A 115,343-nucleotide genomic window follows, 5' to 3' on the forward strand; every position below is an offset into this window, starting at 1 on the left:
TCCGGGGATGGGCATTATTTATGTACAGTTTCTGTGAAAGGTCATAAAAACATCGTTAAGCCATTACGAGCAGGAATTAGGCATGGGGAAAGAATTACAGTTAATCGACAGTTATTAATTGCGAACGCTTTTGAAAATGTAATTGAGGAGCGGGTACCAAAATGTCATAAAGTTATTCGTAATTTTTATGATAAATACGGTTATCCAATTAGTAAACATATTAATACGAAATGGTCGGCTGATTTTGTTTATATTTTAATGAAGCCACTAGAATGGTTCTTCTTATTTGTACTTTACACAGTAGATAAAAACCCTGAGAATAGAATTCATATTCAATATAGTGAACTACGAAAATAAAAGTAAGAGCCCGCATTCAAAAAAATGCGGGCTCTTACTTTTATTTTGCTTGAATAGTAGATTTACTAGAAGCCACACTTTCATTATGCAATCGATCAACTGCAGTTACGACATACGTATACGTTTCTCCAGAAATAGCGGTTTTATCTACATAAATTTCTCCAAGTTTTGTTTTTCTTACAGTAGTAAGTAAATTTTTGGGGTTTTGTATATCTACTTCATTTTTCCCATTCGTGCGGTAAATAGCGTAATAAGCAGAATCATTATCTCTATTGTCAATGATACCGATTGCAATACCTTCATTTCTTGGAATGGCACCTTTTAAAGTCGGTTGTTTTGGTGGATCATGATCAAGCCAAGGCATAGGCGGGATTAATGCAGGATATTTATATATGTCTTTTGAGAGTCGATCTTTAACTCCAAGTGGATTGTTATTAATATCTTTTAAGCTAAAATGCATACTACCTTTTATTTCAGGATATAGCCGGTTTAATGCAATTTGTCTCGGATATTCTTCTGGATCAGACCAAGCAGGGACGGAGTTATTATTAATTTTATAGGCCGCTTGACCGATGTATAGGTGAATTGGTTTGTTATTTGTTTCTTTAACCCACCAATCTACTAATATGTCATATGCAGCTGGGGTGAAACCTATATTCCAATATATTTGCGGTGTAATGTAGTCAATATATCCTTTTTGTATCCACTCACGTGTGTCAGCATAAAGGTCATCATAGTTTCTTTGGCCTGCGGTTGTGTTAGAGCCAGTCGGATCGTCAGCTATATTTCGCCATACGCCGAACGGACTAATGCCAAACTTTACATATGATTTTTCTTGTTTTATAGCAGTATTTAAATCTTTTACAAGTTCATTTACATTGTTACGTCGCCAATCTTCTATATTTGTAAATCTACCGTTATTATATGTTTCGTACGTTTTCTGATCTGGAAATTCTTCACCGGCTACTTTATATGGGTAAAAATAATCATCCATATGCAGCGCATCAATATCGTAATTTTGTACGATTTCTAAAGCACCTTCTGTTATAAATTTTTTCACTTCCGGAATACCAGGATTGTAATATAACTTTCCACCATAAGGTACAACCCAATCGGGATGTTGCCTTGCAGGATGATTATTTGATAATCGATTTATATCGGTATGATTCATCGTTATTCGGTATGGGTTAATCCAAGCGTGGAATTCTATATTTCTTTTATGAGTTTCTTCAATCATAAATGCGAGCGGGTCATAACCAGGATCTTTTCCTTGTGTCCCCGTAATGTATTCAGACCAAGGACCGTAATTTGAAGGATAGAAAGCATCAGCAGTTGGTTTAATTTGTACAACAACTGTATTCATACCAGTGCTTTTTACATCGTCTAATAATCGTATAAATTCTTGTTTCTGTTTTTCAATGGGTAAGCCAGTTTTTGAGGGCCAATCAATATTCAGAACAGATGCAATCCATACAGCACGTAATTCGTGTTTTTTGTATGCAGTATTTACTTCAGCATAAGTAGAGTGAGGGGGAATGAAAGAGAAAGGGATGAACAAGATGACGATACAACATATCATTAATAAACGTTTAACGATCATTTATACGCCTCCTATCATATGATTAGTTAAAATAATATCTGAGGCGAGGTTGACCTTGCAATAGAGAAAATTACATATTGAAACATTAATTTAATAGGGGAAATATTTATAATGAAATTTACTTTCATTATAAATAAATTCATTTACTACTTCATATGCTTGTTAGTAAAGTGAAACTTCCTTTCATTTGAAGGGTAATAAATTATAAGTATAGGAGGATTAACAAATGAAAGTTTTGTTCGTCTGTTCTGGAGGAATGTCCAGTGCAATTGTTGTAAACGCTTTAAAAAAAGAAGCGGAGAAAAATGGTGTGAACATGGAAGTGCATGCAATTGGAACGAATGAGGTAGAGGAAGAAGTAAAGAATGGTTGGGATGTTGTAATGGTTGCACCACAAGTTAGACACCGATTTGACTCTGTAAAAAAATTTGCAGAAGAGGAGTCTATTCCGTGTGGTATCATTCCGCCGCAAGCATATACGCCGCTTGGTGGAGCGACTTTATTAAAGACTGTAAATGATTTAATTCGTTAGGGGGAACCGTTATGAATAAGTTTGTCACGTTTCTTGATAAAAACTTATCTGGACCGATGGCAAGACTTTCTGAACAGAGACATTTACAAGCAATCCGTGATGGAGTTATTTCAGCATTACCATTTATCATCGTAGGAAGTTTCTTTTTAATCGTAGCATTTCCACCATTACCGAAAGATAGTTTCATATCCGTTTGGGCATTAAAGAATCAAACAAGTATATTAATACCATATCGTTTAACTATGTTTATTATGTCTTTATATATAGCATTTGGAATAGGATATAATTTAGCGAAGAGTTATAAGTTAGATGCTTTATCGGGAGCTCAGCTTGCAGTATGTTCACTACTTTTAACATTAACTCCTGAATTAATTGATAAAAAAGGATTCATGCTTCCGATGACAAATCTCGGAGGGCATGGACTATTTGTGACTATGATTGTTTCTATTTTATCAGTTGAGATTTTAAGGTTTTGTAAGAAGAACAACGTAACGATTAAAATGCCAGAACAAGTACCACCGTCAGTATCGCGTTCGTTTGAAGCACTTATACCTGCTGCATTCGTTATTATTATTATGAGCCTTATTACAGTTGTTTTTAAAGTTGATGTACATTACGTAGTGGATAAATTAGCCGCACCGTTAGTCAAAGCTGGAGATAGTTACTTTGGCGTCATAATACCTGTATTTTTAATTACATTTTTCTGGTCCTTCGGAATACATGGTGTATCGGTTGTAGGTACTGTAGCAAGACCGCTTTGGGATGTATATCTAGGAAAAAACGGTGAAGCTGTAGCAAGTGGTGCGAGTCAATTTCCATTTATTGCACCAGAACCGTTTTATCAATGGTTTATTTGGATTGGTGGCTCGGGAGCAACATTAGGGCTTGTGTTAGCGATGATCGTATTTGGTCGGTCAAAATATTCGAAAGCATTATCGAGAACATGTATTGTTCCTGGGATTTTTAATATAAATGAACCGGTTATATTCGGTTTGCCGATTGTATTAAATCCAATTTTAATTATTCCTTTCGTCATTACGCCGCTAGTAACAGCGACTATTGCTTATGCCGCAACGGCAATGGGTTTTGTAACGCCAACTCATATTATGCCACCATGGACATTACCAGCCCCAATTGGTGCATATTTAGCTACAGGTGGAGATTGGCGTGCTATTGTATTAGTCTTAATAAATATAGCTATATCATTCCTTATTTATTTACCATTCTTTAAAATGTACGACAAAAATATGCTTGAAATTGAAAAGCATGGTGACGGGGAATCTGTTAATCCTTAATCTGCATGCTGTTATTTTGAGTGATAGACTTCTGTCTATCACTTCTTTCACATTAAAACCAGTAAGGGGGGAATAAAATGAATATAAAATTTAGTTATAAAGGTGTATTTTTATTATTATTTGGAGTGATTTGTTCAAATTTACTTTTTGTCCCTTTATTAGGCATGCTAAATCTATCGCAAATGCATAGTATATGGCTCGTTACAAGCATTGCGGCAAGCGTTTTGCTTACGATAGTTGTTTCTTTCATCGATGGGTCGTTTGCATCGAAAGCTCAATTGTTTTTTAGATTTATATTGTTTTCGATTGGTTGTACGTTGGTTACTTACATGATTGTTTTTTAGTAAATAGGAGGTCATGCACGTTATGTATATTGCAGGGGTAATGTCCGGTACATCATTAGACGGAATAGATGTAGCACTCGTTCATATAGAAGGAAGCGGTGTAGATTCTAAAATTGAACTCATCTATTTTACTACAGTTCTATTTTGTAATGATATAAAAAATGAGATCCAACAAGCGTTATCAATTGAAACTTCGAATGTCCAACTTATATGTAGTTTGAATTTTAAACTTGGTTTATTCTTCGCCAATGCTGTAAAGGAAGTTTGTAAAGAGGCCAATTTTCCTTTGAGACAATTAGATTTAATAGGTTCTCACGGACAAACGATTTATCATCAGCCAAAGCAAGAAGGGAATATTATTTCTTCAACATTGCAAATTGGGGAACCAGCAGTAATAGCATATGAAACGAACACGACGGTTATCTCGAATTTCCGAACAATGGACATGGCGGCAGGGGGACAAGGTGCACCACTTGTACCATATTCAGAAGTTATTTTATATCAGCATCAAACTAAAAATAGACTGCTACAAAATATTGGTGGGATTGGGAATGTTACAGTGCTTCCAAGTAAACGAAGTAATGAGAGTGTTATTGCTTTTGATACGGGACCAGGCAACATGGTAATCGATGAAGTATGTCAAAGATTATTTCATGTACCATATGATCAAAATGGTTGGATTGCAAAGCAGGGGGTAGTTGTAGATGAAATTTTAACATACTGTATGAACCATCCATTTTTGAACATGAAACCACCAAAATCAACAGGTAGAGAACAGTTTGGAGAATCGTTTGTGACTGATATATTGAATCGATTTAAAAAGCATAGTAAAGAAAATATATTGGCAACTGTCACGATGTTTACAGCATGTTCAATTATTCATCATTATAAGGAGTTTATTTTGCCGTATTATGAAATTGATGAGGTGATTTTAGGTGGTGGTGGAAGTTATAATAATACACTTGTTGAAATGTTACGGAATGGATTAAGAGAAGAGAAATGTAGCATATGTATACAAGAAGATATTGGTCATTCTTCAGCAGCGAAAGAAGCAATTGCGTTTGCTATTTTAGCAAACGAAACGTATCATCGTAATCCGAGTAATATGCCGAGCGCAACAGGTGCTAAGAATTCCGTAATTTTAGGGAATATAACATTCCCTCCATACGCAGATGAACATGAGGCGAACATATGAAGTATATGATTGGAGTAGATGGCGGGGGAACGAAGACGGAGGCCATTGCATTTGATCAAGATGGAAATGAAGTTGTAAGAGGTACGAGCCGATTTGGAAATGTATTAATAGATTTTGATCAGGCACTGTTGCATATTATGGAAGCAATTGATCAATGCCAGAAGAGTTTAATAAATGGGCATTGCGTTTGTATTTGTTTAGGAGTAGCTGGTATAAGCGGAGCGAATACAAATGAATTAACATTACGTTTTAAAAAGAAATACGGAACAAAAATTGAAATTTTTAATGATGCAATGATTGCGCATGCAGCAGCTTTAAAAGGTAAGGATGGAATATTAACTATAGGTGGTACAGGTGCAATTTGTATCGGAAAGAAAGAAGAAGTATATCAGTATAGCGGTGGATGGGGACATATTTTAGGAGATGAGGGGAGCGGATATTGGATTGCATTACAAGCTTTAAAGAAAATGGCAATTCAGTTCGATCAAGGAATCAGTCTTTGTCCATTGAGTTTGAATATTCAAAGGCAGTTTCAACTTTTGACACCGTCTCATATAAAAAGCTTAGTATATACTTCTTCTAAAGATAAAATTGCAGCAATCGCGCCATTAGTTATTCAGGAAGCGAGAAATGGCAATGATGATGCGCATGAAATTATGATGCAAGCTGGAAAGGAATTAGCAAGGATTACAGTAAATGTTTATAACAAGTTGAACTTTAAGTACTCAACGCCAATTGCAGTAAGTGGCAGTATATTGCGTTTAGTTCCTGAAATATTTGCTGTATTTCAGAAATGCTGTGAAGAAAGTATGAAAGAAATTACATTCGTATCACAAGCAGAAATGGCAGTGAAAGGAACATATTATTTAATGAGGGATATATATTTTAAAAAATAGTGTATGAGAATTTTTGTATGATTTGTAAAAATATGATGTTAAAATGTATAAAGGGATGTATGTTAAAAACGTACAATATACGTAGTAATTGAATATTGTATATGTATTCCCATGTAGAAAGTGAATGATTACATGATTAATAGTATGCAGTTTTTATATTTGGTGGCTTCTTATTTAATTGGAAACATATTGACCGCTTATATAGTAACAAAATTGAGACATAACGTTGATATTAGGGATGAAGGAAGCGGAAATCCTGGCGCAAGAAATATGGGGCGCGTATATGGAAAAGGGTATTTCATCGCTACATTTTTAGGTGATGCGATTAAAGGGGCAATAGTTGTTGCTGTAGCAAAATCTCTTTTTAAAGATCCTACATTCGTAATGTTAACATTATTGGCCGTTATTATTGGACATATTTACCCAGTTTTATTTAAAGGCAAGGGCGGTAAAGGTATTTCAACATTTATAGGAGGACTAATCGCATTTGATTATTTGATAGCGCTTACCCTCTTAGGCATTTTTATTGTATTTTATTTAATATTTAAAGGGTTTACGAAGCCAGGACTAATTACGATTGCTTGTTTACCAATTTGTATGATTCTTTATTCTTATTCTATTGTTACCACTATATTAAGTGGAATGATTATTGTACTTATTCTATATGTAAATCGAGAATAAAATGAATGTTTAATAAGTGGAGATAATCTCCACTTATCATTTTTTATTAAATAGATAAAGGAGATAAGGCATGGGGTTAATTTATAAAGTTGCTGATCAAGATTGGGAATTTGAAAGTATACATAAATTAAATTATAAAACTTTTGTGGAAGAGATACCACAACATGAAGAAACGAAAGACCGGTTTCGTATAGATCGGTTTCATAAAGAAAATACATATTTAATTTGTTTAGATGAGGATAGATTAGTAGGTATGGTCGCAGTGCGGGGAAAACGACCATTCTCGTTAGATTATAAAATCTCAAATTTAGATGTTTATTTGCAAGAGCATGGAGAAAAAGTGTATGAAATTCGTTTACTTTCAGTAGAACGTGAATATAGAAATGGAAGAGCGTTGTTAGGATTAATTCGTTTTCTACATCGTTATTTGCTTCTAAACGGATATGAATTAGCACTCATTTCTGCAACAACACGTGAACTAGCTTTATATAAGCAAATGGGATTCAAATCTTTCCATACGTTAGTTGGTACAGAAGAAGCAACCTTCCAGCCAATGTATGTTACTCCTGCTATGTTTGAAGAGTCGAGTGTTGGGGGGATTATGACGAAAGAATATACGTTTTTACCTGGTCCAGTAGATATTGAAGAGAATGTTCGAAAGGCATTTTCTACGCGGCCTATTTCGCATCGATCTAAGTCATTTCAAGTGACAATGGACAATGCGAAAAAACGGTTACTTCACATGACAAAAGCAAAACATGTACAGCTTATGTTAGGAACAGGGACGTTAGCAAATGATGCGATTGCTTTACAGTTACGTTCTTTAAAAGGGAAAGGACTAATATTAACAAATGGAGAATTTGGAAATAGATTAGTTGGACATGCAAAACGAGCTTGGTTACATTTTGATACGTATAAAAAAGAAATGGGAGAACCGTTTATTTATAACGAATTAGAAGAAATAATAACAACTGGAAATTATGAATGGCTTTGGTTTGTTCATCATGAAACATCTACTGGAATGTTAAACGATTTAGACGAGTTAAATACTCTTTGTAACGAGAATCAAATGAAACTATGTGTAGATTGTATAAGTTCAATTGGAGCAATACCATTAGACCTGAAAGATGTGTATTTTGCAAGTGGTGTTAGCGGTAAAGCGATTAAATCATATACCGGAATTTCTTTCGTTTTTCATAACCACATTGTAAAAATAAACGAGGCTGTGCCGGCCTATATGGACATTGGCATGTATGAAGAAAATGAAAGCATTCCATACTCACAATCATGGAATTTAATTTACGCATTGCAAGAAGCGTTGAAGAGATTTGAAGATGAAAAGGCATTTGTAAAAATTAAAGAGACATACGATTATGTTGAAGAAGTTATTACTGATATGGGGTTAAAGCTTGTTTCACCTAAAGAACATGCCGCGCCAATTATACTTACTATTGTATTGAGCGAAGATCATTCTTCTAAAGTAGTAGGCGATGCGTTAGCATTACAAGGATACATTGTTCATTATGAGTCATCTTATTTGCAAAAGAATAATTGGATTCAAATTGCATGTTTAAATCATTATAAAGAACGCGATATGAAGAGGATGTTAAATTGTTTGCAAATGTGTTTATTTTAGAGTGGGGTACATATATAAAGACTTTTTCTTTTCGTATAAAGGAGCTAAGACTTACGAAAACTTAGGAATAGAACATTGGAAGAGGTGTAAGTATGATAACTAGAAAACTACCATTACATATAGACGATATTAAAAAAGCTCACAAAATTCTAGATAGAAATGCTCGTAAAACGCCATTAGTAAAATCTTTTTACTTGACTAGTAAAACGGGCGGAGAAATTCATTTGAAATTAGAAAATATGCAATTAACGGGTTCTTTTAAATTTCGTGGCGCATTTAATAAAATGTCGCGGCTCACGGATCAAGAAAAAGAAAGAGGTGTAATTGCATGTTCAGCAGGTAATCATGCACAAGGAGTTGCATTATCTGCTCATTTACTCGGTATTAAGAGTAAAATTGTTATGCCAATTTCTGCACCGCAGGCGAAAGTTGAAGCAACTAAAGGATATGGATCTGAAGTAATTTTACATGGTGAAACCTTTGATGATGCAAAGGCAAAATGTGAAGAAATTATAAGGGAAACAGGTGAAACATACTTACATCCATATGATGATGTAGAGGTAATGGCTGGTCAAGGTACAATTGGATTAGATATTCTTGATGATATGTGGGATGTAGATACTGTCATTGTACCAATAGGTGGAGGCGGAATTATTTCTGGTATTTCTGTAGCATTGAAATCTTTTAATCCATCCATTAATATAATTGGTGTCCAAGCAGATAATGTTCACGGAATGAAGGCATCTTACGATAAAGGCGCAATCGTAGAACATTATGAGGCGCCTACTATTGCAGATGGTTGTGCAGTTAAAATACCAGGCGAATTAACATTTGAAATTGTAAAAGAATTAGTAGATGATATTGTAACTGTATCAGAAAAAGAGCTGGAAGTAGCGATGAAAGATTTATTACAACGTGGGAAAGCTGTTGTAGAAGGTGCAGGTGCGTTAGCAACTGCTGCACTTCTTGCAGGAAAAGTTGATAGCTATACAAAAGGAAAAAAGGTAGTAGCAGTTATATCTGGTGGGAACGTGGACTTACAGCGCATATCGAGTGTATGTGAGCACTTTTTTGTTGCTAATGAAGTAAAATAGTTTTATGAAAGAAGAGCTAAGAGAAATAATTTTAGCTCTTACTTTTTGTCTACCGTTTACTGTAAGTAGTAATAAACTTGCAGAATTTTCCGTTTAATTAATTGTATTATTTAAGCGCCAATTTTTGCACATATCTTTAATGTTACAATAATTATTTCAATATTGTCGAAACGTAAGCAGAAATTTAATATAATAGTCTTAATGTGCTAATGAGCGGTGAGGAGGGCAGGTCATGAATAAAGAAGAACAGGTCATGAACGGTTTCAGGGAATTATATAATAAGCTGGTTTGGCTTAATAAAGATAAGATGGAAGAAGGTCTTAAAGGGTTTAAGTCTTCTGAAGTCCACTGTATTGAATATATTGAAAACAATGCAGATTCTAACGTGACACAACTCGCAGAGGCTTTTTATGTGACTCGCGGTGCTATAAGTAGAATGACTAAGAAGCTCATACAAAAAGGCCTTGTTGAAAGCTACCAAAAGTCAGAAAATAAGAAAGAAATTTATTTTAGACTTACCGAACAAGGGAAAGAAATTTATAAAATCCATGAAGATCTGCACAAAGAGTTTCAAGAGCGGGATAAAGCTGTATTTGAGCAAGTAACTGAAGAAGAATTCAACAGTATAATTAGCTTTGTGGAAAAGTATAGTAGACATTTGGATGCCGAAATAAAGAAACAAGGTATACATATTAAATCGTAAGACATTTTAAGAATAAATGGCAGCCTTACTCTAATATGAGAATAGGCTGCTTTTTTATTATTTTATTTTGTTGACAAAGCAACAAAATATTTTAAGGAGAGAAGTCAAATGTCTATATTTAGATCACAAAATGAAAGGGAAACTGAAAAAAGCATAGATAAACATGCTTTACTATTCGGACTTATTTCTGTATTTCTTTGTGGTATAGGTTTCAGTATCATCATGCCTGTAGTCCCATTCTTAGTACAGCCATATACAAGTAATCCGGAAGAACAAGCATTAGTTGTTACACTACTAACTTCCGTATATGCCGCCCGCGTGTTTTTAGCTGCTCCAGCACTCGGGGCTTTAAGCGATAAGTATGGCCGTCGTCCATTACTTTTAATATGCTTATTTGGTTCTGCAATCGGGTACTTAGTTTTTGGCATAGGAGGAGCTTTATGGGTACTATTTGCTGGACGGATAATAGAAGGTATAACAGGTGGGAGCATAAGTACTATCTTCGCATATTTTGCAGACATCATTCCAAAAGAGCAGAGAACGAAATACTTTGGATGGGTGAGTGCGGTTGTAGGTGCGGGAACTATTATTGGACCAACTCTTGGGGGCTTACTTGCAAAGTTTGGTCATTCTGTACCATTATACTTTGGAGCGTTCATAACTTTATTAAATGTTTTATATGGTATGAAATACATGCCTGAGAGTCTTGACAAAAATAACAGGTTAAAAGAGATTACTTTTGTAAGGTTAAATCCTTTTGCACAGCTAGCAAACATACTTTCCATGAAAAATTTAAAATGGTTACTTGTCTCAGCGTTTTTACTTTGGATACCTAACGGATCTTTACAAGCAATTTTCACGCAATTTACAATGGATACTTTTAGTTGGAAACCTGCATTAATCGGACTTATGTTTTCAATTTTGGGCTTTCAAGACATTGTTTCACAAAGTTTTATAATGCCAAAGCTTTTAATCAAGCTTAGTGATAAACAAATAGCAATTCTTGGGATGGTTTCGGAGATTATAGGATACAGTTTTATTGCGGCATCAGCTTTGCTTTCACTCTATCCACTACTTATCGTTGGAATGCTGATGTATGGTTTTGGGGATTCAATTTTCGGGCCTTCATTCAACGGGATGCTTTCAAAGTCTGTCAGTTCTAGTGAACAAGGAAGGATTCAAGGTGGAAGCCAATCTATTCAAGCTTTAGCAAGAATGATTGGTCCTATTCTTGGAGGACAAATCTATGTATCACTTGGTCATGCCGCACCTGCTTTTATGGGTATGATTCTTATAGTAGCGGCAATAGCAGTTTTGTATAAGGGGACACATGCAACTGTATAACAGATAGATATAAGAACAAATAAAAGGGAGTCAGAACTTAGGAACAAGTGCTGACGCCTTATTTGTTTACGGTTTGAGAGCTAAGAGAAATACTTTTGTTTAGGGATTTATTCTGCTATGCTCTCATGGTGAAGGGGAATATTCAGTGAGGTGGAACTATCATTAATTACAGTTAGCTTTATTTGAAAGTAAAAAGGTAGGTAAATGACTAGATAATTTCATTATGCTTGTGCTGAAGTAAATAATGATTCCATCTTTACTTTGCTCTTTTCTCGAATTTCAGCATCTGCGTGTCTCATAACGTATTTATGCGCTACAGCGATTGCTAAAACATCATCTAATAAGCCAATCCCAATAATAGCAGCTATATCTGGAATGAAATCGATTGTTAATACGTAATAAGATAAAGCGGCTAATATTATGAATTTCGCCTTAGTAGGTAATTCTTTCTTTTTCATTGTGTAGAATAAAATAATACTTTCATATACGCTAGATTTACCGAGGTTTACAGAGCTTTTTTTGAACTTTTTCCAAAGTGTCTGTTTCTCCATATAAACACTCCTTTTACAAAATATAGATTTTTTAAAAGGATGGACAAAGAAGTGAGAGATTAATCAATTTTATTGTTTTTCTTAATTATATATTTCCATAAAAATAGGGGATTACCTGTTTAAAATAATATAATGTGGATTATACAATGATTCACATTGTTCCGTTACATAGTATATATATTGTAAAATGTATGTGGATGATTTAGTTATTATTATGCATTTTATAAGCGGTATGGGGGAAGAAAAATGAAAATAATAGAACTACCAATTGAATTCGAATTTAACGGGCAAAAACAATGTGTTTATCCAAGTTTAATTATAGTACATAATGAATTAACATTAGTCGATACAGGATATACAAGTTTTTTACCTTTAATTGAAAATGCAATATTAAAACATGGATATGAGATGAAAAACTTAAAAAATATAATTATTACTCATTATGATGATGATCATCTAGGGGCTTTATATGATTTCAAAGTGAAATATCCTCACATTAATATTATTGCTAGTGAAATTGAATCTAACTATATTAGTGGTGATATAAAATCAGAGAGGTTAGTTCAAGCTGAAGAAATGTTAGAACGTATGCCAAATGAAGAAAAAGAATTTGGTAAATGGTTTATACAACAGTTAAAAAATATAAAACATATTTCCGTCGATGAAAAAGTGCATGATGGTCAAATGATTTTGAATAATGAATGTCAAATAGTAGCGACGCCAGGACATACTTCGGGGCATATTTCATTATATTTTCCGAATTTAGATTGTGTAATTACGGGAGATGCGGCTGTTCAAGAGAATAGTGAGTTAGTAATAGCTAATCCGAATTTTTGTTTAGATATAGAAAAAGCGAAACAGTCTTTAAATAGGATTAAAAGTTTTAAAGCAGCAGAGTATTATTGCTATCATGGAGGAAAGCTTACTGTATAAACTAATGAAAACCGGTCTTTCCTAAATCGAAAAGATCGGTTTTTTAGTTCATATATTTTGCGATTTCGAGCAAATCAGTAACATTATATTTCGGTAAAATTGAAATATATATGTAAAGAAGAATATATATAATTTGAGCAAGAGTATAGGGGGGAGAAGATGGGTTCGTTATTTGATGTAATAGCAAAATTAAGAAGTTCATTTTGTCTTCTACTAACATGGAAGCATTAATAAAATCTGAGAAAAAGCAAAAAGAATTTGTTCGTCTAGTACACGATGAATATAAAAAAAGAAGATAAGAATTTTTTTATTTTTCATATTTGGCGAAACAAATGGTACAATGAAAGCTAATGTGAAAAATAAGGAAAAGAAGTGGTCTATTTGAAAAACTTTTTAGAATTAGGAATTAGTGAAACTTTTAATCATACATTACGTGAAAATGGAATTACAGAAGCAACACCAATTCAAGAGAAGGCAATTCCTGTTATTATGTCAGGTAAAGATATTATTGGGCAGGCGAAAACAGGAACGGGTAAAACGTTAGCATTCGTGTTACCGATTTTAGAAAAAATCGATCCAGCGTCTAGTGATGTTCAGGCTTTAATTGTTGCACCAACAAGGGAACTAGCACTGCAAATTACAACTGAAATTAAAAAAATGCTTGTTCAAAGAGAAGATATTAATGTACTAGCGATATATGGTGGACAAGATGTTGCGCAACAGTTGAGAAAATTAAAAGGTAATACACATATTGTTGTAGCAACACCGGGACGATTATTAGATCATATACGCCGTGAAACAATTGATTTAAGTAATCTTTCAACAATTGTATTAGATGAAGCGGATCAAATGCTTTATTTTGGTTTCTTATATGATATTGAAGATATTTTAGATGAGACACCAGGTAGTAAACAAACGATGTTATTCTCAGCAACGATGCCAAAAGATATTAAAAAATTGGCGAAGCGTTATATGGATGAACCGCAAATGATTCAAGTACAAAGTGAAGAAGTAACAGTTGATACAATTGAGCAGCGTGTCATTGAGACGACAGACCGTGCAAAGCCAGATGCACTTCGTTTTGTTATGGATCGTGATCAGCCATTTTTAGCTGTTATTTTCTGCCGTACAAAACTTAGAGTAAGTAAACTTTATGATAATTTAAAAGGACTAGGTTATAATTGTGCTGAACTTCATGGTGATATACCTCAAGCGAAACGTGAAAGAGTTATGAAGAGTTTCCGCGAAGCTAAAATTCAGTACTTAATCGCAACGGATGTAGCAGCTCGTGGACTTGATGTAGATGGTGTAACGCACGTATTTAACTTTGATATCCCTGAAGATGTAGAAAGTTATATTCACCGCATTGGCCGAACAGGACGTGCAGGTGGATCAGGTCTTGCAATTACGTTCGTTGCAGCGAAAGATGAAAAACATTTAGAAGAAATTGAAAAAACGCTTGGTGCACCAATACAAAGAGAAATAATTGAACAACCAAAGATAAAACATGTTGATGAAAATGGAAAACCGGTACCAAAGCCGGCTCCGAAGAAATCAGGTCAAAATCGTCAAAGAGATAGCCGCGAAGGTTCAAGAAGTGATTCAAGACGTGATTCCAGAAATAGCTCAAGAAGTGGTTCAAGAAATAGTTCGAGAAATAGTTCTAGAAATGAAAATAACCGATCATTTAATAAGCCAAGTAATAAAAAAGGTAGTACAAAGCAAGGTCAGCAAAGGCGTGGTCGTTAAATAGTTATAATTGTAAAAGAGTCGCAAAATATTGTGGCTCTTTTTTTGTTTGTATACAACAAGGATGATGGCAAGAAAAAACAAAAATTTCATTCACCGTATTTGAAATTTATAAAGGAAATTTTATAGTCCAAAACCATTAGAGCAAGGATATTACTATCATTCAGCAGAACACTTTGATTAAAAGAAAAGGTATTGAAGCGAGCGAGTATTTTCATTACACATTCTGCAATTATCGAAATAGAACAAGAGAAGTTTATGAAGGATTAAACTCGTATTGGTGTACGATTGTTGGAAACTGGAAAACTAATTTGTTAGTTTTGATCGATGAGGAACTCGAGAAGCACCACTGCCATCCTTATGGGGAAATTGCTTATGACGATGAAGGTAATGTAGTGATAATATGCGAAATAAGAAAAAAGGACTAGCAGTCGTACCTGCCGTCCTTTAATAGGAGAAAAAGTAATCTTGTTTAGAACTACGCATAAACAGAAAATCTGCTTGTAATTAGTTTTACCCTAAATATACATGTCTATACAAAAAAGGGATAAGTAAAAGATACTTATCCCCGGAAGGGAAATCCCAAGCACCAAAATGGCTCGTATTGGTCTGCAGGTTCAAAAGTAGTATATGTAAAACGAAAAATCTCATACAAAAAGCAGACAACGATTTTGGTTGTCTGCCAGTGAGCTCAATGAGTTAGCTAATTGTGATAATTTGCATCCCCATTGCGAGAAGAGTGAAGCTGCTAGTTCAAACAGCTTGTTGGTATTATTTTCGATTTCTTAAAAAATATACAGAGAAAGCAGATAAGTGAAGAACCTACCTGCTTTTGCTGTAACAAAAGATAAGAGGTATTAGCCGTGGACACGGCGGCTTGAAAATAGTATGTATTTTTATTTAAAAAATATTCAAGGGGTGAAGAAACATGGAATGTTTAATAAAGGTGTTTGTTTTATTAATCAGTTAATTAATAAAACAAAATAGTTATTTGGGAGAAAGGGAAAATGAATATGAGATGAATTGAAGCTGTTGAAGAATTACTTGAAGTGATGAAAGAATGCTTTTGGAACGGAACATCTTTAAAGGGGAAGCTAATGATTTTAATATTGTATCTTGGCTGATTGAAAAAGCGACGCGTAAAACAAAATAAAGATTTCATTTTGTAGCAATGGAGAATAGATATGTGTACTTATTGGGGGAAAGTAGATAAAGAGTTCTTTAAGAGGCAAGAACCGGAACAAAATAAAAGAGCGGCTAGCAAAAGCTAACTGCTCAATACTCAATACAAGGAGATACAGAGAAGACTACTTTAAATGAATGTTGGCATACAGCCTACATACAGTATTGACCGAATGTTTATTTTAAATTCAATTTATTTAAAGTAAACATCCCAACAGATAAAATGGTTGCGCCTGCTACAGAACCTAGCCAGTCTCTCCAACCTAATGTATTTAAAGATGCATCTGTTAAATCCGTAATTAAGAAGATAGCAAACATTAATACACCAAATGTTAAGCATCCCCAAAATGTTTGCAAATATTTAATCATCTTCTTTCGGAATTTTCTCATATAAATCACCCTTATTAATAATTTATATTTTTATAAATAAATTATCGCATGTGCAAAAATTAAAAGTGCGAAATATGCAATATTACATATTGGAACTCAACAAAATACTCCATTGATAAGTACATAGATCGAACGGAGGGGAACCGTATCGTATGAATCAATTGTCATTTTTTGAAGTCATCGATGTAAAGGAGATGCGCTGACTTGTGGTGAAGGAGCTGAAAAACTACAAAGTGTTGTGCGTCTGGATAAAGAATCGAGAAAAATAGGATCAAGCGGAGGGCATCGTTCTTTTCCTAAAATGAAAGGTGACGATAAGAAACATGAGATACGTTTTAAACAAATTGAGCGGACGTTAAAAAATAAAAATTTATAAAGGAAATGGAAAGTATGGTGTTGTATATGTACGATAATAGGAAACTTTTTGCAAACTAAACATATAATTTTAATAGACCGACAGTCGGTCTGGTGGGAAGGAGAACTTGAATGCGAATTGTAAAGGAGTATGAGGAGCGTAGAAAGGAAATTTTAGAAACAGCTGAGCGTTTGTTTCTTACGAAAGGTTATACGAAAACAACCGTGAATGATATTTTAAAAGAAATTGGTATAGCAAAGGGGACGTTTTATCATTATTTTAAGTCGAAGGAGGAAGTAATGGATGAAATCATTATGAGGATTATTAAAGAGGATGTCACTAAGGCGAAAAGGATTGTCTCCAATCCCGATATCCCCGTTTTAGATAAGTTATTTAAAATTTTAATGGAACAATCACCAAAATCAGGAGATGTAAAAGAAAAAATGATCCAACAATTCCATCAACCAAATAATGCAGAAATGCATCAGAAAAGTTTAGTGCAATCCATTATACATTTATCTCCTGTATTAACGGAAGTTTTAGAGCAAGGAATAGAAGAAGGCATATTTTATACTCCATACCCACAAGAAACAATTGAATTATTACTCTCTTCAGCACAAGTCATATTTGATGATGGTTTATTCCAGTGGAAAACGGAAGAAATGATGAGAAGAGCTAAGGCTTATATTAAAATGATGGAAGTATCTGTTGGAGCGAAAGAAGGGTCCTTTAATTATATGATCGAGGTTTTAATGAAACAGAAATAGCTTTTTTCTGTTTGGGTATTATAGACCGGCAGTCGGTCTATGCTAAATGAAGGATGTGATGAGGATGCCAGCAAGTATTCAATCTTCCTTGAAAGATTTTCACTTAATGGTAAGTGGTCAAATTATTACTATTTTAGGTTCAACACTATTACGTTTTGCACTGTCTTTATATGTGCTAGATATAACAGGACGTGCCGATATATTTGCAGGGTTATATGCCGTAACGAGTATCCCGTTTTTGTTAGCTCCTCTTGGCGGAGCGATAGCAGATCGTTTCAACCGCCGTAATGTAATGGTCATTTTGGATTTTATAAACGCTGCTATTGTATTAAGTTTTATAGTTTTGTTATTAACTGAATCGATATCTATTTTATTGATTGGAACAATTATGTTTTTACTAGCAGTCGTTAGTGCAATGTACGCACCAGTTGTTATGGCAAGTATTCCGCAATTAGTTCCAGAGAAAAAGTTAGAACAAGCAAACGGTATCATAAATGGTGTGCAAGCATTATCTAATATAGTTGCTCCTGTATTAGGAGGAATATTGTATGGCATAATTGGTTTGAAAATGCTCGTAATAACAAGTTGTCTTGCTTTCTTTTTATCTGCGATTTTAGAAATGTTTATTACAATGCCATTTATAAAAAGAATACAGGAAGGCCATATCGTACCTACACTTGTAAAAGATATGAAAGAAGGTTTTCTTTATGTTTTAAAGCAACCTTTTATTTTGAAGGCTATGTTACTTGCAGCTTTACTAAACTTAATTTTGACACCGTTATTTGTTGTCGGAGGACCTATTATGTTACGAGTAACTATGCAGAGTAGCGATATGATGTATGGAATTGGAATGGGATTAATTGATTTTGCAACCATATTAGGGGCATTGTCAATCGGTTTCTTTGCTAAAAAGTTACAGATGAAAAGATTATATAATTGGATGTTTATCATAGCTTTATTAGTAATACCAGTGGCACTATCAGTTACACCGTTTACTCTTAATTTAGGATACTATCCACCATTTATCCTCTTTATACTTTCTTCTCTTCTAATCGCAATGATTATGACAATTGTATCCATCTATGTGATTACTGTAGTCCAAAAGAAAACACCAAATGAAAATCTAGGAAAAGTAATGGCAATTATAACAGCGGTATCTCAATGTATGGCACCAATTGGGCAAGTCGTATATGGTTTTATGTTTGAAGGATTCAGTACGAAAATTTATTTACCTATATTAGCTATTAGTTTCATAATGATAATAATAGCGGTGGTGACGAAGAAAATATTAAGAAATGAAGGGAACTAGCTTCATATGCTTAGAGTATTAGCGAAACCCAATCCTAATCAATTCTTCATCATTTATTTCAATTACGAATCTATATTCTTTGTCTAATAGCCAGTAATAAAAACTGACTGCATCAACGTCAACTAGTGATTGGAATACTTTATCAAGATTTGTACTTACTACAGGGATTTCATAGTTATCCCATATTATAAAAATCTGTTCGTCAAAATCTAGTTGGTTTGCTCTAATAAGGGAAATTAGTTGTTCTTTGTTCGAAGCTATGAATTGATTATCTATCTGTTCCCAATATATTCTTCCCGAGACAGTTATAGGAAATGAATTAATTAAAATAGTAGCAATCTGCTGGCTTTTTTCTTGGGAGAAAATGAGAGTTTCGTTTCCTAGGGATTCAAGGCATTCACTAAACAAAGGGTTTGTGTCATTGTTGTTTTTGGTTTTCAGTGCTCTTAACTTTTGTCGCAATTTCCATTGTCTTGACGATCTATCATCCATTTTTAACATTCCTTATACAATTATTTAAGAATGAGTATAGCATATAAGGGAAGTCTTTATGAAAAGGAACTTTTTAAATATAAATTAAACAAAAGCGTTATTTGAAAAAAAAGCCTTTTAAGGAAAGATAAGAGGCCATCAAAAAATATAACAACATAAAAAAACATATTATGTTTATACAATTTGAAAAGTTGATGGAAATAATAAAATGTATAAAATTCTTATAAAAAAAGCCCTAGGATTAGGGGATCTAGGGCTTCCTCTGTTGGTATATCTCACACGACATTATAAAAAGAAAAGAACTTAATGAAGATAACACATGAATGTTTCGTAAATGTATCAAAAAAAGTGAACAAAAGCGTTATTTTAAGGAGCATGATATATCATCAAGGGCTTTATAAATATAACTATACATTCGGTAAAAGAGATATCTTGGATTGTATTTTTGTTTCCAGTTCATAATAAGTCCCCCTTATACAAATAGTTTAATTATATTATACAGTTATTAATGCGAATGTTAAGAAACCTTGATATGAATTAAGGTGAATTTAAACAAGTTACAACGAACAGTGGACCTAAGGGATAGAAGAGAAAATAAAGGATGTTTGTCTTCGGCATAAATTACGATATGGATATCGAAGAGTGACCGCAACTCTTCGGAAAATGGGGCTGTGTGTAAATCATAAAAAAGTATTATGAATCATGAGGCAAAATCAGATTCTCTCAAAAGTTGGTCGAAAGAAAAAGAAATATATCAGTGGTGCGGAGCCAGTAGTAGCCCCTCATCGATTGGAACGCCAATTCGATGCATCCGCACCAAATGAAAGGTGGTTTAGGTATTTTGATAGGTGTCCCGTTTTCGGGGTTCACTTCAAAATGTAGGAGTTTTTTCTTTGTTTGAAAGTTCAAAAAGATATATAATAATTTTCTGACTATTAATTTATGGAGGGGTGTTAATGAAAAATGAAACGTTACACACACAAGAAGACATTTTAAAAATGCTTGATTCATTATTAAGACCTGCAGAACCATTTTGGAATGAATTTTATGAGAATAGAGAAAAGGATGTTCCATTTTTTGAAAATGTTCCAGATGAGAACCTAGTTTCGTATATACAAAAAGAGAGAGTTTCAAAAGGGAAAGTATTAGAACTTGGGTGTGGTCCAGGTAGAAATGCCATTTATTTAGCGACTCAAGGATTTGATGTAACAGCAGTGGATTTATCTGTAGAAGGCATTAATTGGGCTAAAGAAAGGGCATTGGCAAAAGAGGTAGCAATTCATTTTATTTGTGATTCAATTTTTAATTTAGAGGTTCAAAACGAATTTGATTTTGTATACGATTCGGGCTGTTTGCATCACATTCCACCGCATAGAAGAATAAATTATGTGGATTTAATTAAAAACTCATTAAAATCGGGTGGTTATTTCGGATTAACATGTTTTGCGGCAGGTGATTTAGATGAGCGAAATGGATCGGAAATAACAGATTGGGACGTATATAGAGGGTGGAGTCTACAAGGGGGTCTTGCATACTCGGAAGAAAAGTTAAGAGAGATATTTAAAGAATTTGAGGTAATTGAGATTAGAAGAATGAAACAAATGAAACAACCGAAAGAAATGTTTGGAGAATCATTTCTTTGGACAGCATTATTTAAGAAGAAATAATAAAGTAGATAATTGACAAACTCATCGTTTTTATAGACAATATATTAAAAGGAACGTACGTTTGGTTTTGTTGGCGTATGTTTTACATAAATACATAACAAGGGGCTGTCTCCATATGAGTAACGCAAATCAAAAAATTACTACGTTTTTAATGTTTGAGGGCAAAGCTGAGGAAGCAATGAATTTTTATACGTCACTATTTGATCAATCAGAAATTGTAAGTATTTCTCGCTACGATGAAAATGGACCTGGTAAAGAGGGAACTGTAATTCATGCAACTTTTACGCTAAATGGCCAAGAGTTTATGTGTATTGATAGTTATGTAAATCATAATTTTACATTCACTCCAGCTATGTCTCTTTATGTAACTTGTGAGACAGAAGAAGAAATTGAAACGGTCTTTCATAAACTAGCGCAGGATGGAGCGATTCTTATGCCTTTAGGTTCTTATCCGTTTAGTAAAAAGTTTGGCTGGTTAAATGATAAGTATGGTGTATCTTGGCAGTTAACTCTTGCTGAATAAAAAAGAAAAAGCGTAGCTTATTTGTTTGTAAAAGATGTTCATCTTGTATGGAATGAAGTTTCTAGGGTTTTAAAGAATAAGGGTATTCTTATTGCTGGATTTACAAATCCGTTACTATGGATTTTTGATGATAACCAAGAGCAAAAAGGTATTCTTGATGTTAAACATTCAATTCCTTCATCAACATTGGATTATTTACCAGAGGATGAAGTTCAAGATTACATCGATTCAAATCAAACAATAGAATATGCGCATACTTTAGAAGACCAAATCCAAGGCCAAATTGAAGCTGGTTTTGCTATAACAGGTTTTTATGAGGATGATTTTGGTGGAACAAGGATATTAGATAAGCATATTAAAACATTTATTGCGACAAAAGCTATAAAGTTAAAGATGGATTAAGAATTTTTGCTTGTCGCACGGGGCGTTAGTCGAAGAACGCTCTTAAAATAGAAAAGGATGGTGCTTTCCATCCTTTTCCTTATGTATTTTGAGTGTCGAAACTATTCTGAAAACAAGTTTTACACTACCAATTGTATAATTAGGTTATACTTTTATATTAAGAATTTTGCTGACCAAATCTTTTCCCGAGTTTAGCTAACAATTCAGGTTGATCGCTTTGGCTCATTATAACTTCAATAAAGATAAGGTGATTCTTATTAAAAGTTATATTTGTTAAGACTTCTGCTAATTCTGATTCATTTTCTACTTTAAATGTTAGACTTTTTTCTTCTGCCCCAAATACCATTGATAGTTTATTGTAATCCCACATTTGTATATCATTATAAGGTTGGTTTTGGCCGTGAATGGCACGTTCAACAGTGTATCCGTTGTTATTGATTAAAAATATAATCGGTTTTAAATTATGACGTAGTACAGTTGATAACTCTTGGGCAGTTACTTGGAAAGAACCGTCACCAATAATTAAAATGTTGCGCCGTGATAAATTGGCGAGCTGTGTACCAAGTAGAGCAGGCAGTGTATAGCCGATAGATCCCCATAACGGTTGTCCTACATATGCAGTGTCATTAGGTAGAGGGATAGCAGCACTACCAAAGAAAGGTGTTCCTTGCTCTACAATTAAGACGTCGTTTTCTTGTAAGAAATGGTACATTTGCTGCCAAAAACGTTTTTGTGTGACCATTTGTGCTTTTGGAATGAACTCTTCAGTAAAAGGTGATGATTCTAAAATAAATGGCTTAACGTCAAGGGTATCTTTATTACGATGCTCAATTGAATCACTTAAATGTTGTAAAACATCCTGCATTACAACTGGACCGTATTTTTTATCTATAATTTTCACAGTGTAGGGATGGATTTCTATAACTTGTTCTTTTGTAAAACCTTGTGTGAAGCCGCCTGTAATAGTATCAGTTAACTTCACACCAATACTAATAATACAATCCACTTTAAATTTTCATGTGGTACTACATCATCTAAAAAGCAAGATTATAATCACCAGGAACCCCGAATGTATGTTCAATTCCTAAGTCGTGTAGTCTATCCAATAAATATGTACTTACAGTATATTGTTTTTTCAAATGAATCATCTCCTAATTATGCAATGAATGTTTCAATAGACTGAACAAGTTCTAATGCGTTGATTAAAATATTCATTACTAGATTGTGGTATAATTTACATACAGGGGGAAAGTAGATGACACAACATAAAGAAGAACAGATGAATGAGGCATTAGCATTATTTTATTTTGCATATAAAACATTTACTGAAAAGCCAGATGAAATTATAAAAGAATATGGCATTCAACGAGTACATCATCGAATTTTATTTTTTATCGCACGTTTTCCAGGGATAAGTGTAAATGAGTTATTATCACTATTAGAAATAAGTAAACAAGCGCTCCACGGACCGCTACGTCAACTTGTGGAAAAGGGCTTAATTGAGAGTAATGAAGCTATGCATGATCGACGTGTGAAACAGTTGTCTTTAACAGAAAAAGGTACAGATTTAGAGAAAAAACTGAGTGATGTACAAAGACAACAAATGGGTGCTATTTTTTCAAAATTTGGTGAATCATGTGAGGACAATTGGCACCAAGTTATGAATGAAATGGCAAATAGCCGATCAGGTTTTGATGCTTGGATATCGAAACGTGAAATACCAGTCGATCAAAAATAATGAAAAAACTTCTGTTTTTATCGTTTGAAAAAGAACAAATTTTATCCATACATTTGGCAACTATCGATTAGTCATAGAGTGAATGGATAAAAAGATACATTACTAGATACTTTATACGTGTACGCAATGGAACAATAAAATTCACATTTCCGAAAGGGGAATTATAATGATAAAACTTGTACTTATTCGTCACGGACAAAGCTTATGGAATCTTGAAAATCGCTTTACTGGATGGACAGATGTTGATCTATCAGAGAATGGATTAAGTGAAGCGAGAGAAGCAGGAGCAATATTAAAGAAAAACGGATATACTTTTGATGTGGCTTATACATCAGTATTAAAACGCGCAATTCGGACGTTATGGATTGTACTTCATGAGATGGATCTTACTTGGGTTCCAATACATAAATCTTGGAAGCTAAATGAAAGACATTATGGTGCATTGCAAGGGCTGAATAAAGATGAAACTGCACAAAAATATGGTGAGGAGCAAGTTCATATTTGGAGAAGAAGTGTTGATGTAAGACCACCGGCTCTTACTGAAGACGATCCTCGATATGAAGCGACCGATCCAAGATATAAAACACTCAAAAAAGGTGAATTTCCATTAACTGAATGTTTAGAGGATACGGAGAAGAGAGTACTTGCTTATTGGCATTCAGAAATTGCGCCGACATTAAAAAGTGGTAACAAAGTAATTATTTCATCACACGGTAACACAATTCGCTCGCTAGTAAAATATTTAGACAACCTTTCAAGTGATGGTGTAGTTTCATTAAATATTCCCACTAGCATTCCGCTTGTTTATGAATTAGACGAAAACTTACGTCCGATTCGTCATTATTATTTAAGTATGGATGGAGAAGTACCTGAAGGGGAAATTCCGAAACATATTTCTTTTTAATACGAAAATTTGAAATGAATGCTTGTCTACATATACAATATAGACTCATGGTAAAGTGAAATTTTAATCAGTGGGGGTCTTACTGCCCACAAATAACAGGATAAAAGACGTGGTACTTTCTAATATATATGCGATGTAGCTAATTTTAGAAGCTTGTCCACGTCTTTTGTCATAAAGAGAGCAGCTTGCGCATGTAATGATATCGTGAGTAGTTTTTGAATGGAGGGTGATGTGATTAATGATCTCTAACATTCGAATTGGCTTATTTGTTTTAGCGATTGTCTTTGTAGTCCTTGTTTTCTTTTATTGGAAAAATGAGGAGTTGTACGAGGAGAAAAAGCAACGTATTAGAAAGACTTGGTATGGTTTGTTTATCATATCTGTCACCGTGTATTTCATGATAAAAGGAATTGATTTAACCCTCTGGAAAAATCTTTTAATGTTTACTGCAATGGCTATTTTTGTTGATATTGCGTTCATTTTAACACCTAATATTTCTGAAATATGGGGTGCGAAATTTAGCGATATTGGCAAGACAGTTCAATCAATAAAACGATCATTAATTGCATCTAAAGCGAGAGGAGAAATATACACGACAATTATTCAAAATGTTAATCCAGCAGTATTCGGTACGATGGAATGGCATACGGAAGAGGAATATACAAAGAGCTTAAATGCATTTTTAGATTCATATGGGGAAAAGATTGGCGCGAAAATTGTTGTTTTTGAAGCTGCGAAAGAGTTAAATACAAACTTTCGTGGTATTCGCTCGCAATTTAGTATTATCGTTCCGTTAGAACATATCGAGCAATTGAATGAGCAGAAAGCGGTGCAAGTAGAAAATGTCGGGATTATACCAGCAAAAATAGTAAGTGACGTTTTCATTGTTATTGATGGAAAGAAAAATAACCTGCAAGATCGGGATTTTGAAAATGTATATAATTTAACAATACATCATAGTTATTTTAGTAAATAAGGACAGAATCTTTTTCTGTCCTTTTCTTCTATACATAAATTAAAAACAAAATCCGACAAAGTTGAATAAAATTGGACAATCATTCCTACACTAGCATGTAGAGGTGATTGTAGTGGTAAAAGATTATGACAATGATTTTTTTAAAGAAGGTAACGAAGATACAACAGATTTCTCTTTAATAAAAGGAGATACGTTGCAGCAAGTAGAAGAATTAGAAGAAGAATTAAAAAGAAAATCATAAGTGTACACTCTTTTTACATTTGCTATATAATATAAATAAAAGGTTGTATCTTTTTGAAAAGGGGGAGAAGAGATGGCTGAAGTCAATGTGCAAAAGTCTTCGTTTTTTAAAGAAAAAAAAGAAGAATCCAATACAGATTTCTCTCTTGTGAAAGGTGCATTAACGGAGAATATAAATCGGTTAGAGAAACTGATGAATAATAGTAGTTCAAAATATATACAGGTGAAAAGAACAAAAGAAAATGCATAGAGCATTTTCTTTTGTTTTTTTATTTAATAGTAAACTTATCTTTTACTTTATTAGGTAAATCTGTTTTCTGAATTTCTTCATAAGACTTTACTTCAATTGATGATATTTCATTTTTGCTATTATCATCTTGATCTACATAAAGGCGTAAAAACGCGTCTTCATTTAATTTATGATTGTTTTCTTTTTTTGTACTTCTAAATGTAATTTGTTTTTTGGCTCCATCTTCATCATATGCGGGCAGCGTATAGTTTCGTAAGTTTCTACCATCTACTTTTTCGATAGTTCCTTCGCCTTTTATCTGCATGTAATATACATCTTTACCAATTCTATTTAGTGACGCTCTCTCACAGCCAATAGTAAAACTAAAAAATAATAAACATAGTGTAATAATTGCTAAAAACTTTTTCATTTTCTTTATCTCCTTTAATGTGTTTCTTTAAAAAGTATACGACTATTATTAAATGAGAAAAATCGATGTAGATTACAACGCCCTTACAATGTTGTAAGAGTGTTGTACATAAAATGAACAATAAAAGTTAAAAGAAAGATAAAATAATGAATCATGGTATAATGATATGAGACTTACATATTATTTTTTCATTTTGAGAGGAGCTTGAAAAATGTATTCTACTTTAGAACAATTAACAAAGCACCCTGTATTTTTTCATTTTGCAGAAATTTCAAAGATTCCTAGAGGATCAGGTAATGAAAAGGAAATTAGTGATTATTTAGTGGGCTTTGCAAAAGAGCGTAACTTAGAAGTCATTCAAGATGAAGCATTAAATGTCATTATTAAAAAAGAAGCAACAGCTGGTTATGAAAATGTACCAGCTATTATTATTCAAGGTCATATGGATATGGTTTGCGAAAAAAATCAAGCAACAGTACATGATTTTGAAAAAGATCCAATTGAATTACGAATCATTGGGGACATGTTATATGCAAATCAAACAACTTTAGGTGCTGATAATGGTATTGCAGTTGCGTATGCATTAGCTTTATTAGATTCAAAAGAAATTCCGCATCCAGCACTTGAAGTCGTTATCACTACTGAAGAAGAAACGACAATGGGCGGGGCTTTTGCTATTGATCCAAATCATTTTGAAGGAAAGATATTTATAAATATTGATTCTGAAGAAGATCATAAATTACTTGTAAGTAGTGCAGGTGGTGCGAAAGCTGTTGAAACAATTCAAGTAATTTGGGATGAAACGCCAGCGAATATGGATGCATACCGTCTATATGTTGGTGGTCTAAAAGGCGGCCATTCTGGTATGGAAATTGATAAACAACGCGGTAATGCGAACAAAGTATTAGGACGAGTATTACGTGATTTATCAGTACATACGGAGTTTTACATAAGTGAAGTTCACGGCGGATTAAAAACGAATGCAATTCCGCGTGAAAGTGTAGCTACAATTTTAATTCGTACAGAAGATGTAGGACAAGTAGAAGAAAAACTAGAATCATGGACACGTGTATTACAAGAAGAAATGCGTGCTGTTGATCCAGATGTTCATGTTACACTGACAAAATTGGATGAAAAAGTTGAAAAAGTATTTGCTAAAGAGACACAAAAGCAGCTTATTTCATCATTATTCTTAATTCCGAATGGCATTCAAAGTATGAGCATGGATATTAAAGGTCTTGTAGAAAGCTCAACAAATTTAGGCGTTATTGAAACGTTGCAAGATGAAATTAAATTACGTAACGAAGTGCGAAGTTCTGTAAGTAGTTTAAAACAACATGTTGCAGAAGAAATCAAATATATTGCTGAATTAGTTGGTGCTACATTTGAAATAGAGTCAGAGTATCCAGAATGGCCATACAATCCAAACTCACAAATTCGTAATTTATTTGAAAAAGTACATCAAGAAAAATACAATAAAGAAATTGAAATCTTCGCTGTACATGCGGGGATTGAGTGTAGCGCATTCGTTCAAAAGATGCCTGAATTAGATGCAATTTCATTCGGACCAGACATTTTCAACGTCCACACTCCAGATGAACATATCAGTATTTCTTCTGTAGTGAATAACTGGGGATTCTTCATTGATGTAATGAAGGGTACGAAAGAATTAGCTAAGTAATAACGACGAAATAAAAAGGAGCCTATAAAAATTTATAGGCTCCTTTTTTGTATTGGAATTTATCAAGCTATTTGCCGGGCAGCCCGATTGGTTTAAATAATAATCAGTGGGGGATGAATAAAACCACTACTGATTAAAGGTTCACTTTATGAGAAGTCATTTTTCGTTAGTATGTAATATTAAGCTTGAACAATTAATAAGGATGAATTGTTGATGTTTTTTAGTACTGATGAAGGGGTGGAGAAATGAAGGAAAGAAAGCATTTTATTGTTTGTATGTTTTTATTGTTTTTCACATTTAGTTTTATTGGTGTTCAGAAAATAATAGCAGAAGAAGTTGAATTTTCAGGAACAACAGCTCCATTGAATGTAAATGTTAGAGAGGCAAAAAGTTTAAATGCAAATATTGTAGATGTGATTCCCGGAAATACAAAAGTATCTTTTAAAGGATGGGAGTATGGTGAAACGGTTAAAGATTATTGGACAGGAAATTTAGATAATCGTTGGTTTTATTATTTTAAAGATGGAAAAAAAGTATATGTAACGTCAGCGTATATTAATGGAAATCCTCCAAATACATCAATAGATCGTAAATTATCTGTACCTAACATATTACAAGAAAGGTCAAATTGGTGTTGGGCAGGCACTTCGGTTTCAGTTTTAAATTATTTTGGGAAAACTCCTTCACAAGATCAGTACGTTAGGTATGTTAAGGGTGGATCATATAATAATCCTGCAACTTCACGTGAAATACAATATGGATTATCCGGATATGGGGTTAGCTCAGCTATAAGTTCTGGAGCAAAATCGTATGATTGGTTCAAAAGTCAAATTAATAGTAATCAGCCGATGATTGCACTCATTATGTGGCAAAATGGAGCTAACATCGGACACTTTCTAGTACTTGATGGATTTTATAAAGGGACAAATGGAACAGATTATATAACGTACATGGACCCTTGGTATGGTGATCATTATAATCATAATTTCAGTACGTTCCATAACAATAATAATTTTTGGTGGAGTGAAACTGTTTATAATATCCATGCAAACTAATAATATTAAAAGCGGGGGTTCATAAATGGGAAAACTACTTAAGCTTGTGATACCGTGCATGTGCTTAATGACCGTTATTATTTTCGCTAGTAAAATTAGTTATGCATCAAAAAATAAAAGTGAATCAGTACAATCGATCGCATTAAAAGATTATCAATATAGTAAGGGAAGTTCTTCTGAAAATTTAAGTTTTGAAAAAATAACAACATCTCCATTTTCGTTACCAATCTATGAAACAATTTCAGCACAGCAAATTTTAAATAGCTCTGAATTTAAGCATTTACTATTACCAACAAATGAAAAGCTATGGTTTATTATGAAGGGTGAGCAGCCAGAAGGACTAATTGTTGCGAATGATATTGAACCGATTCGAACGGGCGGAGAAAATAAAAGTAAAGATTTATATGGATTATATAAAGCAATAAAAAATAATACAAATGAAACAAAAGATATTAGTTATTTCGAATTTGAAGGGCAAGGAATATTGGTAGTAAATCAAAATAATGATCAAGAAATATACCTTAGTAAAGGTGCCGCTGCCATATTAAAACTTCCTGCTGGTCAAAAAGTATTGAGCAGTGAAGTAATACAGAAAATGAAAGAGAGAATTGTAACTGGTTTTGAATAGTGAGAATGTCTGATTTTTTTTTGTTTATACAAGGTTGAATAGGGAACAGGATTAATGGTAGCATTAGGGCATCTTTACTGTTTGAAACCTAGTAGTGTATATAAAAAGGTTAGAGAAGTTAATTCTCTAACCTTTTTATATTAATGTCTGAAATTTAAAAAGTGATGGAGTAAACCAAATAATAAAAGTATGTCTGCTCTTATATTTTTATTTGCAATTTAAACTCGTTATATTCCGCTATCTATTGTACAACCTTTTTACATAGTTGAATTTTTTTATTTGAAAATAAGGGTGCATCTATAAAACCATAATGATAAACTAAAATACCTAATTCCACTCTAGAATTAATATGCCATTTTTCTTTAATATGATTAATTATCGTTGAAATTCTTCGAGGGGTAACATATATTTTTTTGGAAATTTCTGCATCTGTATATCCTTTTGCTACATAAATAGCCACTTCTAACTCTCTTTCGGTCAACATTCTTTTCATAAAATACGCTCCTTCGAAATTATTTATATAAAAATCAAAAGAAACTATTAAAAGAAATAAAGGTGAAAAATCATATTTATTTTAATCCGGCTATTTGCGGGTAGTAAGACTTCCACCTCAAAATTTAGATGTGGCAAAGAAGTCGGACTCCCTGTAAAAGCCTGCCTGGAGTGGACTAATAATCAGTGGGGGGATAAAACTCCCCTTAATTATTAGTGAACCATATTTTAATAATTTCTCGTATTGTGATACAAGTTTGTAAAAGAAACTATAAATCCATATAATTAGTAATTATAACTATATTAATTTTACATTACATTAAAAGTTGGAAAATATTCTTATACTCATAAAGTGTTACATTTGAGGGAGGAAATATGGAATTCTACAATCTTGGTATTATTATTAAAGAACTTAGAAAGAAAAAAAACATGTCACAATCTGAATTATGTCATGGAATATGTTCACAAAGTCAAATTAGTAAGATAGAAAAAGGTATTATTTATCCATCTAGCATATTGTTGTATCAATTATCTGAAAGACTTGGTATTGATCCAAATTATATATTTGCACTAACTAAAAATAAAAAAATAAAATATATTGAAAATGTAAAATGTGTAATGAGAGATTGTGTGAAACAAAAAGAATATAATGAGCTTTACGAAATAGTGAAAAAAGAGAAAAACGAAAATAATTTCCAATCAAAAGAAGATAAACAATTTCTATTATGGCATGAAGCGATTGCTATATATTATGTAAATGGAGCAACAATTAATGCTTTTGACATTTTAAATAGAGCACTAAAACAAACTTTAAGTAGTAGTAACTTTTTATCAGAGAAAGAAATAAGCATAATGAATTCAATCGCTATAATACATGCAGAAAATGAAGAGTATGAGAAAAGCATAAATATATTAAAACAAAGTTTAATTAATTTTAATAAGATAGAATTCCCTAGAGAAAAAGAAATCAAATTAAGACTCATTCATACGTTAACAAAATGTTTACACCTTGCAAATCAATATGAAGAAGCGATAAAGTATAGTGAAATAGGTATAAAATTAGCCATAAATATGAATACTTTATACTTATTAGGTGAATTATTCTTTGAAAAAGGTGCAATTTTATTAAAAGTTCAGCACTCTAATGAAGTTGGTTTAACATACATAAAAAAGGCATTATTTATATTTGAACTAACAGAGAGAAAACAATATATAAAAATGATCAAGGAAAAATATATTAAAAATCAAAAATAAACGAGAAAGAATTCTAACATAAACTATTCCTAATTGTTATTTATTCCTAAAAAAGTACTGTAATACGAACTATTCCTAATTGTTGTTTATTGCTAAAATAAATACCGTAATATTAGATAAATATAAAGGGTGGCATTTTATGAAATCAAGAGGAATTACTCGTAAAGCAGATAGTATGGGGCGTATTGTTATTCCAATGGAAATAAGACGGAGTTTAGGAATTGTAGAAAAAGATTCTCTTGAAATGTTTATAGAAGAGGAGCAGATTATTTTACGAAAATATCAATCTCCAAGAGCTTGTGCACTTACAGGAGATATTTCAGACAGCAATATTTCGTTAGCGAATGGGAAGATTATCGTAAGTCCAAACGGTATGGAACTGTTAATAAAGAAGTTACAGCAATATCTTTTAAAGTAAAAGGTAAGTAAGAACTTTAAAATAGAATATACTTGGAAAAAGTTCTCTATTCATTTAGGGGGCTTTTTTATTGTTATCAATAAAATTGAGAGGCCGTAGTTGGTTCAATGAAATACGGATTACCTTATGAATAGTCTGACTATTTTTTATAAAAAAACTATTTATTTACATTTTTTTGTTTCGTGTTATATTTTTAATGTTAACATAGTTGTATTGAAAATTCTGATTTTAAAATTAGGAAAACTTTAGAAAATGAAATACTCTTAATTGAATTGAAAATCATATAAACATAGTTTGAAAGTAAAGTATGAAAATGAATCAGATTTTCAAATTAAATTTGCCAAATCAATGGAGGTTCGTGGGGGAAATGTAACTAAGAAGAAATCTCTTATACTCCACGTTTTTTATTTGTAAATCGGTAATTCTAATAGCTCTGACGAAAAGTAAAGGAGTAAAAAAGAAGTGGATAGTTTGTTTAATAGAAGATAGGGTGTAAAAAATAAAACAACGGAGGTTTTATAATGAATAAAGGAATACTGCAGATTACGGAAATTGAAGAAATTACTATTCCTAATGTATTGAATGATAAAATGAAGAGTTTGATAGACAATGAATTGAAAACCCATAATCCCTATACTTGTGATCAAGAAATAGCAGCATATTTTTCAAAAGAGTGGCTTACTTGTTTGATTGAATACTCAATGGAAACTCCGAATTCAGATATAAAAAAACTACTACATATGATAAAAGTAGCGAATTGTGGTGGGAACGTACCGCCTACTCTTATTAAAAATACTCCATGTGATCCTATGGAAACCCTATTACCTGGAGAAAATCGCAAAGGTTTTAATTATGGTGAAGACGAAAACGATAGAATGAAAAAATATTTTTATGCAGAATGGGTGACATGGCTTTTTGCCACACTTTTTAATTATGATGCTTTAATTCATCCATCCGAACATGCAGGGAAAAATAGATTTCATCTCATTTCCCCTTTAAACAACGATGAAGTTTTGCGAAATGTCGGTGCAAGCACCGGTGGCGGGAACTTTTATCAACATAACGATGCCACAGTGTATACAGATATGAAAGACCAGTCAGATATTGAAGCGAGATTGAATACATTCAATACGAATTTAGAAATTGTATCAAATAGACTTAATAAATCCGTGGAACGAATAGTGTCTGAAATTACTTGTGGCAAATTTACTAGAGTTGATGCTCTTTTATTAAAAGGAGTGTTAAATTTAAAAACTCAAACTCATATTGGAACCCCAAAATTACTTCAAAAGCATCTTGAAGAAAATTTCTTCAATAAAGATGACATATTGGCGATAAGTAAAATGCCTATTGCTCATATCGCAGGAATGGCTGATGGTGAAATATCTGGATTTGTAGGGGAAATAAACCAAATTATATTTTTAGATGATAATGGTGATATTATTGCAACTTGTTTGAATGGAGCAGAAAATAGATTGATTTATGTGGGAGAAAGTGAAGAAGAAAAATTGAAATTTGACATGTTTTTAGAACTCTTACGAACAACGCCTACTTATAAGGTTCCACTTACATCTGAAGATTTATTAATTATACCAAATTCATACTATGGTAAACAAACAAATGTAACTCATGGTAGGGAAAGGTTATCTGGGGAAGAATATAAAATCCCGATTGGAAATAATAAATACGGAAGAAGAATTGTTTGCAGGCAATACGTTTCCAGCCGATTACGTGATCAGAAAGAAAGTTACTTTACAGATATTATTAACTAGTTTAAAGAGAGGAGGGACGATGGGGAGGTTTGGAGTATAATAGCTCAAGCCTTCCCATATTCTTTGTATGGATTTTACTATTGAATTACTCATATTACTATTTTTAGTAGCTGTAATAGCAGGGTGGATAGATACGATTGCTGGAGGCGGTGGTATGATAACTATCCCGATAATGTTATTAGTAGGTATGTCTCCTTCTGTAGCGATAGCAACTAATAAACTGCAAGGGAGTAGCGGAACTCTCATGGCGACAGTGTTTTTTATTAAGAAGAAAGAAATTAATCTTAAAGAAATGCGTTTGTCCATCTTAATGACCTTTTTTGGATCAGTTTTGGGTGGATGGCTTGTTTTACAGATACGAGCAGAATATCTAATTATGATATTACCTTTTTTACTTGTTTTTATTGGCATTTATTTTCTATTATCTCCAAATATAGCAAACGAAGATCGACCGAGAAAAATAAGTATGTTGTTGTTTGCGTTAACAGTGGCTCCGTTAGTGGGATTTTATGATGGTTTCTTCGGCCCAGGAACAGGTAGCTTGATTGCTTTAGCATTCATTCTTTTATGTGGATATAGTGCTACACGGGCAACTGCAAATGCTAAGATTTTGAATTTTACTAGTAATTTCGCTGCTTTGTTGTATTTTATTATTTTTGGCCAAATCGATTGGACAATTGGATTGATTATGATGCTTGGTCAAATTATAGGGTCATATATTGGGGCGAAGATGGTGCTTACAAAAGGGACGTCATTAATACGACCAATAGTGGTTATTGTTTGCTTTGTCATGGCAATTAAGATTTTTTTACAAAATATGAACTAAATGTAATGAATATAGTGTTTGTATCGAAGTTAGATTGTTTTCATGTTGTTATTGCAGTATTACACTGTTTAAGATGTGTTCAAAATTAAACAATTTGACTAGTGTAATGTATTGCGTTATGCTTTTTCTAGTATAAAAGAAAGGCTTGAAGATAATGATTCGTCGTTTGAGAAAGCTAAAAAATGTAGCAGTCGTAGTAAGCTTCTAAGTAAATTATAAAATCTACTATACTTAGAAGCGAGGAATAAAGTTATGAAGTATCCATTATTTAATCATTGGTCAGAAACAAAGTATATAAAAGATATAGTAACAAATCCACTCATTGAAGTAGGAGAGTACTCCTATTATTCAGGGTATTATAGTCATCAAAATTTTGAAGATGGCTGTGTAAGGTATTTGTGGGGAGATGCTAAGTCCCAAGCACTGTTCAATCCAATTGAACAGATGGGATGGCACCTTGACAAACTCATTATTGGGAATTATGTTTGCATTGCAAGTGGGGTAGTCATTTTAATGGGTGGTAATCATAATCATCACTCAGAATGGATTACAGTATATCCATTCGCTGAGCAAATTAAACAATCATATGAACCTAAGGGAGATACAGTCATTAAAAGTGATGCTTGGATTGGAATGAATGCTATAATAATGCCTGGCGTTACTATTGGTGAAGGTGCAATTGTTGCTGCAGGATCTGTCGTAAGTAAAGATGTTCCGCCGTATACAATAGTTGGTGGAAATCCTGCTAAGGAAATAAAGAAACGATTCACTGATACAGAAATAAACATGTTAATGGAAATGCGTTGGTTTGATTGGGATAGGAAATTGATTGAGAAGGCAATTCCGCTGTTATCTAGTCCATCCATCGAATCATTATTTGCTTTTTATAAAAATGAAGTGAAAAATAAATAAATCAGTTAGAAAAACTACATCCAGTATAGGGTGTAGTTTTTTATTTTTTGTAAATGTGGAACAAATGTATTATTTAGATTGTCTATTAACTGTAATCCTAAAAAATATGAAAGTGTGAATCATTTTGAAAAATATAAGGGGATTAAAAATAAGGATATGTGTGGAAATACAAAGTATTAGCGCACCTAAAAGTGTCGGATGAGATGGTCTATATGAAAGCGATTCTAACGTTTTATATGTATATACAATTTGAGAACACTGTCTATTTTTTTGCGGGATTATGTTAGAATAACGCTTTTTAAGTACAAAGAAATTGGAGGTAACAGAAGTGAAAGGTATGTTTTGCAAGAGAGTTATTGCAATAGTAACAGTGCTTACAATATTTTGTAGCATGGTCGTTACAATTGGAAGAGCAGCAGCGGAAACAGTTCCTGCTATAGACGTTGAAGCAGGATCAGCAATTTTAATAGAAGCAAATTCCGGAAAAATTTTATATGAAAAAAATGCAGATGAATCATTGGCAATTGCTAGTATGACAAAAATGATGAGCGAATACTTAGTTCATGAAGCGGTGGATAAAGGAAAACTTAAATGGGATCAAAAAGTTAAAATCTCTGAATATGCACATAAGATTTCGCAAGATCGTTCACTATCAAATGTTCCATTAGAAAATGGTGGCTCTTATACGGTAAAAGAGTTATATGAGGCAATGGCAATTTACTCTGCAAATGGTGCAACAATTGCTTTAGTTGAACAGATTGCTGGTAAAGAGGTCAATTTTGTAAAAATGATGAACGATAAGTCAAAAGAGTTTGGTATGAAAGATTATAAGCTTGTAAACTCTACCGGCTTAACAAATCAAGATTTAAAAGGATATCATCTAGAAGGGACAACTCTAGACGAGAAAAATAAAATGTCTGCAAGGGATTGTGCAATTTTAGCACAACGTCTTATTCAAGATTTCCCCCAAATATTAAATACAGCAAAAATTCCTAAAAAAACATTTCAAGAGGGTGGTAAATATCCAATTGATATGGCGAACTTTAATTGGATGTTAAAAGGTTTAATTAAGCAATATGAAGGTGTAGATGGTTTGAAAACAGGAACGACTCCAGAAGCGGGAGATTGTTTCACTGGTACAGTAGAAAGAAATGGTATGCGCCTAATTTCTGTAGTGATAAAAGCAAAATCTCATACGGCACGTTTTGATGAAACAAAGAAATTATACGATTATGGATTTGCGAATTTTGAAGTGAAGAATGTCTACGGAAAAGATTCAGTAGTAAAAGGGCATGAAACAGTTCGAGTAGCAAATGCAAAAGAAAAAGATGTAGTAGTTCAAATGAAACAAGCTGTTTCGCTTCCAATGCCGAAGGGCAACAAAGACATTTATAAAAAAGAATTTAAAGTATCGAATACGGAACAAGAAGCGCCTATTAAAAAAGGTGTAACAATTAGTAAAATGATTATCTCGTCTAAAGATAATACAGATCCTGGGTTCTTATCAGGTAATTCATTACAAATAGACCTTGTAACAAAATCTGATGTGGAACAAGCAAATTGGCTTACACGTTTTATACGTAAAACAGGATCTTTTTTTAGTGGTATGTGGGATCGTGCGATTGATATAGTAAAAAGCTAATTTTATAGGATACAACTAAATATTAGTTTGAAACAAAAGGTTTCAAAGCACTATAGATTCTTATGTGGATAGCTTGGAATGTCAGGGTGTAATTTTTTCTTCTTACTTTGTGCATTGCAATGACACTACTTTTTTCTATAGTTTTGTATCATTTAATCGAAAAGAAATGTATCAACTGGGCAAAACAAAGAACAACAATTTTTTTGAAAAAAAGTATAATTCCTAGGGAGATTTTATTTCTTTAGTAAATATACGAATATGACCGATTCCTTAGTATACTTGGGAATCGGTCAATTTTGGATTCTAAATGTAAATATAGTAAAGTGGAATATAATTGAAATCGAAAACCACTTAGAAATAACAATTACGGTGTGAGCTATTGTATAGTATAGATATATTTAACAATAAAGGGGGAATACATATGTGGAAGCGATTTGTAGCAATTGGTGATAGTTTTACAGAGGGGATAGGGGATGAAGTTGAGGGAATTGCATTAAAAAGCTGGGTAGATCATTTTGTTCAACTGTGTGAAAAAGATATAGAATATGCCAATTTTGCAAAGCGTGGGTTAGTAACTGAAGAAATTCGCCTGCAGCAATTAGAAAAGGCGTTAACTTTTAATCCAGATTTGGTTAGTCTCATTGCAGGGGCAAACGATGTTTTAAAAGGACGTTGGAATCATGATGCATATAAGAACGATATGGAATTTATGATAGATACATTAAGTAAAGCAGGGGCTGATATTATTATAGCAAACCTTCCTGATTTTACAGTTAGGCTTCCTTTTGCTTCTGAAAAAAAACAAGTAATAAAAGAACAATTATTAGAGGCAAATGAAGTTATACATTCACTGAGCAGAGAGTATAAGCTTCATCATGTTGATTTTTGGAATCATCATTTAGTTAATGACAATACGCTTTGGTCTAAGGATTTAATTCATCCAAACTCAAAAGGATATGTAAAAGTTGCTGAATTGATTTTTAGTAGTTTGCCTGTACAGAAGACAAAATAATAGTTTGTAATTTAACAAATATGATATTAATTGTATTTAAGCTATGTTTTTTAATAAATGGAAAGAACTAAACATTTAGCAAACAAAGCGTATCTACGATATATTTCTAAAGTAGTGTACAAATACAGAATTACAAGAAAAGATCACCTACGGAAATAGGTGATCTTTAAACATTCTTATACCTAAATTAATATATTAGATTACTAAATAAATTCGTACTACATAAAAATTAAGTTCTTTTATAGAAAAACTGATGATACATTAGCGTAAAATATATTATATCTTACAAGAGATTCATAACAACATTATATAATAATATAGTCAAATTATATTTTAGGGATTTATCCCGATTGTGTATAATGTGTAATTTTTTTGAAGCAGTAATGTCTAATAGATTAAATAGGTAGTAAATGTATAGGTTCAATACTATATGATTCAATCTTTGTTATGAGTGCATTAGTAATTGTTAGTATTATATTTTTAATATCTATTTTAGTTATTGGAATTAATTTGAATAGAAAATATGTAGGATAGAGAAAGGTACATATACTTTAATGTATATGTACCTTTTTATTTAGTAGGATTTATAGTCTCTATAAACTATTATGTTAATAAAATTAAAAAACTTTATTCTTAATATCCCTATGGTTAAAGCTATCTATAAAATGAAAATATAACTAAATAATAGTTTTGTTATGATTTGTGGATTTGGTTTTTTATCCGAATTTTCTGATTCAAATATTTCAACTTTATGAATATAGTAGGTGAAATATTTGTGTGATAGTATTTGAGATAGAAAAAAGCCAACTTTAAAAAGGATGTGAATTGAATGTGCAAACAACTGTAAATGGTTATATTAAGGTAATGTTTAACTAAGGTAAAGGTCTATTTTGTAACAGTTGATATAAAGACGAAGAAATAGGTGCACTCTTATTTATCAGACTATTTAAAATATGAGAAACCTTGAGATTAGTCTAGGTTTTGACGAAGTTAAATTCTAGATGAAATCTTTATAATGATTAATTAGGTTTAATAAAGGGGTACCTTATACGCAAAGGTGTTTATATTAGTAACCTAAGGAGCTTGCTTTTATGAAAACTACTGATTCAAAAGGCCTATTAGGAAATAGGGTTTATTTACAAGTTTTCTCTGCTTATTCATTGCTTATGCTTGGTGTTTTTATTGATATGTTAGCGATTATGACTATAGTTGGATTTGAATGGGAAGTAGATCCTACTATGATTGGATTGATTCCTGTTGCATACGCACTTCCAGGAATTATTTTTGGCTCATGGGCAGGTGTTATTGCAGATCGTTTTAGAAAAATTCCAATTATGATGTTCTGTAATCTAATGGTTGGTCTAATAACGATTGCTCTTTTATTTGTACAAGATATCCACTGGCTCTTAGTAGCATTAATGATTCGTTCCATTTTTATTGTTTTCTATTATCCTGCACAGCAAACACTAACAAGACAGATTGTATCCCCGGATTTGCTTACTAAAGCAGTAAGTATCAACGGAATAGTAGAGCAGGGTACCAAAATAGTAGGCCCGCTTATAGGGGGGATGTTGCTGAGTTGGTTTCAACCAGAGTTCTGCCTCATTATGAGAGCTATAAGTTGTTTATTAGCTACCTTAGTTCTGATACCCACAATAAAATTTAAAGAAACTATATCGAAAGAATTTGTTGAAAAGCAAAAACAAAGTACTTGGACCGCTTGGGTACAAGGATGGAGTTATGTGTTATCTAATCGGATAATATTATCAACTATGATTTTCGTTACAATAGCCATGGCAGTATTACAATTAGTAGACTCACAATTTCCAACTTTATTTAAGAGCTTATTCCCACATGATAAAAGTAAAATGGGATATATCATTTCTATTATTGGTCTTGGCGGAATACTTGGTGCATTACTAACTCAGAAATTAAAACAATTTCAATATGGCTGGGTAGTATGTGGAGGTATGGTTTTAATGGGAATTGGTTTTGGCGGGATCGGTTTGATAACGCCCAGTACGGTCTTCGTTTTGGCCTACTTAATTAGTTTTATCGCTGGTATTGGAAGTGGGCTGATGCTTGTATCTAATCAAGTCATTTTACAAATAGAATCCGATCAAGATCAAGTAGGAAGAGTATTTGGTATTCAAAGCAGTTTAACAAACGCAGTTCTAATTATTTCTCCTGCTATGAGTGGCCCATTAGTGCATTTGTTTGGAGTAACTCAACTCTATGTTTATGGAGGGGTTGGGCTTGTTATTATTGGAGTAATTGGAGTTTCACTGCAGAAATATTTATGGGCTAAACATAAACACGAACCTATAAGAGCAAATAATTTTTGAAGGGGAGATTTTTATGACCAATGAGGAATGTTATCCATTAAGCCATCCGCAGCGAAGAATATGGTATACAGAAGTTATTCATTCTGATAAAGGAATATGTAATTTAAGATTTTTATTTAAACTTCATCGGAAAATGAATTATTCAAAATTAAACCAAGTTGTGAATCGCGTTATCAGTGAAAATGACGGTCTGTGCATTAGGTTAAAAGAAAATGGGCATCAGGAACCAAAACAATATTTTATTAAACATGAAGAACAAGAATTTGAGTTTTTTGATTTCAGTAATGTGGAGAATACAAATTTGCTTGAGGAATGGATTGAGCAGAAAACAAAAGAAACGTTTACATTATTTAATTCAAATTTATACTATTTCGCTTTAATAAAATTAAACGATAATGAATGTGCAGTCTTTGGAAATGTTCATCATATTATTATGGATGGTTTATCAATTCAAATATTTACTGAGCAAATTGCAAAATATTATTATGAAATGCATAACGAGAATGAGGAAGGCGAAATTAAAAATTCATATGTTCAATTCCTGACTAATGAACAAACATACTTGAATAGTAGTCGCTTTCAAAAAGATCAAAAATTCTGGTTAGAGGAATTTAAAACACTGCCATCTGTGACTGGATTGAAGCCCTATAATACGTACCAAGTTAGTACCAAAGCATCACGTGAGACATTTATATTAACGGAGCATTTGAAGAGAAAGATAGAAAAATTTTCTGAAGATTACAAAATTAGTTTATACACTTTTTTTGTTGCTGCTTTCTCGTTGTCCATGTATCGGTGGACTTTATCGCTTGATATTGGTTTAGGAATGGCTTACGGCAACCGTATGACTAAAATGGAACGAAAATTGATTGGAATGATGGTGAGTACAGTTCCTTTAAGAATGGATATTGATCCAGAAGAAGAAGTACTTTCATTTATTAGTAGGGTGTCCAGAAAACAAAGCAAATTATTGAGACACCAGAAATATCCATTTGATTTGTTGTTAAAGCAGATTAATAAAGAGAATAATAGTAATGTGAGACTTTTCGGAACTACGATTGATTATAGGGATCGCGATGAAAGTGGTGACTCACTATGGATTCCAAACCATGAAGAGGTACAAGATTTTGCAGTGCATATTGAAAATCTAATTGATATTGACTCTTTACATGTACATATTGATTATCGTGAGGAGCTATTTTCTAAGGAAGAGATAAAACGGTTTTTTAACGTGATGTTAGCGATAATGGAAAACACTTTTGAAAAACCAAAGCAGAAGGTAGCTGAAATCGAAATCATTTCTGATGAAGATAAAAGAAAAAGTTTAGTTGAGTTCAACAATCCTAAGCTGGATTTCCCATCTCAAGTAACTATTCATGAATTGTTCGAACAGCAAGCGTTGAACTATCCAAGCGATATTGCAGTTACGTATGGCAAAGAAAAAGTTACTTATAGGGAACTTAATGAACGCGCAAATCAGTTAGCTCATTATTTGCAGAAAAAGGGAATAAGACCTGATACTTTAGTTGGACTGTGTGTTGAACGTTCCCTCGAAATGATTGTAGGTATTTTAGGAATTTTGAAGGCTGGTGGGGCTTATGTTCCACTTGATCCAACATATCCAGAGCAGCGACTTCAATATATTCTAGAAGATGCTAGCATTCAGTTATTCGTAACGCAAGAAAGTTTAAAAGAATTGAAATGTTTACCAGAAAATGTTAAGTCGATTTTCCTGGATCGTGATCAAGATGAGATTGGGAAAGAAAGTAAGACTTTGCCTGTTTCTGATGTCGGTCCCAAAAATCTGGCATATGTAATCTATACTTCGGGATCAACGGGAAATCCAAAGGGCGTTATGATAGAGCATCACAATGTCATTCGGTTATTTAAATCGACGGATTGTTGGTATCAATTTAATGAAAAAGATACTTGGACGCTTTTTCATTCGTATGCATTTGATTTCTCAGTATGGGAAATTTGGGGAGCATTGTTATATGGTGGAAAATTAGTTGTTGTTCCGTACTGGATTAGTCGATCACCTAAGGATTTTTATCAATTATTGGTGGAGGAAGAAGTCACAGTTCTAAATCAGACACCTTCCGCATTTCGACAATTAATACGAGTGTGTGAACAAGAAGATAAGAATAAAAATTTGCAGCTGCGTTACGTAATATTTGGCGGAGAAGCGTTAGAACCTATTAGCTTGTTACCGTGGTTTAAAAGGTATGGGGAGAAAAAACCACAGTTAATTAATATGTATGGAATTACAGAAACTACAGTTCATGTTACATATTATCCAATTACTTTAGATGATGTGCAGCATGCTTCAAGAAGTAATATTGGAAAGCGGATTCCCGATTTAGAAGTGTATATACTAGATGCTTATCAACAACCTGTTCCTATAGGTGTTGATGGTGAACTTTATATTGGTGGAGCAGGATTGGCACGTGGGTATTTAAATAGACCTGAATTAACAGCAGAGCGTTTTATATCTCATCCATTTAGTAGTGATCCGAAAGCAAGATTATACCGGACAGGAGACTTAGCGAGGTATTTGCCAGATGGGAATCTAGATTATCGTGGAAGAATTGATCATCAGGTTAAAATACGTGGTTTCAGAATTGAGATTGGGGAAATTGAGTCTACTTTACATACATATGCATATGTAAAAGAGGCAGTTGTAATTGTAAGAGAAGATCAGCCGGGTGATAAAAGATTAGTAGCATATGTTGTAGGAGATGGAAATGTAGATGCGTGGAGAGAGTATCTTAAAGCGAAACTACCAAGTTATATGGTTCCTGCGGGATTTGTGGCGATGGAAGCTATTCCACTTACAGCTAACGGTAAAGTTGATCGTGAGGCCTTACCTATGCCGGAGGAAACGCAGATTAATAGTGAATGTGTTGGCCCTCGGAATAGTAACGAACAGATACTAACTACCATTTGGAAGAGAGTATTAGGTGTTAAAAAGGTGGGAATCTATGATAATTTCTTTGAAATTGGTGGCGACTCGATTCTCAGTATTCAAATCATATCTCAAGCAAGTCAAGTGGGGTTAAAACTTACTCCAAAGCAAATGTTTGAATGCCCAACTATCGCTGAGCTGGCACAAGTGGCTATAGAAACGCAGGGAGTACAAGCGGAGCAGGGAATTGTGATAGGTGATGTGCCTCTTACTCCAATTCAGTGCTGGTTCTTCGAGCAAGAACATCCACATACAGAGCATTGGAATCAATCAATGCTTTTAAGAGTAAAAGAAAGATTGGATGTGAAATTACTAGAGGGAGCGATATTAAATTTACTGAAACATCATGATGCTTTACGTTTCCGGTACGAACAGTTACCAAACGGAACGTGGAGGCAGAGAAATGAAGGGACTGATGAGCTGTCAGTACTCCATGTTGTAAAACGGAATCAAGTTAATGAAAAAGAGTGGAATAAAATAATACAAGAAGAGATGAATATTCATCAAGCTAGTTTCAATTTAATTACTGGTCCGTTAATGAAAGTAGTGTACTTTGAAGATAACTTGACTGAAAATGATCGAATATTCTGGGTGATACATCATTTAGTAGTAGATGGAGTGTCATGGAGGATTCTATTGGAAGATTTACAGGTGGTATATAACCAGATGAAACAAGGTCAAGAAATTCGCTTACCTGCGAAAAGTACATCTTTTAAAGAATGGTCTGAACGACTTCAGACATACAGTGATTCGGGTATTTCAAAAGAAGTAAAGGATTATTGGAATGAACAAGTAGAAAAAGCAACGATGAAAATTCCAATGGACTATCCAATACAAGAAACGACAGAAGAATCGATTGATCAAGTGACGAGGACTTTAGGAATAGAAGAAACACAAGCATTGTTTCACGAAGTTCTAGTCACTCATAAGACAAGGATTGATGAGGTATTATTGGCGGCATTAGGACAAGCTATCGTCGATTGTACAAATCAGCAAACCGTTTCTATTCATCTAGAAGGACACGGGAGAGAAGAGATGATTGAAGGTATTGATTTATCAAGGACAGTGGGCTGGTTCACGAGTATTTATCCCGTTCATCTCAATTTTCAAGGAACTCAGACACCTATTGAAGGGTTAAAGGCAGTCAAAGAGCAATTGCGTCGAATCCCAAATCGCGGAGTTGACTATGGTATTTTACGTTACTTGAATAAAGGATTACTTCCGTTTTATCAGCAAAAGCCTTCAATAAGCTTTAACTATTTGGGCCAATTTGATCAGGTGTTTTCAAGGGACTCTTTGTTTATGCAAGAGACAGGATTTACATTTTTAGATCATGCTCCAGATTCCAAACCATCTCATCTAATTGATGTTATCGGAATGGTGAAAGATGAAAAGTTACATTTTATTTGGATGTATAGTAGGGAACAGTTTTCTAAATTAAAAATTCAAGTGATAGCAGATGGTATGTTGAGGCATCTTCGTCAACTTATAAATAAACCAACAACAGAGTCTGCTTTTACGGTATCAGATTTTGCTGATGCAGAGGATCTTACGGAAGAAAGCTTGAGCAAAGTATTACTTAAATTAACAAAGAAGAGGGTGTGAAAATGGGAGACGTTATTGATATATATGGTTTATCACCTTTGCAAAAAGGAATACTGTTTCATACTTTATACGATCAAGATGATGAACATTCTTTTTCCTATATTGTACAAGTAGGTTTCTTGCTCGGGGGGCAATTGGATGTTGATACTTTTGAAAAGGCTTGGGAATATGTTATTAATCGACATGAGGTTTTACGTTCAGTATTTGTATGGGAGGAAGTAGAAAAGCCACTACAAGCGGTTTACCAACGTCTTCCTTTTACTATTCATCAAGAGGATTGGAGCACCTATCCACATGAGGAAAGGGTGAAGAAATTACAACAGTTTTTGAATGTAGATCGTAGAAAAGGATTTTTATTGGATGAAGCACCGTTGATGAGAGTCACTGCGATTAAAGAAGCAAAAGAGGAAACGAGAATTATTTGGACACATCATCATATTTTGCTAGATGGATGGAGTGTATCATTGGTCTTTAGTGAAGTGATGGAAGTTTATCTCAAGATGACAAAGGGAGAATTATTGACTCTTCCTAAATCTCTTCCTTATAAAAAATATATCCAGTGGATAAATAAACAAGATCAAAGTCAAGCAGAGGAATTTTGGAAAGAAGAATTAAAAGGGTTCTATGCACCTACGCCATTAGCAATGGAAAGAAAGGATCAAGGACAAGAGAAGGGCTATGGAGAGTGTGTTTATCAAGTATCTGAGAAACTTACTGAGAAGTTACAAGAGTGGGTACGAAATAGTCGATTAACGTTGAATACGTTAGTACAAGGTGCATGGGCTTATTTGATGAGTAGGTATAGCGGTGACAGTGACGTCGTATTTGGCGTAACTAGCGCTGGACGTCCTACTGATTTAATGGGAGCAGAGAATATGGTGGGGCTATTTATTAACACATTACCTACCAGAATTCGATTAACGGATAATACATCAGTAGTAGATTGGCTTCGTAAAATACAAATGAAAGAAATGGAACGAAGACAGTATGAGTATAATTCGTTGATAGATATTCAAGGCTGGAGTGAGGTTCCGCGAAATAGCTCCTTATTTCATACCTTGTATGTGTTTGAAAATTATCCAATTCAAGGTGAGAGAAATGATGATTTAAGATTACTAGATGTTACAAGCACGGAACAAACAAATTATCCTTTAACACTCATTGTAATGCCCGGTAAGAAAATTACTTTAAAGTTGATGTATGATCGAAGCTATTTTAATGAAGAAACAATAAATCTGATTCAGAATCACTTATTGCAAATATTAATTCAGATGACGAAGAGCCTAGATTCAAAACTATTTGAAATTACTCATTTAACAGAAGAAGAACAGATACAGTTACTAGAGGAATGGAATCATACTCAATTTAATTATTCGGCTGAAGGCATGATTCATACGATGTTTGAGGAGCAAGTTAAAAAAACACCGGAAGCAATCGCGGCTAGTTATGAAAATGAACAAATTACCTATAAAGAGTTGGAGAAGCGTGCAAATCAGCTAGCTCATTATCTACAAAAGCATGGTGTAGGCCCAGAGTCTCTAGTTGGGGTATATATGGAACGTTCATTACAAATGATGATAGCGTTATTAGGTATTCTAAAATCAGGAGCAGCGTATGTTCCACTTGACCCTACTTATCCAGAAAGTCGACTTCGATATATATTAGAGGATGCTGGAATCGAAGTACTAGTGACGGAAGAAAATTCTAAAAATTTGTTTGTATCTGAAAAAATAGAAACGATTTGTATGAATAAAGATTACACTGCAATTGAAAAAGAAGAATCAACCCCATGCATAAGTGGTGTAACAGGAGAAAATTTAGCGTATGTTATGTATACTTCAGGATCTACAGGGAATCCAAAGGGAGTAATGATTGAGCATCATTCAGTAATTAATTATCTAGAATGGATGCAACATAAATATCCGCTTTCTGAAAAGGATGTGGTCTTGCAGAAAACGCCATTCTCATTTGATGTCTCTGTTTGGGAATTGTTTTGGGGCATTCACGTTGGTGCAAGTGTATCTTTCCTACCTCCAGGTGGAGAAAAAGATCCTTCTATTATAGCTGAAGTGATTAAACAACATCAGGTTACTATAGTTCAATTTGTACCTTCGATGTTATCTGTTTTCTTAGACCACTTCAATCATATTGAATTGAACATGAATTGTTCGTCCGTACGCCATGTATTTTCTGGTGGAGAAGAACTAAGTTCAGGGTTGGTTAGACGATTTCAACAGAAATGGAATTATAGTGGACAAGTGAAATTAACCAACTTTTATGGACCAACTGAAGCCACTATTTATGTGAATGCATTTGATATTCAGCCTAATCAAGAATTTGTTTCTATTGGGCAGCCAATACAGAACACGCAATTATATGTATTAGACCAAAATCAACGCTTGCAATCAATAGGAATTGAGGGTGAGTTATATATTGGTGGTGCTGGTTTAGCACGTGGATACTTAAATCGTCCGAATCTTACTGCTGAAAAATTCGTTTCGCATCCATATCGATTTGGGGAACGACTATATCGAACAGGAGATTCAGTAAGATATTTAACTGATGGAAATTTAGAATTTATAGGTAGAATGGACCACCAAGTCAAAATGCGTGGTTTTAGGATTGAATTAGGAGAAATTGAAGCGACTTTAGAAAAATGTTCGTTTATTAAAGAGGCTGTCGTATTAGTTAGAGAAGATCGTCCAGGTGATCAACGATTGGTTGCATATGTAATAAGTGATGGAAATACCGAGGAGTGGAGAGAGTGTTTACAAAAACAATTACCGAATCATATGATTCCAGCGCACTTTATAGAGTTAGAACATTTCCCGCTTACTCCAAATGGGAAAATTGACCGAAAGGCCTTGCCAGCACCTGATGAGCAAGCTATTGAAGATTTAAATGTGCTACCTCGGACGCCATCGGAAGAGCTTATTGCCTCGGTTTGGAGTCAAGTGTTAGGAACAGAAAATATTGGCATTCAGGATTCCTTCTTTGAACGTGGTGGGCACTCACTACTTGCTACTCAAATTGTCTCTCGATTGCAAGAACTGTTCCAAATTAAAATTCCATTACGTGAACTTTTCAAGCACGATACAGTGGAAGCATTGGCGAAACGAGTGGATCAGTTACGAAAAGAAGATAAAAAACGAGAGGTTGCGCCCCTTGTACCTATGAAACGAGAAGAAGTTATCCCACTTTCCTATGCGCAGAAACGTCTATGGTTTATTGATCAATTAATGCCAAATAGTGCTATGTACAATATCCATGCAGCGTGTCGCTTAACAGGTGAATGGTCAATTGAAGCATTGGAGGTCGGATGGAATCAATTGTTGGAGCGTCATGAATCATTAAGGACGACAATTCTAGAACAAGAGGGTGAACCTTTTCAACAAGTTCAATCTCCTGTGTTCAGGTATATTCCTCAAACGAATCTAACAGATCTTTCCTTGGAAGATAGGGAAAGAGAAATGAAACGCCTTATTCAAAACGAGGCGGAGGAACCATTTCATTTTGGACAAGGTCCTCTGATTCGAACACGCATATTGAAAGTGGACAGGGAAGAATGGGTTCTCATTTGTACGATGCATCATATCATTTCAGATGGATGGTCAATGGGAATCTTACTTAAAGAATGGATGGCTTTTTATGAAGGAGCACTAACCGGAAAACCAGTGGAATTGAAGGAGTTATCTATCCAATATGCAGATTTTGTTATGTGGCAGAAGGAATGGCAAAAAGAGGAGAGTTTGAATCAGCATCTTCAATATTGGAAGGAAGAATTATCTGGGGAACTACCGGTTTTACAATTACCGATGGATCGTCCTCGACCTGCAGTTCAAACCCATCGTGGTGCAAGTCAGTCCTTAATAGTGGCGAATTCCTTACAGAAAAAGCTCAAAGATTTAAGTTTGCAAGAAGGATGCACTTTATTTATGACATTGATGGCAGCGTATCAAAGCTTCCTTTCTCGTTATACAGGACAGGACGACATTATAGTTGGAAGCCCAATCGCTAATCGAAATGTGAAAGAGATTGAGGGATTAATAGGATTCTTTGCAAATACGTTAGTTTATCGAGCTGATTTCAGTGGAAATCCCACGTTCCAAGAACTATTGTCGCAGGTAAGAAAAAAAGCGCTAAAAGCATTCGAGTATCAGGACATCCCATTTGAGAAAGTGGTAGAATCCGTAAAACCTGAACGGAATACAAGTCATTCACCAATATTTCAAACTATGTTTACTTTACAGAATATGAAACAAGAATTTCTTCAGCTATCTGAAAGACAAATGGAACTCATGGAAAGCCATGCTTCTGTTGCCAAATTTGATTTGAGTTTATTTGCTTCTGAGACGGAAGAAGGATTATCACTAACCTTTGAATATAATACTGATTTGTTTAATGATACAACCATTGAACGTATGGCAAGTCATTTTAAACATTGGTTAAATCAAATTGTCTCTCATCCAAAATGTATACTATCAGAACTGAATATGTTATCAAAAGTAGAATATAAGCAACTACTAGAGGAATGGAATGAATCAGCCGTTATAGATATAGAAGATAGTACGATTCATACAATGTTTGAAGAACAAGTAGAAAAAACACCAGAAGCAATTGCAGTAGTGTGCGAAGATGAAGAACTAACATATCGAGAGTTGGACGAACGCTCGAATCAGTTGGCACATTATTTACAAAAAAATGGTGTAACATGCGAATCATTAGTTGGGATTTGCGTTACACGTTCATCCGAGATGATTGTCGGTCTCTTAGGAATTATGAAGGCGGGAGGAGCATATGTCCCAATTGATCCAGCGTATCCGGAAAGTCGACTGCAGTACATTTTAGAAGATGCTCAAATAAAGGTACTGGTGACACAGGAAAAGTTACAACAAAAAATGGTTATACCTACATTCGTCAACGTCATTTGTATTGATCGTAATCGAGCAGAAATAGAACAAGAAGTTACTACGGTATGCACGAGTGAAGCGACGGGTGATAACTTAGCTTATATTATCTATACTTCAGGTTCCACGGGAAATCCAAAGGGAGTAATGATTGAGCACAGAAATACAGTAACAATGATTCATTGGGCGCATCATACGTATTCTCGAAAGGAATTAGCGGGAGTATTAGCTTCAACTTCACTATCTTTTGATTTATCCGTTTTTGAAGTATTTGTTCCCTTAACGATGGGTGGTAAGGTGATTATCGCTGAAAATGCTCTACATCTAGACAAGTTGTCTACCAAAGGTGTGACTTTGGTTAATACTGTGCCATCGGCAGCAAAGGAACTGGTTCGAGCAAAAACAATTCCTTCTTCAGTAAAGGTAATGAATTTGGCTGGAGAACCGTTACCATATCCGCTTGTTCAAGATTTATACGAGAGAAGTACGATTGAGAAGGTGTTCAACTTATATGGACCGTCTGAAGATACTACGTATTCCACGTATATGGAATTAGAAAAGGGTGTCATGCATAGGGTACCACCAATTGGTAAACCAATCTTCAATACAGAAGTATATGTATTGAGTGCTGAACAAAAAATGGTTCCAATTGGTGTAGTTGGTGAGTTGTACATTGGTGGATCAGGGTTAGCACGTGGATATTTAAAACGCCCTGACTTAACGAAAAATCGATTTATAACGCATCCGTTTAAAGAAGACGAGCGAGTATACCGGACTGGAGATCTAGTAAGGTATTTGCCGGATGGAAATTTGGAGTATGTTGGACGAATTGATCATCAGGTGAAAATTCGTGGGTTCCGGATTGAACTAGGAGAAATCGAAGCGGTATTACAAAAGCATACATTAGTTAACGAAGCTATTGTGATGGTGCGGGAAGATTATCCTGGCGATCCACGTTTGATTGCCTATGTTGTAGGAGACGGGGATGCTCAAAAGTGGCGTGATTATCTCAAGGAACAACTACCAAACTATATGATTCCATCCTATTTTGTTGGATTAAATGCATTTCCACTCACTCCTAATGGGAAAATTGATAGGAAGGCTTTACCAGCACCAGAGAAGCAGGAGATAGCAAGTTGTTATATTGCTCCTCGTACGTCTACGGAAAAAACAATTGTTTCGATATGGCATGAAGTTTTAGGTATGGAAAACATCGGAATTCAAGATTCGTTTTTTGAAATTGGTGGACATTCATTACTTGCTACGCAAGCTGTTTCCAATCTTAAAGAGGCTTTTGGAATCGAGATACCATTGCATGATTTATTTATATTTCATACGGTGCAGCAATTGGCAGAACAGATTGATCAATTGCTCGATAACAAAAATCAAGAAATGCAGAATGATAGTAAGGAGAATGTAAGTCTTCAAGACTATATTCAAAAAGAAGCAGAAGTCAGTAATGATGAAGAATTACTAGAACTGCTTAAGCAATTAGAAGAGCTATCAGAGGAAGAAGCACATGGGATATTCGAGAGTAATTTGATTGAGGAAGGGGTAAAAAAATGAGAAGTGATTTACTTGCAAAGCTGAGTTCACTTTCTCCTGAGAAGAGAGCATGGCTTCAGAAGCAAATGCAAAAAAAGGAGAATAAAGAAGCACTCCCGTTGTCTTATGCACAACAACGTTTGTGGTTTATGGACAGATTTAACCCAAACAGTTCTTTATATAATATTCCAACAGTATGGCATCTAAAAGGAAATTGGATACCTGAAGCATTAGAGAAGGGATTCAATCGACTCATTGAACGTCATGAATCATTACGAACTGTTTTTAAAGAAATAGGAGAACAGCCTGTGCAACAAATTGTCGAATTCCTTCCTAGAGCATTACCTGTAAGGGATTACTCTCAACTTCCTCTAGAAGTAAAAGAAAAAGAGGTAAATAGTTTAATTGCGAGCGAAGCGCAAGAACCATTTGATTTAATGAATGGTCCTTTAATTCGTAATCAGCTTGTTCAATTAGAGAAGGATGAATGGTTATTACTGTGTACGATGCATCATATTATTTCTGATGCTTGGTCCATTGGTATATTCATGAATGAATGCCTTGCTTTCTATGAAGAAGAAACGGGTGGAAATCCTGCTAAATTAAGTTCATTATCTATTCAATATGCAGACTTTGCGAAGTGGCAAAAGGGGTGGTTGCAAGGTGATGTGCTAAATCGTCAGCTTACGTATTGGCAGGAAGAATTGTCTGGTGAGCTTCCTATCTTACAACTGCCAGTGGATCGACCTCGACCGGTTAAGCAGACTTACTCTGGGGCTGCGCATCACGTGATTTTTCCTTATAAATTGCTCAGTCAATTGAAGGATATAAGCCGACAAGAAGGATCCACTTTATTTATGACTTTAATGGCCGCATACCAGAGCTTTCTTGCTCGTTATACGGGACAAAAAGATATTCTAGTTGGTAGCCCGATTGCAAATCGGAACCATAAGGGAGTAGAAGGATTAATTGGTTTCTTTGTTAATACGTTGGTTTATCGATCAGATTTGAGTGGCACCCCTACCTTTCGGGAGATTTTGAACCAAACAAAGAAAAAAGCGTTAAAAGCTTACGAATATCAAGATATACCATTTGAAAAAGTGGTAGAAGCTGTGCAACCTGAACGAAGCATGAGTCATTCCCCTATATTTCAGACCATGTTTACGCTACAGAATATAAAACAAGAACGACTAGATTTGCCTGATAGAAGTATTGAAATGGTAGAAAGTAATATGTCTATTGCTAAATTTGATTTGAGCTTAACTGCCTATGAAGTGGAAGAAGGTCTATTCGTCTCATTTGAATACAACACGGATTTATTTGATAGTAGTACCATTGCACGTATGGCAGGACATTTTGAAAACTGGCTAAATGAAATCACGTATCATCCAGATGAATCATATACAAAGCTGTCAATGTTATCGGATACTGAGCAAAAACAACTCCTAGAAGAATGGAATGATACGGACGTAGTTTATGGTCATGATTGTATGATTCATGAGCTATTTGAGCAGCAAGTTGCACGGACACCTGACGCAGTGGCGGTAGTTTATGAGGGTGGAAAGCTAACGTATCAAGAACTAAATGAAAAATCGAATCAATTGGCACATTTTCTACAAAAACGAGGTATCGGACCTGAATCATTGGTTGGTATATGTATTGAACGTTCTCCTGATATGATTATCGGTCTCTTTGGGATTTTGAAGGCAGGTGGGGCTTATGTCCCACTGGACCCAAGTTATCCTGAAAACCGCCTGAGATATATTTTGGAGAATTCACAAATTCAAGTGCTGTTAACAAAAGAGGCACTACAGGACTGGTTACCTAAAGATATTCAAGCAATTTGTTTAGACCGGGATCAAGTGATGATTTCTAAAGAGAGTAATTTAGCTCCGGTAAGTGGAGTAACAGCAAATAACTTAGCCTATATTATATACACTTCGGGTTCGACGGGAAATCCAAAGGGGGTAATGATTGAACATCATTCCGTTATCAACCGCCTACAGTGGATGCAGAAAAAATACCCATTGTCCGAGGAGGATACAATCCTACAAAAGACACCGTTTTCATTTGATGTTTCTGTATGGGAATTATTTTGGTGGTCATTTGTAGGAGCACGTGTTTGTTTACTTCCACCAGGAGGAGAGAAAGATCCTGCGGTGATTGAGGAGTATATTGAACGATATCGCGTGTCCACCATACACTTTGTTCCGTCGATGTTATCTACTTTCTTAGATTATATGGAACTATATAATTCGAAAAGGGATGTATCGTCTTTAATTCAAGTTTTTACTAGTGGAGAAGCGTTAAACACTGAGCATGTTCGCCGGTTTAAGGGGATCTTTTACAATGTTCAGCAAACAAAGTTAATTAACTTGTATGGTCCTACTGAAGCGACTGTGGATGTGACTTATTACAATTGTGATTTAGAAAAAGAAGCAATGATTATTCCGATTGGTCGTCCAATTGATAATACAGAGTTGTATGTGTTAGATCAATATCAACAAGTAGTCCCGATTGGTGTGGCAGGGGAACTTTACCTTGGAGGAGTAGGATTGGCACGTGGCTACTTCAATCGACCGGATTTAACTACTGAACGTTTTATTCCGCATCCTTTTAAGGACGGGGAACGATTATATCGAACGGGTGACTTGGTGAGATATATGAATGATCGTAACTTAGAATATATTGGAAGAATAGATAACCAAGTTAAAATTAGAGGATTCCGAATTGAATTGGGAGAAATTGAAGCAGCTTTACATGATCACTCATCTGTAAAAGAGGCAGTCGTGTTGGTGAAGGAAGAACGACCAGGAGATAAGCAGTTAGTAGCTTATGTAGTGGGTGAAGGGGATGCTGGAGAATGGCGTGAATATCTCAAGAAGCAATTACCACATTATATGGTTCCGGCATACTTTTTCCAAATTGAAGGTATGCCACTCACTCCAAATGGTAAAGTGAATCGGAAAGCATTATTGGAATTAGAAGAACAGTTCATAAGTGAAGATATTACTTCATCACGAACACCAGTGGAGGAGCTCATCGTTTCCGTTTGGAGCCAAGTGTTAGGAATAAAAAATATTAGTGTTCAGGATTCCTTTTTTGAAATCGGTGGTCATTCACTACTAGCTACTCAAGTAGTGTCACGTTTACAGAGAATTTTTCAAATCGAATTACCAGTACGTGAACTATTTGAATATACAACGGTGGAGTCACTGGCAAAGCGATTAGAACAGTTACGTAAAGGAGATAAAAAACGAGAGATTCCGCCACTAATACCAATGAAACGAGGAGAAGCTATTCCACTATCTTATGCCCAACAACGTTTATGGTTTATTGATCAATTTACACCTAATAGTGCCCTTTACAATATGCCAATGGTATGCCGTCTTACAGGGAATTGGCTACTTGAAGCATTGGAAACGGGATGGAATCAACTAATAGAACGTCATGAATCACTGCGGACGGTCTTTCAAGAGGTGAATGGTCAACCCGTACAGCAAATTGAACCGTATGCTTTTCAATCAATTCCGAAAACGGATTTAACTATGCTTTCTTCTGAAGATCAAGAAGAAGAAGTTAAACGTTTAATTCAACAAGAAACAGAAGTACCATTTGATTTAACAGAGGGTCCATTAATCAGGACAAGTATTTTGCACGTGGGAGAGGAAGAATGGATACTCCTTTGTACTCTACATCATATCATTTCAGATGGATGGTCAATGGGAATCCTACTTGAAGAATGGATGGCATTTTATGAGAAAGCAACGGATGGAAAGGTAGCGGAACTTGAACCATTACCGGTTCAATATGCCGACTTTGCTCAGTGGCAAAAGGGATGGCTAAAGGAGGAGGTGCTTGATCAACAACTCCAATATTGGAGGGAAGAATTGTCTGGGGAGCTTCCTGTACTCCAACTTCCTGTGGATCGCCCGCGTCCCGCAATACAAACACATCACGGGTCGACATACACTCTGGTTCTGCCAAGCGCGCTACATGATAAATTGAATGAACTTAGTCGAAAAGAAGGGGCTACACTCTTCATGACGCTTTTAGCTGCATATCAAAGTTTTCTATCTCGTTATACGGGACAAGAAGATATTCTGGTCGGAAGCCCAATTGCGAATCGGAATTATAGAGAAATTGAAGGACTAATTGGTTTCTTCGTTAACACGCTGGTTTATCGAGCTAATTTGAGTGGTAGACCGACATTTCAAGATGTACTGTATCAGGTTCGTCAAAAGGCATTGAAGGCGTATGAATATCAAGATATTCCATTTGAAAAAATTGTAGAAGTTGTGCAACCGGAGCGAAGTACAAGTCATTCGCCAATTTTCCAGACTATGTTCATCTTGCAAAATATGAAACAAGAGTTACCGGTGTTATCTAGTAGAAGTATTGAAATGATAGAAAGCCATAGTCCAATTGCAAAGTTTGATTTAAGTGTAATGGCAGTTGAGACGGAAGAGGGATTACTTTTTACTTTTGAGTACAATAAGGATTTATTCAATGCTACTACTATTGAACGGATGGCAGGACACTTTGAGAAATGGCTACATGAAGTTTCTCATCGCCCACAAAATCCGTTGCATGACCTGAGCATGCTATCAGAAACCGAGCGTACTTTGTTATTAGAAACATGGAATGACACTGTAATGGAAATGTCTCATCAGGGTCTTATTTGCGACAAATTTGAGGAGCAAGTAGCAAGGCGTCCTGATGCGATTGCGGTAGTTGATCAAACAAAACAGTGGACTTATGGTGAATTGGATACACAAGCAAATCAGTTGGCAAATGTTTTACAGCGAAAGGGAGTAGCTCCAGAGTCAGTGGTAGGGGTTTATCTTCCGAGATCAGCTGAGCTGATGGTAAGTTTACTAGGCATTTTAAAAGCTGGTGGAGCATATGTCGTTTTAGATCCGTTGTATCCAAAATCAAGGTTAGAATACATGATTGAAGATGCAGGAATTCAATTTGTAGTGACGGCGGAAGGACAAGACGGACATTTCGCACACGTCGAAATGGTGAGGTTAGAAGAATTAACGGTGGAAAGCGTAATCGCACCTACACGTCAAATAAATCCAGAGAACTTAGCCTATATTGTTTATACCTCTGGTTCTACAGGAAAACCGAAGGGTGTAATGGTTGAATATCGCTCATTAATGAATATGGTTTCTTGGCATCAGGAAGTTTATCATATTTCAGCAGAGGATCGTGCGACTCAGATTGCAGGGGTTGCTTTTGATTCGGCTGTCCAGGAGATTTGGCCGTATCTAACTGCTGGCGCAGCGCTCTACTTGTCAACAGAGGAACTGAGAATTAATCCAGAAGCACTAAGGGACTGGCTCATTGATTCACGAATAACAGCTAGCTTTGCACCTACGCCTATTCTGGAAAGACTCTTGAAATTATCTTGGCCAGATAAAACGGATCTTCGTTTTATCATTACTGGTGGGGATCAATTAACGCAGTATCCATCTAACGATATTCCTTTTGCGGTAATTAATCAGTATGGTCCATCGGAGAATACCGTTGTTACCACAGATTGTTATGTACCTGTAGGAGTGACAACAGGTACGCCATCGATTGGTCGACCGATTGCGAATACAGAAGTTTATGTGTTAGATTCTCATCTTCAGCTAGTACCAACTGGTGTAATTGGAGATCTCTATATCGGAGGGAAGAGTCTTGCACGTGGATATGCTAATCGTCCGGATCTTACAAAGGAAAAATTTATTCCACATCCTTTCAAGTCAGGAGAACGTCTCTATTATACAGGAGACAAAGCAAGTTATCTTTCTGATGGTAATCTCCAGTTCCATGGACGTATAGATGACCAAGTGAAAATTCGTGGTTTCCGGATTGAATTGGGAGAAATAGAAGCTGTTTTGCAGGCGCATTCTTCTGTGAAAGAAGCTGTTGTATTGGTGCGAGAGGATAATCAAGGTGATAAGAGATTAGTAGCTTATGTAGTTGGTGAAGGAAGTGTCCATGAATGGCGAGAACATCTACAAACACATTTACCTAATTACATGGTTCCAACAAACTTTATTGAGATGGAATTTTTACCACTTACACCGAATGGAAAACTTGATTTGAAGGCATTGCCTATACTTAGTGAACAATCCGCTGAAAATACTGTATACCCAAGAACTCCGCTGGAAGAACTTATTGCTTCAGTGTGGAGTCAAGTGCTAGGAATAAGAGACATTGATGTTCAGGATTCTTTCTTTGAGCTCGGTGGTCACTCTCTACTTGCTACACAAGTGGTCTCACGCTTACAGGAAGTCTTTCAAATCAAATTGCCAGTACGTGAACTGTTCGAATATTCAACGGTCGAGGCATTATCGAAACGAATAGATCAGTTACGTAAGGGGAGCGAAAAACGAGAAATTCCACCATTGATGCCGATGGAACGAGGGGGAAATATTCCACTGTCTTATGCCCAACAGCGCTTATGGTTTATTGAACAATTTGCACCTAATAGTGCACTTTATAATATGCCGATGGTATGCCGGCTTACAGGGAATTGGTTACCTGAGGCATTGGAGTTGGGATGGAATCAGTTGATAGAGCGTCATGAATCTTTGCGGACTGTATTTTATGAAGAGGATGGCCATCCTGTGCAGCAGATTCAAACGTACGTTTTCCGTCCGCTTCTGCAAATGGACTTAAATAAGCTTTCATTAGAGGAGCGAGAAAGAAAGTTGGAGCAATGGATTCAAACTGAAGTCGAATCTCCATTTGATTTAGAACAAGGGCCATTATTCCGTGGGAAACTCATAAGAATTTCAGAAGAAGAATGGGTTCTTCTGTGTAATATGCATCATATTATCTCGGATGGGTGGTCGATGGAAATCTTGCTTCAAGAATGGATGGCATTTTATGAGAATGCGATTGGTGAAAAACAAGCAGAGCTGGAACCACTACAAGTTCAATATGCCGATTTTGCTCAGTGGCAAAGAGACTGGTTGAAAGATGAAGTACTATATCAACAGCTTGCATATTGGAAGGAAGAATTATCTGGTGAGTTACCAGTCTTAATGTTGCCAATGGATCGTCCGCGTCCGCCAGTGCAAACCCATCATGGATTAACTCATAATGTTTTGTTGTCACGCTCATTACTGGATAAATTAAACGAACTAAGTCGTCAAGAAGGGGCCACACTTTTCATGACCTTATTGGCATCGTATCAAAGTTTCCTTGCTCGTTATACGGGACAAACGGATATTATTGTTGGTAGCCCAATTGCAAATCGAAATTATCGAGAAATTGAGGGGCTGATTGGTTTCTTTGTCAACACTTTGGTTTATCGAGCTGATTTAAGTAATGCACCGGCATTTCAAGAGTTGTTGTCTCAAGTGCGGATAAAAGCATTGAAGGCGTATGAGTATCAAGATGTTCCGTTTGAGAAAATTGTAGAGGTTATCCAACCTGAACGAAATACAAGCCATTCCCCGATTTTTCAAACCATGTTTACTTTGCAAAATACGGGACAGAAGCTACCAGAATTACATGGAAGAAATATAGAAGTAATGGAAAGTAATGCTCCGATCACTAAGTTTGATTTAAGTTTAACTGCTGCAGAAGTGGAAGAGGGTTTATTACTTACTTTTGTTTATAGAACTGATTTATTTGACAGCTTAACTATTGAATCCATGGCTGAACATTTTGGGAACTGGTTGAATGTAATCGTGGAGAATCCTGATAAATCATTAGCTAAGTTGCCTATATTATCAGGATTACAGCAAAAACAGTTGGAGGAGTGGAATAATAATAATGTAGCATATCCACAGGAAAGTACGATTCATCAGCTGTTTGAAGAGCAAGTAAATCGTACACCTGATGCGGTAGCAGTGGTAGATGAAAAACAGCAGTTAACATATCGAGAGCTGAATGAAAAAGCTAATCAATTGGCCCGCTATCTTCAGCAATGTGGGATTGGGACTGAATCATTAGTTGGAATTTGCTTTGAGCGTTCAGTTGAGATGATTGTTAGTATTATGGGGATCTGGAAGGCTGGAGCAGCATATGTTCCATTGGACCCATCATATCCAGAAAGTCGCCTACGATATATTTTGGAGGACACTGAAATTCAAGTATTAGTTACGAATGAGTCATTGGAAGGCTGGATACCCAAAGAAGTCAAGGCAGTTTGTCTAGATAGGGATCAGGCAATGATTTCAAAAGAAAGCATTTTTTCACCAAAATGTGAAGTAACAGGAGAAAACCTAGCGTATGTTATCTATACTTCGGGATCGACGGGGAATCCAAAGGGTGTCTTGATACAGCATCATTCTGTACTAAACTTGTCGCATGGTTTACAAAAAGAGGTTTTCGAACATGAGATACCATCTAACATGCATGTCGGTTTAAATGCGTCAATTGCCTTTGATGCATCTATTCAGCAATTACAAATGCTGCTTTATGGTTCAAGTTTGTATATTATTCCGAATGAAGTACGAAGTGATCCGGAACAGTTTGTAGCTTATATTAGGGAGAACAAGTTAGCAATCTTTGATATAACGCCTTCAATGCTTCAATTACTTATAGATGCCGGATTGTTAGAAACGTACGATGGCGTTCATGTTCCAAGTAAGGTATTGGTTGGCGGCGAAGCAATTATGCCGTCATTATGGGAACAGCTAGTAGAGACTGATAAAATGGAGTTTTATAATGTATATGGTCCTACAGAATGTACGGTTGATGCAACATGCTATCATATTAAAAAAGATAGTAAGAGAGTAACAATTGGGCGTCCATTGCCTAACATCCAAACTTATGTATTAGATAGAAATAGGTTGCCAGTTCCAGTTGGTGTGATGGGGGAACTTTATATCGGAGGAGCAGGTCTAGCAAGGGGGTACTTGAATCGTCCAGAGTTAACATCCGAACGATTTATTTCTCATCCATTCAAAGAAGGCGAGAGGTTATATAGAACAGGTGATCTTGTGAGATATCTTCCTGATGGTAATATAGCCTACTTAGGAAGAATGGATAATCAAGTGAAGATTAGAGGATTTCGAATTGAACTTGGAGAGATTGAGTCGACCTTACAGGAGCATTACTTAGTAAAAGAGGCAGTTGTAATGGTTAGGGAAAATCAGTCGGGAGATAAGAGGCTGGTAGCTTATGTAGTGGGCGAAGGCAGTTTAGAAGAATGGCGAGAGTATCTTAAAACAAAACTGCCAATCCATATGATACCTTCCTACTTTGTCGAAATGAAAGAATTACCGCTAACCATAAATGGAAAGGTTGATCGGAAATCGTTACCTATACCAGATTATCAAGGAACAAAAGAAGGATACGTGGCCCCAAGAAATGAACGTGAACATAGGCTTTCTATCATTTGGGAACGTGTGCTAGGTTCAAAACGTATTGGTATGAATGATAACTTCTTTGAAATTGGTGGAGATTCAATTCTTAGCATTCAGATTGTCTCGCGCGCGAAGCAAGTTGGTTTACAATTGACAGCAAAACAAATATTTGAACACCAAACGATTGCTGAGTTGGCGCAAGTAGTCAAAGAAGAACAAGGTGTACAAGCTGAACAGGGAATTATAACTGGAGAGACGATACTTACACCTATTCAGCAAAGGTTTTTTGCACAAAATCATCCTAACCCACATCATTGGAATCAATCCATGTTCTTTAGAACGAAAGAGAAATTGGACATAGGATCACTGGAAAAGGCGGCAGGTAACCTTCTACTTCATCATGATGCTCTGCGTTTAAGATATGAACGTTTGCCTAATGGGGTTTGGAAACAGTGGAATGAAGGAATAGAAGAACAATTGATGCTTACTGTCATTTCATTAGACGAAGTGCCGGAAGCTGATTGGCATCAGGTTATTCAAAAAGAGATTAATGTTGCACAAGAAAGTTTGAATTTACATGATGGTCCGCTAATGAGAATGGTGTATTTTGATGAAGGTGAGCACGCTGGCCGATTATTTTGGACAATTCATCATTTAGCCGTGGATGGTGTTTCTTGGCGAATTTTATTGGAAGATTTGCAAACAGCATATACGCAAGTAGTCCAAGGGCAGAAAATTCAATTACCTATGAAGAGTACATCTTTTAAAGAATGGTCGGAGAAATTACATCATTACGCTGAAACTGGACTATCAAAAGAAGTGCTACATTACTGGGAGGAGCAGGCTGAACAAGACGTAGTTAAATTGCCGGTAGATGGTACTATAAGTAATCCAGTAAGCGCAGTAACTGAGGAAATTACTGTGGTGTTAAATGAGAATGAGACCCGTATGTTATTGCAAGAGACTTTAAGCACTCACCGTGTCCAAATCAATGAAGTATTATTAGCAGCATTAGTACAAGCTACGGCAGCATGTACGGGGCAGCCGATATTGAGCGTAGATTTAGAGGGACATGGTCGAGAAGAGATTATTGAAGATGTTGATTTATCGAGAACTGTGGGATGGTTTACAAGTATTTACCCAGTTCATTTAAATATTACTAGTGCTAATACGCCAATTGAAGCATTAAAAGCAGTTAAAGAACAAGTTCGCAAAATTCCTAATAAGGGTGTTGATTATGGGGTGTTGCGTTACATGAACGCAACAATGTGTGAGCAATTAAGCTCCCAATATACACCGTCTATTAGTTTTAACTATCTTGGACAATTTGACCAAATGTTTTCTAGCGATGCAATGTTTATTCCGGAGAACGAATTTAAGCGTTTAGATCATGCAGCCGGTTCCAAGCGATCGCATGTAATTGATGTAATTGGGGTTGTAACGGATGGAAAACTTCAGTTCACTTGGGTATACAATGTTGGACAATTTGCCAAATCAACGATTCAAAGTATTGCACAGAATATGCTATATCAACTGAGTACATTGATTCAATTTTCAGATAGGGAATCTGCACTGACCATTTCGGATTTTGCAATGGCTAATCTTAGCCAAGAAGGTTTGACAAATGTACTAAACAAAATGCATCGCGGAAAGAACAATCAGATTACTGATTTATATCCACTATCACCTTTGCAAGAAGGTATGATTTTCCACACATTGCATGACCAAGGGGATGAACATGTTGCACCGTATATAGTGCAATTGAGTTTTATGATTCGAGGAAAAATGAATATTCCTACATTTGAGCAGGCGTGGAAATCTGTAATTCAGCGGCATGAAATTTTTCGTACAGCATTTGTATGGGACGAAATTGAAGAACCTGTACAAGTGGTGTATGAAAATATCCCATTTAAAGTGAACAAAGAAGACTGGCGTACAATGACAAGTGAAGAGATAGAGGAAAAAAGAAAAGTCTTTTTGGCATTAGATCGAAAACAAGCCTTCCAATTTGATGAAGCACCATTGATGCGGGTAACAGTCATTCAAGAAGGTGAGGAAGAATATCGGATTGTTTGGACCCATCACCATATTTTACTGGATGGATGGAGTTTACCATTAGTATTTAATGAATTACTTACAGTCTATCAGAAGAGAATGAATGGAGAAGCTGTGAAGTTACCTAAGTCCTCACCATATAAGAAATATATCCAATGGTTAAGAGAGCAAGATAAGGAGCAGGCGGAACAATTCTGGAGAGAGAAGCTAAAAGGTTTTACTGCGCCAACTTTGCTGGGCTTAGAAAGTAAAGAGGAAGAAAAAGGTTACACAGAGAAGGTTACGTATTTATCAGAAGAGCAGACTCAAGCGTTACAAGGATGGGCGAAACGCAATAAACTTACTTTGAGTACAGTAATTCAAGGTGCATGGGCATATCTCATGAGCCGATATAGTGGAGAAAATGACATTGTTTTTGGTGTAACAAGCTCAGGGCGTTCTACGGAGATTATTGATGTTGAAAACATCGTAGGTCCTTTCATTACAACGTCACCGACGCGAATTCAATTGGTGGATGATATAAAATTAATAGATTGGTTGCAGAAGATACAAGAGGAAGAGATAGAAAGAAGACAATATGAGTATGCTTCTTTGACAGAGATTCAGGGGTGGAGTGAAGTTCCTAGAGGAATACCGCTGTTCAATAGTTTATATGTGTTTGAAAATTATCCAGTGAAAGAGGAGTCTTCAGAAAATCTGGAAATTGGTGAATTGGAAGGGGTAGAACAAACCCACTACCCATTAGGGTTAGCTGTAGTTCCAGGAATCCAGTTATCGTTAAAGTTAATGTATGACCGTAGTAAGTTTAATAGAGTAACCATTGAACGAATGCTGGGTCATTTACACCAAGTGTTAATGCAAATGCTCAAAAACATTGATCAAAATCTATCGGAGCTAGTATATATTACGGAAGCTGAACAAAGAAAGCTATTGGAAGAATGGAATAATAATACTATATCCTATCCACGTGAGAATGCAATCCATCAACTATTCGAAGAGCAAGTAAATCGTACGCCTGACGCGTTGGCAGTGGTAGATGAAAAACAGCAACTAACATATCGGGAGCTGAATGAAAGAGCTAATCAATTAGCCCATCATTTACAGAAATGTGGAATTGGGACAGAGTCATTAGTTGGCCTTTGCTTTGAGCGTTCAGTTGAGATGGTTGTTGGTCTCATGGGAATTTGGAAGGCTGGAGCAGCCTATGTTCCATTGGATCCATCGAATCCGGAAAGCCGCCTGCAATATATTTTAGAAGACACAGGAATTAAAGTGTTAGTTACAAATGAGGTATTACTAGGATGGATACCTAAAGACATCAAGACAGTTTGCCTAGATAGGGACCAAGCAATGATTTCTCAAGAAAGCAAACTTTCACCAATATGTGAGGTAACAGGGGAAAACTTAGCGTATGTTATCTATACTTCTGGTTCGACAGGGAATCCAAAGGGGGCTTTAGTACAGCACCATTCTGTAATAAACCTATCCTATGGTTTACAAAAAGAAGTTTTCTCACATGAGATACCTAGTAATATGCGCGTCGGTTTGAATGCGTCAATTGCCTTTGATGTATCTATTCAGCAATTACAAATGTTGCTTTATGGTTCAAGTTTATATATTATCCCAAGTGAAGTTCGCACTAATCCGGAACAATTTGTATCCTATATTAGGGAGAATAAATTGGAAATGTTTGATATGACACCTTCATTGCTTCAATTACTTATAGATGGAGGATTGCTAGAAATAAGTGCAGATGTTCATGTACCAAGTAAGATATTAGTCGGTGGTGAAGCAATCATGCCATCATTATGGGAACAGCTAGTAGAGACCGAAAAAATTGATTTTTATAACGTCTACGGTCCTACAGAATGTACGGTTGATACAACGTGTTATCATATTCAAACAGATAGTAAGAGAGTTACAATTGGACGTCCGTTGCCGAACGTGCAAACTTATGTATTGGATAAAAATTTGTTACCTGTTCCAGTTGGTGTAACAGGTGAGTTATATATCGGTGGTGCAGGTATAGCGAGAGGATACTTGAATCGTCCAGAATTAACAGCAGAGCGATTTATCCGTCATCCATTTAATGAAGAAGAGCGTTTATATCGTACTGGAGATTTGGTTCGTTATTTACCTGATGGTAATTTAGATTACTTGAGAAGAATTGATAATCAAGTGAAAATTAGGGGCTTTCGTATTGAACTTGAAGAGATTGAAGCGAATCTAGAGAGGCATCCATTGGTAAAAGAAACAGTAGTTTTGGTAACAGAGGATAAATTAGGAGAGCAGAGATTGGTTGCTTATGTAGTTGGAGATGGAAGTATGCATGATTGGCGTGAATATCTCAAGAGACAAGTACCGAATTATATGGTTCCCGCACACTTTATTAAGGTAGACGAGATTCCTCTTACAACGAATGGAAAAGTTGATCGAAAGGCATTGAACAATTTAACTATTCAAAGAGAAAATAACTTCTCTACACCAATCATTCCAAGGGATGAAATTGAATATCAGTTGATTAAAATCTGGCAGGATGTGTTACAGATAGAAGATGTGTATGTAAATGATGATTTCTTTAATAGAGGGGGACACTCTCTCCTTGTAATTAAATTAGTTTCAAAAATTAGGGAGAAGTTTGGAAAAGAGATTAAGGTGTCTACATTGGTTAAGAATCCAACAGTGGAAGGAATCGCATGCCTTATCCGTGATAAGCATGATATGACGAAATCGGTATCAGCGCTGGTTCCACTGCAAGAATCAGAAAAAAGACCTTTCTTCTGCGTTCATCCGTTTATGGGGAATGTATTTTGTTACATTCAACTAGCAAGATTGCTTAAGAACCATTGTTCATTTTATGGTTTACAGAATCCTCTTATAGAAAAGAAAGAAATTGACGAGTTAACTTTGCCGGAAGTAATTCAACTTTACATCGAAGAAATAAAACGTGTTCAGCCAGAAGGCCCATATCGTCTTGGAGGATGGTCTTTAGGCGGTGCAATTGCTTATGAAATCGCAACTGTGTTAAAGAATCAAGGTGAGGAAGTTGAGTTGTTGGTACTCATGGATACTAAAGTACCTTCAAAGCAGGACTATAAAACGAGTGAGGATATGCTCTCATATATATCTAAGCATTTCATTCCTAGAGATCTTACTGAGCAGGAAGGAGGCCTCGTCCATCAACAAGATATGCTTGTGGAGCGATTAATTATTGAAGGCGTACTCCCACCTGATGCAGATCTTATGAATTTGAAGCAAGTTATCAATGCTCATAGGAAATGCCTGAACATAATGGCAGAGCATGACTTGATACCATACTTTGGGGAAGTTATCTACTTTAGTGCTGAGGAGGGAAAAGAGTTGTTTACAGATTGGGGACCTTTATTAAAAGGAAGAGTAAATAAGTATTCTGTCCCTGGATCACATGAAGAAATAGTGAGCTCCCCGGCAGTTGAAAAGATAGCTAAGTACCTATTAAATGAATTTGAAGGGATAAAAGAGAAATCCATTTTATTAACGGAAAAGTAGAGAGTATAAAAGATGCAACGCAATGAACGAAAAGGGTAGACCAATACCTGCATATCAAGTGCAGGGAATAATGAATATATTAAGAGCATTACTTTTTAAGGGGATAATGTAAAAAGTAATTGGTAAAGACGTAGAAATCTTTATGAGTTATTCATAGTATGATGTAAATACTATGAAATCTTTGTAATAGAAGCGAATGCCTGATGATATTACTGAGGGAAGGTGCATATTTTCATTGATATGTAAATATGCACCTTTTCTATTGTATTTGCAATTTAATAAAGTTAATTTGAATTTATGTAACGCACATATATGAAGCCATCCTTTAAAAAAAGGAAGTGATTTATCATACACATTCAAGCTGTGAAAATACCAAAGAATATTGAAAGTCATTTGTTTAAGCAACTTAGTAACTTGGTTTCAAATGAGAAGAAAGAACGAATGAAGCGTTTATTAAACTCATGCGACATTAATAGAACTTTGATAGGGGATTTACTAATCCGATCTCTAATCTGCCAAAAGTATAAAATTAATAATGAAGAAATTAGATTTATATATAATGAGTATGGAAAACCTTTTGTTGAAAATTTTTCTGACTTTCATTTTAATCTGTCACATTCAGGAGAATGGGTGGTTTGTACTACTGCTAATTTTAATGTGGGTATTGATATAGAAAAGGTTTCAGAGATAGAGGCTCTTAAATTAGCAAATGAATTTTTTTCAGAGGAAGAATTTTATGATATATCTAATATAAATTCTGATGAACAAATTAATTATTTTTATGATTTATGGACATTAAAAGAAAGTTATATAAAAACGATTGGAAAAGGGCTTTATATCCCGTTAAATTCATTCTCTATAAAAAAAGAGTCACCAACTTTAATTTCATATAAGTATATACCTCAAAACTTTTACTTTAGACAATATAACATTGAGCCAAATTATAAGATATCTGCTTGTGCAACAAGGGATGAATTTCCGCAAGAGATAATAATTAAAGACATTTATGCAATTTGCCAAAATATATACAAATTTGAAAGTAAGGAGAAAATCAATGCAGAAGACTAAACTTTTTTGCTTTCCACATGCTGGGGGATCTGCGTTTAGTTACGCAAAATGGAAAAATCACTTTAATCCATATATTGAGGTAGTCCCGATAGAGTTAGCTGGTAGAGGATATAGAATTGAAGAAAACTTGTACCAAAGTATGGAAGAGGCAGTAAATGATGTCTACAATAAAATAGTTATGCAGATAGATGATTCGCCCTACATTCTATTCGGGCATAGCATGGGAAGTTTGATCGCCTATGAAGTAGCCAGAAAAATAAAAGATTCTAAAAACGTATCGCCTGAATTTCTTGTTTTGTCCGGTAGAAATCATCCAAATAGTAAAATAAAAAATATCCGACATAATCTTTCTAATGAGCAATTTAAAAGAGAAGTTATTGCAATGGGAGGTACACCATCTGGGGTACTGCAATCAGAAGAATTAATGGAGATTTTTCTCCCTATTCTAAGAGCAGATTTTAAAATCGTTGAGACGTATATCCATGAGAAAAATACACAACCATGTGATATTGATTTTCTTATATTTAATGGGGAAAATGATGAATTTACTACATATGATCAAGTAATAAAATGGGAACGATACACAAGTAAAACGTGTACTCTTCATTCTTTTGAAGGTAATCATTTCTTTCTAAATGAAAATATTGAAGAAATAGCAAAGAGTATTATAAGAAAGTTAGATTCTAAAAGATTATCAAATAGTTTTTAGAGGTTTTCTTTCATCATCAGACAGTCGTTGGATAACTGGTGAGTTAATTGATGTAAGGGGTGGATCTTGCTTATAATGCTAATTGTAAGTATTATTTACTTTAAAATCAAAACTTTCTCAATTTAATGTTGAGAAAGTTTTGGTTTTTATTATTCTAGTAGTAATCACTTTTTAAAGTTATAGAAATTTAAAAATAAAGTATTGTATACATGTAAGTATGATTAAAAATGAAAAGTTGTAAATGCTAAATTTAATTAAATACGCCTTACTCTCTTTAACATTGGCCTGAATGAATAGTTTATAGGAGATTACACTGGCTAAAGATGCGATAATTGTTCCAAGCCCTCCAATATTTACTCCTAGTAATAAAGCTTTCCAATCAGAAGTAAAGTTTGATAGAAGAATTGAAGTAGGAAAATTGCTAATCAATTGACTCAAAAATATGGAACTAAAGAAGACTGAAGTATCTCCTCTTAAATTAGCGCGAGCAAAGGTCCCCAGCGCATCAGAATGAGAAATGTTTCCAATAAAAATAAAAAAACAGACAAAGGTTATTAGAAGAAAGTAATCAATCTTTAATAGTAAGTTTCTATCTAACGTAAAAGCTGCCATCAATGTAACTATTAGCGCAATGTAATAATTAATGAAACCAAAAATAGATGCAATGATAGTGATAAGTATCAAAATCCAGATGGTAGCTTTTTTTCGATTCTTCACGGTAATAACAGGTAGTTCTATTTTTAAATCTGTTTTTTGAAGTTTTTGAGTAAATATAAACAACAAACTAATTCCAAGTACAGCTAAAAGCAGGATTGAACCTAAAAATGGGATGAGCTTAATTCCATAGTAAGAATATAGATATAAATTTTGTGGGTTTCCCATAGGCATCAAGCTACTACCGATGTTTGCCGCAATTGTCTGCAGGATGATTGTATCCATCATGTTCATTTGTGTTTTTTTACTAATGACAAGTGTTATTGGTACAAAAGTGAGGAGAGCAACATCATTTGTTACAAACATGGAGCAAATAAAGCATAACAAAATTAGAATAATAGATATTGACCTGCTGTTATTGCATTTATTTAAAATCGCAACGGCAAGTTTGTCTAATATCTTTAGTTGTTCCAAGGCCTTAATGGCCACCATTAGATTAAATAAGCTAATTAACACTTCAAAGTTAATATATTCGACCTTTGGCGAATGTATGAAGCAGCTTACAATTGCTAGTATCAGTGAAATGGTAAGTACTAAATCCTTTTTTAAAAGTTCGAATTTCATAAGGAGTCTTTTTTTATTTTGAACGAATACTATTTCTTTCACAATACACCACCTGTAATCTATGTTAGTAAATATACGTTTTTTGGGATAACTCGATATTGCTAGAAAAGAGGATGTCATATGGTCCTAAATAAGAGTTTTGTAATGTTTCATCCCTTCAACAAAATCCTTTTTTTCTTAGTGTCTTTCATGTTGCAAATATGTGCAATATAGACGAATCAAACTAGGGGGATTAATTGAGAAAACAAATGTTTTTTGTATGATACCATAAATAAATTAAATGTTTTATTTTTTAAATATTCTTATAATATCCCGTTGATTCTTGATTTCAAATACTTTATATGAACTTCTAAAAGAGAAAAAATATGCATGTTTTTATGAAGAAAATAGAGGCTTGTCAAAGGTTAGGTAGAACAGCATCCGCGATGTTTGGATACTGTATAAAATTCACAAAATCTCACTGTTTTTTAGATGAAAAATCTTAAAATATTTTTTTGTTTTTATAAAAATCTGTACTTTTTCGTAACATTCTGTACTTTTAATTATAAATTAAAGACAAGCTTCTCTTAGTTGAAGATTGAAAGCGCTTTATAGATTTTTCGTGAAGTTTTTATCTAGCCTATTTTTGAGATTAGTAGTGAGAAAGGAGATATTTCCATGTTCTTGAGAAAATTAACAAAAAACCACTTAATCACTATTGATTATTATGATTTAAATGTAAATCACCGGTAAACGAAACAAACGTAATAGTACAACAACAATAGTGGATAAGAATATTAGTTTTGCAGAAAGGGATAGAGCATCGTGTGTATAATCGATAATTTTTTGAAAATTTGGGTTTTTAGGTGCATGTTGCGATGTTTGCTTAAACAGGCCAATTCTATTCATATAGAAAATTTTTATCCTTGTTGTATTTGAATATGAATGAGGTATTTATGCCACGGAATATAGGTGATTTTATATAGATTATGATAGATAAATTTTTGGTATGGAGTGATAATATGGAAAGATTTTTTGTAGAGTTAGTCGGATCAACAAATGATTTTTTATGGTCTAAATTGTTAATTATTATGCTTGTTATTTGCGGAATTTATTTTACATTTAAATTGAATTTTGTACAGTTTCGAATGTTAAAAGAGATGGTCCGTGTATTAATGGAGGGAAAAAGTGGTTCTAAAGATCAAATCTCTCCTTTTCAAGCGTTTTGTATTGGTATGGCAGCTCGCGTTGGAACAGGGAATATTACAGGAATTGCGATTGCGATTGCATTAGGAGGTCCTGGAGCTGTATTTTGGATGTGGATTATTTCTATTATTAGCTCGGCATCCAGTTTTGTTGAAAGCACATTAGCACAGATATATAAAGTAAAAGATAAAACTGGTTTCCGCGGTGGGCCATCCTATTATATGGAAAAAGGGTTAAATAAACGTTGGATGGGAGTATTATTCTCTATTTTAATTACAATTACTTTCGGTCTTGTATTCAATTCAGTACAATCAAATACAGTTACAATTGCTTTTCAAAATTCATTTGGTACAGATCGTTTAACAGTTGGGATAATCATGGCCATTGCTTTCGCCGCGATTATCTTTGGTGGTGTACAACGTATTGCAAAAATGGCTGAATACAAGGTGGTATTTTTAGCGGTATTATACATTGGAGTTGCATTATTTGTTGTAGTTACCAACATATCAAAAATGCCGGAAGTTCTTTCTCTTATTGTTCAAAACGCATTTGGTTTTAAACAAATAGCAGGAGGTTCAATTGGTGCAGCACTTATGAATGGAGTTAAACGTGGTTTATTTTCAAATGAAGCTGGTATGGGAAGTGCACCAAACGTTGCTGCAACAGCAACAACAAGTCATCCGGTGAAACAAGGACTGATTCAAGCATTTGGTGTATTAACCGATACACTGATCATTTGTACTAGTACTGCCTTTATTATTTTGCTGTCTGATGCATATAAACAACCGGGGTTAAATGGTATTGCACTTACACAAGCAGCATTAAGTGAACACATCGGTTCTTGGGCATCGGGTTGTCTTGCTATCTTTGTCTTTTTATTTGGATTTGGTGCGTTAATTGGCAACTATTATTATGGTGAAACAAATATTCGCTTCTTACATACAAGTAAAGTGTGGTTAATGACATACAGAATAAGTGTGTTGGCTATGATTGTATTTGGTTCTGTTGCAAAGGTTCAAATTGTATGGGATTTAGCGGACTTATTTATGGGATTTATGGTTATTATTAATTTAATTGCTATTACCTTACTTTCAAAAGTAGCATTTGCGGCGTTACAAGATTATATAAACCAGAAAAAAACTGGTAAAGATCCTGTTTTTTATAAAGAAAGCATTAAAGGACTTGAAAATGTTGAATGTTGGGATAGTTATGAGGAAACTTCAAAAAAGAAAAGTGTGTAATAAGAAAGATATTCAGACTGCAATGTGTCTGAATATCTTTCTTGGTTCTAGTGCAAATATTATTGATGATATTAAAGAAAAAATTATTCTATATAAAGTTAATAGTACGGGGGAATATTGTTAAATGATAAAGGATTCTATCGTTCAAATTGAGGGTCAAGAAAAAGTTTGCTTAGATCAATGGGTAGCTCATTATCGAACGTATGCAGCTAAGGGACGAAGCGCCAGTTATATTCCCGCTCTGGGGGAAATAAATGTATCGCAGTTAGGGATTTGTATAGTAAAGCCAGATGGAACAATGATAAAGTCAGGAGATTGGGAGGTACCTTTCACATTACAAAGTATATCAAAAGTAATCGGGTTTATAGCCGTTTGTTTAAGTCGTGGTATTTCTTATGTATTAGAACGAGTTGACGTAGAGCCAACTGGAGATGCCTTCAATTCGATTATTCGTTTAGAGATACATAAACCAGGAAAACCTTTTAATCCTATGATTAATGCTGGAGCGATTACGATAGCTTCACTTTTGCCAGGGATATCGGTGAAAGAAAAATTAGAATCTCTATACGTATTAATTGAAAAAATGATAGAGAAGCGTCCTGCTATTAATGAAATAGTATTTCAATCAGAATGGGAAACGGCTCATCGTAATAGAGCTTTAGCATACTATTTAAAGGAGAATGGTTTTCTAGAATCAGATGTGGAGGAGACACTAGAGGTTTACCTAAAACAATGTTCAATTGAAATAAATACAGAAGATATTGCCTTAATAGGGCTTATACTAGCACATGATGGATATCATCCTATTCGCAAAGAACAAGTGCTCCCTAAAGAAGTAGCTAGGTTAACAAAAGCTTTAATGCTTACTTGTGGAATGTACAATGCTTCCGGGAAATTTGCTGCTTTTATTGGATTACCAGCTAAGAGTGGGGTATCCGGCGGAATTATGACACTTGTTCCCTCAAAATCTAGGAAGGATTTATCGTTTCAAGATGGATGTGGTATTGGTATTTACGGACCAGCCATTGATGAATATGGGAATAGTTTACCAGGAGTTATGTTGTTAGAACATATTGCAAAAGAATGGGATTTGAGTATATTTTAAAAAGGAGCACAAATATTTTGGTGTTAGAGCGAGTCCAAAAGTGTTCAGGCCATATATTGTGTCTGAACATTTTTGAGTTATAAAGTATCTTTCTAAAGTAGAAGACTGTAATGAATACTCACAATCTGTAATACTTTCGTTTATATCTTATTTATTAGTTTTTGAAAAAAATAGAGTAAGTGTTGTATTAATACAAATAGGTTTGTATACTGACTGTTAGGCGAAAGTGGGAAGTGATTATTTTGAATCTTAGTAATTTAGTAAAAAAAGACATCTATATTCTTGTTTTAATGATACTTACAGTACCCTTAGTAGGTGAAATAAAGTCATTTCCCTTAAACGAAACATTTAGAATGAGCTTTGGTGCACCGACATTTTTCTTTTTTTTGTTATTGTTTCGACGAGTTCCAGCATTTTTACCGGGTTTTTTAACAGCAATAGTCGTTGTAGTATTTCGTATGTCAATGGATGTAATAATAAAGGGAAATATGGATTGGTTAGCCGCTTTTCATACTCACTATCCTAGTTTTTTCTTTTATTTTACGTATTCGTATCTCTTTCATTTAGCAAAAATTAAACGTTTTTATCATCAACCACTAATGATTGGTTTGATTGGTTGCGTTATTGAAATATTGTCAGACTGTGTGGAATTAATGATTCAATATTTCGTATTAAAAACATCGATCACATCCGAGGCAATAAATGAGATCGTTGTTATCGCATGTTCCCATAGTTTTATAGTTCTAAGCTTTTTCAATATGATGAAATTGTATGAAGCGCAATCAAGGGAGAGACACATAAAGAAACAAAATGAACATATGCTTATGCTCATTTCTAATTTATATGAAGATGCTGTTCATTTAAAAAAAACATTACAAGATACTGAGAATATAACAAAAAAATCCTATGATTTATATAAAACCTTAGACTCTTTTGAGCATAAACAGATGGATTTTCAGTTTCAGGATTTAAGGCAACAGGCATTACAAATTGCTGGTGAGGTGCATGACGTTAAAAAGGATAATCAACGTATTTTTGCGGGACTTTCAAAACTAATTTCTGATGAAAGTTTTACAGATTATATGTCTGTACATGAACTAGTAAACATCATTATACGGGCAAATACGAAATATGCACGGTTGCTAGAGAAAGACATCCAATTTGTATATAAAATTGATGGTGTGCATCCTCATTATCATATTTATACAATCCTATCTATTGTAAATAATATCGTGACAAACGCTGTAGAGGCTATCCAAAGTATGGGAACTATTATAATTGACATTAATAAAGACCATCATTTCGTTGAATTTCGAATAGGAGATAACGGTCCAGGTATTTCTTCAAAATATAAAGATTCAATTTTTGAGCCTGGTTTTACTTCTAAATATGATGGTTTAGGCAATCCATCGACAGGCATCGGACTATCGTATGTTAAAGAAATGGTCGAACAACTTGAAGGTGATGTTACGCTTGAGGACAGAACCGAAGGAAGAGGATCAATTTTTATAATTAGATTAGGGATTGATCATATAATTTCGAAAGGGTGATTCTATGTATTTTTATATAGTAGATGATGAAAAAGCGGTTCGTTCAATGTTGGCTCAAATTATCGAGGATGAAGATCTTGGAGAGGTTATAGGAGAAGCTGAGGATGGTTTATCTTTAGAGCAATACATGCCGATCCTTAAAAATATAGACATTTTATTTATTGATTTGTTAATGCCCATTCAAGATGGAATAAAAACAATTCGTCAAATAAAGCCTTCGTTTAAAGGGAAAATCATCATGGTCTCTCAAGTAGAATCAAAAGAATTAATTGCTGAAGCTTATTCGCTTGGCGTTGAATACTATATTATTAAGCCAATTAACCGGATTGAAGTATTAACAGTTGTCCGGAAAGTCATTGAAAGAATTCGTTTGGAAAAATCGATAAAAAACATTCAAGAATCGCTTAATACGGTACTAAAATTGGATAGTAATTCAAGTGCGCAAGAAAAATACCGTAATGAAAAACATTTAAATACTTTTAATCATTTTCAAAATTCCATTCATTTTCTTTTGTCGGAATTAGGAATAGCCAGTGAAAATGGAAGTAAAGATTTAATGGATATGCTAGATTATTTATATAAATATGAACAAGATAACACGTTGGAACAAGGTTTTCCCTCACTAAAAGAGATTTTTATGAATTTAGCTCAAAAAAAACTTGGGGATTCAGCTGAAGATACCGAATTAAAAAGGTTCATAGAAGCTTCCAAACAACGGATTCGGAGAGCAATTTATCAATCATTAAACCATTTAGCATCTCTTGGACTTACTGATTTTTTAAACCCGAAGTTCGAAAATTATGCTTCTAGATTTTTTGATTTTACTACCGTAAGGAGAAAGATGACAGAATTGAATAATGAACCAACAGTACCTGCTCGTATTGATACGAAAAAATTCATTCAAGTTCTTTATTTTGAAGCAAAACGAATACACTTGGAATTAAGATGATAAACTCTTGCTCATTATCATTTTCAATTAATAGATTGATAGTTGTTTTCATGTTATTTGTTTTATATAGTTTTTCTAAGAGAGTATTTTCCTTTCTTTCATATCATTTTTAAAATCAGAAAATTCCGTATCGATTTGGTAGAAATGTACTAACTTGGAACAAAAGAATATGTATTTCTTACACATTAATATTCATTTAAAAACGAGTATTTCCAAAATAAAATATAACTACATAGTAAGTTGAATTTAAAAAAAGATGCTATCTTCTAGCATCTTTTTTTCTTTTAGAGAAAATATCATTCATACTTATATTATTTGAAATTCAAATGCAGGCATACAAATTAAGGAATAGGAGATAATATTTAACAAATTATAATTAAAAATGGTATTTTAGGTCAGAAATGTTTTTATACTAACTAGGTTATTGGTACTAAATAAGTATAATGTCTCGCTTTTCTGCTCTTTAATCTTATCGTTATTTTTTATTAAGTACATATCGTTCTTTAGAAATTTCAATCCTAACAGAGTATATAAATTGGGTGATAAACATGTGGAACATAATTACTTCTTATTTTCCAGATTGGAAAGTCTTTGTACAAGCTTTTATTTTGTTTTTAATTCCGTATACTATCTCAAGATTTTTTCATTGGGTTCGTATGACAGAGAAAGAGTGGGAAGAATGAGTTGGTGGAAGTCCAGAGACAAACAAGTGAAGAAAAATAATATTCAAAGTAAAACGAAACAAGAGTATAAACCTTCTCAAAATGCAACCGTTCATTTCACAAACGATTTTGCCTCTAACTTAGAACTTATAAAGCAACAGATCGGACATAATTCTGATGTTCGCTTTCGGAAGTTTAATATTGGACGCACAGATATTCAAGCTGGGATCATTTTTGTTGATGGTCTATCAGATAAAGAGATCATTGACAAACATATTATGAAATTACTAATGGATGATTTTTCTGACGAATATAAAAATGAATCTTCTTATGTGGAGGGGACTGTTTCAAAAGAATATATTAAAAATAAAGTTCTTACAATTAGTGAAGTAGCAGAAGTCCATTACATAAAAGATGTGATATCCAAAGTATTGATAGGTTCAACAGCTCTTTTAATTGATGGTTTAGCAGATGTGTTTATTCTTGGTACAACAAAAGCAAATAAACGAAACATGGAAGAACCAGTATCAGAGGCATTAGTCAGAGGGCCACGGGTTGGTTTTACTGAAGTATTAAGTGATAATACCTCACTTTTGCGACGGCATTGTGCAGATGAGAACTTATCATTAGTAAAGCTACCAGTAGGAGAACGTGCAAAGAAAGAATTAGTTGTCGCATTTATTAAAGATCTTGCTAGTACAGAATTGGTGGAAGAAATAAAAAACAGAATTCAGAAAATTGACATAGACAGTGTACTCGAATCTGGTTATATAGAGCAACTCATTGAAGATAATTATCTCAGTCCTTTCCCGCAGATTCAAAATACAGAACGACCTGATCGTGTTATTAGTGCTTTGATGGAAGGCCGAGTAGCTATTTTGTTAGATGGAACACCATTTGTTTTAATTGCTCCAGTTACATTTAGTATGCTGCTGCAATCACCAGAAGATTATTATGAAAGGTGGCTTCCTGGTACGCTTCTCCGCTTATTACGCTTCATGACAGCGTTTGTTTCATTATTTGCTCCAGCACTGTATATTTCTTTTATTTCATTTCATCCAGGATTAATTCCCACCAAGCTAGCTATTTCTATTATCGGATCGCGAGAAGGAGTTCCTTTTCCCGCTTTAATCGAAGCGTTGATTATGGAAGTAGCCATCGAAGTTTTACGAGAAGCAGGTTTACGTCTGCCTAAACCGATTGGACCTGCAATGGGAATTGTGGGCGGTTTAATAATTGGTCAGGCTGCCGTAGAAGCAGGAATCGTTAGCCCAATAATGGTTATCGTTGTTGCGGTAACAGCTATTTCTTCTTTTACTATCCCACAATATAGTGTGGGAATTACGTTACGCATTCTTCGTTTTGTAGCTATGTTTTGTGCTGCGATATTTGGATTGTATGGAGTTATTCTCTTCTTTCTTTTACTTTGCAGTCATTTAGTGAAACTGAAAAGTTTTGGCGTTCCTTATACTAGCCCTGCTGTTCCGTATCGATTTAGTGACTGGAAAGATTTTATGGTTCGCATGCCATTAAAAATAATGAGACGTAGACCAAAAATAATGCATACTAAAAAAACTATCCGCAAAAAGTAGCTGATGACGAAAGGAAGTGGCCTTCAGTGATTACTAAATCCCAAGACCGAATAACAACTTCGCAAGCAGTTGTTATTATTGTAAATTACATACTCGGAACAGGAATCCTCACTCTGCCCAGAGCATCTGTGGAAAAAGTGAAAACACCAGATGTATGGCTAAGTGTGATATTAGGTGGAATACTCGCAATGGTTTCAGGAGTAATCATGGTCAAATTAAGTCAAGGATTCCCAGAAAAAACCTTTTATCAATACAGTCAAGAAATTGTAGGGAAATGGATAGGCAGGTTGCTTAGTTTTCTTATTATAGGTTATTTTCTTACAACCTCAGCTTTTCAAATTCGTTCAATGGCAGAAGTAATAAGCTTTTTTTTGCTCGAAGGAACTCCTACATGGGCTATTATTATGCCTTTTATGTGGATAGGTCTTTATTTGATTATGAGTGGTATTAACTCAATTGCACGGATGTTTGAAATAATATTCCCTATTACTGTTTTTATTTTTTTAGTCATTTCCTTTATGAGTATCGGAATATTTGAGATAGATAATCTCCGTCCCGTATTGGGTTTTGGGATTAAACCAGTGTTAGATGGGATAAAAACAACGTCTCTCGCATATACAGGTCCTGAAATTATGTTAATTCTTTTGGTGTTTATGGAACAACGAAATAAAGCAGTAAAAGCTATTTTAGTTGGAATTTCTATTCCGTTAATCTTTTATGTAATAACTGTTGTAATGGTCATCGGTGCATTATCAATTGATGGGGTTGTAACAAGAACATGGCCGACAATTGACCTTATGCGCAGTTTTGAAATTTCTGGTTTGATATTTGAACGTTTTGAATCTTTACTACTTGTAATATGGATTATGCAAATATTTGCTACCTATACGATTAGTTACTATGCAGCTGCATTAGGATTAGCCCAACTCTTTAAAAAGAGTATTCATCCATTTATTTTTGCTTTGATTCCAATCATTTACATCATTGCTATGACTTCGAAAAATATAAATCATTTGCTTAAATTGGGGGATATGCTCGGTAATGCTGCTATATTTTTATTTGGTTTACTGCCACTGCTCCTTCTTATTATTAAGCGATTAAAAGGAGGAATAGTGTGAAAACGAAATTTAATTATATGCGGTTCTATTTGGCTTTGTTATCGATGCTTGTGCTCCTATTTTTAACAGGATGTTGGAGCAGTAAAGAAGTAGAAGAGTTGAGTTTAACTGCAGGTATAGCACTAGATAAAGGGAAGGATTCAACAATTGAGAAAGAGGATGAGGAAGGAGGATATCCTAAAAGAAATCTTATAACAGCTACTTATCAAATTGTTAGTTCGCAAGCACAAAGTAAAGGAAACGGACAACAAAAACGGTATATAAATGTTTCTGAGACCGGTGATTCCATTCATCAAATTGTTCGGGAGCTTTCATTGAAAAGAGAGAGCGAAATGTTCAGCCCGCATTTAAAAAACATTGTTATTAGTGATAGTCTTGTACGTACATACAGTTTAGAACAATTACTTGAACAGTATCTCCGTGACAATGAAGTTCGGCTGAGCTCTATGATCTTAATTAGCAAGGGGCTAGCGAAGGAGGTACTGGAATCAAACAAAAAAGGAGAAATCCCAGCATTTCGTTTGTCTGGAATTGCAGATAATAGAAATAGAACAACAAGGATTTTGGCTCCTGTATCGCTCGCTAAATTAGAAGGAAAGATGCGGTCAGGGTCCAGTTTTCTTTTGCAAAATGTAATCTCGATGAATGGGGAAACAAAATTTGCAGGAGCTGCTGTAATTAAAGGGAAGACAAAAAAATTGATGGGCTTTTTAAATGAACAGGAATTGGAAGGAGTAGTATGGATAAACGGAAAAAGGAATGGTGGTGTGATAAAAACTTTTGATAAAGAATCAAAGAAACTCATTATATACGAAATAAAGTCAATAAAAAGCAAAATCATACCACATGTTAACGGAAATAATATTTCCTTTGATGTAAACATTGAATCAGAAGGACGTTTGTCTGAAAATTGGGTGCAACCAGGAAAAGATTTTGAAAATGAATTTTTAAAAAGGGAAGAAAAAGCTATTGAAAATGAAGTAAAGCACTTAGTACATCATGTTACAAAAAAAATACAAAAAGAATATCAAGTCGATATTGCGGGTTTTGGCAACCAATTAAGAATTAAACACCCGAGAACATGGGAGGAAGTCAAAAAAGATTGGGATCGAACATTTAGTAAGGTACCGATTAAATATCATATAAATGTAACTATACAAGATTATGGAGCGTCAAGTTTAAAACGGTGAGACGTCTTAATTGACCTTATATTTACACAAAAACAAAAAGTTACAAAAATTTTAATTTGAAAATTTTTGTAACTTTTTGTTTTTTTATGTCCTTCTTATTATAGATTAAAGAAATGATTTTACCCTATACATTTCTTTTACGTTATAAAAGTAGATCACAATAGTTACTATTGGCGTTTTATTTAACGTTAGGAAAGAGGAATCGTTATATGTCTTGAATAGGAGGGAGTTTGAAGTGCAAGCGAAAGCAGTGCAAATAAAAGAAATCTATCAAGAAATATTAGACGGTAAAAGAAGTAGGTTTCCACCGAATACATGGAAAGAAGATAGCAATAGAGAGCTATCTAAAAGGGTTACAAAATATTTAATTGAAACAATTTTAAAATAGAAATTAACAAAGTCTTAAAAGGAGAGAGTTTAAATGATGATTGTTCTTCAGGTAGTTTTAGCAATTTTTATTGTAGTAGGGGGATTCATAAAAATTTTTCGTATATCTTTTCAGGTGGAACATTGGCAACAATATCAATATCCATTATGGTTTATGTCTATAATTGGTTTTATTGAAATTATTGGAGCAATAGGTATAATCGGTGGTATTTGGAATCAATACTTAGCGCTAGGAGCAAATATATTATTAGCAGTTCTCATGGTCGGAGCCATTCATGCTCATATTTTTCGAGCAAAACAATCTATTTTAATGATAATTCCTGCATTACTTTGTTTCATACTATCTACGGCGATAATTATTTGGAACTTAAATACATTTTCTTAAGCGTAACTATAAATTTTGAAAATAAGTAATTATTAGAGGAATATGTAAGCTCTATTTAAAATGGTGAATAGTTAAAGAATATTAATTCCGAAAAATCATCACCATTTTACTCTTGTTTTTAATAGTTCTATGAATAGAAAGTCTCTACATTTTTTAAATGCATGCTTGTAAAGTACATACAAAAGTGTAGCTCATTATAGGAAGGAGAATTTTTAAATTCTATTGATAAACCCAGTAATTGTAATAGCCCTAACTTAGAATAATAATTTCAAAATCAATAAAGTTTAGAATAAAAGGAGCAAGATCAAATTATTATGAATAAACAAATAGGATTTATCGGATGTGGAAACATGGGTATTGCTATGATAGGTGGGATGATTAATAAAAATATAGTGTCTCCAAATCAAATGATTTGTTCAGATTTAAACGTCAGCAATTTAAAAAATGCTAGTGATAAATATGGCATAACTATAACTACTAACAATAATGAAGTCGCTAACAGTGCTGACATTTTAATTTTATCAATTAAACCAGACCTATACACATCGGTAATTAACCAAATAAAAGACCAAATAAAAGATGATGTAATTGTTGTAACTATTGCTGCAGGAAAAAGTATTAAGAGCACTGAGAATGAATTTGATAGAAAGTTAAAGGTTATTAGGGTAATGCCTAATACACCGGTACTTGTTGGGGAAGGAATGTCTGCATTATCTTTTAATGAAATGGTTACAGAAAAAGATATAAAAGAGGTACTAAATATATTTAATATTTTCGGCCAGACGGAGGTCGTAAATGAAAAACTAATGGATGTTGTTACATCTATTAGTGGTTCTTCTCCAGCATATGTGTATATGTTTATAGAAGCCATGGCAGATGCTGCTGTACTTGACGGTATGCCGAGAAAACAAGCTTATAAATTTGCGGCTCAGGCTGTATTAGGTTCTGCAAAAATGGTATTGGCAACGGGAATACATCCAGGTGAATTGAAGGATATGGTTTGTTCTCCAGGTGGAACGACGATAGAAGCTGTAGCAACACTAGAAGAAAAAGGTTTAAGAACAGCTATCATTTCAGCTATGAAACGTTGTACGAAAAAATCTATGGAAATGTCTCGTTTAACTAGTAAGTGAGAGGCTTTGTTTAGGCGTAACTTCACATCCATTAATGTAAGTAGTTATTTAAATTGAAAATTTGTTGCTATTCTCTTATAGGGAGCGGGGGCATACATTGCCTTCCGCAACGGTGCTCTAGGATGGAATTAAATAGATTAATATATAAATTATAGGGAAAATAAAAAGTGTATACAAATGTATAATCGGAGGAGTTGTTATGTCAAATAAAGTTCCTACTTCCTTTATCATTATTATAGGATTGATGGTGTTTGCATTGTTTTTTGGGGCAGGAAATTTAATTTTTCCACCTATGCTTGGTCAAATGGCTGGAAATAATGTATGGATAGCCAATGCAGGCTTTTTAGTTACTGGAGTTGGTTTACCATTGTTAGCAATAACAGCATTTGTTTTTTCAGGTGAAAATGATTTGCAATCTTTAGCTAGTCGTGTGCATCCGGTGTTTGGTATTGTATTTACGACCGTTCTCTATCTAGCGATTGGCCCCTTTTACGCCATCCCTAGATCTGGTAATGTATCGTTTGAAATTGGAATTAAACCTTTTTTATCACATGATGCAGGTCCTGTTGCCTTAACTGTATTTACAATCTTATTTTTTACAGTTACATGCTTGTTATCCCTTAATCCTACAAAGATTATTGACATAGTTGGGAAAATTTTGACTCCTATCAAATTGACTGTTATTGGGATGCTCGTAGTTGTGACTTTTATTCATCCAATTGGAAGAATTTAAGCGCCTATTGAATTGTATGCATCAGATTCATTTTTTAAAGGTTTTCAAGAAGGATATTTAACATTAGATGCCCTTGGAGCTTTTGTTTTCGGAATCATTATCGTGAATGCAATTAGAGAAAAAGGGGCTACGACTAAAAAGCAGCTTATGATTGTTTGTGTAAAAGCAACGGCTATTGCTGCTACACTCTTAGCTCTTATTTATACTGCCCTTTCCTATATGGGCGCTTCTAGTGTAGAAAAACTAGGTCGTTTAAATAATGGGGCTGAAGTTTTAGAAAAAGTTTCGGACTATTACTTTGGTTCGTATGGTGCAATTTTCTTAGGTGTAATGATTATAGTAGCATGTTTAATTACAAGCGTAGGACTTATCACTGCTTGTTCTTCTTTTTTTCATAAATTATTTCCAAAAATTTCTTACAAAAAACTTGCTATTATTTTGTCTGTTTTCAGTACACTAGTTGCGAATATAGGGTTAACACAATTAATTAAGATTTCAATCCCTGTATTAATAACTATGTATCCAATTGCTATTACCTTAATATTCCTAATATTTTTACACTCTGTATTCAATGGTAGATTTGAAGTATATCAAGGGAGTTTGATATTGACATTTATTTTTAGTTCGTTAGATGGATTAAAAGCTGCTGGAATAGAAAGTGAAATAATACATAATTTTCTTGAACATTTTCTTCCTTTATATAGTGTAGGTTTAGGGTGGGGGGTTCCGGCTATTATAGGCGGTGTATGTGGGTATATTGTTAGTGTATTACGGAAGAAAAATAACTTAAGTTCTAGTGAAACTCAATTAAATAAATAAATTATTTTTGTTTATCATACCATTATCGAACATACAAAACTAATTATCTCTTTGGAATGACAAAATCTTTTATTTATATCTTTGGAGGTAAATTGAATGAGTTATAACACATTATAGCTGATGTTTGTTGAACAGTGGAGGAAAGAGAAAAAATAGAATGTTACAAATTTATTTAACGTAAAAGAAATATTATAAGACTATGTAATAACTAAGTAAATTTATATACAACAATAATGAGAAGAGCAAACCTTATTTTAAAGGGGATACAGAGAATATGAGTAAGTTATTAAAAAAGAAATCCGTTACACAATTGTTAGAGCATAATCAAAGCAAGACCTTAACGAAAACATTAGGAGCATTTGATTTAATTATGTTAGGGGTAGGCTCAATAATTGGAACGGGCGTTCTTGTGTTAACTGGATTAGTAGCAGCAAGAGATGCTGGTCCAGCAGTTATTTTTTCATTTGTACTTGCAGCAATTATATGCGGATTTATAGCATTATGTTACGCAGAAATTGCTTCCACACTCCCGGCATCTGGTAGTGTATATACGTACTCATATGCAACAATTGGTGAGTTTGTTGCTCATCTAGTAGGTTGGTCTTTACTGTTAATATATATCGTGGCAACAGCGGCTGTCGCTGCTGGATGGACAGGCTATTTCCACAATTTAATAAAAGGATTTGGATTAGAGATACCTAAAGCTCTAGTAACGATCCCTTCACATGGTGGTATTGTAAATCTACCAGCAGTAATCATTACATTGATATTAGCATGGATGTTATCCCGTGGTACGAGGGAAAGTAAACGAATCAATAATATAATGGTATTGATTAAAATTGGTATGATTTTATTGTTTATTACAGTTGGTATATTCTATGTAAAACCAATGAACTGGGTACCAATTGCACCATACGGTTTAAGTGGGGTTTTTACGGGTGGAGCAGCTATTTTATTCGCTTTCACGGGTTTTGATATATTAGCAACTTCAGCAGAAGAAGTAAAAGATCCGAAACGTAATCTTCCCATCGGTATTATTGCATCATTAATCATATGTACAATTATTTATGTTATGGTATGCATTGTTATGACAGGAATGGTTTCCTATAAAGAATTAAATGTTCCTGAGGCAATGGCTTATGTAATGGAAGTGGTAGGACAAGGAAAAGTCGCTGGTGCAATTGCTGCAGGTGCTGTAATTGGCCTTATGGCTGTTATTTTTTCAAATATGTATGCGGCAACACGAGTTTTCTTTGCAATGAGTCGTGATGGATTGTTACCGAAATCATTTGCGAAAGTTAATAAGAAAACTGGAGCACCCACTTTTATAACTGGATTGTCAGGAATAGGGAGTTCTATAATAGCTGGGTTTATTGATTTGAAAGAATTGGTTAATTTAGTTAATATCGGTAGTTTGGTGACGTTTGCGTTAGTTTGTCTATCAGTTATTATTCTCCGTAAATCACACCCAAATTTAAAACGTGGATTTATGGTACCTTTTGTACCTGTATTACCAAGCGTTTCAATTGTTTGTTGTGTGTTTTTAATGCTAAATTTACCGTTAAGAACATGGATGTACTTTAGTATTTGGATTACTATTGGGGCAGTCATATATTTCTTTTATTCGATAAAACACAGTAATTTAAATGAGGAAACGATCTCGAAATTACATGATAAAATTGCGAGATAATAACGAGAGAAAATTGTATTAATAATCATATTGATAGTTGAGTAACATAGAAGCAGTTTTTTGATATTTAGCAAGAAATAAAATGAAAAATCCTAGGACAGCTGAGTGCCTTTTTTAGAAACCTTGCCTGTTTTTCATGATTTAAAACTAATAAGGAGAGGAAAGTATGAGTGAATTGCATTTTATGAGTCTAGAAGAACTGGATAATGAATTAGAAAAAGATGACAGTGGTATTTATTTTATTAGAGATTATAATGACAATATTATTTATATAGGTAAGGCTTTTAGTATAAAAAGTAGAGTATTAGCTCATTTTAATAGTTATTCCAATATTAAGGAATATGTACATTTATTTAATAAAGTAGCGTATCTTATTGAAGATAGTTTGTTAAAACGCTCATTGTTACAAGTTACTTATATGATTAAATATAAACCAGTATTAAACAAAGAAGTCCAAAAAGAATTCCCAGAGTTATATACTCAATACATTAAGCAAACAAATAAAAAATCCATGTTGTTAGAAATGGATGAAGCTAAAGAAAAAAGGAATGAGTTAAAGAATAGATTAGTAAAATTAGTAGGCGGAAAAACTATGTTTTATGACATAATTTCTCTGTTAAACAATGGATATAACTATCATGTTCTCGCAAAAGTATTGAGCATAGAACTTCAAACTTTAATTATAATGAAAGAACACCGAAACAAATTTCCGATACCACATAATTATAAGAGGACAATAAAGCATCAAGATATAATGTATGCTTTATCTGGAAAAAAGAATTTAAGTACTTCAAGGTTAAACACTTAACTTTAAAGTAGTAAATTCGTTGCTTTTGTAGCTTTTATTGTTATATTGAAATGCAATGTACATTTGTGTTTCAAATTCAATTGGTAGAATAAGGGGAGGGAAAGGGTTCCCATAAAAGTACTAGAAGAAATTAGGTTACTCATGCGTAAATAGCATAATTAGGCACATGTTATTTATAAATATTCAAAGATACGAAAGTAATACAAATGAAATTCTTATTTCTGCTACTACAAGTACTATTGAGCAAATGAAGTATGAAATTGCTTTTGAACTAGGAGTCACACTGGGACCTGATACATCACATCATCTGCAAATGGTTCGGATCGGTGGAGAGATTACAAAACGCTTAGTTCGAATGGCTGAAAAATAGTTAACAGGTCAATATAGATTACACTAAGAAAATAATCCGTATATATACGGATTATTTTCCTTTAATTTACAAAAAACAAATTTCGAAATTGAAAAGACCTCTCAGATTCCTTTGTAACAATCTTTTTTAGTTATGTTAATGACATAGGTATCTAAAGGTGATAAATTCGGTATGAACGATGTATGAGCCCTTAAAAGTATTTTGGTGTTATTTGCAATTTTAATTCTATAATACTTAAGCTGATATAATAAAATGTTTTATGTCTAAATCGATATAAAATAATAATTATTAAGTGATATTTCTTTTTTTATAGAATAAGTAAAAACTGATACTGTAGTAATTACTGTTTTGAGATCAATTTACTGTGTACCTTAATTATTGAAGTTTTTTGTTGATTAACAACTATTGTATTTGGAAATTAATAATAAGTTTATCCCGCTATTTGCCGGGCAGTAAGACCCCGATTGGTATGGGCTAATAATCAGTGGGGGATGAACAAAACCCCCACTGATTAAAGTTTCACTTTATGTGATACGGTAATAAAACTAGCTAGTTTGCTATTCTTAGTATTTGTAAAGTCTATATATTTTTTCCTCTTTTGTGGAAAGTAAAACTAATGTTACGACCAGTAATATAGTGTCATTTTTTGAATATTCCATTCGTTTTTTATTTTTAGTTGATGAAAAGACCTTTCTCTCAATTAAATGTTTAATTGAGTACTTGAATTTCCTCTACCTTGTATTTTTCAAAGCATAGTGCTTCAAAAATAGCCGTATCGCTTTCATCTGTTTCCAATTTCACAACTTCTTTATTATCTTTTTCTAAAATTTGGAGCAAAATAGTTTTTCAGTTTCACATTTAAATTAGCAGTATTTATTTTTTGAATTCAATTTGTATAAATGATTGAATTGGAACTTTGACTGTTATTTCTTGCGGTGGTACAGTATCTCCTGTAACTTTCGCTGCATTTTAAACCTTTTTCCAGCTTGGTCCTCGCATTGACTACCACTGTATTTTGTAGTACTTCACTGTTTTCTCAAGTTCAATAATTATATCTTGTAGAATTAAGAAAAGAACTTAGTGTATTTCATTTACTTATCTACTCTGATATTTAGATGCTAACTACAATTAAATAATATATGATTTTTATAAAAAAGATATAGTAATATTTTGTTGTGAATTGTACTAATTTGATATTTTATAGTATTATTTGTCATGAATTATATCTAACAGAATATATTTTATGGATCTATAAAGGAGAATGTAATGAATACTTCTATCGATATACAACACTTGTGTGATCTTGCACATAAAGCATTTAATGCCCCTGTACATATTTTATCTGCAGACAGAAAAATTTTATATCATTCTACATCTGATAATGTTTGTAGTCCTTTTTATTCTTCAAAAGAAGAACATCTTAGTGATATTTATCAAGAAAACGATCCCTTTAACTTGCCACTTTTCCGAAGTAACAACTATCTTGAAAATTTTGTTCTAATTCATATAGAAAATCATGATGATATTAAAGGGACTATTATAATCGGTCCTACTATACATCCAAAAGATTCAGATGATATGATCATAAAATTTCAGAAAGAATTTAAATCAAATGATAACATTCAAGAAAGACTTGCCTATTATCAGTGTTTATCTGAGATTAAAAAAACTACATTAATTGATATGGGAATTTTATTACATTACATGATTTTCAATGAAAAGTTAGATGTAGATATTGTCTTGGAAAAAAATAGAGTACTAGAGGAAATTCCTAATAAAAATGTGAAACCTGATTTATATATTTTAAAACGCCGACAAAACAAACCTAAAACGCACAATATGGCATTAGTAAATGATTTCTTTTCGACTATTAAAGAAGGAAATAAAAAAAAGTTAATACAGTATATGTATGCGGTTTCGCAAGAAGATGTTGAACTTATGCTAATAGAGGATCCGCTCAGGAATCAAAAAAACCTTGGAATTATTGCGATTACCTTAGCCACTCGATATGCAATAGAAGGAAACCTGCCACCAGATATTGCTTTTGCTCATAGTATTTTATATATACAAACCCTAGAACAATTAGATAATGTAGAATCTGTAAAGCGATTGTCAGGGGACGCTTTACGTACCTTTGCAGATCGTGTGAAAGAATACAATGCAAAAAAGTATTCTTACGCGGTTACTACATGTATAAAACATATTAATAAAAATGTTTACGATGGAATATCTCTGAATGAACTTGCTAATCAATTAGAAATTACGCCTACTTATCTGTCTAAACTATTTAAAAAAGAAATGGGAATCACTTTCAGCGAATATATTCAAAGGGAACGAGTGGAAGAAGCAAAAAAATTATTAACACTTACTACTTATTCTTTATCAGATATCTGTGCTTGGCTTAATTTTAATGACCAAAGTTATTTTATAAGAGTTTTCAAAAAAAATACTAGTATGACTCCTAGGCAGTACCGTGAAAAATATACAGTAATATAAGCTTGTTATCTGCTGTCTCCAATGTAAAGACTTAAACATGGGTATAAGTATCCTAAAAAATAAAAATTCACTAACCATTATTTTGCTAAAGGAAACAAAAAGATAGAAGGCTGCAAAGTGTTTCAAGGAGGCTTTGCAGCTTTTTTGTAATTTAGAACCTACGTTTATAACGAAGATAAGTTTATAGATTAATATCTTCATATTAGATATTTAATAATGATGATATCAGGATGTTTTTTAAAAAAATCAACAATATAACATATATTACTAAATATATCTACATTTTATGCAATTATACATAACTAAATAAAGGAAAAAAAGTATAAAAAAACCTATTATATTATTCTATAAGTATTTTTTCTAAAATAAAATTTCTTGGTTGAGCTAAAATAGTTATTTTTAACCGTATACACATTAATTTGTAATCATTACAATTACAGAAATGAAATTTACGAATAACTATATTTATATAATTTTTTTTGGTTCATATTTTTATTTAACAGTAAATTATCGAGCATAATCGACAAAATTTTTCTATTTACGCATTGAAAATTTAATGTTTTAATGAACAACATAACTGGTATGACCAGACAGAAAGGAGAAGGTTACGCTAATAGGAATTATAGTGAAGTTATAAGTAACATTATGTCTTTGATAATTTTCTGAATAGTAAATTTATTTACAAGAGGTCAAGAATCAAATTGGTAATAAACGTGTTCTAAGTTTCTGCATAACAAAAGTGAAGTTATTCCGCAATAAAAGTATAAGCAATGTACAGTATAATTTCACCTTTTGTTGTCTAGTAAGGAGTTTGCTGACAAAACTAAGAGGGATATTATCAAATTAAAATTAAACAATGTTATGACAAGATTAACTGTAAGCATTGGTTTATTGATCCTCACGATTCTGTAAGTTAAACCGCAACTTTAGGAAAGAATTAATAATTTACTACTCATAAGGTGCCTGATTCAAATATAGTTAATAAATTTTTGTTATTTATATTTAAAAAAATAGAGTATCGAAATGAGAGATAAATAAAATCCTTACATCCTATTAGAAGTAAAAAACAACGATATTAACGTATCTGAAAGATTTCTCCTTCTTATCCAGTTTACAAAGAGAGCGGTCGTACAAGTTATATGAATTAAGTTATAAAAACAATGGTAAAGGAGTGTACGGAATGAAAACTAAAATAATGACAGGATTATTAGTCACATCCATTGTAACTGGAGCAACTATTCCTATCAATACTCTCGCAACACCAATCGTTCAAGCGGAAACTCAACAGGAAGGCATGGATATTTCCTCTTCATTACGAAAATTAGGTGCGCAATCTAAATTAATCCAAACGTATATTGATCAATCTTTAATGAGTCCTAATGTACAGCTAGAGGAAGTCCCAGCTTTAAATACCAATCAATTCCTAATCAAACAAGATATGAAGGAATGGTCATCGGAACTCTATCCACAGTTAATTCTATTAAATTCAAAAAGTAAAGGGTTTGTAACAAAATTTAATAGTTATTACCCGGCATTAAAATCGTTTGTAGACAATAAAGAAGATAGAGAAGGGTTTTCGGATAGACTTGAAGTACTTCAAGAAATGGCTATGACGAATCAAGAAAATGCGCAACGACAAATCAATGAATTAACAGATCTTAAATTACAGCTTGATAAAAAATTAAAAGATTTTGATACTAATGTGGCAACTGCGCAAGGCATACTAAGTACAGATGGAACAGGAAAAATAGATCAGTTAAAAAATGAAATATTAAATACCAAAAAAGCAATTCAAAATGATTTACAGCAAATTGCATTAATACCAGGGGCTTTAAATGAACAGGGATTTGCTATATTCAAAGAAGTTTATAGTCTTTCAAAAGAAATTATTGAACCAGCTGCGCAAGCAGGGGTGGCAGCGTATAACAAAGGAAAAGAAATTAAAAACTCTATTCTAGAAGCTGAGAAAAAAGCAGTGCAAGAAGCAACAGAGCAAGGTAAAACTGCTCTAGAGATTGAATCAGCAAAAAGAGCAGCTCGTGAAGCAATTGAGAAAAGCAAACAAGGTGAAATAACAGCCGCAGCCGCAGCAAAAACACAAGAGTATGACCTGATGAAGGTCATTGATACCGAAAAGATTAAGAAAACATTTGGCGTTTTTGCTGAAGTAAATAAATTAACAGCAGAACAGCGAGCATATTTAGATGATTTAGAGAAACAAAATCAAAAAATATATGATTTAACAACGAAATTATCAATAGCTGATTTACAAAAATCAATGCTTCTTCTTACACAAAATGATTTGCATACGTTTGCAAATCAAGTAGATTTAGAACTTGATCTACTAAAGCGCTATAAAGAAGATTTAAATCTAATAAAAAATAGCATTACAAAATTATCTACTAATGTTGATACAACTAACGAGCAGTCTCAAAAAGATACATTAAGACAATTAAAAAATGTAATAAGTTACCTTGAAGAGCAAGTATATAAATTTTGATATTACGTTTTTGGAAATCTATAAAGAGTATAAGTATTTAGCGAAAGAAGGAGAATAGTCATGAAAAAATTTCCATTCAAAGTACTAACTTTAGCTACATTAGCAACTGTTATAACTGCTACTACCGGTAACACTATTCATGCATTTGCACAAGAAACGACCGCTCAAGAACAAAAAGTAGGCAATTATGCATTAGGCCCCGAAGGACTGAAGAAAGCATTAGCTGAAACAGGGTCTCATATTCTAGTAATGGATTTATACGCAAAAACAATGATTAAGCAACCAAATGTAAATTTATCTAATATCGATTTAGGCTCAGAGGGGGGAGAGTTGCTCAAAAATATTCACCTTAATCAAGAGCTGTCACGAATCAATGCAAATTACTGGTTAGATACAGCGAAGCCACAGATTCAAAAAACTGCTCGTAATATTGTAAATTACGATGAACAATTTCAAAATTATTACGACACATTAGTAGAAACTGTACAAAAGAAAGATAAGGCAGGTCTAAAAGAGGGTATAAATGATTTAATTACTACAATCAATACAAATTCAAAAGAAGTTACAGATGTGATTAAGATGCTACAAGACTTCAAAGGGAAACTATATCAAAATTCTACAGATTTTAAAAATAATGTTGGTGGTCCAGATGGGAAAGGTGGATTAACTGCAATATTAGCAGGTCAACAGGCAACGATTCCACAACTTCAAGCTGAAATTGAGCAACTTCGTTCTACTCAGAAAAAACATTTTGATGATGTATTAGCATGGTCAATTGGTGGTGGATTGGGAGCAGCTATTTTAGTTATTGCAGCTATTGGAGGAGCGGTAGTTATTGTTGTAACTGGCGGTACAGCAACACCGGCTGTTGTTGGTGGACTCTCGGCTCTTGGTGCAGCTGGTATCGGTCTAGGAACTGCGGCTGGTGTCACAGCATCTAAGCATATGGACTCCTATAATGAAATTTCTAACAAAATCGGAGAATTAAGTATGAAAGCAGATCGTGCTAATCAAGCAGTTCTTTCGCTTACTAACGCGAAAGAAACATTGGCATATCTATATCAGACTGTAGATCAAGCGATATTGTCTCTAACAAATATTCAAAAGCAATGGAATACAATGGGCGCAAATTATACAGATTTACTGGATAATATCGATTCTATGCAAGACCACAAATTCTCTTTAATACCAGATGATTTAAAAGCCGCTAAAGAAAGTTGGAATGATATTCATAAAGATGCAGAATTCATTTCAAAAGATATTGCTTTTAAACAGGAGTAGAACTGAAATTTAAAACCTAAATTGGAGGAAAATGAAATGATAAAAAAAATCCCTTACAAATTACTCGCTGTATCGACGCTATTAACTATTACAACCGCAAATGTAGTTTCACCAGTAACAACTTTTGCAAGTGAAATTGAACAAACGAACAATGAAGATACGGCTCTTTCTGCAAATGAAGCGAGAATGAAAGAGACCTTGCAAAAGGCTGGATTATTTGCAAAATCTATGAATGCCTATTCTTATATGTTAATTAAAAATCCGGATGTGAATTTTGAGGGAATTACCATTAATGGATATGTAGATTTACCTGGTAGAATCGTGCAAGATCAAAAGAATGCAAGGGCACATGCTGTTACTTGGGATACGAAAGTAAAAAAACAGCTTTTAGATACATTGAATGGTATTGTTGAATACGATACAACATTTGACAATTATTATGAAACAATGGTAGAGGCGATTAATACAGGGGATGGAGAAACTTTAAAAGAAGGGATTACAGATTTGCGAGGTGAAATTCAACAAAATCAAAAGTATGCACAACAACTAATAGAAGAATTAACTAAATTAAGAGACTCTATTGGACACGATGTTAGAGCATTTGGAAGTAATAAAGAGCTCTTGCAGTCAATTTTAAAAAATCAAGGTGCAGATGTTGATGCCGATCAAAAGCGTCTAGAAGAAGTATTAGGATCAGTAAACTATTATAAACAATTAGAATCTGATGGGTTTAATGTAATGAAGGGTGCTATTTTGGGTCTACCAATAATTGGCGGTATTATAGTGGGAGTAGCAAGGGATAATTTAGGTAAGTTAGAGCCTTTATTAGCAGAATTACGTCAGACCGTGGATTATAAAGTAACCTTAAATCGTGTAGTTGGAGTTGCTTACAGTAATATTAATGAAATGCACAAGGCGCTTGATGATGCTATTAACGCTCTTACTTATATGTCCACGCAGTGGCATGATTTAGATTCTCAATATTCGGGCGTTCTAGGGCATATTGAGAATGCAGCTCAAAAAGCCGATCAAAATAAATTTAAATTCTTAAAACCTAATTTAAATGCAGCGAAAGACAGTTGGAAAACATTACGAACAGATGCAGTTACATTAAAAGAAGGAATAAAGGAATTAAAAGTGGAAACTGTTACTCCACAAAAATAGGGAAATATTAATTCTGTTGTAAAGTGAACTAAAACATAGAAAGTCTATGATTACACTGTTAAACAGAAAAGTAATAATTGATAAATCCTTATATAACAGAAAGGCGGAGTCTCATTAAAGACTTCGCCTTTCAATTATATATAAGTATGATTCTAATAAAAGAATAACCTTGTAGTTTAATTGCTTTTTTTAAATTTGCAACAGAATCGGTTAATTTGAAGCTGATTATATACATTTTCTTTAATACTTAATGATTTGAAGACTGCTAAAGAAAGTTCAAACGATACTGATAAAAGAGGTAGAACTTATTTTGAAAGACATCGCTTTTTAATAAGATTAGAACTTGAAACCATACCCTATATAGGAGGAATACGAAATGATGAAAAAAATCCCTAATAAACTACTCGCTGTATCAGCGTTTTTAACTATAACAACTACTTATGCAGTCATACCACTAGAAACTTTTGCAATTGAAATTGAACAAACGAACACTGAAAATATGTCTCTTTCAGCAAATGAAGAACAGATGAAAAAAGCTTTGCAAGATGCTGGTTTATTTGCAAAAGCTATGAATGAATATTCTTATTTGCTAATTAATAATCCAGATGTGAGTTTTGAAGGAATAACTATTAATGGAAATGCAGATTTACCTAGTAAAATTGTACAAGATCAAAAGAATGCAAGAGCACATGCTGTGACATGGAATACACAAGTAAAAAAACATCTTTTTGATACATTGACAGGCATTATAGAATACGATACAAAATTTGAAAATCATTATGAAACATTAGTAGAGGCGATCAATACTGGAAATGGAGATACTTTAAAAAAAGGGATTACAGATTTACAAGGAGGAATTCAACAAAATCAAAAGTCTGCAAAAGCATTAATAGAAGAATTAATTCAATTAAAAAATGCTATTGGAGAAGATGTTAGAACATTTGGAAGTCATAAAGAGACATTGCAATCGATTTTAAAAAACCAAGGTGCTGATGTGGAGGCTGACCAAAAGCGTCTAGAGGACCTTTTAGGACAAGTAAAATATCAGAAAGACATAGAATCTAAGGGATTAGACATGGTGAAAATCCCCTTTATTCCAACCTTGATTGCTGGTGGCATAATGATAGGTGATGCAAGAGGTAAGTTAGGTTGGCTAGAACCTGAATTAGCAAAATTGCGTCAGACTGTAGATTATAAAATAACATTGAATCGTGTAGTTGGAGTTGCGTTTCATAATATTAGTGATATGCATAGTATGCTTGATAGTGCTATCACTGCTCTTACTTATATGTCTACGCAATGGGAGGATTTAGATTCTCAATATTCGGGTGTACTGGGACATATTAGTAAAGCTGATCAAAAAGCTGATCAAAATAAATATAAATTCTTAACCCATAGCTTGAATGCAGCGAAAAACAGTTGGAAAACATTAAAAACAGATGTTGTCACTTTGCAAGAAGGGATAAAAATTGCAGAGAAAAAAGAACAGGATTTTTTGAATCAGCTTCGTCCATCAAACGTTTTCTACTTTTATAAAAAAATTCATAACGCATACACTTTTGAAATAAAGACTGGAACAAATGCGCCAAATGCGTCTTATAAAGTTATGAATTTAACTAAAAACACTGTTCATAATATGTGGAGTGGAGGGGCTAATACTAACATGTGGGCTGATTGGCTTTCATTCAATCCAAATGATGAATTTGCGGTAGTAGCAGTAGTGGATGGTAAGGAATATGTTGTGTATAAAGACAAAGTACAAAATATAATGAACTGAATCTGAAAGTAAGGAAGTAATTGGAGCTGGAGAATAAACTAGACACCAAGTTAATTGAAAAATCTCCTTATATCCTAGAATATTTTGCTCAAGAAAAAGAATTTGTTCAGCGAAAAAGTAAATATTGAACCAAGGAGTTAGTTGTATTATGTGTATGGTTTTACCGAAATGTTTCAAGTACATTACTCATACAATTATGTAGTTATCCTGAAGCATCTACAGGTGTTCTTATCGACCTTGAAGAACTACTTAGCTTCCTAAGTGGAGTGACTTTATGCAAAATTAAGTGAACGTTTTTGTACATAGATTAGTTGACATTTATATAGATTTTTTCCATTTTCAAAGATAGTTTTGTTTTTTATGTTATTTTTCAAAAATTACTGTTGAAGTTTCTATATTCATGACTCAGCATATAATCATTGTTTGATGAAATGACATACCACGTCCCTTAGAGTTTCATACGTATTACGATAACTTAAAGAAAAAAGATAATAGTAGTCAACGGTTACTATTATCTTTTTTGAACTATTTTTCATTAAAATATCTCATCTGCTGTGCTCCTTATTTACTTTTCCAGATTTTATCCTAGTTTAAAATTTATGCATTTGAACTGTTTATACAATTTGTAGGATTTTTAGCTTTTTTGTCGAATACACTTAATTCAAGGAGGGACATTACATGATTATTAAAGATTATTTCATCAACCTTTCTATTTTTTCTTTATTAGTTAGCGCAGCAATATTTATTCAAGTGTTTACAATTAATTCTAGTCGATATTTCGAAAAGCTCTATGGAGGGATTATTGCAGTTACGTTAATGTTCTTTTCTTTTCCATACATGGGATTTTCCTACGATCTTCGAGTTGTTCCTCTTATTCTATCTTTTATTTACTTTGGTCGTATTGCTGGTTGGATTACGTTAATTAGCATAATTGTAATGCGTATCTTTTACACTGGAGGGTATTGGGAACCTCCTGTGATTGCTTATTTAGGTATGGGGATTCTATTTTCTACCTTTAAAACTTATTTTAAAAAACTACGTCCTTTTAAAAGTGCATCGTTATATTTTTCTGTTTTTATTGGAATAAAGTGGTTAGTTGGCGTATTATTTAATACTACATTACTTTACACAGGAGGCCTATTATATATAGCGTTAGGACTTTTAATTGGGCTATTCCTTATGGAAGCCTACCAGAGATTGTATTATTTAACACAGGACTTATCTAAAATGAATCGAGAATTAAAAAAATCGAAGCAAGAACTTGCAGATACCGTACATGAGCTTCAAGGAGGAATTTTTAAATTTAAAAAAGTGGATAAGCACTTTATACACACTTTATGTGATGGACAGTTTTATTATCAAAACGGATTTTATTCTGAACAGGTGGTAGGAAAAAGCTTACGTACTATTGATGCTTCTATTGTTCCTCCATATTTAGTTCCACAATTGATGAAGTACTATCTTCAGGCATGGGAAGGAAAAGAAATTATATTTGAATTACCTTGGCCAAATGATAAAACTATTATTCTTATTGCGCTTAGGCCAATTAAACGAAATGGACAAGTTATTGAAGTTGTTGGTTCTACAGTTGATATAACCGAAAGGAAAAAGGTAGAATCAGAATTAAGCGCTACCAAAGAATTATTGGAATCATTTATAAAGCACAATCTAGATGCTATTACCATTTCTGATCGAGAAGGGCATATTTTACAAGCCAATAAAGCTTATGAAAAGATATTTGGGTGGTCATCACAAGAAATCATAGGTAAGAGATTACCTTGTGTACCAGATTTTTTAATGGAAGAATCGCTCAAAAATATTCAGGAAATTCTAACAGGTGAATCTGTGTTTACTAAATTAGAAACTGTTAGACAAAGGAGCGATGGGAGTCTTCTTGATGTTAGTCTGACAGTTTCTCCTATACTAGATGTAAGAGGAAATGTGATAGCTTTATCAGCAATATGTAGAGACATCTCTGAAAGAAAACAAGCAGAAAGAGAACGGCATCGATTACACCGGCAATTAAGAGATAGTGAAATGAAGTACCGTGCACTAATCGAACAAGCAACTGATGCGGTATATGTAGTAGAGCTGAATGAAGATAATGCTCCAAGTCGATTTATTGAGGTGAACCCTGTTGGGTGTAGAAGATTTGGATATAGTAGAGAAGAGTTGCTCTCATTATCATTTTCAAATATAGTACCACAAGATTCTCAAATGATCGTAAGGCTATTAGAAAAAATTAAAAAGGGACAAACTTCCTTCACTTTGCAAGATGGATATGTTTTTCCAACAGGAAAAGTAATAACAACTGAGTTTAGTGTTCGTGTTTTTAACTTAAATGGTAAAAAGGTTTTCCTAAGTATTTCTCGTGATATCACTGAACGGCTAAAAACAGAAGAATTATTACGAAAATCTGAAAAACTTGCTGTTGTAGGACAATTAGCGACTGCAATGGCTCATGAGATTAATAATCCATTAACTGCAATGAAAGGGTTCATGCAATTACTAAAATCAACAGAAAATGAGAATAATCAGGGTTATATTAATATAGTATCATCAGAGATTGAGCGTATAGAGAGCATTACAACTGAATTTATGGCGGTAGCCAAACCACAGGTGGTAAAAATACAACATAATGACATTAGTGTGCTAATGGATCAAGTTTTAATGCTACTACAACCTCAAGCAATGATGCATAATATAAAATTTAGAATCGATCTTAACCCTGGTATTCCATTGATTTCATGTGAAGGAAATCAATTAAAACAAGTATTTGTTAATATATTAAAAAATGCAATTGAATCTATGCCGATGGGAGGAGAAATTCTCATTCAATTAAATATACTTGATAATAATCAAGTAAGCATTCGTTTTATCGACGAAGGGTGTGGGATTCCAAAAGAACGTATACCATACCTCGGAGAACCTTTTTATAGTATTAAAGAAGAGGGGATTGGCTTAGGGTTAATGATCTGTTATAAAATCATTGAAACACATCAGGGAAAGATATTTATTGAGAGTGAAATGAATAAGGGGACTATAGTTGAAGTCACTCTCCCTATTTGTACACTTCAAAATTAAGATATTCTCTTACTGAAATTTTTTAAGAAACCATACAGAATGTAATGCTAATGTTACTTAATGAAATAATAAAGAGAAGAACCACTGGTAAATGTACCCTATAGAATAGACACTTGAAAAAGCCTGTTATAAAAACATCCTTTCTTTAGAACCAAAAGAAAGGATGTTTTTAATATTGTAATTTTTCTTGGGGACATTTCAAATTTTTACTCGTAATACATTTTTTAACTAATTTTGGTTAAGTTAGTTAAAAAGGTATTATTTTTAATGAGCATATTGACATATAAATATCCCTCATTTTTAAAATAGAAATTTCTAAAAACTATATATAGGTTCTTTTTGAAAGGAAGGGTATTATCAATTGAAACCACATGAAAAAGTACCTGTTCACTCTATAAAATCTTTGCAGGAATTAATGCAATTACTAAAAAAATCTAAAGATTTTATAACGTTGGAGATCGCTTCAAACAAATCCTCTATAGTCATTTCATATTTTAGAACCTTAATCGATGTAAATATATTTCATGAAGAGGTTTTAACTTATATAAAAGAGAAGAGCTTCGATTCATTACAAGATATTCGGTCTGTCTTACCCTTTGAAAATTCAAAAATAACAAATCAAATGGAAGATATTCAGGATAGTATTTTAAACGGCTATATACTTATTCAGTTCGATACAGATAAATTAAATGGCTTGTTAATTAATGTGGCAAAGAAAGAAAAAAGAGATATTACAAAAGCTGAAATTGAATACAATATTGTGGGTCCACAAATCGCGTTTGTTGAAGATTTAGATGTAAACTTAAATTTAGTACGTAGAAAGCTTCCAACACCTTATTTACAAATGAAGGAATTGAAAGTAGGCGCGCTATCTAACACAACCGTTGCGATTGTATATATTGAGGGAATTGTAAATGATCAAAATCTACAAGAAATTATAAAACGGGTGAGTCTAATAAAAACAGACCACGTTTTGGATAGCACGTATTTGATTCAGTTAATTGCAGACAACCCGAATTCTATATTCCCTCAATTTTTGAATACAGAACGTCCGGACTGTGTGGCAGCTGTATTAGCAGAAGGGAAAATTGCACTTTTTGTAGATGGCTCGCCTTATGCTATCACTCTTCCAACAACATTAATTGACTTTTTTTCTACGACAGAAGATTACACCATGCCTTGGATTATGGCCTCATTTTTTCGACTGTTAAGGATTTTTGCTTTTATCTTTTCTGTTTTAACGACTCCATTATATGTTTCGATCTTAACATATCATTATGAGCTAATTCCAAAAGAACTTCTTGAAACGTTGATTATATCGAGAAGTAAAGTACCTTTTCCTCCAGTCATTGAAGCACTTTTTTTAGAAATAACGATTGAATTACTGAGAGAAGCGGGGACACGTTTACCAACTAAAGTGGGTCTAACTGTCGGTATAGTAGGGGGTATTGTTATTGGACAAGCATCGGTAGAGGCAAGTCTTACAAGTAACGTACTTATTATCATTGTTGCACTTTCAGCTCTTAGTTCATTTACAGCACCAATATATCGAATTGGTAATACAATTCGAGTAATTCGTTTTCCTTTTATAATAGCTGCACACCTGTTGGGCTTATTAGGAATTGTTTTAACAAGTTCTTTACTTTTAGCACGCTTATTACGTACAGAATCATTAAGACGTCCTTATTTGTTTCCTTTTTATCCTACACGCCCTACAGATTGGAAAGACAGCATTATCCGTTTGCCAATCTCAGCGATGTTCCGACGCCCAATTTTTTCAAGATCTAAACAGCGTTTTCGTTTTAATCCAGAAGAGGTAGAGAAAAATAAAATCAAATCACGAAATGATTTTGATGATTGAAATTAACAGGGAGGAGCATTATGAAACAGGTCCCAATTGAGTATCAAGTCTCTCCATATATGGTGTTTTTTTTAATTATTACTATACAGATGGGGGTTGGTATGCTTGGTTTTGAAAGGATTAGTGCAAAATTAGTTGGAAATGATGCGTGGATTAGTACGCTACTTTTTGGAATATCTGTTAATCTTATGATTTGGATCATATATCAGATTTTAAATCAGGGTAATGGAGACATCATTGCAATCAATCAAGACGTACTTGGAAAATGGATTGGTGGATTGTTCAACTTCATTTTTTTATCCTATATTGTATTGTTAGGTGCAACAACACTACATACTTATATCGAAGTAGTACATGTTTGGATGTTTCCTTCCATTTCATCTTGGGTTATAGCTGGGGCTTTTTTAGGCTTATGTTATTACATTGTGACTGGAGGATTTCGTGTAGTTGCCGGAATTGGCTTCTTTGGAATCGTTATCCCAAGCATTCTAATCTTCACATTTTTTTATCCTTTGCAGTATGCAGATTTTCGAAATTTATTTCCAATTGCACAGCATTCATTCCTAGAAATTATGAAAGGAATGAAAGGAAATATGTTTAGTTTTTTTGGATTTGAAATGTTATTGTTGTACTACCCATTTATTAAAAAGGCAAGAAAGTCTCAAAAATATGCGCACTATGCAAATTTAGTAACGACTATTGTCTACACATACCTTATGATTTTAACTCTTGCGTTTTTTAGTGAAAAACAACTCGCGAGCGCGATATGGGCATATTTAAGTATGATTAAAATTATACAATTTCCCTTTATAGAGCGGTTTGAATACATTATTGTTTCTGTTTGGGCTTTTTTTATATTACCTAACGTTTCCTTTACATTGTGGGGAGTAAGTCGTGGTATAAAAGAGGCGCTGGGGATAAAGCAAAAATATGTTTTGCCAGTTATCATCGTATTCATCTTCGTTTTATCATTTTTCTTGAATAACCGTAATAAAATTAACTTATTAAATACTTGGACAGGTCAAATTGGCTTTATATATATATATGTATACTTACCTGTACTATGGCTAATTCAAACCGCCAAAATAAAGTTAAGGAGATAAACATGAAGCGATGGATACTTTTCATTATAGTAAGTGTCTTCTTAATAGGTTGTGCTAAAACGAAAATTGTGGATGACATTGATTTAGTTCAAGTTGCGGCATATGATACTGAAGCAGAAGGTAAGCTAAAAGGAACCTTTGCGATTTCAGCTTATAAAGGAGGGGGGGAAGGTGAAACGAAAATCTATTCAGCATCAGGCCAGACTGGTAGAGAAGTTCTTGCAAGAGCATCCGAAAAATCTTCTGGACCTCTAGAGTTGGGTCAATTGCGTGTGATTATATTTAATGAAAAAATAATTGAAAAGGGAATGCAGGAAATTTTAGAGACTTTGAACCGAAATCCTAGTGTAGGAAATGCAATTTATTTAGCAATTACAAATGTAAAAGGGGAATCACTATTAAAGGGGAACTATTCTAAAGAAAAAGAAATTTCTTCCTATCTATCCTCTTTACTGGAGCAAAATATGGACAACGGAACGCAGCCAAAAACAAATTTTTTTATGTTTTTAAACCAACTTAATGATGATGCGAGAGATTCATATTTACCGATGATATCTAAAAAAGGTAACGTGTTGGAGTTAAATGGAATAGCACTTTTTAAAAGATGTAAAATGGTTGATAAAGTGAACCCTAAAGATTTATTTGTATTTAAATTGTTGACAGATAATTTTAAACAAGGTACATACCAATTCAAATTACCTGGTTCTTCAAATACTTACGCCACGATAGAGAATATAAAAGCTAGAACAAAATATAAGATGGAGGGGAATAGTAAGCATCCATTCGTAAATGCTCATATTCAAGTTAAAGCTGAAATTCAAGAATTTACAAAAACAAAAAATCTAGATAATCCTAAAGAAATAAAAAAATTAGAAAAAATTATGGAAACAGAAATAGAAAAAAAGGCAACTACATTGATAAAGAGATTTATTAAAAAAGACACAGATCCTATAGGACTTAGAAAGCTTGGTAGAACTCACGTAAGAAAATGGAACAGTCAAGAATGGGAAGAATCCTATAAACATTTACGTTTTCGTGTAACAGCTGATGTAACAGTAACCCAATCTGGTGTTACAGAATAAATAAATCAAATAAGATATGGAAAATTTCAATAAAAAAATATAGTCTCGCAGGAGATTAGGGAGAAGAGAAACTATTAACAAAGTATTTCATAAACATTAAGATGCTTTGTTAATAGTTTTTATACTTTTATAGCCAATATCACCTATGGTAAACATTAGCATTCCATCACGTATAACTTCATAAGCTTTAGATTGATGACAATGTATGACGTCCCCAGGAAGCTATCTTATTTGTTGGACATACATAAAATGTTACTCCACTGTCTTTCAAATATATGTTTATTGTATAAAAGACACATGCCGAAATGGAACTGAAATGAATGATAATTAATAAAGCATATAACTCTCGTATCTATCCAAATAAAACACAAGCAACTCTAATTGTAATACTATATGGGAACATTATTAAATTTGAACGATATTAACAGAAATTTGTTGATAATTAGTTAAAAAAGTATTGTACGATTAAATGCAGTATGTTACAGTTGTGTTACAAAATTATTACTCAGTGTTAAAAATATTTCTGTTTTGTTTCTTGTAATTTTTGTATTGTTACAAAAAACTATAGATGTTTTTATGTGTATAGGAGTGTGTGTAGTAAAGAGTCTGAGTAAAAATACGTGCACACTTTAAATTTCCTTTCTGTCTGAATGAAGAAGACTACCAACTAATTAAGGGGGTTAAAGTAACAACTTTAAATACAATGTGCTTCCTTTCCCACACACAATTTAGTACATATTTAAAGTACAGCCTAGTTGCTACACAGACTCTTGTACATATAAACATTAAGGTGAAATAGAGATAAGGATTTATTACATAATAAGCATTACTTAGCTAAACGTAAAAATATTATCTGTGCATTTTTATGAAATGTTAAAATGCCTAGATGATATTTTTTGAAGATTTCTTGGATATGTTTATGAATAACAATTTCTAATACTTAATGATTCTCTACAACTAAAATATCCGATAATTTATGTAATTGGATTTATAAGGTGTATGTACATTCACTTATATAGGGAAAATGAGGTTTTTCATATGAAGTATAGTTATAAAGTGTTTATATTTATTTGGACAATTATTTTATTGTTTTTTCTACTTTATTATGGTTACAGTGAAATTTCCGAAACTGAGCAAGTGCCAGTCATAACAATCAAAAAATAGAAGTAAAAAATATTGAGAAAACCAAATGAGATAAAAGCAGATACAGTAGAAAGACTACTACAGGAAGTAATTAATCGTACGAAGTTAGATGAAATATTGGAAAGAAAAACTTTAATGGAAAATAGGTTGATTGCTGCTTGGGGAGAAAATTATAAATTTCATAATCGGTATAAAGATATTCATGAATTATTCAGAGGTTACCATTTACACTACCTTAGGAAAAAAAGGATGTGTTAACGAGACACCCTTTATATTTAAGTAACGATTCAAGCCAATAGATTACATAAAACCAGAGCGGATTATGTATCGTCTTATTCGAACTACAAGAAACCATGAACGAACAAGTAAAGCGGGACTTACAGCAAACTGTAATGGTGAACCAGGAGGGGACGCATGGGTGTGGTGTTCAATTTGTCATGAAGAACATCCCGTTCTTTTCTGATATGTTTCAATATGATCAAGGAAACCCCTATCATTCCTTACCATTATGTCAGCACACATATATGGTATACGCTCATTTAACAGAGAATTATGTAGGGGAAGATTTATTTCTTCTGCAAAGTGCTGCAGCACTCCATGATACAGGTAAACCGTTTGCTGTGTATTTAAAAAGCTCAAAGGGTACTATTCGTATTACGGTCATGAATAGTACCCTTTGAGCTTGCCACTTTTTAATGGAACTTGGTTTCGAGTGGGAGTTTATTGAGAAAGTATTAATGATTACAGAGTTTCATATGAAGGTGTTACATGGGGGGAAAGAGGCAGCACGTGAAATCTATCATTACTGCGGTGATGAGATGATTACGAAATTATATTTTTTCCGAGATGCAGATGCATTTGCGAAGTAGAGAGGTGAAAAAAAGCTTGTAAAATATCCACGAATATTGCACGTTCCTTGGTCGATAGGGGTACGATAAGGGTAACAAGTGATGACCGTGTTCTACAAAATATGGACGTATTTGAAACTCAAGATGTGGTCGCACTAGAAAAGTTAGATGGTGAAAATACATTCCTTTATAAAGATGCTATTCATGCAAGGTCGTTATCAAGTGATCATCACCCATCGAGAACATGGGTAAAAACGTTACAAGGAAGTCTGGGATATAGAATTCCAGAAAGACGAACTCTCTAAGAAAGCAAAAGAAAAACTAGGTGTAAAATAATCAGTTATTTGTGATGGTGGATTCTCCTAGGTGGAGGGTTTACCGTTTTTTATTATATGTTACGTTGTAGTTTTTATATAAAGCATATTGAAAAGATAGGTTAATTCTTCTGGAATGATATCTCCATAATTAATAACTTGTACAATAACTTTTCAATTATCACTAAATCCATTCATATCAACAAATTGTCCCACATATCCCTTTGTAGCAATATCTTTTAAAGTAGGCTAAAAAATACCCTTTATTTTATCTTTATCTTATCTTTACCTTATCTTTAAATTTTTATATTAAACTTGAAACCTTAAAGTATTGATGTATAAGTCTAAAAGGGCGGGAGATAGATGTTCATTACATAGTTTATGTATAACCAATTACCTTTGAAAAAATTGAATTTCTTATACGAGGAGGAATATATGAAGGATACAAGTAAAAACCAAATTATAAAAGTGTTCCTTATTAGTATTTTAGGTTTAGGAACAATACTTGGAATGCTATATTTTAATCATAAAACCAATATTCAACAAAATAAAGCGCTAGCCACCGAAAAACGTGTATTGCAATATGAGTCTACCTTAAAAAAAGAATTAGAAAAATATAATTTAGGAGAGAAAACACCAATTTTATTAGGAATTATGTATCAAGAGAGTAGAGGTGAGGGAAACGACCCTATGCAGTCATCCGAATCACTTGGATTAAAGCCAAATGAAATTCAAGAGACAAGCTTGAGCATTAAACAAGGGGTAAAGCACTTTGCTAAGATGTACAAGTATGGAACGGAAAAAGATGTTAGCATGGATACAATTATTCAAAGCTATAATATGGGGCCAGGGTATATTGATTTTATTGCTAGTCAAGAAGTTAAACAACACTCGGAGGATTCGGCCAAAAAATTTTCTAAGATGAAAGTTGATCAAAATCCAGCAATGTACACTTGTGGTGGAAATAAAAATAATTTTAGGTATCCATATTGTTATGGTGATTTCAAATATGCCACAAAGGTAAATGAAAAAACAAAACTTATTGAAGAACTTCTTCAAAATGTACATAGCTCTTCTAAATAAGTTGCAGAATGAAATATAATGATACCGTCAGTTATTAACAATAATAGCTAAGAAAAAACTATTTTATTTATTAATTCACATAATTTTCAAAAATAAATTCTGTAGATGTTAATATTTGTTATATAATATATTTGTCAAAGCATTACCCCTGAAGTTTCTACGGTCAATCTGTAAGATAGTTTGTTTGTCCCTTATATTCACCTTAAACTAAAAAGAACTTGTAGAGATTCCTACAAGTTCTTTTTGTTTTAAGGGTTAAATGTGGGTTTCAAATATAATTGTAATTTTTTGAGGGGGGAAAGTAAATGTTTATAAAAACAGAAAGGTTATTGATACGAAAATTTGAGTTCAAAGATTGGCAAGCTGTTCATGAGTATACATCAGATATCAATGTTATGAAGTACATACCTGAAGGGGTTTTTACTGAAGAAAATACAAGAAACTTTGTGAATGAAAACATTGGTGAAAACGCTAAAAACTTTCCTGTAGTATTAATAGATAGGGATATTATGATTGATCATATAGTTTTTCATAAATATTTTGGTGAGCATACTTATGAGATTGGTTGGGTGTTCAATTCAAAATACTTCAATAAAGGATATGCTTCTGAAGCAGCACAAGCTACACTGAAATATGGCTTTAAGGAAATGAAATTACATAGGATTATAGCTACATGTCAGCCACAAAATATTCCATCATATCGAGTGATGGAGAAGATTGGAATGAGAAGGGAAGGTTATTTTAGGAAGTGTATACCACATGGGAATGAATGGTGGGATGAATATTATTACGCTATTTTAGAAGAAGAGTAGTGTTTCAGAATGCATTATTTAAATTGACACTCTTATTCCTAAAGAGGCAAGTTTGACTATCTTTCGTGGGGATTCTTGCTACTAAAGGCGAAGTCTATTTCCGGTATCGCTGACGTGCAAAACTTTGTATAATCTGATCTTATCTCTAAATCACAACTGTTACCCCATCATCATCAAGTTAAAGTTTCATTTTATTTTGCTAACTTGATGGTGATGTGACGTAACCTTAATTATTTAAAAATTTTAAAAAATCCCCTTAGTCATGTTAAAGGGACCTTGATCACGCAAATGATCTGTAAATCAATTTATTTTTGATAGACAGATCATTTGTATGATAATTTTTATAAATAATTGCTAAATAGTGAATTTACATAAATGCTTTTAGAAGTTCTTGAATTAATGGGATAGCTCCACCTATAAATTTTAAAACTGCCATTGCGATTTCCATATTATTCTCTCCTCTTTTTTCGTATTAAGATGTGATAAATCTTTATAACATTATTATAGTAAGCGCTTACAATTAAAACAATACATTTTCGTATGCAATATTGCATATTTATACATTAAATCTCTATTATTCATTTTTTAATGGTACTATAGCGAGGTGAGAGTCTTTAAAGGTTCTCCTTAATAGGAGGAAATATGGAAAGAGTGCAAGCGATTTACAGTAATCAAAAATTTAAGAGTTGGGTTAAACAGGTATTAGCTGTAGGAGGAATAATAGGGTGCTGCTATTTGGTGTTATATGTTTTTTGTTTCTTAGTTATCATGTAAATATTATACAACTAAACTAGTAGAGTCTTGCCTAGAGAGGTAAGGCTCTTTTATTGTAGTACCGGGAGATGAGCAAACTACATACAATAACTCTTAGGTTTTTCAGATCACTTTGTATGGTTCCTTGTTTAGAACACTAATTCCTATCATTGAAAACAGAATTCTATTGATAAAAAATATGTTTTTACTAGATACATATTGAAAAGACAAGCATAAATTATATTAGATTTTGGCAAAATCTTTTTGCCTTGGAAAAGGATTTAAATCTTACTGATAGATTTGATTCCTTTTTTATATACCATAATCCTCATATTACTACGTAAATATAATACAGTAATAATGGTTTAAAAGCAAGAATATTAGTAGGGGTACGTTCACACATCCATCAACTTAAGATTTTAAAGTAGCCCTTGAACAAAAAAATCTTTTTTATTGATTGATAGTAAACAAGAAAGGTTAGCAAATCAACAACTAAGAGATTTCTTCAGGTAAGCTAATAAGGAGTTATTACAGAACAGTGCAGTAGATTTTGCATTAACGGCTGAGGATGCAAAAAAGGCCCTTGAAAGAAAAGGGGAATATATGAAAGCTCTACAGCTTACAAGGTGAAAAAGAAACTCATTTTAAAACTGTTTTTAACATTTTATTCTTGTACCGGAAAAACATGGGAGGTTAAGGGTGGTAGTTTACATTTAATGAGGGATAAGCAAAAATAATTGTTAACAATATTAAGTGCAGCATCTTAATTGTAAAATCTTTTATATCCCTACCTTTGATTTTATTGAGTTTAGCATCTATGATCTAAATATCACAGAAGGTAGTTTTCTTTTATACTTCTATATCTTTCCCTTCTGCTACTACTGTATCTCGCCACAACACAAGTAGTTTTCTAAATTCAGAGGTCTCAATTTTACATTGGTTATTTGGAGCACTCATAAATAAGTTAATAGCACTGGTGTAATTAGGTTCAATGTAGACTGCTGCTACGTTCCCTTCTATTTCATATTGCGGAACTTTTTTGTCTACTACATTATCTAAAATTTGTATATACTCATCTACTTCATCATCTAAAATATCTTCCAAGAAATGAGAAATTATAGAAATTTCTTTTGGCAAACGTATTCTTAATCCGCCAAGCCCATCACGATAAAATTCGTATGTATATTTCATTTTTTACCTCCTAGTATAAACAGGATATGCTGTTATTATCTCATTATTTTGTATAATCATTTCTACTTTAAATCAGTGGGATATTTCCTTTTGTTCTTCTAATTTATAAGAAAGGCTTCTTTCAATTTGTTGAGTGTCTAATTGTATATTGGTAAAAAAGCGAAAGAGTTCTTTATCACCATGCCATGTTTCTAAAATACGATGAAAAAAGCGATGGCTGCGTATTTTTAATTCTTGAAAGTCTGCTTCTGCTTGTTCTTGTATTTGTATTGCGCGTTGATTTTGGTATTGTTCCTCGGATAGATTCATTAGATTTCGACTCAAGACCTTCATTTTTTGTTCTATTTCTTGATTCATTTTTTCCGCCTACCTTTTTGCTTATATATAAGTTAATAGAAGGGATAAAGGAAAAATTCTTAAAAAAGCTAAAAATTCTTCTGTAATTCGTTGTCCATTCGTTCAAACTCTGTTGCTACAGACTGTATATTGTCAATGGATTGCTGAAAGGCAGCAAGAAATTGTCTAGTTAATTCTAAGGCTTGTTGGTTTGCTTCCTGTGCTTTGGAATTAACGGTTAAAGTTGTACGCGTTGCGTGCGTTATTGATTTACCTGTTGCATTTTGAATTGCGTCAGAAGCTGATCTCATTTGAGTAGCAATTTGTTCAGCTTTTAGAACATTACTTTGAAAGATTGCCATTATAATATAACTCCTTACTTCAATATGTTTTTTAATAGTAAAAAGAAAGGGCTATGTATTTTATTATATTTAATATTAAATTAGCAGTATTTTCATATGTTTTAAAACATAGCCTTATATTAATTTGTTTATCCATAAAATGGAATACGATATTGATTATACCAATAAATCACTAGATTTATTTAGGCTAATTTTAGCTTTCATACAAAATAATTCATTTTATAATGAATTATTTTGTAGCCTAGAAGGATAGTAGAGCTGTGGAAATACAAAAATTAATGAAAGAGTTTGAAATAGCCCCTAACTCTGCTGTTGCAGCAATTCACAAAATCAGAATAGAGTTATTGGAGAGCAGTATAAAAATAAATCAACCAAGGAATGGAACTTGAGTAAATAACAGAGCATATAAGAGGGAAAGTATGAAGATTTGGCAATAAAACTTTCTGATTTATACATAAGTCAATTATAAATCAATGCAAATATTATGCATTTTTGTAAAATAAATTAATTGACACTTGTGTATATAAGTAACTATACTCGTTACATCAAATTGAATGAGTGATAATACGATTTTATTTTTATTACAAACATGTAAATATAAAAATAGAAAATCTCAATTTGATAAATACAATGGTAGAGGTGTTTATTTTAATGAAGCACAAATTAATTGCAACAGGTATCCTTGCAGGAGCTATATTATCCTATTCTTCTAATATTTTAGCAGATACTCATAAATTCCCTGATGTTCCTGCCTGGGCTGATAAATCTGTTAATTATTTAGTTAATAAACAGGTATTGAATGGTTATCCAGATGGAACTTTTGGTTCAAATGACTCATTAGACAGAGCTTCGGCTACAAAAATTATGACAAAAGTTTTAGGGATACAAATTGATCCTAATGCAAAACCATCTTTTACAGATTCACAAAACCACTGGGCTACTCCTTATATTGCTGCTGCTGAAAAAGCCGGTATTGTTAAAGGGGAAGGTAATGGAATCTTCAATCCATCCGGAAAAGTAACTCGCGCTGCTATGGCTACGATGCTAGTAAATGCATATAAACTACAAAGCACACCAAATCATAACGAGCAGGTTAAATTTGAAGATTTAAAAGGGCATTGGGGAGAAAAATATGCTAATATTTTAATCGGTTTGAAAATTTCTAATGGTACTGAGAACGGTTGGCAACCAAATAGATTTATAACACGTGCGGAAGCTGCTCAACTTACTGCAAAAACAGATATGTTACAACAAAATTTAAACGATGAAAAAGAGGTTATTACTGCTACGTCATATGAAGATCTAAATTTAACAGTAGCTTCGAAAATTACAGCTCAAGAGATTGATAGTTTTATTGCAAAATATCATTCAGATAGTCCCTTAGTTGGACATGGGCAAGATTTTATCAATGCGCAAAATCAATATGGCGTGAGTGCTCATTATTTAGCGGCGCATGCGATTTTAGAATCTGGATACGGAAAATCAGAAATCGCATATCAAAAACATAATTTATTCGGTCTACGTGCATATGATGGAGATCCGTTTAAATATGCGAAATATTTACCAAGCTACGGCGATAGTATTGCTTATAACGCTAATTATGTACGAGAAAGATATTTAGAAGAAAGTGGTATGTATTATAACGGGCCAACATTAACTGGCATGAACGTGAAATATGCATCAGATAAAGGCTGGGCTAAAAAAATTGCGGGTATTATGGAACGTATTAAACCGTTTCGTGCAGAAGACTATACATATGCAAAAAAATTACCAAAGAATGCTGAAACATTAGATGTCGACGCGTTATCTAATGAAATTCCGTATAAAATGTATGCAAACGGTTCAAGCTCAAATGTTGTATCATCAGCTACTTACTATCAGGTACCTTATCCATTTAATTTAAAAATTAAAAGTAGACCAGATGTAGCTGTCGAGGAGAATAAAGTTGGTACAGTAACTCCTGGAACAACCATCTTTATTTATCGTGAAGATCCAAATGGATGGGTAGAATTCTCTTTTGAAGCGAATGGAGAAAAATACTGGACATTAAAAAATAAATTAAGTATGTAATTAAAAAGATATATTTCACTACTTTTAATCTCATATAATTATGAGACAAGTTTTTTACTTTCTTACAATAAAGTTATTTATACAAGAAAAGTTAGAGAATTATTTTCTCTAACTTTTCTTTGCTAGTATTTGAAATTAAAAAGATGGTGGGGTTACTCCAAATATAACAGTGACTTTGTTTAAAGAAGTGTTTTCCCATTTATGTTTTGCATAAGGTGGGATTTTAACGCTATCACCTGTATTGAGAAGTAAAACCTCATCATTTAGATGTAGTTTTACTTGTCCTTCCATAATAAATGCTATTTCTTCCCCTTTATGCGCCACAGGCTGCATAGATGAAGCAGTTTGAGGTAACAGATTCATTAGAGCCAATTCTAGTGATCCATCTAGATTAGGAGATAATAGCTCATACGAAACATTGCCGCTTTCAGGAAAAGTTATTTTTTTTCTTTGGTTAGCTCTTACAACTAATTCTTCTGTATTGGTATCCTCTAAGAAAAAATTAAACAATGGAATATTTAATGCTACAGAAATTAATTTTAGTGTTTGTAATGATGGATTTGTGATTCCTTTCTCAATCTGACTTAACATGGAAGGTGTTATATCAGCTAACTCTGCTAAACGTTTACTGGTTAATCCGGCACCTTTTCTAAATGCCATAATTTTTTGACCAACATTAATATTGTTCATATATGTAACCCCCTTTAAATAAGTAATAAAATTAAATTTTAATTAATTTTATTTACTTATACTTAATATATTGTTAATATATACTTAATTATAATAAAGTATGATTAATTTTAAAACATCATATGTACATATGTCAGCAGCTGCTTCTCGTTTGAATAATACATATGCAAATAAAAGTTGCTGAATCTCATCCTCTATTTGTATATCTACTATGTGGAGTAGGATATGGTGATGTTTATTGTATGAAGATCATGTACATGTATTTTTTGCTGTAATTCCCCATTCTTCGTATATGCTATTAGGTATGATGACCGGATTATTTGATGGTATTTCCATACAAGATTCTGAATGAAAAGAATTCTAATAAGTAAAGAACAACTTAAGAGTAAACATCAATGCTGTATTATAAAATTTTTAAGGAAGTGAAAATATTATGAAATCAGCTTTAAATAGTATTATGATCTCCTTGATTCTTGCAGTAGGAGGGATCATTGCGTTTTTGTTTAATTTAATGGGAAATCAAGATTGGGTCTTGAATTGGGTAGGGGTATTGCTGGCATATCTATCTTTAAGTATTTTAATAGATTTATATAATGAAACTGTGAATTATAAAACATTTTCTAAAATACTAAAAAGAACTTTGTTTATTTCCTTTAATGTTACAGTATTAGGAATAATAATAGGGATAACATACCAACTATTAGGAAAGTGGAATCTTACTATAATGATGTATTATTGGTTGATAATCTTATTACTACATTTAATTACTGTAATAACATTGGTCGTCCTGGTATTTGTAAATCGAAATGATAAAAATTATAGCTTACTATATAAATTTATTATACTTTTAAACATTTTCCTTACCTTAGGACCAGTATTATATCCTGTGGTTCTAACTATTATAGGAAATGGCATGAACGCTAGTGCAGGCCACTAACTTTCACCTAAATAGATTATTAAAACGATTAGTCCAAAAGTGAGTTTGGTTAAGCTAATGAATCTATAAGCAAATAGAATAATAAAAATAACAACATAAAGTGGGATAATAAGATAGGAAGAGAATTATAATATGAAAATTAAGCTTAAGAAAAAGAGAATTATAAGTGTATTGTTGTCTATTACATTAGTAGCAATAGGATATTACATGTTTCAATCTATTACGAATCCTAAGCTGGTAAACGCGGAAGAGGCAAGTAGTGTTCAACAAGTGAGCAGTCTACCTAAAAATGAATTGAAAAAATCCATACCTAATCGTTTTGATGGTAAAGAAAGAAAAGTTGCATATTTAACTTTTGATGATGGACCAGGAAAATATACAGCTAATCTATTAGATGTATTAAAGAAAAATGATGTGAAAGCAACATTCTTTTTAATTGGCGATAATGTGAAAAGGTTCTCAGATTTAGTGAAACGAGAGCATGTAGAGAACCATTATGTGGGCATGCATAGTATGACACATAATTTTAAAAAGCTATATACCAATCAGGAATATGTGAAGGAAATGAAAGAGGATCAATCTTTAATTAGAAATGTTATTGGAAACTCCCCGAAATTAACACGCCCACCATATGGATCAATGCCTGGATTAAATGAATCACTTCGAAATGAGGTGGTCGGAAATAATTTAAAAGTATGGGATTGGACAATTGATTCTCTAGATTGGAAATACAATAAATTACCTGTGGATGTAGCAGCCGCAAAAATTGTTCAAAATGTCTTAGCAGGTGCGACGTCTTCAAAGGAAATTGTTTTAATGCACGATATTCATCCACAATCTGTTGCGGCTGTTCCAGCAATTATAAAAGGATTAAAAGAAAAAGGGTATGAATTTGAAGCTTATGATGAGAACAATCATCTTCCAATAAACTTCTGGCATGATAGCCGGATATAAAAGTATTATCTGGTATCATTAAACAGAAATTGCAGATCTAGTCTGGAAAGATATGTTTGTTCGTCTGGAAAAATATTAGTTTGAAGTGAAGAAGTCCTACGAAGAAATAGTAACAGAAGCGGTATTAAATCATAATTGGTTCCATTTCAACAGGCTCCAAATCCGACAGTAATTTTGTTCTGTTTATTTATGAGGTAACGGAAGGGAATTTAGAAGAACTTGCTACAATTGCTCATTAGTATACATACAATCACGGCATTGTAGAAGAAATAGGATAACAGAAGAACACATACGGTTCTAAATTAATATTACGTGTGTTTTTATACATACATTCCTCATTTAAATGTATATGTTGAATATATAGATATATAGTGATATAATGTGAATTAGAAACTCGCGTGTTTCAAATACAACATTTTTATCTTCTTGATGACCTCTTATCTTTCCGTAAGAGGTCTTTTTTTATGCCTCCTTATTGCATAGCCGTTAAAATACTATGAAAAGATACTAGAGACTACTACACTATGACATTCATGTTGAAATCTTATCAAACGTTATCTCACTTGTATGCATTAGGACTAGGCTGGAGACTTTGGAATAGAGAGGATGTAATTTCATGGTGTGATAGGTTGATCGAAGCAACTGATTACCCACCATATGAAATTATAGAGATATCCTTAATGTCTAAAGAAAAACGGATATATATAGAATCGGCTTTACTATCATATAGCCGCATAGTTGATGAAAAACACTCGGTAAACATCCTTCTTTCAGTCTTAAATGAAAAGTTAGTAGCTCAGAAATGGAATGTAAAACAAGCTCTTACCTGCTCCACTCGTTTACTAGTAAACAGTGGCCTGTATTGGGATGAGGAATATTTTAATTTATACAGTCTGGATGATAGCTATGATATAGTACAGAAAGGGCTCCATTTTAATAAAGAAGATGTGATTTCTGCTTATATCGATACATTAGGTGCTTTTCGCGTCCATTTTAACGAGTTTGAAGATCTCTATTTACAAGTCATGAAACAGAAGTGGCAAGTGTAGAAGGCAGG

General features: G+C 33.5%; 82 protein-coding genes and 11 pseudogenes (1 of these 93 cut by a window edge). 78 read left to right on the forward strand and 15 right to left on the reverse strand.

Annotation, left to right across the window (positions count from 1 at the left end; all coding sequences use genetic code 11):
• Positions 1-357, forward strand: partial view of a DUF6688 domain-containing protein gene (locus tag CGQ22_RS08450; RefSeq protein ID WP_000904387.1) — the 3' end only. It extends 795 nt beyond the left edge of the window; 357 of the gene's 1,152 nt are visible here — the last part of the coding sequence; its start codon lies off the left edge, out of view; its stop codon occupies positions 355-357.
• 40 nt (positions 358-397) lie between these two features.
• On the opposite strand, the gene CGQ22_RS08455 is transcribed toward CGQ22_RS08450, so the two are convergent.
• Positions 398-1,957 carry a glycoside hydrolase family 10-like protein gene (locus CGQ22_RS08455; protein WP_000636013.1) on the reverse strand — a complete coding sequence of 520 codons (1,560 nt, stop codon included), beginning with the start codon at positions 1,955-1,957 and terminating at the stop codon, positions 398-400.
• Between the two features lie 226 nt (positions 1,958-2,183).
• Between CGQ22_RS08455 and CGQ22_RS08460 the strand changes: the two genes are divergently transcribed.
• From CGQ22_RS08460 to CGQ22_RS08505, 10 genes are all read left to right on the forward strand, one after another.
• Positions 2,184-2,489, forward strand: a complete 306-nt coding sequence (locus CGQ22_RS08460) for a PTS sugar transporter subunit IIB (RefSeq protein ID WP_000865909.1) — start codon at positions 2,184-2,186, stop codon at positions 2,487-2,489.
• Positions 2,490-2,500: 11 nt separating this feature from the next.
• A complete protein-coding gene (locus CGQ22_RS08465; RefSeq protein WP_001032290.1) occupies positions 2,501-3,784 on the forward strand; it encodes a PTS sugar transporter subunit IIC in 1,284 nt (427 codons plus the stop codon).
• 77 nt (positions 3,785-3,861) lie between these two features.
• On the forward strand, positions 3,862-4,128 hold the full coding sequence (locus CGQ22_RS08470; RefSeq protein ID WP_001021977.1) for a hypothetical protein: 267 nt from the start codon (positions 3,862-3,864) through the stop codon (positions 4,126-4,128).
• A 22-nt stretch (positions 4,129-4,150) separates the two neighbouring features.
• Complete coding sequence (anmK, locus tag CGQ22_RS08475) at positions 4,151-5,323, forward strand: anhydro-N-acetylmuramic acid kinase AnmK (RefSeq protein WP_089148556.1); 1,173 nt, start codon at positions 4,151-4,153, stop codon at positions 5,321-5,323.
• Positions 5,320-6,219 carry a BadF/BadG/BcrA/BcrD ATPase family protein gene (locus CGQ22_RS08480; RefSeq protein WP_000876613.1) on the forward strand — a complete coding sequence of 300 codons (900 nt, stop codon included), beginning with the start codon at positions 5,320-5,322 and terminating at the stop codon, positions 6,217-6,219. Before anmK ends, CGQ22_RS08480 begins: the two co-directional genes overlap by 4 nt.
• A gap of 132 nt (positions 6,220-6,351) precedes the next feature.
• On the forward strand, positions 6,352-6,900 hold the full coding sequence (gene plsY / locus CGQ22_RS08485) for a glycerol-3-phosphate 1-O-acyltransferase PlsY (protein ID WP_000610866.1): 549 nt from the start codon (positions 6,352-6,354) through the stop codon (positions 6,898-6,900).
• A 70-nt stretch (positions 6,901-6,970) separates the two neighbouring features.
• Positions 6,971-8,536, forward strand: coding sequence for an aminotransferase class V-fold PLP-dependent enzyme (locus CGQ22_RS08490; RefSeq protein WP_000523053.1), 1,566 nt, complete (start codon positions 6,971-6,973; stop codon positions 8,534-8,536).
• Between the two features lie 92 nt (positions 8,537-8,628).
• Entirely contained in the window at positions 8,629-9,630 is a 1,002-nt protein-coding gene (gene tdcB, locus CGQ22_RS08495; RefSeq protein WP_000632956.1) for a bifunctional threonine ammonia-lyase/L-serine ammonia-lyase TdcB, read from the forward strand.
• Between the two features lie 232 nt (positions 9,631-9,862).
• Positions 9,863-10,333, forward strand: coding sequence for a MarR family transcriptional regulator (locus CGQ22_RS08500; RefSeq protein WP_001030902.1), 471 nt, complete (start codon positions 9,863-9,865; stop codon positions 10,331-10,333).
• Positions 10,334-10,441: 108 nt separating this feature from the next.
• Complete coding sequence (locus CGQ22_RS08505; RefSeq protein WP_089148557.1) at positions 10,442-11,677, forward strand: MFS transporter; 1,236 nt, start codon at positions 10,442-10,444, stop codon at positions 11,675-11,677.
• 221 nt (positions 11,678-11,898) lie between these two features.
• Here the strand turns inward: CGQ22_RS08505 and CGQ22_RS08510 are convergent, their stop codons facing one another.
• Complete coding sequence (locus tag CGQ22_RS08510) at positions 11,899-12,228, reverse strand: YkvA family protein (RefSeq protein ID WP_000415089.1); 330 nt, start codon at positions 12,226-12,228, stop codon at positions 11,899-11,901.
• 246 nt (positions 12,229-12,474) lie between these two features.
• On the opposite strand from CGQ22_RS08510, the gene CGQ22_RS08515 reads away from it, so the two are divergent.
• Positions 12,475-13,161 (forward strand): MBL fold metallo-hydrolase, encoded by a 687-nt coding sequence (locus CGQ22_RS08515; RefSeq protein WP_000691173.1) that lies wholly within the window; start codon positions 12,475-12,477, stop codon positions 13,159-13,161.
• A 372-nt stretch (positions 13,162-13,533) separates the two neighbouring features.
• Entirely contained in the window at positions 13,534-14,910 is a 1,377-nt protein-coding gene (locus tag CGQ22_RS08525) for a DEAD/DEAH box helicase (protein ID WP_002164013.1), read from the forward strand.
• Positions 14,911-16,269: 1,359 nt separating this feature from the next.
• Here CGQ22_RS08525 and CGQ22_RS08535 read toward each other — a convergent pair.
• Positions 16,270-16,482 (reverse strand): hypothetical protein, encoded by a 213-nt coding sequence (locus CGQ22_RS08535; RefSeq protein WP_089148558.1) that lies wholly within the window; start codon positions 16,480-16,482, stop codon positions 16,270-16,272.
• 486 nt (positions 16,483-16,968) lie between these two features.
• On the opposite strand from CGQ22_RS08535, the gene CGQ22_RS08540 reads away from it, so the two are divergent.
• Complete coding sequence (locus CGQ22_RS08540) at positions 16,969-17,604, forward strand: TetR/AcrR family transcriptional regulator (RefSeq protein WP_001223583.1); 636 nt, start codon at positions 16,969-16,971, stop codon at positions 17,602-17,604.
• 64 nt (positions 17,605-17,668) lie between these two features.
• Entirely contained in the window at positions 17,669-18,913 is a 1,245-nt protein-coding gene (locus CGQ22_RS08545) for an MFS transporter (RefSeq protein ID WP_001111726.1), read from the forward strand.
• Positions 18,914-18,931: 18 nt separating this feature from the next.
• Here the strand turns inward: CGQ22_RS08545 and CGQ22_RS08550 are convergent, their stop codons facing one another.
• Positions 18,932-19,405, reverse strand: a complete 474-nt coding sequence (locus tag CGQ22_RS08550) for a CDI toxin immunity protein (RefSeq protein WP_131251300.1) — start codon at positions 19,403-19,405, stop codon at positions 18,932-18,934.
• Positions 19,406-19,987: 582 nt separating this feature from the next.
• On the opposite strand from CGQ22_RS08550, the pseudogene CGQ22_RS08555 reads away from it, so the two are divergent.
• The 4 genes and pseudogenes from CGQ22_RS08555 to CGQ22_RS08570 all read left to right on the forward strand — a co-directional run.
• Positions 19,988-20,239: pseudogene (locus CGQ22_RS08555) on the forward strand (IS3 family transposase); the annotation flags it as partial.
• Between the two features lie 122 nt (positions 20,240-20,361).
• Positions 20,362-21,072, forward strand: coding sequence for a class I SAM-dependent methyltransferase (locus CGQ22_RS08560; protein ID WP_000787493.1), 711 nt, complete (start codon positions 20,362-20,364; stop codon positions 21,070-21,072).
• A 115-nt stretch (positions 21,073-21,187) separates the two neighbouring features.
• Positions 21,188-21,595: a VOC family protein gene (locus CGQ22_RS08565; protein WP_000063589.1), complete on the forward strand. Its 408-nt coding sequence runs from the start codon at positions 21,188-21,190 to the stop codon at positions 21,593-21,595.
• A gap of 12 nt (positions 21,596-21,607) precedes the next feature.
• Positions 21,608-21,997 (forward strand): annotated as a pseudogene (locus CGQ22_RS08570) (SAM-dependent methyltransferase); the annotation flags it as partial.
• Positions 21,998-22,154: 157 nt separating this feature from the next.
• Here CGQ22_RS08570 and CGQ22_RS08575 read toward each other — a convergent pair.
• A pseudogene (locus tag CGQ22_RS08575) lies at positions 22,155-23,000 on the reverse strand (thiamine pyrophosphate-dependent enzyme); the annotation flags it as partial.
• A 252-nt stretch (positions 23,001-23,252) separates the two neighbouring features.
• On the opposite strand from CGQ22_RS08575, the gene CGQ22_RS08585 reads away from it, so the two are divergent.
• The 5 genes from CGQ22_RS08585 to spoIISB all read left to right on the forward strand — a co-directional run bounded on the left by CGQ22_RS08585 (position 23,253) and on the right by spoIISB (position 26,105).
• Positions 23,253-23,735 (forward strand): MarR family winged helix-turn-helix transcriptional regulator, encoded by a 483-nt coding sequence (locus CGQ22_RS08585; protein ID WP_000191888.1) that lies wholly within the window; start codon positions 23,253-23,255, stop codon positions 23,733-23,735.
• A gap of 166 nt (positions 23,736-23,901) precedes the next feature.
• Positions 23,902-24,639, forward strand: a complete 738-nt coding sequence (gene gpmA, locus CGQ22_RS08590; RefSeq protein WP_000594152.1) for a 2,3-diphosphoglycerate-dependent phosphoglycerate mutase — start codon at positions 23,902-23,904, stop codon at positions 24,637-24,639.
• 238 nt (positions 24,640-24,877) lie between these two features.
• On the forward strand, positions 24,878-25,615 hold the full coding sequence (locus tag CGQ22_RS08600; RefSeq protein WP_000624975.1) for a type II toxin-antitoxin system SpoIISA family toxin: 738 nt from the start codon (positions 24,878-24,880) through the stop codon (positions 25,613-25,615).
• Between the two features lie 112 nt (positions 25,616-25,727).
• The gene (locus tag CGQ22_RS08605) at positions 25,728-25,856 is read left to right on the forward strand and encodes a hypothetical protein (RefSeq protein WP_000237819.1); all 129 of its coding nucleotides are present in this window, start codon (positions 25,728-25,730) and stop codon (positions 25,854-25,856) included.
• A 72-nt stretch (positions 25,857-25,928) separates the two neighbouring features.
• Positions 25,929-26,105 carry a stage II sporulation protein SB gene (gene spoIISB, locus CGQ22_RS08610; protein WP_000852629.1) on the forward strand — a complete coding sequence of 59 codons (177 nt, stop codon included), beginning with the start codon at positions 25,929-25,931 and terminating at the stop codon, positions 26,103-26,105.
• A gap of 19 nt (positions 26,106-26,124) precedes the next feature.
• Here spoIISB and CGQ22_RS08615 read toward each other — a convergent pair whose 3' ends face one another.
• Complete coding sequence (locus CGQ22_RS08615; protein WP_000713861.1) at positions 26,125-26,514, reverse strand: YxeA family protein; 390 nt, start codon at positions 26,512-26,514, stop codon at positions 26,125-26,127.
• 211 nt (positions 26,515-26,725) lie between these two features.
• Here CGQ22_RS08615 and pepD point away from each other — a divergent pair, with 211 nt between their 5' ends.
• The 3 genes from pepD (at position 26,726) to CGQ22_RS08630 (ending at position 29,878) form a co-directional block, all read left to right on the forward strand.
• A complete protein-coding gene (pepD, locus tag CGQ22_RS08620) occupies positions 26,726-28,195 on the forward strand; it encodes a beta-Ala-His dipeptidase (protein WP_000287516.1) in 1,470 nt (489 codons plus the stop codon).
• 245 nt (positions 28,196-28,440) lie between these two features.
• Positions 28,441-29,250, forward strand: a complete 810-nt coding sequence (locus CGQ22_RS08625; protein ID WP_000664545.1) for a papain-like cysteine protease family protein — start codon at positions 28,441-28,443, stop codon at positions 29,248-29,250.
• 25 nt (positions 29,251-29,275) lie between these two features.
• Entirely contained in the window at positions 29,276-29,878 is a 603-nt protein-coding gene (locus tag CGQ22_RS08630) for a hypothetical protein (protein WP_000517278.1), read from the forward strand.
• Positions 29,879-30,119: 241 nt separating this feature from the next.
• Here the strand turns inward: CGQ22_RS08630 and CGQ22_RS08635 are convergent, their stop codons facing one another.
• Positions 30,120-30,371, reverse strand: coding sequence for a response regulator transcription factor (locus CGQ22_RS08635; RefSeq protein WP_000827560.1), 252 nt, complete (start codon positions 30,369-30,371; stop codon positions 30,120-30,122).
• A 374-nt stretch (positions 30,372-30,745) separates the two neighbouring features.
• Here CGQ22_RS08635 and CGQ22_RS08640 point away from each other — a divergent pair, with 374 nt between their 5' ends.
• The 15 genes and pseudogenes from CGQ22_RS08640 to CGQ22_RS32890 form a co-directional block, all read left to right on the forward strand.
• Positions 30,746-31,624, forward strand: coding sequence for a helix-turn-helix domain-containing protein (locus tag CGQ22_RS08640; protein WP_000397975.1), 879 nt, complete (start codon positions 30,746-30,748; stop codon positions 31,622-31,624).
• A 139-nt stretch (positions 31,625-31,763) separates the two neighbouring features.
• Entirely contained in the window at positions 31,764-32,042 is a 279-nt protein-coding gene (locus CGQ22_RS08645) for an AbrB/MazE/SpoVT family DNA-binding domain-containing protein (protein WP_000842217.1), read from the forward strand.
• A 521-nt stretch (positions 32,043-32,563) separates the two neighbouring features.
• On the forward strand, positions 32,564-33,814 hold the full coding sequence (locus CGQ22_RS08650; protein ID WP_046946296.1) for a hypothetical protein: 1,251 nt from the start codon (positions 32,564-32,566) through the stop codon (positions 33,812-33,814).
• Positions 33,815-33,881: 67 nt separating this feature from the next.
• Positions 33,882-34,640 carry a TSUP family transporter gene (locus tag CGQ22_RS08655; protein ID WP_046946295.1) on the forward strand — a complete coding sequence of 253 codons (759 nt, stop codon included), beginning with the start codon at positions 33,882-33,884 and terminating at the stop codon, positions 34,638-34,640.
• Positions 34,641-34,892: 252 nt separating this feature from the next.
• Positions 34,893-35,552, forward strand: coding sequence for a CatB-related O-acetyltransferase (locus CGQ22_RS08660; protein ID WP_000876936.1), 660 nt, complete (start codon positions 34,893-34,895; stop codon positions 35,550-35,552).
• A 328-nt stretch (positions 35,553-35,880) separates the two neighbouring features.
• On the forward strand, positions 35,881-37,194 hold the full coding sequence (locus CGQ22_RS08665; protein ID WP_046946294.1) for a D-alanyl-D-alanine carboxypeptidase family protein: 1,314 nt from the start codon (positions 35,881-35,883) through the stop codon (positions 37,192-37,194).
• Between the two features lie 92 nt (positions 37,195-37,286).
• Positions 37,287-37,439 (forward strand): annotated as a pseudogene (locus tag CGQ22_RS31350) (acyltransferase family protein); the annotation flags it as partial.
• A gap of 176 nt (positions 37,440-37,615) precedes the next feature.
• The gene (locus CGQ22_RS08670; protein WP_046946293.1) at positions 37,616-38,206 is read left to right on the forward strand and encodes an SGNH/GDSL hydrolase family protein; all 591 of its coding nucleotides are present in this window, start codon (positions 37,616-37,618) and stop codon (positions 38,204-38,206) included.
• A gap of 1,091 nt (positions 38,207-39,297) precedes the next feature.
• The gene (locus CGQ22_RS08675) at positions 39,298-40,551 is read left to right on the forward strand and encodes an MFS transporter (RefSeq protein ID WP_089148560.1); all 1,254 of its coding nucleotides are present in this window, start codon (positions 39,298-39,300) and stop codon (positions 40,549-40,551) included.
• A 13-nt stretch (positions 40,552-40,564) separates the two neighbouring features.
• On the forward strand, positions 40,565-45,121 hold the full coding sequence (locus tag CGQ22_RS08680) for a non-ribosomal peptide synthetase (protein ID WP_089148561.1): 4,557 nt from the start codon (positions 40,565-40,567) through the stop codon (positions 45,119-45,121).
• A gap of 2 nt (positions 45,122-45,123) precedes the next feature.
• Positions 45,124-51,594 carry a non-ribosomal peptide synthetase gene (locus CGQ22_RS08685; RefSeq protein WP_089148562.1) on the forward strand — a complete coding sequence of 2,157 codons (6,471 nt, stop codon included), beginning with the start codon at positions 45,124-45,126 and terminating at the stop codon, positions 51,592-51,594.
• Positions 51,591-66,473, forward strand: coding sequence for a non-ribosomal peptide synthetase (locus tag CGQ22_RS08690; RefSeq protein WP_089148563.1), 14,883 nt, complete (start codon positions 51,591-51,593; stop codon positions 66,471-66,473). Before CGQ22_RS08685 ends, CGQ22_RS08690 begins: the two co-directional genes overlap by 4 nt.
• A gap of 363 nt (positions 66,474-66,836) precedes the next feature.
• Positions 66,837-67,541 (forward strand): 4'-phosphopantetheinyl transferase family protein, encoded by a 705-nt coding sequence (locus tag CGQ22_RS08695; RefSeq protein ID WP_061884170.1) that lies wholly within the window; start codon positions 66,837-66,839, stop codon positions 67,539-67,541.
• Positions 67,528-68,250: a thioesterase II family protein gene (locus CGQ22_RS08700; protein WP_089148564.1), complete on the forward strand. Its 723-nt coding sequence runs from the start codon at positions 67,528-67,530 to the stop codon at positions 68,248-68,250. Before CGQ22_RS08695 ends, CGQ22_RS08700 begins: the two co-directional genes overlap by 14 nt.
• A 1-nt stretch (position 68,251) precedes the next feature.
• A pseudogene (locus CGQ22_RS32890) lies at positions 68,252-68,326 on the forward strand (short-chain dehydrogenase); the annotation flags it as partial.
• A 101-nt stretch (positions 68,327-68,427) separates the two neighbouring features.
• Here CGQ22_RS32890 and CGQ22_RS08705 read toward each other — a convergent pair.
• On the reverse strand, positions 68,428-69,570 hold the full coding sequence (locus CGQ22_RS08705; RefSeq protein ID WP_089148565.1) for an anion transporter: 1,143 nt from the start codon (positions 69,568-69,570) through the stop codon (positions 68,428-68,430).
• Positions 69,571-70,529: 959 nt separating this feature from the next.
• On the opposite strand from CGQ22_RS08705, the gene CGQ22_RS08710 reads away from it, so the two are divergent.
• The 15 genes and pseudogenes from CGQ22_RS08710 to CGQ22_RS08775 all read left to right on the forward strand — a co-directional run bounded on the left by CGQ22_RS08710 (position 70,530) and on the right by CGQ22_RS08775 (position 86,445).
• The gene (locus CGQ22_RS08710; RefSeq protein WP_000439288.1) at positions 70,530-71,954 is read left to right on the forward strand and encodes an alanine/glycine:cation symporter family protein; all 1,425 of its coding nucleotides are present in this window, start codon (positions 70,530-70,532) and stop codon (positions 71,952-71,954) included.
• A gap of 124 nt (positions 71,955-72,078) precedes the next feature.
• Positions 72,079-73,059, forward strand: a complete 981-nt coding sequence (glsA, locus tag CGQ22_RS08715; RefSeq protein ID WP_000588633.1) for a glutaminase GlsA — start codon at positions 72,079-72,081, stop codon at positions 73,057-73,059.
• A 233-nt stretch (positions 73,060-73,292) separates the two neighbouring features.
• Positions 73,293-74,609 carry an ATP-binding protein gene (locus tag CGQ22_RS08720; RefSeq protein ID WP_000584815.1) on the forward strand — a complete coding sequence of 439 codons (1,317 nt, stop codon included), beginning with the start codon at positions 73,293-73,295 and terminating at the stop codon, positions 74,607-74,609.
• 4 nt (positions 74,610-74,613) lie between these two features.
• On the forward strand, positions 74,614-75,558 hold the full coding sequence (locus CGQ22_RS08725) for a response regulator (RefSeq protein ID WP_000274091.1): 945 nt from the start codon (positions 74,614-74,616) through the stop codon (positions 75,556-75,558).
• 548 nt (positions 75,559-76,106) lie between these two features.
• Entirely contained in the window at positions 76,107-76,241 is a 135-nt protein-coding gene (locus tag CGQ22_RS32390) for a hypothetical protein (RefSeq protein WP_000267086.1), read from the forward strand.
• The gene (locus CGQ22_RS08735) at positions 76,238-77,812 is read left to right on the forward strand and encodes a spore germination protein (RefSeq protein WP_000119240.1); all 1,575 of its coding nucleotides are present in this window, start codon (positions 76,238-76,240) and stop codon (positions 77,810-77,812) included. Before CGQ22_RS32390 ends, CGQ22_RS08735 begins: the two co-directional genes overlap by 4 nt.
• A gap of 26 nt (positions 77,813-77,838) precedes the next feature.
• On the forward strand, positions 77,839-78,930 hold the full coding sequence (locus CGQ22_RS08740; protein ID WP_000629019.1) for a spore germination protein: 1,092 nt from the start codon (positions 77,839-77,841) through the stop codon (positions 78,928-78,930).
• A complete protein-coding gene (locus CGQ22_RS08745; protein WP_000850038.1) occupies positions 78,927-80,120 on the forward strand; it encodes a Ger(x)C family spore germination protein in 1,194 nt (397 codons plus the stop codon). Before CGQ22_RS08740 ends, CGQ22_RS08745 begins: the two co-directional genes overlap by 4 nt.
• A 235-nt stretch (positions 80,121-80,355) precedes the next feature.
• Positions 80,356-80,505, forward strand: a pseudogene (locus tag CGQ22_RS31920) (DUF4046 domain-containing protein); the annotation flags it as partial.
• Positions 80,506-80,541: 36 nt separating this feature from the next.
• Positions 80,542-80,892 carry a DoxX family protein gene (locus CGQ22_RS08750; RefSeq protein ID WP_000973720.1) on the forward strand — a complete coding sequence of 117 codons (351 nt, stop codon included), beginning with the start codon at positions 80,542-80,544 and terminating at the stop codon, positions 80,890-80,892.
• A 314-nt stretch (positions 80,893-81,206) separates the two neighbouring features.
• Complete coding sequence (proC, locus tag CGQ22_RS08755) at positions 81,207-82,025, forward strand: pyrroline-5-carboxylate reductase (protein WP_089148566.1); 819 nt, start codon at positions 81,207-81,209, stop codon at positions 82,023-82,025.
• A 199-nt stretch (positions 82,026-82,224) separates the two neighbouring features.
• Positions 82,225-83,577, forward strand: a pseudogene (gene brnQ5, locus CGQ22_RS08760) (branched-chain amino acid transport system II carrier protein BrnQ5).
• Between the two features lie 274 nt (positions 83,578-83,851).
• Entirely contained in the window at positions 83,852-85,267 is a 1,416-nt protein-coding gene (locus tag CGQ22_RS08765) for an amino acid permease (protein WP_000040553.1), read from the forward strand.
• A 166-nt stretch (positions 85,268-85,433) separates the two neighbouring features.
• A complete protein-coding gene (locus CGQ22_RS08770; RefSeq protein ID WP_001292181.1) occupies positions 85,434-86,075 on the forward strand; it encodes a GIY-YIG nuclease family protein in 642 nt (213 codons plus the stop codon).
• Positions 86,076-86,241: 166 nt separating this feature from the next.
• Positions 86,242-86,445, forward strand: a complete 204-nt coding sequence (locus tag CGQ22_RS08775; protein WP_000897402.1) for an alpha/beta-type small acid-soluble spore protein — start codon at positions 86,242-86,244, stop codon at positions 86,443-86,445.
• 708 nt (positions 86,446-87,153) lie between these two features.
• Here CGQ22_RS08775 and CGQ22_RS08780 read toward each other — a convergent pair.
• Positions 87,154-87,282, reverse strand: coding sequence for a hypothetical protein (locus CGQ22_RS08780; protein ID WP_000939299.1), 129 nt, complete (start codon positions 87,280-87,282; stop codon positions 87,154-87,156).
• 429 nt (positions 87,283-87,711) lie between these two features.
• Between CGQ22_RS08780 and CGQ22_RS08790 the strand changes: the two genes are divergently transcribed.
• From CGQ22_RS08790 to CGQ22_RS08845, 14 genes and pseudogenes are all read left to right on the forward strand, one after another.
• Entirely contained in the window at positions 87,712-88,941 is a 1,230-nt protein-coding gene (locus tag CGQ22_RS08790) for a helix-turn-helix domain-containing protein (protein WP_001097908.1), read from the forward strand.
• 1,180 nt (positions 88,942-90,121) lie between these two features.
• Entirely contained in the window at positions 90,122-91,441 is a 1,320-nt protein-coding gene (hblC, locus tag CGQ22_RS08795) for a hemolytic enterotoxin HBL lytic component L2 (RefSeq protein WP_089148567.1), read from the forward strand.
• A gap of 60 nt (positions 91,442-91,501) precedes the next feature.
• Entirely contained in the window at positions 91,502-92,722 is a 1,221-nt protein-coding gene (gene hblD / locus CGQ22_RS08800; protein WP_000714435.1) for a hemolytic enterotoxin HBL lytic component L1, read from the forward strand.
• A gap of 36 nt (positions 92,723-92,758) precedes the next feature.
• A complete protein-coding gene (gene hblA / locus CGQ22_RS08805) occupies positions 92,759-93,886 on the forward strand; it encodes a hemolysin BL binding component B (RefSeq protein WP_001968418.1) in 1,128 nt (375 codons plus the stop codon).
• A 376-nt stretch (positions 93,887-94,262) separates the two neighbouring features.
• Complete coding sequence (gene hblB / locus CGQ22_RS08810) at positions 94,263-95,663, forward strand: hemolysin BL regulatory component HblB (RefSeq protein ID WP_089148568.1); 1,401 nt, start codon at positions 94,263-94,265, stop codon at positions 95,661-95,663.
• Between the two features lie 20 nt (positions 95,664-95,683).
• A pseudogene (locus CGQ22_RS32395) lies at positions 95,684-95,911 on the forward strand (hypothetical protein); the annotation flags it as partial.
• Between the two features lie 430 nt (positions 95,912-96,341).
• Positions 96,342-98,747: a PAS domain S-box protein gene (locus tag CGQ22_RS08815; protein ID WP_089148569.1), complete on the forward strand. Its 2,406-nt coding sequence runs from the start codon at positions 96,342-96,344 to the stop codon at positions 98,745-98,747.
• A gap of 361 nt (positions 98,748-99,108) precedes the next feature.
• Positions 99,109-100,608: a spore germination protein gene (locus tag CGQ22_RS08820; protein ID WP_089148570.1), complete on the forward strand. Its 1,500-nt coding sequence runs from the start codon at positions 99,109-99,111 to the stop codon at positions 100,606-100,608.
• Positions 100,609-100,628: 20 nt separating this feature from the next.
• Complete coding sequence (locus CGQ22_RS08825; protein ID WP_000815829.1) at positions 100,629-101,711, forward strand: GerAB/ArcD/ProY family transporter; 1,083 nt, start codon at positions 100,629-100,631, stop codon at positions 101,709-101,711.
• A gap of 2 nt (positions 101,712-101,713) precedes the next feature.
• The gene (locus tag CGQ22_RS08830; RefSeq protein ID WP_000832856.1) at positions 101,714-102,793 is read left to right on the forward strand and encodes a Ger(x)C family spore germination protein; all 1,080 of its coding nucleotides are present in this window, start codon (positions 101,714-101,716) and stop codon (positions 102,791-102,793) included.
• Positions 102,794-103,113: 320 nt separating this feature from the next.
• Positions 103,114-103,218, forward strand: coding sequence for a helix-turn-helix domain-containing protein (locus CGQ22_RS32895; RefSeq protein WP_131251330.1), 105 nt, complete (start codon positions 103,114-103,116; stop codon positions 103,216-103,218).
• A gap of 1,071 nt (positions 103,219-104,289) precedes the next feature.
• Positions 104,290-104,616: an HD domain-containing protein gene (locus CGQ22_RS08835; protein ID WP_002181547.1), complete on the forward strand. Its 327-nt coding sequence runs from the start codon at positions 104,290-104,292 to the stop codon at positions 104,614-104,616.
• Positions 104,617-104,631: 15 nt separating this feature from the next.
• Entirely contained in the window at positions 104,632-104,805 is a 174-nt protein-coding gene (locus CGQ22_RS08840; RefSeq protein WP_002164021.1) for a hypothetical protein, read from the forward strand.
• Positions 104,806-104,906: 101 nt separating this feature from the next.
• The gene (locus CGQ22_RS08845) at positions 104,907-105,089 is read left to right on the forward strand and encodes a hypothetical protein (protein WP_089148571.1); all 183 of its coding nucleotides are present in this window, start codon (positions 104,907-104,909) and stop codon (positions 105,087-105,089) included.
• A 108-nt stretch (positions 105,090-105,197) separates the two neighbouring features.
• On the opposite strand, the pseudogene CGQ22_RS32400 reads toward CGQ22_RS08845, so the two are convergent.
• A pseudogene (locus CGQ22_RS32400) lies at positions 105,198-105,320 on the reverse strand (vancomycin resistance histidine kinase VanS); the annotation flags it as partial.
• 213 nt (positions 105,321-105,533) lie between these two features.
• Between CGQ22_RS32400 and CGQ22_RS08850 the strand changes: the two are divergent.
• Both CGQ22_RS08850 and CGQ22_RS08855 read left to right on the forward strand, forming a co-directional pair.
• Complete coding sequence (locus CGQ22_RS08850) at positions 105,534-106,181, forward strand: lysozyme family protein (protein WP_089148572.1); 648 nt, start codon at positions 105,534-105,536, stop codon at positions 106,179-106,181.
• A 305-nt stretch (positions 106,182-106,486) separates the two neighbouring features.
• Positions 106,487-106,993 (forward strand): GNAT family N-acetyltransferase, encoded by a 507-nt coding sequence (locus tag CGQ22_RS08855; protein WP_089148573.1) that lies wholly within the window; start codon positions 106,487-106,489, stop codon positions 106,991-106,993.
• A gap of 367 nt (positions 106,994-107,360) precedes the next feature.
• On the opposite strand, the pseudogene CGQ22_RS32270 reads toward CGQ22_RS08855, so the two are convergent.
• The 4 genes and pseudogenes from CGQ22_RS32270 to CGQ22_RS08875 all read right to left on the reverse strand — a co-directional run bounded on the left by CGQ22_RS32270 (position 107,361) and on the right by CGQ22_RS08875 (position 109,635).
• A pseudogene (locus tag CGQ22_RS32270) lies at positions 107,361-107,547 on the reverse strand (hypothetical protein).
• Between the two features lie 1,048 nt (positions 107,548-108,595).
• Positions 108,596-108,937 (reverse strand): hypothetical protein, encoded by a 342-nt coding sequence (locus CGQ22_RS08865; RefSeq protein ID WP_089148574.1) that lies wholly within the window; start codon positions 108,935-108,937, stop codon positions 108,596-108,598.
• A gap of 72 nt (positions 108,938-109,009) precedes the next feature.
• Positions 109,010-109,294 (reverse strand): DUF3958 family protein, encoded by a 285-nt coding sequence (locus CGQ22_RS08870; protein ID WP_254704099.1) that lies wholly within the window; start codon positions 109,292-109,294, stop codon positions 109,010-109,012.
• A 68-nt stretch (positions 109,295-109,362) separates the two neighbouring features.
• On the reverse strand, positions 109,363-109,635 hold the full coding sequence (locus CGQ22_RS08875) for a TIGR04197 family type VII secretion effector (RefSeq protein ID WP_033690113.1): 273 nt from the start codon (positions 109,633-109,635) through the stop codon (positions 109,363-109,365).
• Between the two features lie 651 nt (positions 109,636-110,286).
• Between CGQ22_RS08875 and CGQ22_RS08880 the strand changes: the two genes are divergently transcribed.
• Complete coding sequence (locus CGQ22_RS08880; protein ID WP_000680973.1) at positions 110,287-111,705, forward strand: S-layer homology domain-containing protein; 1,419 nt, start codon at positions 110,287-110,289, stop codon at positions 111,703-111,705.
• Positions 111,706-111,840: 135 nt separating this feature from the next.
• Here CGQ22_RS08880 and CGQ22_RS08885 read toward each other — a convergent pair whose 3' ends face one another.
• Positions 111,841-112,395, reverse strand: a complete 555-nt coding sequence (locus tag CGQ22_RS08885; protein ID WP_001059813.1) for a helix-turn-helix domain-containing protein — start codon at positions 112,393-112,395, stop codon at positions 111,841-111,843.
• A gap of 164 nt (positions 112,396-112,559) precedes the next feature.
• On the opposite strand from CGQ22_RS08885, the pseudogene CGQ22_RS32405 reads away from it, so the two are divergent.
• The 4 genes and pseudogenes from CGQ22_RS32405 to CGQ22_RS08905 all read left to right on the forward strand — a co-directional run.
• Positions 112,560-112,738 (forward strand): annotated as a pseudogene (locus CGQ22_RS32405) (D-serine ammonia-lyase); the annotation flags it as partial.
• Positions 112,739-112,828: 90 nt separating this feature from the next.
• The gene (locus CGQ22_RS08895) at positions 112,829-113,332 is read left to right on the forward strand and encodes a DUF3902 family protein (RefSeq protein WP_046946283.1); all 504 of its coding nucleotides are present in this window, start codon (positions 112,829-112,831) and stop codon (positions 113,330-113,332) included.
• 132 nt (positions 113,333-113,464) lie between these two features.
• On the forward strand, positions 113,465-114,286 hold the full coding sequence (locus CGQ22_RS08900) for a peptidoglycan-N-acetylglucosamine deacetylase (RefSeq protein ID WP_000694608.1): 822 nt from the start codon (positions 113,465-113,467) through the stop codon (positions 114,284-114,286).
• Between the two features lie 536 nt (positions 114,287-114,822).
• Complete coding sequence (locus CGQ22_RS08905) at positions 114,823-115,335, forward strand: hypothetical protein (RefSeq protein WP_033673011.1); 513 nt, start codon at positions 114,823-114,825, stop codon at positions 115,333-115,335.
• The last annotated feature ends 8 nt before the right edge of the window (positions 115,336-115,343 follow it).

This window comes from Bacillus sp. M13(2017) (genome assembly GCF_002218325.1).
In the GTDB taxonomy this organism is placed as follows: domain Bacteria; phylum Bacillota; class Bacilli; order Bacillales; family Bacillaceae_G; genus Bacillus_A; species Bacillus_A thuringiensis_K.

Coding starts and splice junctions, on each gene's coding strand:
- CGQ22_RS08455 (WP_000636013.1), bottom strand. CDS start 1,957: ATGATCGTTAAACGTTTATTAATGATATGTTGTATCGTCATCTTGTTC.
- CGQ22_RS08460 (WP_000865909.1), top strand. CDS start 2,184: ATGAAAGTTTTGTTCGTCTGTTCTGGAGGAATGTCCAGTGCAATTGTT.
- CGQ22_RS08465 (WP_001032290.1), top strand. CDS start 2,501: ATGAATAAGTTTGTCACGTTTCTTGATAAAAACTTATCTGGACCGATG.
- CGQ22_RS08470 (WP_001021977.1), top strand. CDS start 3,862: ATGAATATAAAATTTAGTTATAAAGGTGTATTTTTATTATTATTTGGA.
- anmK (WP_089148556.1), top strand. CDS start 4,151: ATGTATATTGCAGGGGTAATGTCCGGTACATCATTAGACGGAATAGAT.
- CGQ22_RS08480 (WP_000876613.1), top strand. CDS start 5,320: ATGAAGTATATGATTGGAGTAGATGGCGGGGGAACGAAGACGGAGGCC.
- plsY (WP_000610866.1), top strand. CDS start 6,352: ATGATTAATAGTATGCAGTTTTTATATTTGGTGGCTTCTTATTTAATT.
- CGQ22_RS08490 (WP_000523053.1), top strand. CDS start 6,971: ATGGGGTTAATTTATAAAGTTGCTGATCAAGATTGGGAATTTGAAAGT.
- tdcB (WP_000632956.1), top strand. CDS start 8,629: ATGATAACTAGAAAACTACCATTACATATAGACGATATTAAAAAAGCT.
- CGQ22_RS08500 (WP_001030902.1), top strand. CDS start 9,863: ATGAATAAAGAAGAACAGGTCATGAACGGTTTCAGGGAATTATATAAT.
- CGQ22_RS08505 (WP_089148557.1), top strand. CDS start 10,442: ATGTCTATATTTAGATCACAAAATGAAAGGGAAACTGAAAAAAGCATA.
- CGQ22_RS08510 (WP_000415089.1), bottom strand. CDS start 12,228: ATGGAGAAACAGACACTTTGGAAAAAGTTCAAAAAAAGCTCTGTAAAC.
- CGQ22_RS08515 (WP_000691173.1), top strand. CDS start 12,475: ATGAAAATAATAGAACTACCAATTGAATTCGAATTTAACGGGCAAAAA.
- CGQ22_RS08535 (WP_089148558.1), bottom strand. CDS start 16,482: ATGAGAAAATTCCGAAAGAAGATGATTAAATATTTGCAAACATTTTGG.
- CGQ22_RS08540 (WP_001223583.1), top strand. CDS start 16,969: ATGCGAATTGTAAAGGAGTATGAGGAGCGTAGAAAGGAAATTTTAGAA.
- CGQ22_RS08545 (WP_001111726.1), top strand. CDS start 17,669: ATGCCAGCAAGTATTCAATCTTCCTTGAAAGATTTTCACTTAATGGTA.
- CGQ22_RS08550 (WP_131251300.1), bottom strand. CDS start 19,405: ATGGATGATAGATCGTCAAGACAATGGAAATTGCGACAAAAGTTAAGA.
- CGQ22_RS08560 (WP_000787493.1), top strand. CDS start 20,362: ATGAAAAATGAAACGTTACACACACAAGAAGACATTTTAAAAATGCTT.
- CGQ22_RS08565 (WP_000063589.1), top strand. CDS start 21,188: ATGAGTAACGCAAATCAAAAAATTACTACGTTTTTAATGTTTGAGGGC.
- CGQ22_RS08585 (WP_000191888.1), top strand. CDS start 23,253: ATGACACAACATAAAGAAGAACAGATGAATGAGGCATTAGCATTATTT.
- gpmA (WP_000594152.1), top strand. CDS start 23,902: ATGATAAAACTTGTACTTATTCGTCACGGACAAAGCTTATGGAATCTT.
- CGQ22_RS08600 (WP_000624975.1), top strand. CDS start 24,878: ATGATCTCTAACATTCGAATTGGCTTATTTGTTTTAGCGATTGTCTTT.
- spoIISB (WP_000852629.1), top strand. CDS start 25,929: ATGGCTGAAGTCAATGTGCAAAAGTCTTCGTTTTTTAAAGAAAAAAAA.
- CGQ22_RS08615 (WP_000713861.1), bottom strand. CDS start 26,514: ATGAAAAAGTTTTTAGCAATTATTACACTATGTTTATTATTTTTTAGT.
- pepD (WP_000287516.1), top strand. CDS start 26,726: ATGTATTCTACTTTAGAACAATTAACAAAGCACCCTGTATTTTTTCAT.
- CGQ22_RS08625 (WP_000664545.1), top strand. CDS start 28,441: ATGAAGGAAAGAAAGCATTTTATTGTTTGTATGTTTTTATTGTTTTTC.
- CGQ22_RS08630 (WP_000517278.1), top strand. CDS start 29,276: ATGGGAAAACTACTTAAGCTTGTGATACCGTGCATGTGCTTAATGACC.
- CGQ22_RS08635 (WP_000827560.1), bottom strand. CDS start 30,371: ATGAAAAGAATGTTGACCGAAAGAGAGTTAGAAGTGGCTATTTATGTA.
- CGQ22_RS08640 (WP_000397975.1), top strand. CDS start 30,746: ATGGAATTCTACAATCTTGGTATTATTATTAAAGAACTTAGAAAGAAA.
- CGQ22_RS08645 (WP_000842217.1), top strand. CDS start 31,764: ATGAAATCAAGAGGAATTACTCGTAAAGCAGATAGTATGGGGCGTATT.
- CGQ22_RS08650 (WP_046946296.1), top strand. CDS start 32,564: ATGAATAAAGGAATACTGCAGATTACGGAAATTGAAGAAATTACTATT.
- CGQ22_RS08655 (WP_046946295.1), top strand. CDS start 33,882: ATGGATTTTACTATTGAATTACTCATATTACTATTTTTAGTAGCTGTA.
- CGQ22_RS08660 (WP_000876936.1), top strand. CDS start 34,893: ATGAAGTATCCATTATTTAATCATTGGTCAGAAACAAAGTATATAAAA.
- CGQ22_RS08670 (WP_046946293.1), top strand. CDS start 37,616: ATGTGGAAGCGATTTGTAGCAATTGGTGATAGTTTTACAGAGGGGATA.
- CGQ22_RS08675 (WP_089148560.1), top strand. CDS start 39,298: ATGAAAACTACTGATTCAAAAGGCCTATTAGGAAATAGGGTTTATTTA.
- CGQ22_RS08680 (WP_089148561.1), top strand. CDS start 40,565: ATGACCAATGAGGAATGTTATCCATTAAGCCATCCGCAGCGAAGAATA.
- CGQ22_RS08685 (WP_089148562.1), top strand. CDS start 45,124: ATGGGAGACGTTATTGATATATATGGTTTATCACCTTTGCAAAAAGGA.
- CGQ22_RS08690 (WP_089148563.1), top strand. CDS start 51,591: ATGAGAAGTGATTTACTTGCAAAGCTGAGTTCACTTTCTCCTGAGAAG.
- CGQ22_RS08700 (WP_089148564.1), top strand. CDS start 67,528: ATGCAGAAGACTAAACTTTTTTGCTTTCCACATGCTGGGGGATCTGCG.
- CGQ22_RS08710 (WP_000439288.1), top strand. CDS start 70,530: ATGGAAAGATTTTTTGTAGAGTTAGTCGGATCAACAAATGATTTTTTA.
- glsA (WP_000588633.1), top strand. CDS start 72,079: ATGATAAAGGATTCTATCGTTCAAATTGAGGGTCAAGAAAAAGTTTGC.
- CGQ22_RS08725 (WP_000274091.1), top strand. CDS start 74,614: ATGTATTTTTATATAGTAGATGATGAAAAAGCGGTTCGTTCAATGTTG.
- CGQ22_RS32390 (WP_000267086.1), top strand. CDS start 76,107: ATGTGGAACATAATTACTTCTTATTTTCCAGATTGGAAAGTCTTTGTA.
- CGQ22_RS08735 (WP_000119240.1), top strand. CDS start 76,238: ATGAGTTGGTGGAAGTCCAGAGACAAACAAGTGAAGAAAAATAATATT.
- CGQ22_RS08750 (WP_000973720.1), top strand. CDS start 80,542: ATGATGATTGTTCTTCAGGTAGTTTTAGCAATTTTTATTGTAGTAGGG.
- proC (WP_089148566.1), top strand. CDS start 81,207: ATGAATAAACAAATAGGATTTATCGGATGTGGAAACATGGGTATTGCT.
- CGQ22_RS08765 (WP_000040553.1), top strand. CDS start 83,852: ATGAGTAAGTTATTAAAAAAGAAATCCGTTACACAATTGTTAGAGCAT.
- CGQ22_RS08770 (WP_001292181.1), top strand. CDS start 85,434: ATGAGTGAATTGCATTTTATGAGTCTAGAAGAACTGGATAATGAATTA.
- CGQ22_RS08775 (WP_000897402.1), top strand. CDS start 86,242: ATGTTATTTATAAATATTCAAAGATACGAAAGTAATACAAATGAAATT.
- CGQ22_RS08790 (WP_001097908.1), top strand. CDS start 87,712: ATGAATACTTCTATCGATATACAACACTTGTGTGATCTTGCACATAAA.
- hblC (WP_089148567.1), top strand. CDS start 90,122: ATGAAAACTAAAATAATGACAGGATTATTAGTCACATCCATTGTAACT.
- hblD (WP_000714435.1), top strand. CDS start 91,502: ATGAAAAAATTTCCATTCAAAGTACTAACTTTAGCTACATTAGCAACT.
- hblA (WP_001968418.1), top strand. CDS start 92,759: ATGATAAAAAAAATCCCTTACAAATTACTCGCTGTATCGACGCTATTA.
- hblB (WP_089148568.1), top strand. CDS start 94,263: ATGATGAAAAAAATCCCTAATAAACTACTCGCTGTATCAGCGTTTTTA.
- CGQ22_RS08815 (WP_089148569.1), top strand. CDS start 96,342: ATGATTATTAAAGATTATTTCATCAACCTTTCTATTTTTTCTTTATTA.
- CGQ22_RS08825 (WP_000815829.1), top strand. CDS start 100,629: ATGAAACAGGTCCCAATTGAGTATCAAGTCTCTCCATATATGGTGTTT.
- CGQ22_RS08830 (WP_000832856.1), top strand. CDS start 101,714: ATGAAGCGATGGATACTTTTCATTATAGTAAGTGTCTTCTTAATAGGT.
- CGQ22_RS32895 (WP_131251330.1), top strand. CDS start 103,114: ATGATAATTAATAAAGCATATAACTCTCGTATCTATCCAAATAAAACA.
- CGQ22_RS08835 (WP_002181547.1), top strand. CDS start 104,290: ATGAACGAACAAGTAAAGCGGGACTTACAGCAAACTGTAATGGTGAAC.
- CGQ22_RS08840 (WP_002164021.1), top strand. CDS start 104,632: ATGGAACTTGGTTTCGAGTGGGAGTTTATTGAGAAAGTATTAATGATT.
- CGQ22_RS08845 (WP_089148571.1), top strand. CDS start 104,907: ATGGACGTATTTGAAACTCAAGATGTGGTCGCACTAGAAAAGTTAGAT.
- CGQ22_RS08850 (WP_089148572.1), top strand. CDS start 105,534: ATGAAGGATACAAGTAAAAACCAAATTATAAAAGTGTTCCTTATTAGT.
- CGQ22_RS08855 (WP_089148573.1), top strand. CDS start 106,487: ATGTTTATAAAAACAGAAAGGTTATTGATACGAAAATTTGAGTTCAAA.
- CGQ22_RS08865 (WP_089148574.1), bottom strand. CDS start 108,937: ATGAAATATACATACGAATTTTATCGTGATGGGCTTGGCGGATTAAGA.
- CGQ22_RS08870 (WP_254704099.1), bottom strand. CDS start 109,294: ATGAATCAAGAAATAGAACAAAAAATGAAGGTCTTGAGTCGAAATCTA.
- CGQ22_RS08875 (WP_033690113.1), bottom strand. CDS start 109,635: ATGGCAATCTTTCAAAGTAATGTTCTAAAAGCTGAACAAATTGCTACT.
- CGQ22_RS08880 (WP_000680973.1), top strand. CDS start 110,287: ATGAAGCACAAATTAATTGCAACAGGTATCCTTGCAGGAGCTATATTA.
- CGQ22_RS08885 (WP_001059813.1), bottom strand. CDS start 112,395: ATGAACAATATTAATGTTGGTCAAAAAATTATGGCATTTAGAAAAGGT.
- CGQ22_RS08895 (WP_046946283.1), top strand. CDS start 112,829: ATGAAATCAGCTTTAAATAGTATTATGATCTCCTTGATTCTTGCAGTA.
- CGQ22_RS08900 (WP_000694608.1), top strand. CDS start 113,465: ATGAAAATTAAGCTTAAGAAAAAGAGAATTATAAGTGTATTGTTGTCT.